Annotated in this window: 96 protein-coding genes, 5 tRNA genes and 3 pseudogenes (1 of these 104 running past the window's edge); 57 read left to right on the forward strand and 47 right to left on the reverse strand. The window is 73.3% G+C overall.

Going from position 1 to position 115,343, the window contains the following annotated elements; all coding sequences use genetic code 11:
• The 3 genes and pseudogenes from ACFY23_RS10580 to ACFY23_RS10590 all read left to right on the forward strand — a co-directional run.
• Positions 1-354 (forward strand): annotated as a pseudogene (locus ACFY23_RS10580) (hypothetical protein); the annotation flags it as partial.
• Positions 355-830: 476 nt separating this feature from the next.
• Entirely contained in the window at positions 831-1,250 is a 420-nt protein-coding gene (locus tag ACFY23_RS10585) for a protein-tyrosine phosphatase family protein (RefSeq protein ID WP_350685763.1), read from the forward strand.
• A gap of 125 nt (positions 1,251-1,375) precedes the next feature.
• The gene (locus tag ACFY23_RS10590; RefSeq protein ID WP_350685762.1) at positions 1,376-1,624 is read left to right on the forward strand and encodes a hypothetical protein; all 249 of its coding nucleotides are present in this window, start codon (positions 1,376-1,378) and stop codon (positions 1,622-1,624) included.
• Between the two features lie 168 nt (positions 1,625-1,792).
• On the opposite strand, the gene ACFY23_RS10595 is transcribed toward ACFY23_RS10590, so the two are convergent.
• The 3 genes from ACFY23_RS10595 to ACFY23_RS10605 form a co-directional block, all read right to left on the reverse strand.
• Positions 1,793-3,325: a DUF6297 family protein gene (locus tag ACFY23_RS10595; protein ID WP_350685766.1), complete on the reverse strand. Its 1,533-nt coding sequence runs from the start codon at positions 3,323-3,325 to the stop codon at positions 1,793-1,795.
• Between the two features lie 9 nt (positions 3,326-3,334).
• On the reverse strand, positions 3,335-3,979 hold the full coding sequence (locus tag ACFY23_RS10600; protein WP_350685761.1) for an ABC transporter ATP-binding protein: 645 nt from the start codon (positions 3,977-3,979) through the stop codon (positions 3,335-3,337).
• A 316-nt stretch (positions 3,980-4,295) separates the two neighbouring features.
• Entirely contained in the window at positions 4,296-6,569 is a 2,274-nt protein-coding gene (locus ACFY23_RS10605) for an excinuclease ABC subunit UvrA (protein ID WP_350685760.1), read from the reverse strand.
• A gap of 354 nt (positions 6,570-6,923) precedes the next feature.
• On the opposite strand from ACFY23_RS10605, the gene ACFY23_RS10610 reads away from it, so the two are divergent.
• Complete coding sequence (locus tag ACFY23_RS10610) at positions 6,924-8,900, forward strand: hypothetical protein (protein WP_350819693.1); 1,977 nt, start codon at positions 6,924-6,926, stop codon at positions 8,898-8,900.
• A gap of 132 nt (positions 8,901-9,032) precedes the next feature.
• Complete coding sequence (locus tag ACFY23_RS10615; protein WP_350685758.1) at positions 9,033-9,773, forward strand: MerR family transcriptional regulator; 741 nt, start codon at positions 9,033-9,035, stop codon at positions 9,771-9,773.
• Position 9,774: 1 nt separating this feature from the next.
• Here ACFY23_RS10615 and ACFY23_RS10620 read toward each other — a convergent pair whose 3' ends face one another.
• From ACFY23_RS10620 to ACFY23_RS10635, 4 genes are all read right to left on the reverse strand, one after another.
• Positions 9,775-10,503 carry a methyltransferase domain-containing protein gene (locus ACFY23_RS10620; RefSeq protein WP_350685756.1) on the reverse strand — a complete coding sequence of 243 codons (729 nt, stop codon included), beginning with the start codon at positions 10,501-10,503 and terminating at the stop codon, positions 9,775-9,777.
• 139 nt (positions 10,504-10,642) lie between these two features.
• Positions 10,643-11,248, reverse strand: coding sequence for an NAD(P)H-dependent oxidoreductase (locus tag ACFY23_RS10625; RefSeq protein ID WP_350685765.1), 606 nt, complete (start codon positions 11,246-11,248; stop codon positions 10,643-10,645).
• A gap of 99 nt (positions 11,249-11,347) precedes the next feature.
• Complete coding sequence (locus ACFY23_RS10630) at positions 11,348-12,148, reverse strand: YwiC-like family protein (RefSeq protein WP_350819692.1); 801 nt, start codon at positions 12,146-12,148, stop codon at positions 11,348-11,350.
• Positions 12,145-12,477 carry a cupin domain-containing protein gene (locus ACFY23_RS10635; protein ID WP_350687411.1) on the reverse strand — a complete coding sequence of 111 codons (333 nt, stop codon included), beginning with the start codon at positions 12,475-12,477 and terminating at the stop codon, positions 12,145-12,147. Before ACFY23_RS10635 ends, ACFY23_RS10630 begins: the two co-directional genes overlap by 4 nt.
• Before the next feature lie 265 nt (positions 12,478-12,742).
• On the opposite strand from ACFY23_RS10635, the gene ACFY23_RS10640 reads away from it, so the two are divergent.
• The 4 genes from ACFY23_RS10640 to ACFY23_RS10655 all read left to right on the forward strand — a co-directional run bounded on the left by ACFY23_RS10640 (position 12,743) and on the right by ACFY23_RS10655 (position 16,635).
• Entirely contained in the window at positions 12,743-14,002 is a 1,260-nt protein-coding gene (locus tag ACFY23_RS10640; protein WP_350819690.1) for a D-alanyl-D-alanine carboxypeptidase, read from the forward strand.
• A gap of 122 nt (positions 14,003-14,124) precedes the next feature.
• On the forward strand, positions 14,125-14,937 hold the full coding sequence (locus tag ACFY23_RS10645; RefSeq protein ID WP_350687562.1) for a peptidylprolyl isomerase: 813 nt from the start codon (positions 14,125-14,127) through the stop codon (positions 14,935-14,937).
• A 179-nt stretch (positions 14,938-15,116) separates the two neighbouring features.
• Positions 15,117-15,932 (forward strand): M15 family metallopeptidase, encoded by an 816-nt coding sequence (locus ACFY23_RS10650; protein ID WP_387038910.1) that lies wholly within the window; start codon positions 15,117-15,119, stop codon positions 15,930-15,932.
• A 196-nt stretch (positions 15,933-16,128) separates the two neighbouring features.
• Positions 16,129-16,635, forward strand: a complete 507-nt coding sequence (locus ACFY23_RS10655) for a DinB family protein (RefSeq protein ID WP_350685678.1) — start codon at positions 16,129-16,131, stop codon at positions 16,633-16,635.
• A gap of 89 nt (positions 16,636-16,724) precedes the next feature.
• Here the strand turns inward: ACFY23_RS10655 and ACFY23_RS10660 are convergent, their stop codons facing one another.
• From ACFY23_RS10660 to ACFY23_RS10670, 3 genes are read right to left on the reverse strand one after another with little or no spacing between them, the layout of a single operon-like run.
• The gene (locus ACFY23_RS10660; RefSeq protein WP_350685676.1) at positions 16,725-17,504 is read right to left on the reverse strand and encodes an alpha/beta hydrolase family protein; all 780 of its coding nucleotides are present in this window, start codon (positions 17,502-17,504) and stop codon (positions 16,725-16,727) included.
• 55 nt (positions 17,505-17,559) lie between these two features.
• Complete coding sequence (locus ACFY23_RS10665) at positions 17,560-17,943, reverse strand: DUF4180 domain-containing protein (protein WP_350685674.1); 384 nt, start codon at positions 17,941-17,943, stop codon at positions 17,560-17,562.
• A complete protein-coding gene (locus tag ACFY23_RS10670) occupies positions 17,936-18,391 on the reverse strand; it encodes a helix-turn-helix domain-containing protein (protein ID WP_350685672.1) in 456 nt (151 codons plus the stop codon). Before ACFY23_RS10670 ends, ACFY23_RS10665 begins: the two co-directional genes overlap by 8 nt.
• A 494-nt stretch (positions 18,392-18,885) precedes the next feature.
• Between ACFY23_RS10670 and ACFY23_RS10675 the strand changes: the two genes are divergently transcribed.
• From ACFY23_RS10675 to ACFY23_RS10705, 7 genes are all read left to right on the forward strand, one after another.
• Positions 18,886-18,958, forward strand: a tRNA-Pro gene (locus ACFY23_RS10675).
• A gap of 33 nt (positions 18,959-18,991) precedes the next feature.
• Positions 18,992-19,064 (forward strand) — tRNA-Glu (locus ACFY23_RS10680).
• Between the two features lie 31 nt (positions 19,065-19,095).
• Positions 19,096-19,173 (forward strand) — tRNA-Gly (locus ACFY23_RS10685).
• 154 nt (positions 19,174-19,327) lie between these two features.
• Positions 19,328-20,527: an RtcB family protein gene (locus ACFY23_RS10690; RefSeq protein ID WP_350685670.1), complete on the forward strand. Its 1,200-nt coding sequence runs from the start codon at positions 19,328-19,330 to the stop codon at positions 20,525-20,527.
• A 40-nt stretch (positions 20,528-20,567) separates the two neighbouring features.
• A tRNA-Arg gene (locus tag ACFY23_RS10695) sits at positions 20,568-20,639 on the forward strand.
• 33 nt (positions 20,640-20,672) lie between these two features.
• Positions 20,673-20,744, forward strand: a tRNA-Gln gene (locus ACFY23_RS10700).
• 128 nt (positions 20,745-20,872) lie between these two features.
• Positions 20,873-21,955 carry an SRPBCC domain-containing protein gene (locus tag ACFY23_RS10705; protein ID WP_350685668.1) on the forward strand — a complete coding sequence of 361 codons (1,083 nt, stop codon included), beginning with the start codon at positions 20,873-20,875 and terminating at the stop codon, positions 21,953-21,955.
• 139 nt (positions 21,956-22,094) lie between these two features.
• Here the strand turns inward: ACFY23_RS10705 and ACFY23_RS10710 are convergent, their stop codons facing one another.
• Positions 22,095-23,066: a helix-turn-helix domain-containing protein gene (locus ACFY23_RS10710; RefSeq protein WP_350685667.1), complete on the reverse strand. Its 972-nt coding sequence runs from the start codon at positions 23,064-23,066 to the stop codon at positions 22,095-22,097.
• A 302-nt stretch (positions 23,067-23,368) separates the two neighbouring features.
• Here ACFY23_RS10710 and ACFY23_RS10715 point away from each other — a divergent pair, with 302 nt between their 5' ends.
• Positions 23,369-24,724: a hypothetical protein gene (locus tag ACFY23_RS10715; protein WP_350685665.1), complete on the forward strand. Its 1,356-nt coding sequence runs from the start codon at positions 23,369-23,371 to the stop codon at positions 24,722-24,724.
• Positions 24,725-24,881: 157 nt separating this feature from the next.
• Positions 24,882-26,450, forward strand: coding sequence for an amidohydrolase (locus tag ACFY23_RS10720; protein WP_350685663.1), 1,569 nt, complete (start codon positions 24,882-24,884; stop codon positions 26,448-26,450).
• A 28-nt stretch (positions 26,451-26,478) separates the two neighbouring features.
• Here ACFY23_RS10720 and ACFY23_RS10725 read toward each other — a convergent pair whose 3' ends face one another.
• From ACFY23_RS10725 to ACFY23_RS10740, 4 genes are all read right to left on the reverse strand, one after another.
• Positions 26,479-27,435 (reverse strand): Gmad2 immunoglobulin-like domain-containing protein, encoded by a 957-nt coding sequence (locus ACFY23_RS10725; RefSeq protein ID WP_350819689.1) that lies wholly within the window; start codon positions 27,433-27,435, stop codon positions 26,479-26,481.
• A complete protein-coding gene (locus ACFY23_RS10730; RefSeq protein WP_350685848.1) occupies positions 27,432-28,826 on the reverse strand; it encodes a HAMP domain-containing sensor histidine kinase in 1,395 nt (464 codons plus the stop codon). The genes ACFY23_RS10725 and ACFY23_RS10730 overlap by 4 nt, the downstream gene beginning before the upstream one ends.
• Before the next feature lie 13 nt (positions 28,827-28,839).
• Complete coding sequence (locus ACFY23_RS10735; RefSeq protein ID WP_350685850.1) at positions 28,840-29,520, reverse strand: response regulator transcription factor; 681 nt, start codon at positions 29,518-29,520, stop codon at positions 28,840-28,842.
• A 94-nt stretch (positions 29,521-29,614) separates the two neighbouring features.
• A complete protein-coding gene (locus tag ACFY23_RS10740; protein ID WP_350685851.1) occupies positions 29,615-30,193 on the reverse strand; it encodes a hypothetical protein in 579 nt (192 codons plus the stop codon).
• Positions 30,194-30,525: 332 nt separating this feature from the next.
• Between ACFY23_RS10740 and ACFY23_RS10745 the strand changes: the two genes are divergently transcribed.
• The 15 genes and pseudogenes from ACFY23_RS10745 (at position 30,526) to ACFY23_RS10815 (ending at position 47,183) form a co-directional block, all read left to right on the forward strand.
• Entirely contained in the window at positions 30,526-30,945 is a 420-nt protein-coding gene (locus ACFY23_RS10745; RefSeq protein WP_350685852.1) for an NUDIX domain-containing protein, read from the forward strand.
• 240 nt (positions 30,946-31,185) lie between these two features.
• A pseudogene (locus ACFY23_RS10750) lies at positions 31,186-31,551 on the forward strand (snapalysin family zinc-dependent metalloprotease); the annotation flags it as partial.
• Positions 31,525-32,310: a trypsin-like serine protease gene (locus tag ACFY23_RS10755; RefSeq protein ID WP_387038907.1), complete on the forward strand. Its 786-nt coding sequence runs from the start codon at positions 31,525-31,527 to the stop codon at positions 32,308-32,310. The pseudogene ACFY23_RS10750 and the gene ACFY23_RS10755, both read left to right, overlap by 27 nt.
• Positions 32,311-32,447: 137 nt before the next feature.
• The gene (locus tag ACFY23_RS10760) at positions 32,448-33,095 is read left to right on the forward strand and encodes a hypothetical protein (RefSeq protein ID WP_350685855.1); all 648 of its coding nucleotides are present in this window, start codon (positions 32,448-32,450) and stop codon (positions 33,093-33,095) included.
• Positions 33,096-33,318: 223 nt separating this feature from the next.
• Positions 33,319-34,386: a LacI family DNA-binding transcriptional regulator gene (locus tag ACFY23_RS10765; protein WP_350685856.1), complete on the forward strand. Its 1,068-nt coding sequence runs from the start codon at positions 33,319-33,321 to the stop codon at positions 34,384-34,386.
• Complete coding sequence (locus ACFY23_RS10770) at positions 34,383-35,318, forward strand: sugar ABC transporter permease (protein WP_350685857.1); 936 nt, start codon at positions 34,383-34,385, stop codon at positions 35,316-35,318. The genes ACFY23_RS10765 and ACFY23_RS10770 overlap by 4 nt, the downstream gene beginning before the upstream one ends.
• A 1-nt stretch (position 35,319) precedes the next feature.
• On the forward strand, positions 35,320-36,159 hold the full coding sequence (locus ACFY23_RS10775) for a carbohydrate ABC transporter permease (RefSeq protein ID WP_350685859.1): 840 nt from the start codon (positions 35,320-35,322) through the stop codon (positions 36,157-36,159).
• Between the two features lie 36 nt (positions 36,160-36,195).
• A complete protein-coding gene (locus tag ACFY23_RS10780) occupies positions 36,196-37,488 on the forward strand; it encodes a sugar ABC transporter substrate-binding protein (RefSeq protein WP_350685861.1) in 1,293 nt (430 codons plus the stop codon).
• Between the two features lie 2 nt (positions 37,489-37,490).
• The gene (locus ACFY23_RS10785) at positions 37,491-38,702 is read left to right on the forward strand and encodes an ADP-ribosylglycohydrolase family protein (RefSeq protein ID WP_350819687.1); all 1,212 of its coding nucleotides are present in this window, start codon (positions 37,491-37,493) and stop codon (positions 38,700-38,702) included.
• A complete protein-coding gene (locus ACFY23_RS10790; RefSeq protein ID WP_350687170.1) occupies positions 38,699-40,093 on the forward strand; it encodes an ADP-ribosylglycohydrolase family protein in 1,395 nt (464 codons plus the stop codon). The genes ACFY23_RS10785 and ACFY23_RS10790 overlap by 4 nt, the downstream gene beginning before the upstream one ends.
• The gene (locus ACFY23_RS10795) at positions 40,090-41,028 is read left to right on the forward strand and encodes a ribokinase (RefSeq protein ID WP_350687169.1); all 939 of its coding nucleotides are present in this window, start codon (positions 40,090-40,092) and stop codon (positions 41,026-41,028) included. Before ACFY23_RS10790 ends, ACFY23_RS10795 begins: the two co-directional genes overlap by 4 nt.
• Positions 41,025-42,974: an SUMF1/EgtB/PvdO family nonheme iron enzyme gene (locus ACFY23_RS10800; RefSeq protein WP_350819686.1), complete on the forward strand. Its 1,950-nt coding sequence runs from the start codon at positions 41,025-41,027 to the stop codon at positions 42,972-42,974. The genes ACFY23_RS10795 and ACFY23_RS10800 overlap by 4 nt, the downstream gene beginning before the upstream one ends.
• Before the next feature lie 4 nt (positions 42,975-42,978).
• Positions 42,979-45,144: an alpha/beta hydrolase-fold protein gene (locus tag ACFY23_RS10805; protein ID WP_350686988.1), complete on the forward strand. Its 2,166-nt coding sequence runs from the start codon at positions 42,979-42,981 to the stop codon at positions 45,142-45,144.
• Positions 45,141-46,361, forward strand: a complete 1,221-nt coding sequence (locus tag ACFY23_RS10810; RefSeq protein WP_350819684.1) for a CoA transferase — start codon at positions 45,141-45,143, stop codon at positions 46,359-46,361. The genes ACFY23_RS10805 and ACFY23_RS10810 overlap by 4 nt, the downstream gene beginning before the upstream one ends.
• Positions 46,362-47,183 carry an aldolase/citrate lyase family protein gene (locus ACFY23_RS10815; protein WP_350686986.1) on the forward strand — a complete coding sequence of 274 codons (822 nt, stop codon included), beginning with the start codon at positions 46,362-46,364 and terminating at the stop codon, positions 47,181-47,183.
• Between the two features lie 150 nt (positions 47,184-47,333).
• Here the strand turns inward: ACFY23_RS10815 and ACFY23_RS10820 are convergent, their stop codons facing one another.
• The 4 genes from ACFY23_RS10820 to ACFY23_RS10835 form a co-directional block, all read right to left on the reverse strand.
• Entirely contained in the window at positions 47,334-47,990 is a 657-nt protein-coding gene (locus ACFY23_RS10820) for a C39 family peptidase (protein ID WP_387038881.1), read from the reverse strand.
• Positions 47,991-48,732: 742 nt separating this feature from the next.
• Positions 48,733-51,642 (reverse strand): ATP-binding protein, encoded by a 2,910-nt coding sequence (locus ACFY23_RS10825; protein WP_350819737.1) that lies wholly within the window; start codon positions 51,640-51,642, stop codon positions 48,733-48,735.
• Positions 51,643-51,810: 168 nt separating this feature from the next.
• Positions 51,811-52,839: a hypothetical protein gene (locus ACFY23_RS10830; RefSeq protein ID WP_350683556.1), complete on the reverse strand. Its 1,029-nt coding sequence runs from the start codon at positions 52,837-52,839 to the stop codon at positions 51,811-51,813.
• Positions 52,826-53,185: a hypothetical protein gene (locus ACFY23_RS10835; RefSeq protein WP_350683558.1), complete on the reverse strand. Its 360-nt coding sequence runs from the start codon at positions 53,183-53,185 to the stop codon at positions 52,826-52,828. Before ACFY23_RS10835 ends, ACFY23_RS10830 begins: the two co-directional genes overlap by 14 nt.
• A gap of 339 nt (positions 53,186-53,524) precedes the next feature.
• Between ACFY23_RS10835 and htpG the strand changes: the two genes are divergently transcribed.
• The 7 genes from htpG (at position 53,525) to ACFY23_RS10870 (ending at position 67,226) form a co-directional block, all read left to right on the forward strand.
• Positions 53,525-55,453 carry a molecular chaperone HtpG gene (gene htpG, locus ACFY23_RS10840; protein WP_350683560.1) on the forward strand — a complete coding sequence of 643 codons (1,929 nt, stop codon included), beginning with the start codon at positions 53,525-53,527 and terminating at the stop codon, positions 55,451-55,453.
• Between the two features lie 78 nt (positions 55,454-55,531).
• Entirely contained in the window at positions 55,532-56,464 is a 933-nt protein-coding gene (locus ACFY23_RS10845; RefSeq protein WP_350683562.1) for a diacylglycerol kinase family protein, read from the forward strand.
• Between the two features lie 521 nt (positions 56,465-56,985).
• A complete protein-coding gene (locus ACFY23_RS10850) occupies positions 56,986-60,138 on the forward strand; it encodes an OmpL47-type beta-barrel domain-containing protein (RefSeq protein ID WP_350819734.1) in 3,153 nt (1,050 codons plus the stop codon).
• A 19-nt stretch (positions 60,139-60,157) separates the two neighbouring features.
• Entirely contained in the window at positions 60,158-61,123 is a 966-nt protein-coding gene (locus tag ACFY23_RS10855; RefSeq protein WP_350683566.1) for a sugar phosphate isomerase/epimerase, read from the forward strand.
• The gene (locus tag ACFY23_RS10860; protein ID WP_350683568.1) at positions 61,120-62,298 is read left to right on the forward strand and encodes a multicopper oxidase domain-containing protein; all 1,179 of its coding nucleotides are present in this window, start codon (positions 61,120-61,122) and stop codon (positions 62,296-62,298) included. The genes ACFY23_RS10855 and ACFY23_RS10860 overlap by 4 nt, the downstream gene beginning before the upstream one ends.
• Positions 62,299-62,336: 38 nt before the next feature.
• Positions 62,337-66,386, forward strand: coding sequence for a ThuA domain-containing protein (locus tag ACFY23_RS10865; protein ID WP_350683570.1), 4,050 nt, complete (start codon positions 62,337-62,339; stop codon positions 66,384-66,386).
• 144 nt (positions 66,387-66,530) lie between these two features.
• Positions 66,531-67,226: a hypothetical protein gene (locus ACFY23_RS10870; protein WP_350683572.1), complete on the forward strand. Its 696-nt coding sequence runs from the start codon at positions 66,531-66,533 to the stop codon at positions 67,224-67,226.
• 286 nt (positions 67,227-67,512) lie between these two features.
• Here the strand turns inward: ACFY23_RS10870 and ACFY23_RS10875 are convergent, their stop codons facing one another.
• From ACFY23_RS10875 to ACFY23_RS10910, 8 genes are all read right to left on the reverse strand, one after another.
• Positions 67,513-68,223 (reverse strand): N-acetylmannosamine-6-phosphate 2-epimerase, encoded by a 711-nt coding sequence (locus ACFY23_RS10875; RefSeq protein ID WP_350683574.1) that lies wholly within the window; start codon positions 68,221-68,223, stop codon positions 67,513-67,515.
• A complete protein-coding gene (locus ACFY23_RS10880; protein ID WP_350683576.1) occupies positions 68,220-69,161 on the reverse strand; it encodes an ROK family protein in 942 nt (313 codons plus the stop codon). The genes ACFY23_RS10875 and ACFY23_RS10880 overlap by 4 nt, the downstream gene beginning before the upstream one ends.
• Positions 69,158-70,000 (reverse strand): carbohydrate ABC transporter permease, encoded by an 843-nt coding sequence (locus tag ACFY23_RS10885; protein ID WP_350683578.1) that lies wholly within the window; start codon positions 69,998-70,000, stop codon positions 69,158-69,160. The genes ACFY23_RS10880 and ACFY23_RS10885 overlap by 4 nt, the downstream gene beginning before the upstream one ends.
• Positions 69,990-70,937, reverse strand: coding sequence for a sugar ABC transporter permease (locus ACFY23_RS10890; protein ID WP_350683580.1), 948 nt, complete (start codon positions 70,935-70,937; stop codon positions 69,990-69,992). Before ACFY23_RS10890 ends, ACFY23_RS10885 begins: the two co-directional genes overlap by 11 nt.
• 12 nt (positions 70,938-70,949) lie before the next feature.
• Positions 70,950-72,233, reverse strand: coding sequence for a sugar ABC transporter substrate-binding protein (locus tag ACFY23_RS10895; RefSeq protein ID WP_350683582.1), 1,284 nt, complete (start codon positions 72,231-72,233; stop codon positions 70,950-70,952).
• Between the two features lie 23 nt (positions 72,234-72,256).
• On the reverse strand, positions 72,257-73,852 hold the full coding sequence (locus tag ACFY23_RS10900; protein WP_350683584.1) for an FAD-dependent oxidoreductase: 1,596 nt from the start codon (positions 73,850-73,852) through the stop codon (positions 72,257-72,259).
• A 60-nt stretch (positions 73,853-73,912) separates the two neighbouring features.
• Positions 73,913-74,938: a LacI family DNA-binding transcriptional regulator gene (locus tag ACFY23_RS10905; protein ID WP_350683586.1), complete on the reverse strand. Its 1,026-nt coding sequence runs from the start codon at positions 74,936-74,938 to the stop codon at positions 73,913-73,915.
• Positions 74,939-76,855: 1,917 nt separating this feature from the next.
• On the reverse strand, positions 76,856-79,006 hold the full coding sequence (locus ACFY23_RS10910; RefSeq protein WP_350684496.1) for an MMPL family transporter: 2,151 nt from the start codon (positions 79,004-79,006) through the stop codon (positions 76,856-76,858).
• A 100-nt stretch (positions 79,007-79,106) separates the two neighbouring features.
• Between ACFY23_RS10910 and ACFY23_RS10915 the strand changes: the two genes are divergently transcribed.
• From ACFY23_RS10915 to ACFY23_RS10925, 3 genes are all read left to right on the forward strand, one after another.
• The gene (locus ACFY23_RS10915; RefSeq protein WP_350819711.1) at positions 79,107-80,420 is read left to right on the forward strand and encodes a sensor histidine kinase; all 1,314 of its coding nucleotides are present in this window, start codon (positions 79,107-79,109) and stop codon (positions 80,418-80,420) included.
• A complete protein-coding gene (locus ACFY23_RS10920) occupies positions 80,372-81,016 on the forward strand; it encodes a response regulator transcription factor (RefSeq protein WP_350684494.1) in 645 nt (214 codons plus the stop codon). Before ACFY23_RS10915 ends, ACFY23_RS10920 begins: the two co-directional genes overlap by 49 nt.
• Positions 81,017-81,176: 160 nt before the next feature.
• Positions 81,177-81,482, forward strand: coding sequence for a cupin domain-containing protein (locus ACFY23_RS10925; protein ID WP_350684493.1), 306 nt, complete (start codon positions 81,177-81,179; stop codon positions 81,480-81,482).
• 243 nt (positions 81,483-81,725) lie between these two features.
• On the opposite strand, the gene ACFY23_RS10930 is transcribed toward ACFY23_RS10925, so the two are convergent.
• Entirely contained in the window at positions 81,726-82,184 is a 459-nt protein-coding gene (locus tag ACFY23_RS10930) for a rhodanese-like domain-containing protein (RefSeq protein WP_350684492.1), read from the reverse strand.
• Positions 82,185-82,255: 71 nt separating this feature from the next.
• On the opposite strand from ACFY23_RS10930, the gene ftrA reads away from it, so the two are divergent.
• Positions 82,256-83,248 carry a transcriptional regulator FtrA gene (gene ftrA / locus ACFY23_RS10935; protein WP_350684491.1) on the forward strand — a complete coding sequence of 331 codons (993 nt, stop codon included), beginning with the start codon at positions 82,256-82,258 and terminating at the stop codon, positions 83,246-83,248.
• A gap of 79 nt (positions 83,249-83,327) precedes the next feature.
• Here the strand turns inward: ftrA and ACFY23_RS10940 are convergent, their stop codons facing one another.
• Together ACFY23_RS10940 and ACFY23_RS10945 are read right to left on the reverse strand one after the other, a co-directional pair.
• On the reverse strand, positions 83,328-83,795 hold the full coding sequence (locus ACFY23_RS10940; RefSeq protein ID WP_350684490.1) for a zinc-binding dehydrogenase: 468 nt from the start codon (positions 83,793-83,795) through the stop codon (positions 83,328-83,330).
• Positions 83,795-85,060, reverse strand: coding sequence for an MFS transporter (locus ACFY23_RS10945; protein ID WP_350684489.1), 1,266 nt, complete (start codon positions 85,058-85,060; stop codon positions 83,795-83,797). The genes ACFY23_RS10940 and ACFY23_RS10945 overlap by 1 nt, the downstream gene beginning before the upstream one ends.
• Before the next feature lie 282 nt (positions 85,061-85,342).
• Here ACFY23_RS10945 and ACFY23_RS10950 point away from each other — a divergent pair, with 282 nt between their 5' ends.
• The 4 genes from ACFY23_RS10950 (at position 85,343) to ACFY23_RS10965 (ending at position 89,004) form a co-directional block, all read left to right on the forward strand.
• Complete coding sequence (locus ACFY23_RS10950) at positions 85,343-85,759, forward strand: GntR family transcriptional regulator (protein WP_350684488.1); 417 nt, start codon at positions 85,343-85,345, stop codon at positions 85,757-85,759.
• A gap of 11 nt (positions 85,760-85,770) precedes the next feature.
• Positions 85,771-86,661 (forward strand): ABC transporter ATP-binding protein, encoded by an 891-nt coding sequence (locus tag ACFY23_RS10955; protein ID WP_350684487.1) that lies wholly within the window; start codon positions 85,771-85,773, stop codon positions 86,659-86,661.
• The gene (locus tag ACFY23_RS10960; RefSeq protein ID WP_350684486.1) at positions 86,658-87,647 is read left to right on the forward strand and encodes an ABC transporter permease subunit; all 990 of its coding nucleotides are present in this window, start codon (positions 86,658-86,660) and stop codon (positions 87,645-87,647) included. Before ACFY23_RS10955 ends, ACFY23_RS10960 begins: the two co-directional genes overlap by 4 nt.
• A gap of 163 nt (positions 87,648-87,810) precedes the next feature.
• The gene (locus ACFY23_RS10965) at positions 87,811-89,004 is read left to right on the forward strand and encodes a peptidoglycan DD-metalloendopeptidase family protein (RefSeq protein WP_350684485.1); all 1,194 of its coding nucleotides are present in this window, start codon (positions 87,811-87,813) and stop codon (positions 89,002-89,004) included.
• 107 nt (positions 89,005-89,111) lie between these two features.
• Here ACFY23_RS10965 and ACFY23_RS10970 read toward each other — a convergent pair whose 3' ends face one another.
• From ACFY23_RS10970 to ACFY23_RS10995, 6 genes are all read right to left on the reverse strand, one after another.
• Positions 89,112-91,499, reverse strand: a complete 2,388-nt coding sequence (locus ACFY23_RS10970; protein WP_350684484.1) for a glycosyl hydrolase — start codon at positions 91,497-91,499, stop codon at positions 89,112-89,114.
• A 136-nt stretch (positions 91,500-91,635) separates the two neighbouring features.
• Positions 91,636-92,103: a hypothetical protein gene (locus tag ACFY23_RS10975; protein ID WP_350684483.1), complete on the reverse strand. Its 468-nt coding sequence runs from the start codon at positions 92,101-92,103 to the stop codon at positions 91,636-91,638.
• Between the two features lie 17 nt (positions 92,104-92,120).
• The gene (locus tag ACFY23_RS10980; RefSeq protein WP_350684482.1) at positions 92,121-93,002 is read right to left on the reverse strand and encodes a sugar ABC transporter permease; all 882 of its coding nucleotides are present in this window, start codon (positions 93,000-93,002) and stop codon (positions 92,121-92,123) included.
• Positions 92,999-94,009: an ABC transporter ATP-binding protein gene (locus tag ACFY23_RS10985; RefSeq protein WP_350684481.1), complete on the reverse strand. Its 1,011-nt coding sequence runs from the start codon at positions 94,007-94,009 to the stop codon at positions 92,999-93,001. The genes ACFY23_RS10980 and ACFY23_RS10985 overlap by 4 nt, the downstream gene beginning before the upstream one ends.
• A complete protein-coding gene (locus tag ACFY23_RS10990; RefSeq protein WP_350684480.1) occupies positions 94,006-95,307 on the reverse strand; it encodes a sugar ABC transporter substrate-binding protein in 1,302 nt (433 codons plus the stop codon). The genes ACFY23_RS10985 and ACFY23_RS10990 overlap by 4 nt, the downstream gene beginning before the upstream one ends.
• Positions 95,304-96,194 carry a carbohydrate ABC transporter permease gene (locus ACFY23_RS10995; protein ID WP_350684479.1) on the reverse strand — a complete coding sequence of 297 codons (891 nt, stop codon included), beginning with the start codon at positions 96,192-96,194 and terminating at the stop codon, positions 95,304-95,306. The genes ACFY23_RS10990 and ACFY23_RS10995 overlap by 4 nt, the downstream gene beginning before the upstream one ends.
• Before the next feature lie 245 nt (positions 96,195-96,439).
• On the opposite strand from ACFY23_RS10995, the gene ACFY23_RS11000 reads away from it, so the two are divergent.
• A complete protein-coding gene (locus ACFY23_RS11000; RefSeq protein ID WP_350819712.1) occupies positions 96,440-98,353 on the forward strand; it encodes a Xaa-Pro dipeptidyl-peptidase in 1,914 nt (637 codons plus the stop codon).
• Between the two features lie 174 nt (positions 98,354-98,527).
• Here ACFY23_RS11000 and ACFY23_RS11005 read toward each other — a convergent pair whose 3' ends face one another.
• The 4 genes from ACFY23_RS11005 to shbA all read right to left on the reverse strand — a co-directional run bounded on the left by ACFY23_RS11005 (position 98,528) and on the right by shbA (position 102,054).
• A complete protein-coding gene (locus tag ACFY23_RS11005; RefSeq protein ID WP_350687524.1) occupies positions 98,528-99,757 on the reverse strand; it encodes a helix-turn-helix domain-containing protein in 1,230 nt (409 codons plus the stop codon).
• Between the two features lie 202 nt (positions 99,758-99,959).
• On the reverse strand, positions 99,960-100,421 hold the full coding sequence (locus ACFY23_RS11010) for a hypothetical protein (protein WP_350819714.1): 462 nt from the start codon (positions 100,419-100,421) through the stop codon (positions 99,960-99,962).
• Between the two features lie 269 nt (positions 100,422-100,690).
• Positions 100,691-101,479, reverse strand: coding sequence for an anti-sigma-D factor RsdA (locus ACFY23_RS11015; RefSeq protein ID WP_350686010.1), 789 nt, complete (start codon positions 101,477-101,479; stop codon positions 100,691-100,693).
• A complete protein-coding gene (gene shbA, locus ACFY23_RS11020) occupies positions 101,476-102,054 on the reverse strand; it encodes an RNA polymerase sigma factor ShbA (protein ID WP_350686011.1) in 579 nt (192 codons plus the stop codon). Before shbA ends, ACFY23_RS11015 begins: the two co-directional genes overlap by 4 nt.
• 245 nt (positions 102,055-102,299) lie before the next feature.
• On the opposite strand from shbA, the gene ACFY23_RS11025 reads away from it, so the two are divergent.
• On the forward strand, positions 102,300-103,757 hold the full coding sequence (locus ACFY23_RS11025; protein ID WP_350686013.1) for a pyridoxal-dependent decarboxylase: 1,458 nt from the start codon (positions 102,300-102,302) through the stop codon (positions 103,755-103,757).
• Between the two features lie 51 nt (positions 103,758-103,808).
• Here ACFY23_RS11025 and ACFY23_RS11030 read toward each other — a convergent pair whose 3' ends face one another.
• From ACFY23_RS11030 to ACFY23_RS11045, 4 genes are all read right to left on the reverse strand, one after another.
• Positions 103,809-104,210: a DUF2267 domain-containing protein gene (locus tag ACFY23_RS11030; RefSeq protein WP_350686015.1), complete on the reverse strand. Its 402-nt coding sequence runs from the start codon at positions 104,208-104,210 to the stop codon at positions 103,809-103,811.
• A gap of 129 nt (positions 104,211-104,339) precedes the next feature.
• Positions 104,340-104,822 carry an SRPBCC family protein gene (locus ACFY23_RS11035; RefSeq protein ID WP_350686017.1) on the reverse strand — a complete coding sequence of 161 codons (483 nt, stop codon included), beginning with the start codon at positions 104,820-104,822 and terminating at the stop codon, positions 104,340-104,342.
• Positions 104,822-105,157, reverse strand: coding sequence for a metalloregulator ArsR/SmtB family transcription factor (locus ACFY23_RS11040; protein ID WP_350686018.1), 336 nt, complete (start codon positions 105,155-105,157; stop codon positions 104,822-104,824). Before ACFY23_RS11040 ends, ACFY23_RS11035 begins: the two co-directional genes overlap by 1 nt.
• 311 nt (positions 105,158-105,468) lie before the next feature.
• The gene (locus ACFY23_RS11045) at positions 105,469-106,728 is read right to left on the reverse strand and encodes a Gfo/Idh/MocA family oxidoreductase (RefSeq protein WP_350686019.1); all 1,260 of its coding nucleotides are present in this window, start codon (positions 106,726-106,728) and stop codon (positions 105,469-105,471) included.
• A 149-nt stretch (positions 106,729-106,877) separates the two neighbouring features.
• Between ACFY23_RS11045 and ACFY23_RS11050 the strand changes: the two genes are divergently transcribed.
• The 3 genes from ACFY23_RS11050 (at position 106,878) to ACFY23_RS11060 (ending at position 109,984) form a co-directional block, all read left to right on the forward strand.
• A complete protein-coding gene (locus ACFY23_RS11050; protein WP_350686021.1) occupies positions 106,878-108,119 on the forward strand; it encodes a sugar ABC transporter substrate-binding protein in 1,242 nt (413 codons plus the stop codon).
• A gap of 63 nt (positions 108,120-108,182) precedes the next feature.
• Entirely contained in the window at positions 108,183-109,085 is a 903-nt protein-coding gene (locus ACFY23_RS11055) for a sugar ABC transporter permease (RefSeq protein ID WP_350686023.1), read from the forward strand.
• Positions 109,082-109,984 carry a carbohydrate ABC transporter permease gene (locus tag ACFY23_RS11060; RefSeq protein WP_350686025.1) on the forward strand — a complete coding sequence of 301 codons (903 nt, stop codon included), beginning with the start codon at positions 109,082-109,084 and terminating at the stop codon, positions 109,982-109,984. The genes ACFY23_RS11055 and ACFY23_RS11060 overlap by 4 nt, the downstream gene beginning before the upstream one ends.
• Here ACFY23_RS11060 and ACFY23_RS11065 read toward each other — a convergent pair.
• Complete coding sequence (locus tag ACFY23_RS11065) at positions 109,974-110,168, reverse strand: zinc ribbon domain-containing protein (RefSeq protein WP_350686027.1); 195 nt, start codon at positions 110,166-110,168, stop codon at positions 109,974-109,976. The genes ACFY23_RS11060 and ACFY23_RS11065 overlap by 11 nt on opposite strands.
• Positions 110,165-110,317, reverse strand: a pseudogene (locus ACFY23_RS11070) (helix-turn-helix domain-containing protein); the annotation flags it as partial. The gene ACFY23_RS11065 and the pseudogene ACFY23_RS11070, both read right to left, overlap by 4 nt.
• Positions 110,318-110,332: 15 nt before the next feature.
• Here ACFY23_RS11070 and ACFY23_RS11075 point away from each other — a divergent pair.
• The 4 genes from ACFY23_RS11075 to ACFY23_RS11090 all read left to right on the forward strand — a co-directional run bounded on the left by ACFY23_RS11075 (position 110,333) and on the right by ACFY23_RS11090 (position 114,447).
• Positions 110,333-111,337 (forward strand): hydroxyacid dehydrogenase, encoded by a 1,005-nt coding sequence (locus ACFY23_RS11075; RefSeq protein ID WP_350819715.1) that lies wholly within the window; start codon positions 110,333-110,335, stop codon positions 111,335-111,337.
• A gap of 55 nt (positions 111,338-111,392) precedes the next feature.
• Complete coding sequence (locus ACFY23_RS11080; RefSeq protein WP_350687131.1) at positions 111,393-112,274, forward strand: Gfo/Idh/MocA family oxidoreductase; 882 nt, start codon at positions 111,393-111,395, stop codon at positions 112,272-112,274.
• A gap of 92 nt (positions 112,275-112,366) precedes the next feature.
• On the forward strand, positions 112,367-113,383 hold the full coding sequence (locus tag ACFY23_RS11085; protein ID WP_350687132.1) for an NAD-dependent epimerase/dehydratase family protein: 1,017 nt from the start codon (positions 112,367-112,369) through the stop codon (positions 113,381-113,383).
• A gap of 8 nt (positions 113,384-113,391) precedes the next feature.
• Positions 113,392-114,447 (forward strand): dihydrodipicolinate synthase family protein, encoded by a 1,056-nt coding sequence (locus ACFY23_RS11090; protein ID WP_350687133.1) that lies wholly within the window; start codon positions 113,392-113,394, stop codon positions 114,445-114,447.
• 48 nt (positions 114,448-114,495) lie between these two features.
• Here ACFY23_RS11090 and ACFY23_RS11095 read toward each other — a convergent pair whose 3' ends face one another.
• A protein-coding gene (locus ACFY23_RS11095; RefSeq protein WP_350819743.1) for a hypothetical protein crosses the window boundary here: on the reverse strand, positions 114,496-115,343 show its 3' portion. Its footprint extends 373 nt past the window's final position; the window shows 848 of its 1,221 coding nt (coding positions 374-1,221); the start codon falls outside the window, past its right edge — the gene reads right to left on this strand; it ends in the stop codon at positions 114,496-114,498.

The following is a 115,343-nucleotide window of genomic DNA, read 5'->3' on the forward strand; positions in this document are numbered from 1 at the left end:
ATCGCGGCGACGAAGAAGGCCGGCATGGACGAGCGGGCCGCCGTGGTGGCGATCGCGACGGCGTTGCAGGAGTCGAAGCTGGAGAACCTGGGTCACCTGGGTGAGCGCAACGACCACGACTCGCAGGGCCTGTTCCAGCAGCGCCCGTCGAGCGGGTGGGGCACGGTCGAGCAGATCACCGACCCGGAGTACTCGACGATGGCGTTCCTGAAGGGTCTCAAGCAGGTCGACGGGTGGCAGGACATGCCGCTGACCAAGGCGGCGCAGACCGTGCAGGTGTCGGCGTACCCGGACCACTACGCGCAGTGGGAGCGGCAGGCCGCTGACCTGGTCGCCAAGCACTGGAACAGCTGACCGACAGCGAGACAGACTTTCCACCACAAGGGGGATCGCTGGCCGGCACCCGACACGGGTGCCGGCCAGCGGCGTCTTCTCACCACTGACGGCCGGTCGGCCCGGCAATGCGGCAGGTGCGGGAACACCGACGGCCGTCGGCTGGTTGAATGAGGTGTCGGTGTGCCCAGTGTCCCCGGGCCTCACCTGAATTGCCTTCGCGGAATACCGTTCGGCTGGAGCCGCGTCGCGCCACGCGCCGAGAGGCGACCTGCACACCGACGCCCAGCGCCGCCCCCGTGCCGATCCGGCCCGGGGGCGGCGCTGTCTCGTATCCACATCCGTTTTCCCTTGGGCTGATCGTGGCGGACCCGTGCGGGTCGACACCGCCAGGACCTCGCGCGCTGCGAGGCGGCGGGGGAGTGGGCGCGGTGCCCGGACCTCGCGCGCTGCAGGGCGGGCGGGGCGAGTGGGTGCGGTGGAGGCAGAATGGGTCGGTGGATGTGCAGCGGGAGTGGCGCGACCAGCCGGGTGTGGTCGTACTGCCGAGTGGGGCGGCCGTGCGCGGGCGCCGGGTCGCCGACGTGGCCTCGCCTGCGGACTTCGCTCTGTTGTTGGCGCCCGGTCCGGCGCCGGCCTGGCCGCACCGGAGGATCCGGTGGCCGGACTTCTGGGTCCCGGTCGACCGGGCGGACGCGGTCGACGCGCTGGGCGAGGCACTGCGTCGCGCCCGCGACGGCGAGCGGGTGGAGGTGGCCTGCAAGGGCGGCACCGGGCGCACGGGCACGGCGTTGGCCGCGTTGGCGATCCTGGACGGACTGCCGCCGGAGCGGGCCGTGGACTGGGTACGCGCCGCCTACCGCCCACGGGCGGTGGAGACCCCCTGGCAGCGTCGCTGGCTGCGCCGACTCGCCTGATCCGGCCCGATCGTGGCACGCCCGGCCGAGCACCTCGTTGTGGTTCGTGTCATCGGCGAGGTTTGCGCAGCTCTCGGTGGGTAAGAGGGGCACCTCGTCCGAACCTTGAGGCAGGTACCAGCACCATGGCTCCACCCCGCCCCCTTGTCCGCTACCACGGCGCGCACCGCGCGGCCACGCGTACGGTGCCGGCGGTCGTCCGTACGGTCGCGTCGCTGGCCGTGCTCGTCGTGCTCGCCACGCTCTTCCTCGACGCCCTGCTGATCACCGTCGGGCTGCTCACCCCCGTCGCGGCCTCGGTGTCACCGATGCGGCGGTGGCTGCGCCGGCTGGCGGCCCCGTCGGCCCGGGCCGTCCCCGCGCCCGTCCGCTGAGCGTCCCCCTGCCGCGTGGCTGCCTGGTTCCGGCTCTGTGGCACCGGGACCAGGGCACGCCGCCTACCGCCCACGGGCGTCAAGACTCCTTGGCGGCGTCGCTGGCTGCGCCGACTCGCCTGATCCGGCGGGATCGTGGGCACTGGCCGGGTCCCGAAGCAAGCCCCGTCACAGCGTGCTCGTGGCAGTGGTGGAGCGTCTCACCAGGATCAGGCAGCCCAGCACCGATGATGCCGTCTGCGCCAGCACCCAGTGCCACCCGAGCACGTCTGGGGTCTGCACGGTGATCAGGCCGATGGAGACCGGCAGGGTCAGGATCGCCAGGACGTCCACGCCGTTGGCGAGCCAGAGAAGCATGCCGGCGGGGAACGCGCCGAGTGGAGTCTCGATGAGGATGGTGCCGATGCTGGCGGCGCTCGCCTTGGCGCGCTGGAAGGCGCCGACGGCGACAGCCGGCCCTGCCACGATCCCCAGAACCCACCACGGACCGTCGAGCATGCCGGCGGCCTGCAAACCGCCCAGGGCGACCGCACACCAGACAGCCGCGACGGCGGCCGGGACCACGAGTCTCTGGGTGGTCACCCAGCGGCCCGGAACGCCGAGGAGCCGGAGCATCGCCGGGTTCCCAGCGTCGCTGTGGGTGGACTCCGAGGTGAGGCCGGCGGCAGCCAGGGCACCGATGAGGAACGCGCCCATCAACAACCAGTTCGGGCCGTCGGCGAGGAGGGTCGGCACGGTGGCGCTGCCCGCGAGCCACCACAGCTTGCCCGCCTTTCGCCGAACGATGAGCAGGTCCTGCGCGACGAGTGGCGGTACGCGCCGATGTGCGACCAGCCTGGCCGTGCGGATGCCCATCCGCCGTCGCCAGTAGCGTCGCGCGCTCAACTCGGTCAGGTACGAGGGCTCGACGGCGTAGACGACGTCGGAGTAAGCGCCTGCGTTGACGGAAGCCTCCGCGATCGGGGACGACGGCCAACCGTTGAGTCGCCGATACGTCACGACCACCGCGACGACTGAGCTCATGAGGGCAACGCAGCCGAGAGCGAGGAGCAACGCCGCCGCCGGTCTCTCCTCGACCGGCAGCCGGTACTCGCCGAACATCTGAAATCCCGCCGCCACCACGAGGCAACCGGCGCCGACGGCGACACCCGCCCCGTCGGCGACGCGGGCCGTGTTCGGCCGCTGCTGGCAGTACACGGCTACCAGTGCCACGACGATCGCGGCGGCGCCGCCGGCGGCGGCACTGGCCACGAGGATGATCGGTCCTGCCGGCCGGCCGGCGAGGTGACCCGTCACGGCGAGGCCGGTCACGCCGCCCAGCACGACAGCCGCGACGGTGGTCAGCACCAGCGCCGGCGTCAGCAGCATGCGCCGCGGCACCGGTGCGGGCAACAGCCAGGTCGCGTCGCTACGGCTGATCGACAAGGGACCCAACTGGCGTAGCACGACGAAGAACGCCGCGAGCACCGCCGCGGCCCCGACGAGGACCGTCGCGTACGGCCCGCCGGCCGGTGGCGTCTGTGGCCAGACGACGGCGACGACGGGCTGACCGAGCAGCGCGACCGCCATCAGCAACGCCAGGGCCACCGCGTAGACGGTGCCGACGTCGACCCGGCCCTCCGCGGCGATCTGCCGCCGCCGGATCCAGCGGCGGATGTTGACCCCCTCGGGGGGGCGGGAAGGTGTCGGCACGTGAGTCAGGGTCACGGGCTAGCTTTCCGGCCTGCTCAGGACGATCGCGGTCGCGCCGACGCCCTGCCAGAAATCCTCGTCGTGGCTGGCCATGACGAGGGTGCCGCCCGACGCCACATAGGCGCGCAGATGCGTCGCGATGGCGGCCTTGATTCCGGTGTCGAGCCGTTGCTCCGGTTCGTCGAGAATCAGCAGGCGGCTCGGACGGACGAACGTGGCCGCCAAGAGGAAACGCTGGCGCTGACCGGACGAGAGCGTGATGGGGAGGCTGTCTGCGAGGCCGGTCAGCCCCAGCGGGTCGCAGACAGCGTCGATGTGCCCGTCGTGCGGGTCCCCGCCGTTGGCGACCCGAACCAGGTCGAGGTGCTCACGCACCGTCAGCCCCTGATACCAGCTCGGGGACTCCACGGTGGTCGCCACCTGACGCCAGAACTCCACGCTGCGCCCGGGCGTCGTAGAGAAGACTGTGACCGAACCGTCGGACGGCTCCTGCAGGCCCGCGATACAGCGCAGCAGCGTGGACTTGCCCGCCCCGTTCTCGCCCACCAGCGCGACGACGGCACCTTTAGGAACCTGCAGGCTGACAGCGTCGAGGACGACCGTTGACCCGTAGGCGACCGTCAGGTCGTCGACCGCTACGGCACAAGCCGAACGGGCGCTCATTGCGACATGCTCACGTGGGGGGCCCCGCTTTCGCGCAACCGGATTGGCGGCCCATGCCCGGACGGAATGCTCATCGTACAAGCGCGATCCCCGTTCAAGCTGGCCTGCGGTTTGTATTGCGGTGGCACCGGCGAATGGATCGGCAATAGGCGGGGGATGCGAAGGACGCTTCCCGTGAGAATGCCGAATTCCTTCGCCGACCGATGACACACCTGCGCCGTCTCGCGTGGAGGTCACCTGCCGAACGTCGTCCGGATGCTCGACCTGCCTGGTCCCGGTGCGGCGCACCCGCGCCGGGACCAGGACACCTCACGAGTCAACGGTCGACGTACTCGCGCAGGTGGCGGGCGGTCAGGGTGTCGCCGTGGGCGACCAGGTCGGCCGGGGTGCCGGTGAACACGATCCGGCCGCCGTCGTGCCCCGCTCCGGGCCCGAGGTCGATCAGCCAGTCGGCGTGCGCCATGACCGCCTGGTGGTGCTCGATGACGACGACCGTGTTGCCGGCGTCGACGAGCCGGTCCAGCAGCGCGAGCAACTGGTCCACGTCGGCCAGGTGCAGGCCGGTGGTCGGCTCGTCCAGCACGTAGGTGCTCGCGCTGTCGGCCATGCGGATGGCCAGCTTGAGTCGCTGCCGCTCGCCGCCGGAGAGGGTGTTGAGCGGTTGCCCGAGGGTGAGGTAGCTGAGCCCGACGTCGACCAGTCGGTCGAGGATCACCCGGGCCGGGCCGCTGGGGAAGAAGTCCCGGGCCTCCGTGGCCGGCATCGCGAGCACCTCGCTGATGTTCTTCCCGCGCAGCCGGTAGGTGAGCACCTCGTCGGTGAAGCGCCGGCCCTCGCACCGCTCGCAGACCGAGGCGACGCCGGCCATCATCGCCAGGTCGGTGTAGACCAGGCCGATGCCCTTGCAGGTGGGGCAGGCGCCCTCGGAGTTGGCGCTGAACAGGGCCGCCTTGACCCCGTTGGCCTTGGCGAAGGCCGTCCGGACCGGGTCCAGCAGGCCGGTGTAGGTGGCCGGATTGCTGCGCCGGGAACCCCGGATCGGGGACTGGTCGACGACCACCACGCCGTCGCGGCGGTGCAGCGAGCCGTGGATCAGCGAGCTCTTGCCGGAGCCGGCTACGCCGGTGACCACCGTCAGCACCCCGAGCGGGATGTCGACGCTGACGTCGCGCAGGTTGTGCAGGTCGGCGCCGCGGATCGACAGGTGGCCGGACGGCTGGCGTACGTGCTCGCGGAGCCGGACGCGGTGGTCGAGGTGGCGGCCGGTGAGGGTGTCGGAGCGGCGCAGGCCCGGCACGTCCCCGGTGTAGCAGACCCGGCCGCCGGCGGCGCCCGCCCCCGGCCCGAGGTCGACCACGTGGTCGGCGATCGCGATGGTCTCTGGCTTGTGCTCGACGACCAGCACCGTGTTGCCCTTGTCCCGCAGGCGCAGCAGGAGGTCGTTCATCCGGGCGATGTCGTGCGGGTGCAGGCCCACGGTCGGCTCGTCGAAGACGTACGTGATGTCGGAGAGGCTGGATCCGAGGTGCCGGACCATCTTCACCCGCTGCGCCTCGCCGCCGGAGAGGGTGGCGGACTCGCGGTCGAGGCTGAGGTAGCCGAGGCCGATCTCCACCAGCGAGTCGAGCAGGTCACGCAGGTTGCCGATCAGCGGGGCGACCGACGGGTCGTCGATGCCGCGGACGAACCCGGCCAGGTCGCTGATCTGCATGGCCGAGCACTCGGCGATGTTGCGTCCGGCGATCCGGGAGGACAGCGCCGCCTCGTTGAGCCGGGCGCCGTGGCAGGCGGCGCAGGTGGTGAAGGTGACCGCCCGGTCGACGAAGGCGCGGATGTGCGGCTGCATCGACTCGCGGTCCTTGGCCAGGTAGAGCCGGCGCACCTTGACCGCCAGGCCCTCGTACGTCCAGTTGTTGCTGCCCACCTTGATCTTCGTGGCCGGCTTGTGGAGGAAGTCCTCCCACTGCTGGGGCGTGTAGTCCTGGAGCTTGACGTCGGGGTCGAACAGGCCGGAGTTGACGATGGTCTGCCAGTACCAGGAGTCGACGGCGAAGTTGGGCACCGTGATCGCGCCGTCGTTGAGGGAGCGCTCGACGTCGACCATCTCGTTGACGTCGAGGTCGGAGACCCGGCCGAGGCCCTCGCAGGTCGGGCACATCCCCTCGGCCAGGTTGAAGCTGAACGCCCCGGCCCCGCCGACGTGCGGGGTGCCGAGCCGGCTGAACACGATCCGCAGCATCGCGTACGCGTCGGTGGCGGTGCCGACCGTGGAGCGGGAGTTGGCGCCCATCCGCTCCTGGTCCACGACGATGGCCGGGGTCAGGTTGCGCAGCGAGTCGACGTCGGGCCGGCCCAGGCTCGGCATGAACGACTGGAGGAAGGCGCTGTAGGTCTCGTTGATCAGGCGTTGCGACTCGGCGGCGATGGTCCCGAAGACCAGGGAGGACTTCCCCGACCCGGAGACGCCGGTGAAGACGGTCAGCCGGCGTTTGGGGATGTCGACGGAGACGGCGGCGAGGTTGTTCTCCCGGGCTCCGCGTACCTCGATCATGTCGTGGCTGTCGGCGGCGGACCGTGCTGGCTGCTGCATGCGAACCCTTCGCGAGATCGTGGGCGGATTCCGCCCGGCCATGTCTTCGGGGGGCGGCTTCCTTCGATCGTCTCATTCATGTGCTTGTAGAGGCTTCCGCCGCCTTGGCCTGCCGCTCGCGCCTGGAGAGGTACGGAAAGTCTCAAATAACGTGTGAGCCGGGGGCGTACTGGCGCCCGGCGGGGCGGTCCACGCGGGACGCGGCGCGTCAATTCGGTGACCCGATGGATAACGGCGGGACCGTAACCAGTGTCCCGAGTGAAGGATCGCCGGTGAGGTCCGCTGCCGTGGGTGAATCAGTGGTTGACCTTCGATGTATCGAGATTTACGGTGATGGCCGTAATTTCAGAAGGGATGCCTATGCCTCTCCAGCAGCGTCGCCGCCTGGCGTCGGTCGCCATCGTGGCGACCCTCGTCGCGGCCACCGCCGTGTCGGGTACCCCGGCCGTCGCCGCCACGCCGACCGAGACCCTGGTCGGCGTGCCGCACCACAACCTGGCCATCTACGGTGCGACCTTCGGCTCCACGTCCGCGGGCGACTACGCGTACGCCGTGGCCCGTGGGACCACCGGCGCGCTCAACGTCATCGACACCCGCACCGCGACCGTGGTCCGGACCCTGCCGCTGCCCGGCGCCGGCGGTTCGTGGGGTGGCACCGTCACCCCGGACGGCACCGCGTACATCGGTGCCGACAGCAAGTTGTTCCGCTACCGGCCCGGCGCGGACCACGTGGAGGACCTGGGCTCGCCGGTGCCGGGGGAGACCACGACGTGGCGCCTGGCCAACGACGGGGAGCGGGTCTTCGTCGGCACCTTCCCCACCGGCAAGGTCTACTCGTACCACCACCGCACGGGTGCTGTCCGGGACTACGGGCAGATCTGGCCGGGCGAGCAGTACGTGCGCAGCATCGGCGTCGCCAACGGCAAGGTCTACGCCGGCCTGGGCACGGTGGCCCGGCTCGTCGAGGTCGACATCGAGTCCGGGGAGCGCCGCGAGATCCCGCTGCCCGAGCGGTACCGCACCGAGCAGTTCGTCTACGACCTCGACGTGCACCAGCACACGCTCTTCGCCCGGCTCGCCAACAGCAACCAGGTGCTCGTGTACGACCTGAAGGCCGGCCAGTGGATCGCCGAACTCGGTGTCGGCTCGGGCCTGGACTTCTCCCCGCCGGACGCGAAGAAGAACGTCTACTTCTCCTCGGCCGGTCGGCTGACGGCCTACAACCTGGACACCCGCACGCTGACCCCGACCGGCTTCACCGGGTTCGGCACGTCGCGCGGATTCGGCTGGGCGCACCTGGACGATCCGAAGTGGCCCGGCAGGACGCTCGTCACGATCAACCTGAGCGGCAACCTGTCCTACTACAACCCGGAGACCGGCGCCAGGAAGGTCGTCTCCGCCGGGGTCAAGGGACTGCCCGCCCAGCTGCAGACGGTGGAGGCCGGCCCGGATGGCAAGATCTGGTCCAGCGCCTACCCGAGCGGCGGCATCACCTCCTACGACCCGGCGACCGGCGTCTTCAGCGAGAACGCCGGGGCGCTGGGCCAGGCCGAGGGCCTGCTCTCCTACCAGGGCAAGATCTACGCCGGCGTGTACCCGGGCGCGAACCTGCTCGAACTCGACCCGACCAAGCCCATCGTGCGGGGCACCAACCCGCGGCAGTTCGCGACGCTCCGCACCGAGCACCAGGACCGGCCGTTCGCCATCACGGGGGTCGGCAACCGGATCGCCTTCGGCACCATCCCGGAGTACGGCCAGCTCGGCGGGGCGCTGACGCTCGTCGACCCGGCCACCGGGGCGAAGGAGGTGCACCGCAACGTCGTACCGGAGCAGAGCGTCACCGCCCTGGCCACCGTCGGGGACCTCGTGCTCGGCGGCACCGGCATCTGGGGCGGGCTCGGCATCGCGCCGACCCAGACGGAGGCGAAGCTCTTCCTCTGGGACCCGGCGACCGCGACGAAGGTCTGGGAGGGCACCGCCATCCCGGGCGCCAAGGCGATCACCCGGCTGATCGTGGCGCCGGACGGCCGGATCTGGGGATCCACCTCCGGCACGCTCTTCGAGTTCGACCCGGTGAGCCGGACCGTGGTCCGGACCGTCGAGGTGGAGCCGTTCGACTGGAACGTCTCCCACGTCTGGCGCAGCGACCACCTGGCGGTCGCGCCGGACGGCGCGGTGTGCGGCAACTTCCGGTCCACCGTCGCCTGTGTGGACCCCGAGACGCTCTCGGTCCAGAAGCTGGCCACCGGCATCAGCGACGTCTGGACGATGGACGCGTCGGGCGTCATGTACTACGCCCGGGGCGGGGAGCTGTACCGGCTCACGCGCTGAGCCGGTGTGGAGGGGCCCCTTCCTGTCGTTTCTCTGGACAGGAAGGGGCCCCTTCCGTACACCCTGGCGGCATCGATCGCCCGGGGCGGGCACGGAAGATCCCGGCGAGTGGGTGGGCGGTACGGTGGCCCGGTGGTGACCGCGCGGAAGGGCAGTGGCCGGCTGCGGGCCGTGGACCTCGCCGCGACCGCCGGGATCTCCGTCCAGCAGGTCCGCAACTACGTCGACCTGGGCGTGCTGCCACCGGTCGAACGCACCGCCGCCGGCTACCGCATCTTCACCGCCGACCACCTCCGGGCGCTGTCCGTGGCCCGCCGGATGGCCGAGGGCCACGGCTGGGCGCGTACCCGGGAGGTCATGGCCGCCGTGCACCGGGGCGACCTGCCGGCGGCGCTGGCGGCGCTCGACGGCGGCCACGCCGAGCTGGACCGCGAGCGGGCGGACATCCGGCGGGTGCTCGGCGCGTTCGAGACGGTGGTGACCAGCCCGCCGGCGACCCTGCCGGCGCCGCGGCGCGGGGTGCGCATCGGCGCGGTCGCCGACCTGGTCGGGGTCCGCACCTCCCAGCTACGGCTGTGGGAGCAACGCGGCCTGGTCCGGCCGGTCCGCGAGCGCGGCACCGGCTACCGGGTGTACGACCAGGCCGAACTGCGGGCCGCGCAGGTCGTCGCGCTGCTGCGCCGGGGCGCGTACCCGTTCGACATCATCGCGGCCGTGCTCGACGAGATGCGCACGACCGGAAGCGCCCAGCGGGTCCACGCGGAGCTGGCCCGGCGGGAGCAGGAGCTGCACCGGCGCAGCCTGCGGCGGCTGGGCGCCTCGGCCGCGCTGTACGACTACCTGCGGCACCGCGACGCGACCCTGCCGGGCTGACTCAGCGCAGCACCAGCAGGTCGAGGTGGTCGACGACCGGGCCGGTCGCCTCGCGGGCCGCCGCCCGCAGCCGCGCCAGGCCGCCGGCGTACTCCTCGTCGGTGATCAACTGGAGCGGGGTGTGGGCGCGGCGCTCGAGGCGCTCGGCGAGCTCCGCCAGCGACCCGGCGGTGGTCTGCGCGACCGGCTCGACGCTGCTCACGGTGAACCCGGCCGCCGCGAACGCCGAGCGCACCCGCGCGAGGTCCGGGTAGCGCCGCAGCACCCGGACCGCCTCGGGAAACCAGTGGAACAGGGAGATCCGCTGGTGCCGGCCGGGAAAGGGCGAGCGGATCAGCACGGGCGCGCCCGGCCGGAGCACCCGGCGCAGCTCGCGGGCCGCCGCGTCCAGGTCGGCGACGTGATGGATCATCGTGGACAGCCAGGCCGCGTCCATCGTGGAATCGCGCAGCGGCAGCGCGAGGGCGTCGCCGGCCAGCAGCGGCCGATGGGTGGCGCGGGACCGCATCGCGTCGGCGGGCTCCACGCCCACCACCCGGACGCCGAACCAGTCGGTGAAGGCGCTGGCCCACGCCCCCGTGCCGGCGCCGAGGTCGAGCACGCTCGTCCCGGCCCGGGGCCGCAGGTGCTGCCCCACCGCGTGCCGCCACCGGTCCAGCCCGCTGCGCGGCAACTCCCGCGTGGCGGCGAAGGCGGCCGCGTCGGTGTCGTCGTAGGAGATCAGAGCCACGGCCATCACCTCGCCACCGTCGCCGGGACGTCCGGGCGATCGTGATCCGGTTCTAGTCGGTGGGGACGCCGCAGGCAACGGCTTGTGAGACAACCGACGCGGTCGTCCGGCCGGCCGGGATCCGGGCTACGACCTGCGGTCAGCCGGACGCGCGCTCCGCGACCCGCCGGTCCCGTGCGTCGCCGAGCGCCGTCGAGGCGAAGAAGGCGTCCGCGGCGCGGAGGGCGGTCGCGTCGCCGAGCACGTCGCCGGGGCGGTCGGCGTGGCCGAGCAGCGCGCCGCCCCATCGCATGCCGAGGTAGTCGGCGCTCATCGACAGGCTGTTCAGCAACGGGTCCGCCTTGGCCGGGTCCTCGTCGCTGAGGGCGCTGATCGCCCACATCGTGCGGCCGCGCATGCGGGCTCGGAAGTCGACACCGGGCAGCCGTAGCCAGGTCGACCAGTGGTCGAGGTAGAGCTTGGTGGGGGCGCTGACGCTGTACCAGTAGACCGGGGAGGCGATCACCAGGTCGGTCGCGGCGAGGGTCTCCGTCAGCAGCAGCGCCTCGTTGCCGGACGGCGGGGGAGGGCACTGACCGTGTCGGATGTCGTGGAACGGCGCCAGCGGGTGGTCGGCCAGGTAAAGCCAGCGCTGCTCGACACCGGCCGGCAGCGCGGCTGCCGCGCGCCGGGCCAGGAGTTCCGTGTTGCCGCCGGGGCGTGAACTACCCAGGAGGAAGAGGAAGCGCCTGGCCACACCGTCCATGTTCACCGGTCGGATGTACCCACCCCGCGGCCGGCGGGCATCGACGGATCGTGCGCCTCGTCGCCCGCCGCCGCACGACCAGCCGGCCGGGTACGTGGCTCAGAACGTCACGGCCGCCAGCACCAGCAGGGTGCAGGCCGTCTCGACCAGCCCCACCCGCTTCGGCGTGAGCCGGCGCCCGGGCAGCGCCACGGCCCGGGCCAGCAGCGCCGCGAAGACCAGGGCGACCGGCGCCGGCGCCCAGAGCGCCGCGGCGAGCGCGGCGACGGCGTGGTACGCCCAGGACGCCCACCGGTGCCCGGCGCTGTCCCGCTCCCGGATCATCGTCTTGACGTAGAGGATCGTGCCGACAAGGTAGCCGAGCGCCACCGCCGTCACGCCGGCCACCCGGGTCGGCGGCACCCCGGCGACCGTGGCGACGACGAACCCGAGCAGCCCGCACTGCGCCACGAAGGCGAGGTCGTTGAGGAGCGCCCGGTCCCGCCGCCGGCGCGCGTGGCCGGCGTTGACGGCGGCCAGGACGCCGTAGAGCGGCGCGTACGCCAGGACCGCCGGCCGGGCCACCAGCACCGGCGTGGCGCACAGCACGGTGGCGACGCCGTACGCGGTCAGTTGCGGGCGTACCCGCCGGAACCGGCCGGTCTTGACCGCCTGCAACCCGAAGTACGACAGCGGGTAGGCGGCGAGCGCCGCCCCGAGCAGGGGCAGGTGCAGCGGGTGCGGGCCGGTGACGGTCACCGCCGCCAGGAAGGGCAGCAGCAGCATCGCCCAGGCGCCGTGCTGCGGCGGCAGCCAGCCGGGCGACCGGCCGCCGGTCCGGGCGCGGCCGGTGGTGGTCGCCGTGGGCCGTACGGTCGGCCCGGCGGCGGGGCGGTGACGGCGGGCCGGGACGGTGGTCACGGCTGCGGCGTCACGGTGAGCAGGACGGCGGCGTCCGTCACGGCGTGCAGCGCGTGCCGCCGCGGCGGGACGACCACCAGGTCGCCGGCGTGGCCCTCCCAGGACTCGTCGCCGGCCACCAGGCGCACCTGCCCCAGGAGCACCTGCAGCGTGGCCTCGCCCGGGTTGTCGTGCTCGTCGAGCGAGCGACCGCCCCGGAGCGCGAGCAGGGTCTGCCGCAGCCGGCGGTCCCGGCCGGAGTGCAGGTTGCGGGCGCTGCGTCCGCTGTCGGCCTCCCGGGCGGCGGCGAGCTGCTCGTCGGCGAGGCGGGTCAGCGAGAGAGCCTCCATGCTGCGTCCTTCCGGGTGGGTGGCGCGCCGGCGTGCGGGCCGTCCGTGCGGCGGCGACCGTCCCGCAAACCGGAAGATCGTCTGCCGCTTTCGGTTACCAGCTTCCGCGCCGGGCCCGCCCGGCGACAGGGCCGATGGTCCCGGAATCCGGGCCCGCCCCGGTCGCACGCGCCGGCGGACACCTCCGCACCGCGCCGCGACCCCGGCCCCCGGAGCATGGGGAAGCCGGCCCGTGTGCCGGACCGGGCCGACTAGGGTGCGGGGCATGAAGGTTCGGCTGCTGGCGGCCACGGCGACCGCCGTCCTCCTCGCCGCCGGGGCGCCCGCCCCCGTGGCGGCCGCCCCGACCGCTCGTACCGCCGCCGCGACGACCGCGTCCGGCGCGGTGCCGCCGACGCCGTGCCCGAAGGCGCCCGCGCCGGCGGTGTCCCGGCCGCCGCGCCCGTCGCCGCCGCCGGCCGTGCCCGAGGAGCGGGCCGTGGGCGGGCCGGCGCTGGCCACCGCCGGCCTGGTCGTTCCCGCGGGGGCGCCGCGGCCGCCGGCGGTCACCGCATCCTCGTGGCTGGTCGCCGACCTCGACACCGGCGAGGTGCTGGGCGGCTGCGGCCCGCACGAGTACGGCACCCCCGCCAGCGTGCAGAAGCTGCTGCTGGCGGCCACCATGCTGCCCCGGCTCGACCCGAAGCAGGTCGTCACCGTCACCGACGGCGACATGGACATCGAGCCGGGCTCCTCCGCCGTCGGGCTGGTCGCCGGCGGCCGCTACCGGATCGAGACCGTCTGGCTCGGGCTGCTGCTGCAGTCCGGCAACGAGGCGGCCAACCTGCTGGCCCGCCTCGGCGGCGGCCCGGACGGGATGGCCGGCGGCGTGCGGGCGATGAACGAGGAGGCGCACCGGCTCGGCGCCCTGCAGACCCACGCGGTCACCCCGTCCGGCCTCGACGGGAAGGGCCAGTTCACCAGCGCGTACGACCTGGCGCTCATCGCCCGGGCCTGCTTCGCCGACCCCACCTTCCGCCGGTACGCGCTCACCGAGACCCACCGCATCCCCGCCCAGCCGGCGCAGCGGACCAAGGGCTTCGAGATCCAGAACGAGAACCAGCTCATCTACCGCTATCCCGGGGCGCTCGGCGGCAAGACCGGCTTCACCGACCTGGCCCGGCACACCTATGTCGGGGCGGCCCAGCGGGACGGTCGCCGGCTGGTCGTCACGCTGCTCGGCGCCGAGCCGCGGCCCGCGCGCGGCTGGGAGCAGGGCGCCGCGCTGCTCGACTGGGGCTTCTCGCTGCCCCGGGGATCCGCAGTCGGCCGGCTCGTCGAGCCGGGGGAACTGGCCGCCTCGGCGGCCGCCACGCCGCCCGCGCTCGCCGCCACCGGCGACCCGCGTCCGGCCGCGGCCAGCGGCCCGCTGGAGGACGGCCTGCTGGGACGGTGGCCTGCGGCCGCGCTCGCGGTGGCCGTGCTCGGGCTGGCGGCGGCGACGCTGCTCTGGCGACGCCGGGCGGGGCGGCGCCGGACCCCCTGACCGCGGGTGCTCGTGGTCACCCACCTGTCGCAGGTCGCCGCGGTCGCAGGACGGATCGACAACCGACGACGGGATCCATAGACTCCGGTCTTTCTGGTGCCACACGTCCAGGGAGGATCCACGTGCCGAGCGAATCCCGACCGCACTCCGTCCCACCGTCGATCGCGGCACCCCGCCGACCGGCCCGCGCGCTGACCCGCCTCGCCGGCGTGGCCCTGGTGGCGGGCGCGCTGGTGACCGGTGGCGGTGCCGCCGCGGTCGCCGCGCCCGCCGGGTCCCCGGCCGACTCCGCCGCCGATCCCCGGGGCACGCCGGGACCGTGCTCCTACACGGAGACGCCGGAGGAACCGGCCGCCCGGCCGGTCCCGCTGCCGCCCGACCCGAGGCGCACGCCCGACCGGGGCACGGTGCGGGTGACGCTGCGGACCAACCAGGGGCCGATCGGGCTGACGCTCGACCGCGAGGCCGCGCCGTGCACCGTGCAGAGCTTCCTGCACCTGGTGCGGCACCGCTTCTACGACCACACCTCCTGCCACCGGCTCACCGCGTACCCGACGCTGAAGGTGCTCCAGTGCGGTGACCCGTCCGGCACCGGCTCGGGCGGCCCGGGCTACCGGTACCTCGACGAGCTGCCCACCGACCTGCCGCCGGCGCCGACCGACCCGACCGGCGTGCGGCGGCTCTACGCCCGGGGCACCCTCGCCATGGCCAACGCCGGCCCGGACACCAACGGCAGCCAGTTCTTCCTGGTCCAGTCCGACTCGGCGCTGCGCCCCAACTACACCGTCTTCGGCTCGATCGACGCCGCCGGCCTGGCCACGCTCGACCGGATCGCCGCCGGCGGCATCGCCCCCACGGCCGAGGACCCGGCTCCGGTCGACGGCGCGCCCGCCCTGCCGGTCGACATCCACCGGGCCGTCCGGCACCACCACTGACCGTCTCCACCGCCCCGCCCGGCCGTCCCTCGGCCGGGCGGGGCTGGGCTGGCGGCACCCGCGCGTACGACTGTCGCCGGACCCGGGGCCCGACGGGCCCGCACCCTGATAGACAGGGAGGCGTGGACAGGGCGGGCCGGGCCGGCCGGCGGTCCCGGGCCGCCGCCCGGACCGTCGTCGTGGCCGTGGTGGTCGCGGCGCTGGCGCCGGCCTGCACCAGGCCCGGTCCGTCGCCGGCGCCGTCGGTGACGGCGCCGTCGGTGACGGCGGCCCCGACCGCGACCACGACGCCGCGCGCGCCGGGCTTCGTCGTCCTCACCGACGTGGACCCGCGGATCCGCACCGACATCCGGTACGCCACCGCGCACAACTTCGTCGGCCGGCCGGTCGCCGGTTACCCCGAACCGCTCTGCCTGCTCACCCGGCAGGCCGCCGAGGCGCTGCGCCGGGTGCAGGACGCCGCGCTCGCCCGGGGCCGCAGCCTGAAGGTGTACGACTGCTACCGCCCCCGGCGGGCCGCCGACGACTTCGTCGCCTGGGCCAGGCAGCCCGGCGATCAGCAGATGAAGGCGGAGTTCTATCCCCGGGTGGCGAAGTCGAAACTGTTCGACGAGGGGTACGTCGGCGCGCCCACGTCGCACAGCCGGGGCAGCACGGTCGACCTGACCCTGGTCGACGTGCCGACCCCCACCCAGGCCCCGTACGCCCCGGGCCAGCCGCTGGTCTCCTGCACCGCCCCTCGGGGGCAGCGGTTCGGCGACAACAGCGTCGACATGGGCACCGGATTCGACTGCTTCGACCCGCTCGCCCACACCGACTCGCCCCGGATCACCGGCACGGCACGGGACAACCGGCGGCTGCTGCGGCAGTTGATGAGCGACGGTGGCTTCGTCAACTACGACCGCGAGTGGTGGCACTACCGCTACCGTGACGAGCCCTGGCCGGACACGTACTTCGACGTGCCGGTGGCCCGCTCCTCGGTGCCGAGCGGGTAGCCGACACGGCGGCCCGGCACGGCGGCCACCGGCAGGGCACGGGCCGGTCTCGGCGGACGTCCGGCGGGGTGCGCGGCGGGACGCGGTGCGGCGCGGGGCGGGCCCGTCCGGCATGATCACGTCGGGAGGGGTGCCGCCGCGCGGGGCCCGCACGAGCACTCCGACGGCGGCTCGTCGTCGGGGGAGGGGAGTCGACGTGACCACCGAACGCATCGGCCCACCTGTCACCGGGAGCGAGCGCGAGATGCTCCGCGCGTTCCTCGACTACCACCGGGCCACCCTCGCCATGAAGTGCGACGGGCTGTCCGACGAGGATTTGCGCCGGCGGTCGATGCCCCCGTCCACGCTGTCGCTGCTCGGCCTCGTCCGGCACATGGCGGAGGTGGAACGCAACTGGTTCCGGCGGACCATCAACGGCGAGGACGTCCCGCTGGTCTGGTCGGACTCCGGCGACTTCCAGGTGGCGTACGACGCCAGCGGCGCCACCCGGGCGGAGGCGTTCGACGCCTGGCAGCGGGAGGTCGCGCACTCCCGCCGGATCGAGCGGGAGGCGGAGTCGCTCGACGTGACCGGCCACAACGCCAGGTGGGGCCAGGACGTGTCGCTGCGGCTGGTGATGCTGCACCTGATCCACGAGTACGCGCGGCACAACGGCCATGCCGACTTCCTGCGTGAGGGCATCGACGGCACCGTCGGCGCCTGAGCGGCATCGACGGAGCCCCGGGCGCCACGCGGCATCGCCGGCACCGTCGGCGCCCGCGGCGGTTGACCGCGGGCGCCCGGGCGCGGTGGTCAGCCCTCGGCGCGCAGCGGCAGCCAGGCCAGCACGTCCTGGATCTTCGCGTCCCAGTACGCCCAGTCGTGCGCGCCGGGGCAGAAGTCCACGGTGAGCGGGACGCCCCGCTCGCGGGCCGCCGCGACGAAGGTCAGGTTGTCCTCGTACAGGAAGTCCTCCGTGCCGCAGGCGACGTAGAGCGCGGGCAGGTCGGCGCCCGCCTTGTCGAGCAGGGCGAGTGCGTCGTCGTCGCTGCCGGCGACGGCACGCTCGCCGAAGACGGTGTGCCAGACCTGGGCGTCGATCGGATGGACCGGGTCCTGCCGGCGGCCGGCCACGTCCAGCGCGCCGGACAGGCTCGCCGCCGCCGCGAACCGGCCCGGGTCGCGCAGCGCCCACTTCAGCGCCCCGTAGCCGCCCATCGAGAGCCCGGCGACGAAGGTGTCCTCCCGGCGGGTGGAGAGCCGGAAGAACTGGTGGCACAGCCCGGGCAGCTCCTCGCTGAGGAACGTCCAGTACCGGTTGCCGTGCTCCTCGTCGGAGTAGAAGCTGCGTGCGACCTGGGGCATCACCACCGCGAGGCCGAGCGGCGCGACGTACCGCTCGATCGAGGTGCGGCGCAGCCAGATCGTGTCGTCGTCCGACAGGCCGTGCAGCAGGTAGAGCACGGGCGCGTCCCCGTCCGGGGCGGCGCCGGCCATGCCGATTTGCGACGAGGTTCGCTGCGGCAGGATCACCGTCATCGAGGTGTTGAGACCGAGCACCTCGGAGTAGAAGTCAGCACGCATCAGGGCCACGGTCGTCGACCGTAGCCCATCACACGTCCGGCGGAGGATCCCGCCAGCGGGCCGCTCAGCCGGGGGTCGCCCGGGTCGCGGCCCGCAGCCGGTCGTCGAGCGCGTCGAGGTCGGGGACGAACCACACGTGGTCGGCCTGGTTCGACTCCTGGACGAGGGCGCGCAGGGCCGCGCTGGCCGCGAGGTGCCGGGAGATGTCGCCGACGACGACCAGTCGCAGGCGGTAGTTGACGAACTTCTGCATGACCTCGCCGGCGAAGCGGCTGCCGAGGGAGAAGAAGGACGGGTCGAGCCGGTGCGCGGGCACGGCCACCACCTCGGCGCCGAGGAAGGCCGCGCCGATCAGGTCCAGCGCGTCCTGCACCGTGGCCACGGGCGGGTCGTCCGGGTCGCACACCAGCACCGGCACGCCGGCCCGCTCCCGTACCACGTCAGACATTCCCGACCTCCCGGGTGACCAGGCCGTTGTCGCCGTCGAGCACCGCGTCGAGCAGGCGCAGCATCTCGGCGGTGGCGGCGGCGCCGCCGAATATCACGATCTTCATGCGGTGTCGCTCCTCGTCGTGGACGGTCTGGACGCGCAGCGGGCGGCCGGGGTCGTGGCCGGTGTTCGCACCCGCCAGGACGAGCGTGCCGAGCCGGTCGGCGGCGGCCCGGTCGACGCCGTCGATCTGCACGATGCTCGACACCTCCACCGCCGGGCCGGCGGCGGGACGGGCCGGCGCCGGCCGCCCGGTCAGGGCGTCGAGGTCGGCGCGGGCGATCCGGTACTGCTTGCCGATCCGCACCGCCCTCAGCCGGCCGGCGCGGATGTAGCCGCGCACCGTGCGCACGTGTAGGCCGAGCCGCTCGGCCACCTGCTCGACGGAGAACATTTCCTCACTCATCACTCCCTATGCTAGTGCTGATAGGGAGTGATAGGGAAATGCAAAGCGGCTTCGCTCCTGTGACGCGCAGCCGGCCGGCGCGTCCGGTGCGCCCGGAGCCGAATATCCATTGCGGCCACCGTCCGACGCGCCTACCGTCATCGGCGCAAGGTCAACCGAACGACCCAGGGAGTACGCCGTGTCGCAGCGCACCCGCACCGACGCCGTGTGGCCGACGCCGCACGGCGGTGCCTCGCTGCCCACAGGGGAGCGAGCCCTGGGTCAAGGCCGTCCCGAGCAGGGCCGGCAGCCGGGGTGGCGGCGCGACTAGCGCCAGCGCGTACGCGCAGCCGCCCACCCCACCGGGGACCGGGCGGCTTTTTCGTCCACCCGGACCGACGTTCCCTCCGCCCCACCCCCGTCCCGATCCGGCGACGTCGACCGTTCTCAACTCCACAGTGGAAACAACACCCCGGTCGGCCGCCACCTGCCGACCCGGGGAGACGACACCATCACCGGGACGAGGGAGCTGGCTGACCCGCTCGCCTTGGGCGCGAGAGACACGGGGTTCGATTCCCCGGTCCCGGACGGCAGGACAGGGTGCCGACCCTGCCCTGGCACGGGCCGTTGGAGCAATGGGGAGCTCGCCCGGTTCTCAGCCGGGAGGTCACGGGTTCGAACCCCGTACGGCCTACGCGGCGACGCCCGAGCGGCGTCGCAGGCACGCGGTTGTGGCGCAGTCAGGTCAGCGCGTCACCGTGCCATGGTGAAGATCGCCGGTTCGAATCCGGCCAACCGCTCCACCCGCCGGGCCCCGCGCCCGACGGGCCGGCCGCGCGCTGGGCGCAGAGGGGTCGTGCACGCCCCTCCCGCCGGGTTCGATTCCCGGGCGGTCGTCGATAACTTCCGGTCGCGCCGAGACGGGTGCCGACCAGCCGACGACACGAGGAGACGACGATGAGTTTCACCCCGCTCGCGGGCACCCGCGCGCCGGTCCGGGTCTGGACCGACCCGTACGGCATCGAGCCGCAGGCCGCCCAGCAGCTGCGCAACATCGGCGCGCTCCCGTGGGTGGAGGGCGTCGCGGTCATGCCCGACGTGCACTTCGGCAAGGGCGCCACCGTCGGCTCCGTCATCGCGATGCGGCAGGCCGTCTCGCCGGCCGCGGTGGGCGTCGACATCGGCTGCGGCATGTCCGCGGTCCGCACCTCGCTGACCGCCGCCGACCTCCCCGACGACCTGGCCGGGCTGCGGTCGGCGATCGAGGCCACCATCCCGGTCGGGTTCGCCCAGCGGGAGAAGCCGGTCGACCCGCGCCGGATCCGGGGCCTGGAGCAGGCGGGCTGGGACGACTTCTGGCGCCGGTTCGCCGGCCTCGACCGGCGGGTGGCGCAGCTGGAGACGCGGGCCCAGCGGCAGCTGGGCACGCTCGGCGGCGGCAACCACTTCATCGAGGTGTGCCTGGAGCAGGGCGGCGCCGACGAGGGACGGGTGTGGCTGATGCTGCACTCGGGCTCCCGCAACATCGGCAAGGAGCTGGCGGAGCGGCACATCGCCGTCGCCCGGCGGCTGCCGCACAACGCCGACCTGCCCGACCGGGACCTGGCGGTGTTCCTCGCCGGCACGCCGGAGATGGACGCCTACCGCCGGGACCTGTGGTGGGCGCAGGAGTACGCGCGGCGCAACCGGGCGGTCATGCTGGCCCTGCTCTGCGGCGTGGTGCGGGAGCAGTTCCCGCAGGTGCGCTACGACGAGCCGATCTCATGCCACCACAACTACGTGGCGGAGGAGAGCTACGACGGGGTCGACGTGCTGGTGACCCGCAAGGGGGCGATCCGGGCCGGTCGGGGGGACCTGGGCATCATTCCCGGGTCGATGGGCACGGGGTCGTACATCGTGCGGGGCAAGGGGAACCCGGCCGCGTACTGCTCCGCGTCGCACGGGGCCGGGCGGCGGATGTCGCGGGCGCAGGCGAAGCGGACCTACAGCACCGCCGACCTGGCCGCGCAGACGGCCGGCGTGGAGTGCCGCAAGGACGCGGGGGTGGTCGACGAGATCCCCGGCGCGTACAAGGACATCACCCAGGTGATGTCGCAGCAGGAGGACCTCGTCGAGGTGGTGGCGCACCTCAAGCAGGTCGTCTGCGTGAAGGGATGACCGCCGACCGGCGCCCAGGAGGGGTGGGCGCCGGTCGCCCGCCCCGGTGGCTCAGCGGAGAGAGCGCCGGTCTACGAAGCCGGAGAGCCAGGTTCGAGTCCTGGTCGGGGCACGGTCCGGATCCGCGACGCGGAACGGAACCCCTTGCGAGCTGGTGCAATGGGCAGCACACCCGTCTCTGGAACGGGCGATGGAGGTTCGAGTCCTCCGCTCGCAGCGAGGCCGGGGGCCACGTCGACGCGGCCCGCGCGTCGGCGAGGGCCGGGCGTCCGGGATGGAGGCCCGTTCCGCCCGTCGGTGCCGCCCCGCCCGGCGGTCCCTCGACCGGGACCGTAGAGTCTCGCCGTGAGCGAGATCGGCACGCAGGTCGACCTGTTCCACCCCGCCGCGCGGGTGTGGCACGCATTGACGGATCGTGAGTTGCTCGCCCGGTGGTTCACCGAGGTCGAGCCCAAGGCGGGGACGCCGAACCGGCTGCTGCTGTACACAGCGGGGCTGCCTGGCTTCGACGCCGCCGTCGACGCGGAGGTCACCCAACGGCAGGAGCCGGAGCTGATCGTGCTGCGGTGTCTCGAGCGCGGCCGGCGCAGCCGGCTGACCTGCGCCGTCACCGCGACCGCCGAGGGCTGCCGGCTGTCGGTCCGCGAGGTGCTGGAGCACGGCGACTGGGCCGACGAGCAGCGCGAGCGCCGCGAGGAGTGCTACCAGCAGGCCCTGACCAATCGGCTGCCCGCGATTCTCGACTGGCTGGCTTTCCAGCAGGTGGACCTGAGCCGTAGCGAGGCCGGGATGACGGCCGAGATACCGGTCACGGAGGTGTTCGACGACGAGGCGACGCCGGCCGGCCGCCGCAGCCGGCCGCTGCTGGTCGCCGGGCTGGCCGGCGCCGCGCTGGCCGCCGGGGTGGCGGTGTGGGCGGTGCTGCCGGCCGAACCGGACCGCGCCGCCGCACCGGCGCCCGTGCCGGCGCCGACCGCAACGACCATTCCGAGCAGCTCGCCCCGGTCGACCCTCTCCGCCCGTCCCACCCGGACCGCCACCCCGGACGCCACCCGCCCGAGCCGCACCCCCTCGGCGAGGCCCTCGCGTACGCCCACCTCCGCCGCGCCGTCGGAGCCCGCCGTGACCGCCCGCTACGAGACGGTGTCGACCCGGCTCTTCGGCTACACCGGCGAGGTGGTGGTCGACAACTCGGGCGGCGCGGCCGCGAAGGAGTGGACGGTGGTCGTGACGCTGGCCGAGGGCGGCACGGTCTCCGACGCCAGCGGGGCCGACTGGCGGCAGGACGGGCAGTCCGTCACCTTCACCGGGCCGCCCGTGAAGGCCGGGCAGTCGCGGACGTTCACGTTCGAGGTCCGCGACAGCGATCCGACGGCCAAGGAGCCCGAGGGCTGCGCGGTGGGCGGCGACCCCTGCGGCGGCCTGTGACGGCCCCGGCCCGGGCCGAGCCGGGGCCGGCCGTGCGCGTCCGTGCGGCGCGGCCGCCCTGCCGGCAGGACGACGAACCGTACGCCGGGCGCTGACGCTGCGGCGGCCGCCGGCCCACCGCGCGACGGGCCGGCCCTCGTCAGCGACTGCGATAGGCCTGAGGTGACACGCCGTATGCTGCCCGGAAGGCCCGGCTGAAGTGAGCCTTGTCCGAAAACCCCCACCTGGCGGCAATGGCATAGATCGGTCTGCCCCGGAGCATGCGGTCGCTCAGGTCCCGGGCACACCGGTCGAGGCGCTTGGTCCGAATCAGATCGGCGACCGTCGTGTCCTCGGACTGGAAGAGTCGATGCAACGTTCGCAGCGAGATGTGGTGGGCGGCGGCGACAGCAGCAGGGCTGAGATCCGGTTCGTGCAGGTTGCGCTCGATGAAAGCCCGGATCCGTATCCGGAGAGCATGGTGTTGGACGTCGTGTGGGAGGGCGTCAGCGACGGTGAGCCGATGGGCGGCCGTCGCGGCGACAAGATCGCGAGCCACAAGGCCCAGCCGCGGTGCATCCCCTTCCTCGTACTGCTCGGGGTGGTTCACCACCTGCTGCACGAACTGCCTCAGGAGCGCACCCATGCCCTGACTCGCGGGGATGGAGGCGCCGAGCAGCTTCGTGATCTCGTTCCGGCGCAGAGGGATCATCGAGTGGGGTACGAGAACGGTCAGCGTCGTCAGCATGTTCTCTCGGGGCGCCCGCGCTTGGTGTGACGACGCGTGGGGCCGAGACGTGTCGACGAAGGCGAAGTGGCCGGGCAGGAGGGCGTTCTCCCGTCGCTCCTGCTCCACGCTCCCGTGCCCTGTGAGCGGCAGGGCCAGCTGGTACATCTCGGGGTCTCCACGGCGGATGAACCGCTCGGTTCGCTGCATCTCCAGCGAGGGATACCGCCAGGACGACAACACGACGTCGCCGAGGCCGACCACCGTGGCCCCTGCTCGGAAGTCCCGCGCGTGCGCGCTGTGGATCCGCGCTGGCACTGATTCTCGAGCGACCAGGTCATGCCAGAAGCCAAACCTGTCGCCCTCGGGCAACGCCGCGGTGTCAACCGCGTCGACGGCGAGCAATGGGCTTCCTTCCATGCCTCCGCGTTGCGGGCCTGGATGAGCTTACCTGGAACTTCTAGCGGTCGAGTGAGCGTGCATCGTCCCGCCAGCCACGGGCGAAGCGACCCGGACGTGATCATGGCCATGTGGACACTGCGCGGGCGTCGACGAGGTTGGGTTCCACCTGCGCGGACAGGTCACCGACCGCGGCCAGCGTCGTCATGCCGGGGGCGCCCGTTTTTGACAGGCTCCCCTTCCGGCGACTTGGATGATCTTGGGGAGGTGTGGGACCAGGAACGCCTGCCCGCTTCGAGGAGGTGTGCATGAGGGTTACGGGAAGGGCCGTCGCGATCATGGTGGCGGCCGGGATGTTGGCGGCCTGCGGCGACGGTGACGACGGCGGGGCGCGGAGCGGAGATCCGGGCGCTTCCTCGTCGAGCGTGGCCGCGTCCCCACAGCCCGTGGTGAAGGCGCCGCAGGGGTTCGACACCGCCAGGGGCTGGCAGGAGACCGTCAGCTGGCTGCCGGCGGACGCGGAGAAGAACCTCACGGTGGGAGCCGCGTCGAAGGCGGGCGTCGTCGCCTTCCTCCAGAAGAAGGGCGCGGGTTACGTCGTCGAGGCTCGCGACGCCGCCACGGGCGCGCCCCGCTGGAGCAGCCAGCAGTGGCAGCCGCCGGCCCTTCCCGAGAACGTGAAGCCCGAGCCGTCGTACCTGCCCCAACTTCTCGTCGCAGACGAGGACGGACGTGAGTACGTCGTCGTCTGGGCGTACACCCCTCGGTTCACGGACGAGGACACGGTCTCCCTCGTCGCCTACCCGGCCGACTCCTCCGGAACGGAGGTCGCGGCCGCCCACACCCGTACCGTCCCGATGGATGCCTACGGCCCGGCGAAGGTCGTCGACGGCGGGAACGGGCTCCTGGTCCGCTGGCAGGAGAAGGGCATCGACCACGCCGCGGCGATCAACCTGTCGACGGACCGCACCCAGACGTACGACGGCAGCGTGCGACTGCCCTACTGCGAGGAGGTGGGTTGCAGCTCTGGTCGGGTGGTGGGGCTCTCCCCGGACGGCCCGGTCGTCACGCTCAGCCCGGCCGGATTCGGCGTCCCCGGCGTCTGGCAGGCCAGCGACGCCGTCCCACCTGGCGCCGATGTGCAGTTTTTCGGCAAGTACAAGATCGGCCGGGCGTTCGCTGTCGTCGGCGGCCACGTCTTCTCCCTCTGGAACGCCGAGAAGAGCCTGAGGAAGCAGGGCGGTATCTCGGTGGCGGCCGTGCACGACCTGAAGTCCGGAAAGCTGAAGGCGTCCGTGGTGTGCGACCCGCAGGGAGACTTGGGCGGATTCTCCTACGATCCCGTTCTGTCGCCGAACGGCCGCTACGCCGTCGGGGGAACCCTCGCCTTCGACCTCGAGCAGGGCAAGGGCCACTGCCTCTGGGAGGTCGGCGATCGGGAGAGCGTCCACCTGACGTACGTCGACGACGACGGCACCGCGTACGGCCACCGGCGAGGGGGAGACGTGGAGATGCCCGTCACCGTAGCGGTCGGCACCGGACAGGTCGAGGAGCTTCCCCAGGACGCCGAGGTCCCGTTCCTGTCGCTGCCGGGAGTCGGAGGGTTCTCGCTGCCCACCGCCGACAACGGGGAGCGGCAGTTCGTCTTCCTCCCGCGTCGCTGACCCGCTGCCGTCCGGACACACCGGCGGGCGCGGCCGCAAGCCGGTCGCGCCCGCCTGCGTCGGGGGCCCGCCCACGGGCATCCGGGCGGTGACTTCCGACTTGCCTCCGCCGCTCCTACAGTGGGTGGTCACCCGTCGCTCGAGCCCTGAAGGTGACATGAGCATCCGTGTGTACCGCAACGCCGCCATCCGCACCGGGGACAGCGGCAACCCGTCGGCCCGGGCCATGGCCGTGGCCGGCGAGCGGCTGTTGGCCGTCGGCACGGAGTCGGAGGTGCGCGCCGCGGCGGGACCGCGCGCGGAACTGGTCGATTTGGCCGGCGCCGCCGTGCTCCCCGGCCTCTACGACGCCCACATCCACACCGCCCAGTACGCCCGCAGCCTGGACGCGGTGGACCTGCGCGACGCGCGCTCCCTGGACGCCGCGCTGGCCATGGTGGCCGCGCACGCGGCGCGGCTGCGACCGGGCGCCTGGCTCTTCGGCGGCCGGTGGAACAGCAACACCTGGGACCCGCCGAGGCAGCCGGACAGGTGGGCCCTGGACTCGGTCTGCCCCGAGCTGCCGGTCGTGCTGCCGAACGTGGACGGCCACACGGTGTGGGCCAACTCGGCGGCCCTGCGTCTGGCCGGCATCGACGCCGACACCCCCGACCCGGTGGGCGGCGAGATCGTCAGGGACGGGCGCGGGGAGCCCACCGGCATCCTGCGCGAGACGGCCTGCCGCCCGCTGGAGGATCTCGTGGTCTCCCGCGACCTGCGCGAGCAGCTCCGCGCCGGGCAGGACGAGCTGCTCGCCCTCGGCCTGACCAGCGTGCACGACATCGACGGCGAGGACTGCCGGGCGGCCTACCTGGAGCTGCGGGAGGCCGGCGAGCTGAAGCTGCGCGTGCACAAGGCCATCCCGTCGGTCCACCTGGAGGCGGCGATCGCCGAGGGCCGCCGCACCGGGCAGGGCGACGACTGGTTCCGCACCGGCCCCGTGAAGATCTTCAGCGACGGCGCGCTGGGCTCGCACAGCTGCCACATGAGCAAGCCCTTCGCCGGCGAGGATCCCAACGTGGGCATCGCCGTCACGCCGTACGAGGACCTGGTCAAGCTCTTCGCCAGGGCGGCGGAGAACGGCATCGCCGTCGCCACGCACGCCATCGGCGACCAGGCCAACCACCTCGTCATCGACGCCTACGAGGCCGTCGGCCGCACGCCCGGGCTGCGGCACCGCATCGAGCACGCCCAGCACCTGCGGGCCGGCGACCTGGCCCGGATGGCCCGGCTGGGCATCGTCGCCTCGATGCAGCCCGTGCACTGCACCAGCGACATCGACCTCGTCGACACCCTGCTGGCCGGGCACGACCTGGCCTCCTACGCCTGGCGCGGGATGCTGGACGCCGGCGTCGGCCTGGCCTTCGGGTCGGACGCCCCGGTCGAGCACCCGAACCCCTTCGCCGCCCTGTACGCCGCGGTGACCCGTGCCCGTCCCGACGGGACGCCCGTGGGCGGCTGGCAGCCCGAGCAGCGGCTCACCATGGCCGAGGCGCTCGCCGCCCACACCCTCGGCGCGGCCCACGCCGCGGGCGAGGAGGACCGCAAGGGCGTCCTCGCGCCCGGCATGCTGGCCGACTTCATCGCGGTGGACACCGACCCGTGGCTGGAGTCGCCGGACGCGGTGCTGCGCACCCGGGTCATGACCACTGTGGTGGGCGGCGAGATCCGCTGGCAGCGCGGGTGAGCGCCGCGTCGACGCGCCGGCCCGGCGCTCAGGGGCGGGCCGGCGTGAGGGTGACGGGCACCGCGACCACGTGCCGGCGGGTCCCGTCCGCCGCCGAGACCTCGTACGCCTCGATCGTGCCGGGCTGCTCCCGCTGCACCCGGTAGGCGACGGCGACCCGGAAGTCGCCCCGGCAGCCCGTGCCGCAGGTGGCCGTGGTGAAGGTGGTCGCCACCGTCCGGCCCGTCGCGTCGAGCACGCGGACCGTGACGGTGGCCTCGAACACGTCCGCGGTGCCGGTGACGGTGACCGGGCTGCCGACCCGTGCGCCGATGGTCGGGCCGGTGACCACGACCGGCGGCAGCAGGTCCGCGTAGTCGGCCCGGCCGACCGGGGGACCGGCGGCGAGGCGGACCCGCCGTACGGTGGGGAACTGGGTGAGCGTGTAGACCACCTGCGCCTCGCGTAGCCGCCGGGTCGGCGCGTCGCCGCCCGCCGGGCCGGGCGCGACCGTCGCCACGCCGTCGGCGATGCGGGTGACCGCGCCGCCGGCGGGCAGCAGGGTGGTCAGCCCGGCGGCGGCCTCCGCCGGGGTGGGCCCGGCGGCCAGTTCGGCCAGCGCCAGCCGGGACGTCGCCACCGTGGCCGGCCGGGTGCGCCGGGTCGGGGCGAGCCGCCCGTCCCGGACGTACCACAGCTCGACGGTGACGGTCTGTGCCCGCGCCGGGGCGGCGGTGGTCGCGGCGGGCGTGGGGGAGCGGACCGGGCCGGCCGTCGGCCGCGCCGCGGTCGAGCCGGGCGGCGGCGCGGACGGGGCGGACGGGGCGGCGACCGGCGGTGGCGCGGTGGGCGCGGGGCCGAGCGAGCCGGACCGGGGCGCGGCACAGCCGGCGGGCAACAGCGCGGCGGCGAGCAGCGCGGCGACCGTGGCGCGCCGACTCACCACGCACCGCCCGTCCGTGACGCCGACTCGGCGGGCGGCGGCGACCGTGGCGCGCCGGCTCACCGCGCACCGCCCGTCGCCGGCTCGGCGGGCAGGTCCAGCCGGAACCGGGTGCCCGCCCCGGGCTCGCTGCGCACGCTCAGCCGCCCGCCGAGGAGGTGCGCGTTCTCCCGGGCGATGGCCAGGCCCAGCCCGCTGCCCCGGCCGGAGCGGGCCGGGTCGACCTTGTGGAAGCGGTCGAACAGGTGCGGCAGGTGCTCCGGCGGGATGCCCGGGCCCTGGTCGCTGACCTCGAAGACGACCCGCGACCCGGCGCCGGAGACCTCGGCCCGGAGCTCGCCGCCGCCGTGCTCGACCGCGTTGGCGACGAGGTTCGCCAGCACCCGCTCAAGCCGGCGCGGGTCGGTGCGCAGCGGCACCGGCGCGCCGGCGACCCGCACCCGGTCGGACCAGCCGCGGGCCGCGACGATCGCCCGCAGCAGGGCGACCGGGTCGACGGCGGCGACGGCGAGCCGTTCCCGCCCGGCGTCCAGCCGGGAGATCTCCATCAGGTCCTCCACCAGGCGGCGCAGCCGGACGACGTCGGCGAGCAGCAGCTCCGCCGCGCGCCGCGCGTCGCCCGGCAGTTGGTCCAGGTGGTCGCGCAGCAGCGACGCCGCGGCCACCAGGGCGGTCACGGGCGTACGCAGCTCGTGCGCCACGTCGGCGGTGAACCGCCGCTCCCGGTCCTGGGCGGCGGAGAGCGCCTCGATCTTCGCCGCCAGCGCCTCGGCCATCTCGTTGAACGAGGCGGCCCAGTCGCTGAACTCGTCGCGGCCGCGTACCGGCAGGCGGGTGTCGAGCAGCCCCTCGGTGAGGGCCCGCGCGGCCCGGCTGGCCCGGCCGACCGGCTCCAGCGTGCGCCGGGCGAGGGTGTGCCCCACCCCGGCGGCGAGCAGCACCACCAGCACCCAGCCGCCCAGCAGGGCCGTGCGCAACTGGTCCAGGTCGGCGGCGATGTCGTCCTCGACGGTGACGACGTACAGCTCGGCCGTCGAGCCGGGGATGCGGCCACCGACCACGAGCAGCCGGGGCCGGTCCTGCGGCGACGACCGCTCGTACCCGAGCTGCCCGGCCGCGACGGTGGCCCGCAGCCGCGCCCCCAGCGGCGGCGCGTACGCCGGGTGGGAGGGGTGCTGCCCGTCGTCGACCAGCACCACGTGCCGGCCGCTGCCCTCGAAGCTGGTCAGCAGCTCGCCGCGACGGTCGTCGGTCAGCGGCAGGAACTGCCCGGCCAGGACGAGCCGGTAACGGGCGTCGGCGGCGGCCTGGTGCAGCGAGGCGTCGAACCGGGCCTGGCGCAGCAGCAGCCAGGACCCGCCGGCCAGCAGCCCGGCGGAGACGCCGGCGACGAGCACGAACGCGATGGTCAGCCGGCGGCGCAGGCGTCCGGGCGGTACGGCACGTCCGGCCATCGCGCACCCTCCCTCAGCCCGGCGACAGCTTGTAGCCGGCCCCGCGCACGGTCCGCACGAGCCGGGGGTGGGCGGGATCGTCCTCGATCTTGGCGCGCAGCCGCTGCACCGCCACGTCGACCAGCCGGGAGTCGCCGAGGTAGCCGTGCTGCCAGACCCGCTCCAGCAGCACCTCCCGGGTGAAGACCTGGCCGGGGCGGCGGGCGAGTTCGCGCAGCAGGCGGAACTCGGTGGCGGTCAGCGCCACCTCCCGACCGTCCTTGCGGACCACGAAGCTGCCGGGGTCGATCTCCAAGCCGGCGACCTCGACGACGGCGGCGACGACGGGGGTGCTCGCCCGGCGCAGCGCCGAGCGGACCCGGGCCACCAGCTCGGGCAGGTCGAACGGCTTGCGCAGGTAGTCGTCGGCGCCGCACTCCAGGCCGACGACGACGTCCACGGTGTCGGTGCGCGCGGTCAGCATCAGGATCGGCACGCCACTGGTGCGCCGGATCTCCCGGCAGACCTCGATGCCGTCCAGGCCGGGCAGCATGACGTCGAGCACGATCAGGTCGGGCGGCCGGGCGCGCCACGCCGCCAGCGCCTCACGCCCGTCGACCGCGGTGTCGACCCGGAAGCCGGCGCGGCGCAGCCCGAGTGCGGTGACCTCCCGGATGGAGGCATCGTCCTCGACGACCAGCACGCGGCCCTCCACGAGCCGAGGGTAGCCCCGCGACGGCCCGCGCCGACCTGGCGGAACGGACGGTGTCGGGGGCCCGGCCGGCGCCGGGCCCCCGGTTCCGCGGCGGTCAATGCTGCCACTGGTGCGCCACGTCGAGCACGATCCGACTGTGCGTGCCCGGGCCGGTCAGCACGAACACCCGGAACGGCAGGCGGGCCCGCACGCCCACCGCGAAGGTGGTGTAGCCCTCGAAGCTGCCGCCGAAGACCACGTCCCGCAGCGTCGGGTAACGCAGCACGTTGGCGGCGTGCTCGCCGACCCGGTAGGGCACGGTGCCGACGTGCGCGTCGTCGTACGCCGGGGCCCGCAGCGAGACCCGCAGCAACTCGTCGCCGGCGGTGTACGGCGACAGCGGCAGGCCCTCGCCCTCGGTCCAGGTCTCGCCGTAGCCGACCGTGTAGCCGGTGACCGGGCCGGCGAACTCGAACACCACCCGGTCGAAGCAGTCGTGCCGCCCGGTGCGCACGTCGACCAGCGGCGCGCTGCTCGGCGTGCCGGCCGACTTCTCCGCGCTGCCCCAGGTGATCCCGCAGTACGGCGACCCGGTCGCCGTGGCCGTCGTGGTCGCCGCCGTGCCGGTGCCGGCACCCGCCACCAGCGCGGCGAGCGCCACGACCAGGGCCGTCAGTCCACTCCTGATCCGCATCGTCCTCTCCCGTTCTTCCGTTTCCCGGTCGGTGCCCGGCCTCGTCGCCGGGGTCGTCGGATCCACGGTGGAACGCCCCCACGGCAGCAGCTTCGCCGCGGCGTAACGCCCGCGTAACAGCCCGCGTCCGCGCGGCGCTGCTGCCCGAGCGGGGCGGTGCCCACCTCGACCACGGAATTGGCCGACCGGTGCGGGTCGCGCCCGGGTACGGTGTCGGCGCACCTCGGGGTGCCGCGCGACGCGGGGCTGGTGGGCGCCCATCGCTCCGGCCGCTTCGTGGTTCACGCGCGGACCACCGCCGCCGCGCCCTGACCTCTCGAAAGGGACCACGCATGACCGGCCGTACGCCCAAGGTCTCCTGCGTCTTCGTCTGCCACGACGGCGCGGGTCGGCTGCTGCTGGCCCGGCGCGCGGCCGGCGCCCGGGACGAGCCGGGGACCTGGGACACCGGCGCCGGGGCGCTGGAGTTCGGGGAGAGCTTCGAGGCGGCGGTCAGCCGCGAGGTCACCGAGGAGTACGCGGCCACACCACGGTCGGTCGCCCTGCTCGGCGTGCGCAACGTGCTGCGCGACGACCCGCCCTCGCACTGGGTGGCGGTGCTCTTCGCGGTCCGGGTGGACCCGGCGGAGGTGGCCATCGGCGAGCCGCACAAGTTCGACCGGATCGGCTGGTTCACCCGCGACGCCCTGCCCGCGCCGCTGCACTCGCAACTGCCGGCCACCCTGGCGATGCTTCCCGACCCGCTGCCCTGACCGACTGCCGGCCGCCGCTCGCCGCCCGCCGGCGCTCAGCGGAGGGCCGGTGAGCGGGCGGGGCGCCGGTATGACGGTTCCGTTATGCCGTGAATTGGCGGCCCTCGTCCTAACATTCACGTACATCGATGACCGGCGGTGGCACGCCGCCGGCCGACCGCAGGGAGTGCGTGTATGTTCCGACGACAACTGCTGCGCACGGCGGGCGCCGTGCTGGCGGCGGTCCTGGCCGCAACCGGAATGCAGATCGCCACCGGCGCCAGCGCGTCCGCCGCCGTCCGGACCGTCTACTACGACGCGAGCCGGGCCGGCGAGTTCCGCACCAACTTCGACCAGGCCGCCGCCATCTGGAACAGCCAGGTCGGCAACGTCCAACTGGTGGCGCGCACGCCGGGCAACGTCACCATCTACGTCGACAGCGGCTGGCCCCGGGCGCAGGTCACCGGGCTCGGCTCCGGCCGGATCTGGATGGGCTGGACCGCCGTCAACCAGGGGTACGACCGCACCCGCATCGCCAGCCACGAACTGGGCCACATCCTCGGCCTGCCGGACCGGCGCACCGGGCTGTGCTCCGACCTGATGTCCGGCAGCAGCGCGCCGGTCTCCTGCCGCAACGCGTACCCGAGTTCCACCGAGGCGTCCCGGGTGGACTCGCTGTTCGCCGGCGGCCTGGCCGCCTCGGCGGTGCCCACCGGCACGTACTCGTGGAACGACGGCGACGACATCGAGCCGTACGTCGTCGGTGGCCGGCCGGCCACCGAGAACTACCCGTGGATGGTGTACGTCTCCGGCTGCACCGGCACGCTCATCAAGGCCAACTGGGCGGTCACCGCCCGGCACTGCTCCACGCCGTCGTCGGTGCGGGTGGGCAGCATCTACCGCAACAGCGGCGGCACGGTGGTCGGGGTCACCCGGGCGGTCAACCACCCCAGCCTGGACGTGAAGCTGCTGCAACTGTCCGGCTCCGTCGGCTACGCCCCGGCGCCGATCCCCAGCACCTCCGGCGCGGTCGGCACCGCCACCCGCATCATCGGCTGGGGTCAGACCTGCCCGACCCGCGGCTGCGGCGGCGCCCCGACCGTGGCGTACGAACTGGACACCTCGATCGTGTCGGACAGCCGCTGCATCGGCATCAACGGCCCGTACGAGATCTGCACCAACAACACCAACGGCAACTCGGGCGCCTGCTACGGCGACTCGGGCGGCCCGCAGGTGCGCCGGATCAACGGGGCGTGGAGCCTGATCGGCGCCACCAGCCGGTCCGGCAACAACGACTCCACCTGCGCCACCGGCCCGTCCATCTACGTCGACCTGCCGTCCATCCGCTCCTGGATCAACACCCAGGTCGGCGGCCTGCCGGTCTGACGATCCCGTCACCCGGGGGGCGCCGCGCGCGGCGCCCCCCGGGTGACGTCGGCCGGACCGCCGCGCCGGGGTGTCACGCGGCGACCACAAGCAGTGCGGTACGGTGCGTGACACATCGACCCCTTCCGAGGTGACCCATGTCCGCCGTGGCCGCACTCGCCCTGACCCTGGCGCTCGCTCCCGCGCCCACGCCCACGCCGTCGGCCTCGGGCGGGCCGGTCGGCGACCTCCTCGGCGGCATCGGGCAGATCGTGGACGACCTGCTCACCGGAGGGGGCGGGGCCACCCCGAGCGCCGCCCCGACGCCGGCCCCGTCCGGTTCGACCGCCCCGGCGTCGCCCGGCCCGTCGGCGGCGCCGGTCGCGCCGCGCCCGTCCACGTCGACGACCGCGTCCACCCGCGCCGCCGACCCGGCCCGGCCGGCCGCTGGCGGCCCGGGCGAGCGCAAGGCGGCGGTGCCCGTGCCGAACGGGCGGACCGGGACCTCGGGTGATGCCTCCACGGTCGCGGCCCCGCCGGTGGACGGCGACGGGGAACCGGCGGAGCGGTGGTTGGTCTACGGCCTGGCGGCGGCCGCCGTGGCGGTGCCGGTGCTGCTCGTCCTGCGCCGGCGTCGGCCCGCCGCCGCGTCCGTCGGCCCGGCCGGCGCGCCCGCGCCCACGCCCGACCCCGTCGACGAACCCCTGGTCGACAACGTGACTCGGTTGCCGACGAACCTGAACGCCATCTACGAGCTGGGCCGGCTCGACGAGCGGCTGAGCCAGGAGCGCGAACGCCGGTCCTGACGGCCGGCTTCCGCCCCATGTGCGTTCGCGGCATCGCCCCGCCGCGTGCGCGCCCGCCCGGCGTCGTCCCGTTCTATGGGCACCCCGGGTAGTCCGGCGATGACCGGCTGACCAGCGTTTCGGTCCTGTTGGAAACGTTTTCGTAACGGACTCTTGACCTCCTCGCCACACGCGGCGCAGACTCCCGGAAACGTTTACAGGAAACAGGTGGAGGTGCCGGCGCGTGGGTCGTAAACGTTTACCGGAGTCGGCCGACAGCCGGCCCACCGTCCACACCGTCGCGGCCCGCGCCGGTGTCTCCATCGCCTCCGCCTCCCGGGTGCTCAACGGCGTCGGCGGCAGCGAGGAGACCATCCGCAAGGTCCGCGCCGCGGCGGCGGAGGTCGGGTACGTGCCCAACGCCATCGCCCGGTCGTTGCAGTCCCAGCGCACCGGACTGGTCGCGCTCGCGGTCGAGGACATCGGCAACCCGGTCTACGTGTCGATGATGCGGGCCATCGAGGCGGTGGTGGCCGCGTCCGGGCGGCAGTTGCTGGTGCACGCCACCGGCGGACAGATCGCCAACGAGACCGCCCTGCTGCGCCGGCTGGCCAACCGCTACGTCGACGGCATGATCCTGTCGCCGATCCGGGTCACCGACGACCACCTCGCCGCGCTCGTGCAGAGCCCGGTGCCGGTGGTGGTGATCGGCCAGCTCGGGGCCGACGCGCCCGTCGACAACGTGCGCACCGATTCCCGGCGGGGCGTCGCGCTGGCCGTGGAGCACCTGGTGGCCAGCGGGCGGCGCCGGATCGGCTTCGTCAACGGTCCGCTGGACACCGTCCCCGGCGCCGCGCGCGACGCCGGTTTCCGCGCCGCCCTCGCCGCACACGCCGTCCCCGTCGACGAACGCCTGGTCGAGGTCGGCGACTTCCAGTACGCGGCCGGCCGCGCGGCGACCGAACGGCTGCTCGCCCGGGCCCGCCCGGACGCCCTGGTCTGCGCCAACGACCTGATCGCGGTCGGCGCGCTGCACGCGCTGCTGGCCGCCGGCCACCGGGTGCCAGAGGACGTGGCGGTGGTGGGCATGGACGACACCGAGCTGGCCCAGATGATGTTCCCCCAGTTGTCCAGCGTCTCGCTCGGCTCGGCCGAGCGCGGTCGCCGGGCGGCCGAACTGCTGCTCCAGCGGATCGCCGACCCCGCCCTGCCGCCCCGCCGGGAGCAGGTGTCGCCCAGCCTCGCCGTCCGCGCCTCCAGCCGGGCCGTCGGGCCCGCCTCCCCTCCGTCCACCGAAAAGGTGCCGTCATGACGACTGTGGCCGAGCGGCCGGACGTCGACCGGGCCGGTGCGGCCCGGCGGCACAGCCGGTCCCGCTCCGACCGGACCATGATCTACCTGCTGCTGCTCCCGTCGCTGCTGCCGATCCTGGCGCTGTCGGTCTTCCCCCTGGTACGCGGCATGTACCTCGGGTTCACCGACGCCCGGGCCGGGCGCAACGTCGAGGTCACCTTCACCGGGTTGGCGAACTACCGCGAGCTGCTTGGCGACGAGCTGTTCTGGAACTCCTTCCAGGTCGGCCTGCTCTGGGCGTTCGGGGTGACCGTCCTGCAGTTCCTGCTGGCCCTCGGGCTCGCGCTGCTGCTGAACCAGCGGTTGCGCTTCCGCGGCGTGGCACGGGTGCTGGCCGTGGTGCCGTGGGCGATGCCGCCGGTGGTGGTCGGCATCCTGTGGAAGCTGGTCTACCACCCGGACGCGGGCCTGCTGAACGAGTTCTTCCACCGCGTCGGCGCCGACGGCCTACGCGCCAACTGGCTCGGCGACTTCGGCACCGCCCTGCCCGCGGTGATCGTCGTCGGGGTGTGGGCGGGCATGCCGCAGACCACCGTCGTGCTCCTCGCCGGCCTCCAGGGTGTGGGCCGCGAGCTGCACGAGGCCGCCGCGGTGGACGGCGCCAGCACCTGGCACCGGTTCCGGCACGTCACCCTGCCCGCGCTGACCCCGGTGATCGTGGCGATCACCTCGCTGGACTTCATCTGGAACTTCAACTCGTTCGGCCTGGTCTACGTGCTGACCGCCGGCGGACCGGGCGGCAAGACCATGCTGCCGATGCTCTTCGCCTACGAGGAGGCGTTCCGCTACGGCAACTACGGCTACGCCGCCGCGCTCGGCAACGTGATGGTCGTGATCATCGTGGCGCTGCTCGCCGTGTATCTCCGTCGCCGGTTGAGGGAGGCGAACTGACATGTTCGGAAAGCCGAGCCGCACCGGGCGGGCGCTGCAGTACCTCGCGCTGGTCGGCTACCTGATCTTCCTCGGGTTCCCGCTGGTCTGGCTGGTCTCGACGGCCTTCAAGCCACCCCGCGAACTGGTCCAGCTGCACCCGACCCTGATCCCCACCAACCCGACGGTGCAGAACTTCGTCCAGGCGTTCACCGAGCAGGAGCTGGGCCGGGCCGCGCTGAACAGCCTCCAGGTCTCGCTCGCCTCGGCGCTGCTCACCGTGCTGGTCGCGCTGCCCGCGTCGTACGCCCTGGCCCGGTTCCGCTCCAAGCTCGGCACCGCGGCCCTGGGCTGGGTGCTGCTGTCCCAGCTCTTCCCGTTCGTGCTGCTGATCATCCCGATCTTCCTGGTGCTGCGGCAGGTCGGGCTGGCCAACACGCACGCCGGGCTGGTCCTCATCTACGTGGTCTGGGCGCTGCCGTTCGCGCTGTGGATGCTGCAGGGCTTCGTCCGCAACATCCCCCGGGAACTGGAGGAGGCCGCCTCCGTCGACGGCGCCAGCCGCGTACAGGTCCTGCGACGGGTGGTCTTCCCGCTGCTCGCCCCCGGCCTGGTCGCCACCGCGCTGTTCTCGTTCATCTCGGCCTGGAACGAGTTCTTCTTCGCCCTCGTGCTGATCAAGACCCCGGAGCTGGCGACCCTGCCGGTGGCGCTCGCCCGGTTCGTGGGCATCGAGGGCACCGCCCGCCTGGGCCCCCTCGCGGCCGGTTCGCTGCTGGCCACCCTGCCCAGCCTGATCTTCTTCGCGTTCATGCAACGCCGGCTCTCGTCCGGGTCGCTCGCCGGCGCGGTCAAGGGCTGACACCGTCCCCCACCCACCACCAAGGAGGTACCCCCCATGCTCCGCACCAGATTCCGTCGACTCGCCGCGGCCGCCGCGGTCGCGGTCGTCGGCCTCGGCGCGCTCACCGCGTGCGGCGACGGCGGCGACGACGAGTCCACGTCCGGCCCGGTGAAGCTGCGCTTCCTCAGCCTGGCCTGGCAGAAGGAGTCGCTGCAGGCCAACAAGGACCTGGTCGCCAAGTGGAACGCCGAGCACCCGGACATCCAGGTCGAGTACGTCCAGGGTGACTGGAACTCCGTCCACGACCAGTTGCTCACCTCGTTCGAGGGCGGCGACGCGGCCGACATCGTGCACTACGAGGCGTCCGCGATCGGTGAGTTCAGCAAGCAGGGCTACCTGGCCGACCTGTCCAAGCTCGTCTCCGACGACCTCAAGGGCCAGATCGACCAGGGCATCTGGGACACCGTCACCTACGACGGCAAGATCACCGGCGTGCCGTTCCTGCTGGAGTCGCAGGTCGTCATCGCCAACAAGAAGCTGCTCGACGCCGCCGGCATCGCGGTGCCGCCGGCCGACGGCGGCTGGACCTGGGACGAGTTCCAGGCCAACGCGCAGAAGCTCACCAAGCCGGGTCAGTACGGCGCGGCGTGGGCCCTGAAGTCGCCCACCAACCGGGTGCTGAACCTGGCGCTCAACTTCGACGGGAAGTTCTTCCACACCGACGGCGGCCGCACCGAGGTCAAGGTGGGCGACGCCGAGAAGGAGGTCCCGAAGCGCATCCACGACATGATCTACACCGCGAAGTCCGCGTCCCCGGAGGCGCTCGGGATGAGCGGCGCGGACACCCTGCCCGGCTTCTTCGGCGGCAAGTACGCCATGCTGCCCGGCTCGGTGTCGCTGCGCCAGCAGATGGTCGAGCAGGCGCCGGCCGGCTTCGAGTGGGTCACCCTGCCGCCGCTGAAGGGGACGTCCGCGACCCACGCGGCGAACCCGCAGACGCTGTCCGTCAGCGAGGACTCCCCGCACAAGAAGCAGGCCGTGCAGTTCCTGGAGTTCTTCCTCAACCCGACCAACATGGCCGCCCTCGCCAAGGGCGACTGGCTGATCCCGACCGGTAAGCAGGCCAACGAGGAGCTGGTCAAGCTCACCGGCGGCAAGCAGGGCTGGGACGTGGCCGCGGACAGCGCCGCCGACCTGACCGTCGCGCCGTTCCAGAAGGCCGACGGCTACCCGGAGTGGAAGACGAAGTACGCCACCCCGGCCCTCCAGCAGTACTTCGCCAACAAGATCACCCTGGACCAGCTCGGCACGCAGCTGGTCGACGGTGGCAAGCAGGTTCTGAGGTAACGATGTCTCTCCTTCTCGACAAGTCGGTCGGATGTCTCGTCGGCGCCGCCGTGGGTGACGCCCTCGGCGGGGCGACCGAGACGGCACTTCCGGAGCAGATCCGCGCCCGCTTCGGCGGCTGGGTGGAGGGCATCGTGCCCCCGTACCACGCCGACTGGGCGACCGCACGGCCACTCGCGCCGTACCACAAGGGCGACGGGCACATCACCGACGACACGTTGATGACCCACGCGCTGGTGCGGGCGTACGCGGCCAAGCGCGACCACCTCGACGCCTATGACGTGGTGGAACTGCTCGTCCCCGACCTGATCGAGCGGGTGGTGTACATCCCGGACCTGGAGCGCGAGGGGGTGACCTTCCACCGGCTCGCCGCCGCCGAGCGGTGGTTGGTCACCCGCCTGCACCACGCGCACGCCGACCCCCGCGAGGGCGGGGTGGGCAACATCGTCAACTGCGGCGCGGCCATGTACATGGCCCCGGTCGGCATCGTCAACGCGGGCGACCCGGCCGGGGCGTACGCCGAGGCGGTGGAGATCGCCGGGGCGCACCAGCACAGCTACGGGCGGGAGGCCGCGGCGGTCTTCGCCGCCGCGGTCGCCGCCGCCGCGACCCCCGGCGCGGGCGTCGAGGACGTGGTCGCCGCCGCGCTGGACCTGGCCCGCGACGGCACCCGGGCGGCCATCGACGCGGTGGTCAAGGAGGCCCGGGGCCACCACGACTGGCGGGCCGCCATCGGCCCGCTGCGCGGCGCGGTCGCCCCCTACGACACGGTGGGGGAGGAGTACCGCAGCCCGGGGCTGGGCGCCCGGCGGCCGAGCCGGCTGCACGCCATCGAGGAACTGCCGGTGGCGATCGGCATGCTGGTGGTGGCCGGCGGCGACTTCCGCGACGCGGTGCTCGGCGCGGTCAACTACGGCCGGGACGCCGACTCGACCGCCACCATGGCGGCGGCGATCGCCGGGGCGCTCGGCGGCGCGGCGGCGGTGCCGGCGGAGTGGTCGGAGGCCGTCGCCACCGCCTCCCGCACCGACCTGGTCGCGCCCGCCCGGGTGCTCGCCGCGGTGGCCACGGAGGTCTTCGACCGCGACCGGGAGCGCTTCGCCCGCCGCGCCGAGCGCTTCGCCGGCCTCGCCGACGGTCCGGCGCGGGGCACCGACGCCGCCGGCCTCCGGCCCGCCGGACCGGAGCAGGCGCCGGGGGAGACGGGCCGGTGAGGATCACCTGGGTGCAGCCCGAGGACCTGCTGCCGCACGAGATCGCGGCCAGCCGGGACGAGGGGCGCGACGTCGGCGCTATCGCCGAGCGGTGGCGCGCGGCCGGCGGGGACCTCACCCCGCCGGTCAGCGGGGCGTCGCCCACGCCCGCGGCACCCGCGCTGCGGGCCCTCGCCACGCGGCTGCTCGACGAGGCCGACGCGCTGCCGGGCGCCGGCAGCCCCGACGAGCCCGAGGAGTTGGCCGCCGTCCGCACCACCTGGCCGGCGGACTGGTCGCTGCCCGCCGGCCCGGCCGCGTACGACCGGGTGCACGGCGCGTGGCTCGGCCGGGCGGCCGGCTGCCTGCTCGGCAAGCCGGTGGAGAAGATCCCCCGCCACGGGATCCGGGAGATCCTCGTCGCCACCGGCCGCTGGCCGCTGCGGGACTGGTTCACCGCCCGGGGGCTGCCCGCCGACGTGGCGGCCCGCTGGCCGTGGAACCGGCGCAGCGCCCCGACCAGCCTGGCCGAGAACATCGACGGGATGCCCGAGGACGACGACCTGAACTTCGCGCTGCTGGCGCTGCGCGTGCTGGAGACGTACGGGCGGGACTTCACCAGCGCCGACGTGGCGCAGGCGTGGCTGGACTGGCTGCCCGGCGGGCGGGTCTTCACCGCCGAACGGGTGGCCTACCGCAACCTGCTGCTGGGGCTGACCCCGCCGTGGACCGCACGGCGGCACAACCCGTTCCGGGAGTGGATCGGCGCCCAGATCCGCACCGACGTGTACGGCTGGGTCAACCCCGGCCGCCCCGACCGGGCCGCCGAGCTGGCCTGGCGCGACGCCACGGTCAGCCACGTCCGGGCCGGGGTGTACGGGGCGATGTGGGTCGCGGCGCTGGCCGCCGCCGCCACGGTGGCGGGCGACGTCGACGAGGTGCTCGACGCCGGCGAGGCGGTGCTGCCGCCGCGCAGCCGGTTCGCCGCCACGGTCCGGGAGGCGCGCGCCCTCGGCTCGCGCGCGGACGACTGGGAGGCGGTCGTGGACGAGCTGTACGCCCGGCACGGCCACCTGCACTGGGTGCACGTGCGCAACAACGCCGCGCTGGTCGCCGCCGCCCTCGCGTACGGGCGGGGCGAGCTGGAGCGGTCGATCTGCGCGGTCGTCAGCGGCGGCTGGGACACCGACTCCACCGGGGCGACCGTCGGCGCGGTGACCGGGGCGCTGACCGGCGCGTCCGGGCTGCCCGATCGCTGGGTCGGCCCGCTGCGCGGCCGGCTCGCCAGCAGCATCGCCGGCTTCGACGGCATCGGCTTCGACGAACTGGCCGCCCGCACCGTCGCCCTCGCCGAGCCGGCCGCCTCCGGGGCACCCGCCGGCGTCGCCACGACCGAGGGCGGGCCGGCGTGAGCGCGCGGGTGGTCGTGGTGGGCAGCGCCAACCTGGACCTGGTGGTCACCGCGCCGCAGCTGCCCCGCCCCGGCGAGACGGTGCTCGGGGAGGACTTCCGGACCGTGCCTGGCGGCAAGGGCGCCAACCAGGCCGTCGCCGCCGCCCGGGCGGGCGCGCGGTGCGCGTTCGTGGGCGCCGTCGGCGCCGACGAGTTCGGGCAGCGGTTGCGGGACAACCTGGTCGCCGCCGGGGTGGACGTACGCGGCCTGCGCAGCGTCCCCGGCCCCTCGGGCGTCGCCCTCATCGCGGTCGACCGGGCGGCGGAGAACTTCATCCTGGTCGCCCCCGGCGCCAACGCCGCGCTGACCGACCTGGACGCCGCCGACGGGGCGGCGATCGACGCGGCCGACGTGCTGCTGCTCCAACTGGAGGTGCCGCTGCCGACCGTGCTGGAGGCCGCCGGCCGGGCCCGCGCCGCGGGCACCACCGTGGTGCTCAACGCCGCGCCGGCGGTGCCGCTGCCGGCGGACCTGCTCGGGCTGGTCGACGTGCTGGTCGTCAACGAGCACGAGGCGGCCGTCGTCGCCGGCACGGCCGCCGACGAGCCGGCCGTCCTGCTCGACGCGCTGCTGGAGCTGGTGCCCCGGGTGGTGCTGACGCTCGGCGCGCGGGGCGCCGCGTACGCCGACCGGCGCGGTTCGCGACTGGAGATCCCGGCGCCGCGCATCGCGGCGGTGGACACCACCGCGGCCGGAGACGCGTTCACCGGCGCCCTCGCCGTCGGCTGGGCCGAACGGGGCGCCGCGCGTGACGCCGACGCCGTCGCCGCCGTCCTGCGCTGGGCCTGCGCCGCCGGCGCGGCGTGCGCGCAACGCCCCGGCGCGTCCACCGCGCTGCCCGACCGGGCCGCCATCGAGGACCTGTACGCCGCGACCTACCGAGGTGCCCCGTGAGCTTCAACCCCTACGTGCCGCGCCCCATCGACCGGCCGACGGAGGTCCCGCCGGGCGGGCACGCCGACCTGACCACGCTGGACGAGGCGAAGATCTTCGCCGCCCCGGCGGACCCGGACGACTGGCCGGCCTGGCGCGAGCAGCTCACCCGTTGGCGCGCCGACGCCCGTGCCCGCCTCGGCTACACCGGCGCGCACTACGACGAGATCCCCGGCGACTGCTTCAGCGTCTGCCTGGCCTGGCTGTGGGACGAGACGCTCTACGACCACGAGCGGGGCGTCTTCACCGTCGACGCGTTCCTCGACGCCGCCGACCGGGACTTCGGGGGCTTCGACGGGGTCGTCCTGTGGCACGCGTACCCGGTGATCGGGCTGGACGAGCGCAACCAGTTCGACTTCTACCGTGACGTCCCCGAGCTGCCCGAGGTGGTGCGCGCCTTCCAGCGGCGCGGGGTGCGCGTGTTCGTCGACTACAACCCTTGGGACACCGGCACCCGGCGCGAGGCGGGCACCGACGCGCAGGAGGTCGCCGCGCTGGCCGGCAAGCTCGGCGTCGACGGAGTCTTCCTCGACACCCTCAAGGAGGGCGCCGACGAGCTGCGCCGGGAGCTGGACGCGGTCCGCCCCGGCATCGTCCTCGAAGGCGAGAGCCGGGTGCCGCTGGCCCGCATCGCCGACCACGCGATGTCGTGGGCGCAGTGGTTCGCCGACTCCGAGGTCCCCGGCGTCCTGCGGGCCAAGTGGTTCGAGCGCCGGCACATCCTGCACCACACCCGCCGCTGGCACCGCAGCCACCTCGACGAGCTGCACTCCGCCTGGCTCAACGGCTGCGGCGTGCTGGTCTGGGAGAGCGTCTTCGGCGTCTGGGTGGGCTGGAACGACCGGGACCGGACCGTGTTGCGGGCGATGCGCCGGGTGCAGGCCAGCCACGCGGCGTGGTTGCGCGCCGAGGACTGGGTCCCGCTCGCCGACCACCCCGGCTCCGGTCAGGTGTACGCGTCCCGCTGGACCCACGACGGCGAGCCGCTGTGGACGGTGGTGAACCGGGGCGACGACCACGACGGGCCGTGGCTGCGTACCGCGCCGCGTCCCGGTCGGCGCTTCGTGGACCTGGTCACCGGCGCGGAGCTGACCGTCACCGCCGAGCCGGACGGCACGGTCGCCGTCGGTGGTCCGCTGCCGGCCGGGGCGGTCGCCGCGGTCGTCGCCACCGTCGACGCGGCGGTGCCGGCGCACCCGGCGGCGGTCGGCGACCCGTCCTTCCCGGCCCGGGCGGCGCAGCGGTCGCGTGTCCCGTGGGCGCCCCGGCGCGACGTGCCCGACGGCATGGTGGCGGTCGACGGCGGCAGGCGGGAACTGCTCGTGCGCCACCGGGTCCGGGAGACGGGCCTCTACGGCGAGACCCCGTACGTCGACGAGTGGAAGCCGCTGCCGCCCCGGCTGCACCACACCGGCACGTTGCGCCGTGCCGTCCGGCTCGGCCGGTTCGCGATCGACACCCACGAGGTCACCCACGGCCGGTACGCCGAGTTCCTGCGCGCCACCGGCTACCGTCCGGCGCGCCCCGAGCGGTTCACCGCCGGGCAGGGCCCGGCCGACGCCCCGGTCACCGGCGTCGAACTCGCCGACGCCCGGGCGTACGCGGCCTGGGCCGGGCTGCGGCTGCCCACCGAGGACGAGTGGCAGGTGGCCGCCGAGGCGGGGTTGCTGCACCGCCGGGAACCGCTGGTGTGGAACCTGACCGAGAGCGAGCACTCCGACGGGCGTACCCGTTTCGTGATCCTCAAGGGCGGCGCCGCGTACCGGGCGGAGGGCTCGGACTGGTATCTCGACGGCGGCCCGCAGCCGCCGGACGTGTCGGTGAAGCTGCTGCTGCTCGGCGCCGGCCTGACCCGCTCCGACCAGGTCGGCTTCCGTTGTGCCGCCGACCTTTCCGCTGAGGAGTGACCTGATGAGAAGACGTTGGCGGATCGGTGGCGGCGTGGCCGCCGTGCTCCTCGCGTTCGGCCTGGCCGGCGCGGCGCCCGGTACGGCCGGCGCGGAGCGTCTCCGCGCGGGCACGCTGACCACCGCCTCGGCGCCGTCCGCGGCGTTGGGCGCTCCGATCGACTACACGGTCTACCTGCCGCACGGCTACGCCGAGGCGACGGCCAGTCGCTACCCCGTGCTGTACCTGCTGCACGGGCGGGGCGACACGATGCAGGCGTGGACCCGGGTGAAGGCCGACCTGGACCGGCTGATCGCCGACGGCGACGTGCCGCCGGTGATCGCGGTGCTGCCCGACGCGCCGTGGAGCAGCCGCGGCAGCTGGTACGTCGACTCCGCGTACACGGGCGCGGACGACCCGGGCCGGCCCGTGGAGACCGCCCTGACCCGGGACCTGGTGCGGCACGTCGACGCCACCTACCGCACCGCGGCCCACCGCGGGGCGCGCCTGGTCGGCGGCTACTCGATGGGCGGCGCCGGCGCGCTGCGCTACGCCCTGGCCCACCAGGACCTGTTCGGGCACGCGCTGGTGCTCAGCCCGGCGGTGTACCGGCCGTTGCCGCCGGCGGACTCGTCGGCGCGCGAGTTCGGCGGCTTCGGCTCCGGCGAGCAGCGCTTCTCCGACGAGGTCTACCAGCGGCTGAACTATCCGGCCCTGCTGCCCGGCCTGGACGCCGAGTCGCCGGTGCGGATGTACGTCGCGGTCGGCGACGACGAGTGGGCCAACCCCGACCCGGCCGACGCTGCCCACGACCTCGACTACGAGGCGGCCACCCTCTACAACACCGTGCGCCGCTCCGACGCGGTGGCGGCGGAGTTCCGCGTGCTCGACGGGGGGCACGACTGGGACGTCTGGCGACCGGCCTTCGTGGACGGGCTGCGGCACCTGGCGGCGACGCTGAGCGTCACCCCGCCGGCCGGGCTGCCCGGGCCGCCGCACGGCACCACGGGCACCGACTGGGCCGGCGGCGTGGCCGCCCACCCCGACGGCAGCACCACGCTCGGGTACGCCGCCTCCGGCCCGGTCGCCGGCCAGCCGTACGCCGGCGGGCTGGACGCCGTGGTCAGCCGCGTCACGGCGGGCGGGACCCCGGCCTGGACGACCCAGTTCGGCACGGCCGCCAACGACCGCCTCCACGGCGTGGTGCCGCTCGCCGACGGCGGGGCGGTCGCCGCCGGCTACACCCGCGGCGACCTCGACGGGACGCACCCCGGCAGCCCCGCCGACGACGGCTTCGTCGTCAGGTTGACCGCGACGGGGCAGCGGGCCTGGCTCACCCAGGCCGGCGACCCGGCCAGGGCCGACCGGTTCTACGCCGTCGCGGCCGCCCCCGACGGCGGCGCCTACGTCGCCGGCTACACCAGCGGCTCGTTCGCCGGGCAGAGCGGCGCCGGGGACAAGGACGCGGTGCTGGCCCGGATCACCCCGGACGGGCGGGTCGCCTGGAGCCGGCAGTTCGGCGGGCCCGGCGAGGACAAGGCGTACGCGGTGACGGCCGACGCCGAGGGCGTGTACCTGGCCGGCGTCACCTCGGCCGGCCTGCCCGACACCACCGCGCTCGGCGGCGGCGACGGGTGGCTGGCCCGATTCGACCCCGCCGGCACCCGCACCTGGGTGACCTCGGTCGGCGGCGCGGGCGACGACCTGCTCGGCGGCGTCGCGATCAGCGCCGACGGCCTCGTGGTGGCCACCGGCTCCACCGGCGGCGAGGCCACCGCCGGCGGCAGCGACGTGCTGACCGTGGCGTACACCCAGGACGGCCGGCAGCGCTGGCGGACGGTGACGGGCGGGCGGGGCGCCGACGTGGGCGCCGACGTGGTGGCGCTGCCCGGCGGTGCGGTCGCCGTGGTCGGCTTCACCGGCAGCGCGCTCGGCCTGCCGGTCGGCGGCACGGACGTGCTGACCCTGCGACTGGACGCGCGGGGCCGCCAGGTCGGGGTGGCGCAGTACGGCACCGCCCGCGACGACGCCGCCGACGCCTTCGGGGAGGAGAACGTCTACGCGACCCTCGGCGCCGACGGGCGGCTGCTGGTCACCGGGCTCACCGCCGGAAGCCCGCTGGGCGGGGCGGCGCTCGGCAACGGCGACGTCTTCCTCACCACCGTCGACCCGACGAAGGGAACGCCGTGAACAGCCCAGGAGCCCACGCCGGCGCCGACCGGACCCGCCCGCTCGACGGGGTGAAGGTGGTCGACCTCGCCACCCTCTTCGCCGGGCCGCTCGCGGCGGCGTTCCTCGGCGACTTCGGCGCCGACGTCGTCAAGGTGGAGCATCCGGCCAAGCCGGACCCGTCGCGGGGGCACGGCCCGGCGAAGGACGGCGTCGGGCTGTGGTGGAAGGTGCTCGGGCGCAACAAGCGCACGGTGACCCTGAACCTGTCCGACCCGCGGGGCGCCGAACTGCTACGCCGGCTGCTCGCCGACGCGGACGTGCTGGTGGAGAACTTCCGCCCCGGCACCCTGGAACGGTGGGGGCTCGGCCCGGCCGAGCTGCACGCGGTCAACCCCCGGCTGGTGATCGCCCGGATCAGCGGCTTCGGTCAGGTCGGCCCGTACGCGCGGCGGCCGGGCTTCGGCACCCTCGCCGAGGCGATGAGCGGCTTCGCCGCCGCCACCGGCGAGCCGGACGGGCCGCCGACGCTGCCCCCGTTCGGGCTGGCCGACTCGGTCACCGCGCTCGCCGCCGCGTACGCGGTCATGCTGGCCCTGCGGGCCCGCGACCTCACCGGCACCGGCCAGGTGGTGGACCTCGCCATCATCGAGCCGATCATGGCGATGCTGGGCCCCCAGATCACCTGGTACGACCAGCTCGGCTACGTCCAGCCCCGGCTGGGCAACCGGTCCAACAACAACGCGCCGCGCAACACGTACCGCTGCGCCGACGGCCGCTGGGTGGCGGTGTCGACCAGCGCGCAGAGCATCGCCGAGCGGGTGCTGCGGCTGGTCGGCCGCCCGGAACTGGTCGACGAACCGTGGTTCGCCACCGGCAGCGGCCGGGCCGCGCACGCCGACGAACTGGACGCCGCCGTGGGCGCCTGGGTCGCGCGGCGGGACCGGGACGAGGTGGTGGCGGCGTTCGAGGCCGCCGAGGCGGCCGTCGCCCCGGTCTACGACGTGCGCGACATCCTCGCCGACCCGCAGTACGCCGCGCTCGGCACCGTCCGCACCGTCCCCGACGAGGAACTCGGTGAGGTACGGATGCAGAACGTGCCGTTCCGGCTCTCGGAGACACCGGGGGACATCCGGCACGCCGGGCGCCGGCACGGCCAGGACACCGACGCGGTGTTGCGGTCGCTGGGCCTGGCCGACGGCGAGCTGGCGGCACTGCGCGAGAAGGGGGTGATCTGAATGCTGCTGACCTGGCTCTACGTGCCGGGCGACCGGCCGGACCGGTTCGCCAAGGCGGTCGCCTCGGGCGCCGACGCGGTGATCCTCGACCTGGAGGACGCGGTGCTCGCCGACCGCAAGGCGTACGCGCGGCAGGCCGTCGCCGAGTTCCTCGGGCAGTCGCACCCGGTGCCGGTCCAGGTCCGGGTCAACGAGCTGACCGGCCCGGACCTGGACGCCGACCTGGCCGCGGTGGTCGGCCGCCCCGGGCTGGCGGGCCTGCGGCTGCCAAAGGTGGAGTCGGCGAGCGCCGTCGCCGCCGTTGCCGCCCGGGTGGACACCCCGCTGCATCCGTTGGTGGAGTCGGCCCTCGGCCTGGAGGCCGCGTACGCCATCGCCGCCGCCGACCCCGCGGTGGCCTCGATCGGCCTCGGCGAGGCCGACCTGCGCTCCGACCTGGGCGTCGACGACGAGGCCGGTCTGGCGTGGGCGCGTGGCCGGATCGTGGTGGCGGCCCGCGCCGCCGCCCTGCCCCCGCCCGCCATGTCGGTGTACCCGAACGTGGCCGACGCCGACGGCCTGGCCGGCTCCTGCGCCGTGGGACGGCGGCTCGGCTTCCTCGGCCGGGCGGCCATCCACCCGCGCCAGCTACCGGTGATCGCCGAGGCGTTCCGGCCGGCGGAGCGGGAGGTCGCGCGGGCCGAGGAGCTGCTCGCCGCGGTGGCCGAGGCACAGACCCGGGACTCCGGGACCGTGGTGCTGCCGGACGGCCGGTTCGCCGACCGGGCGATGGTGGCCGCCGCCCGCCGCACGGTCGACCTGGCCGCCCGCTACGCGGCCTGACCCGGCTGGTCCACTGCGCGGCCTGACGCGGCTAACCGCTACGCGGCCTGACGCGGCTGGCCGTGACCCCCGCTGCGGGCATGACGAAAGGGCCGGCCCCCGTTTGGGGGTCGGCCCTTGTCGTTGGTGTTCGGTTGTGTGTTGCCTGGATCAGGCGGCGTAGCCGCGGGTGGCGATCCAGTCGGCGAGGGCCTCGGTGGTGATCCAGTAGGAGGCCTGGGCCGGGTCGGCGGAGTCGGCGATCTTCACCGTCTCGCCGTTGTCGCGGTAGCCGACGACGCTGATGTAGTGCCCGCCCTCGAAGGAGTGGACGCCGCCGTCGGTGTCGGTGGCGGTGCCGGCGATGTTGGCCACCGGGGCGCGGCCGTCGTCGACGGCCTTGACGACGTCGGCGCGCAGCTTGGTGGTCTGCTTGTCGTCGGCGGTGGCGCCGCTGATCTCGACGCTGTGGTAGGCGTTCTTGCCGGTTTCCTTGTTCAGCACGGGGGTGATGTCGTTGATGGAGTCGGTGCCGGCCTCGGTGGTGCCCATCTGCTTGGCCATGGCGTCGACGTTGATGTCCTTGCCCTGCACGCTCAGGGCGTTGCGGGTGGCGGCGGGGCCGCAGTAGTAGAAGTTCGGCTGGGCCTCGTAGGCGACGTCGAGTTCCTTCTGTCCGCCCTTACGGTCACGGTCCTGGGTGACGGCGGCGGGCTTGCTGTCGACGGGGGCCGCGTACGTGGCGGTGACGGGGCCGGCGATGGCGCCGCCGGTGAAGGCGAGGCCGGCAGCGGTCAGGGCGGTCTTACGGATCAGATCGGTACGCATGATCGTATGCACCTTTCGATCGGGGGTACGCGGCACACCGAAAAAGGGGGGTGGGTGCGCCACGGGTAAGGAAAGGTCAAGCCGGAAGGAGGGGTTGCGCCCGTTCGGGGGTGGGGCGCGGTCCCGGGGGGATGTAACGACGCGGACCGGGTCGGCATTCCGACGGTCATCCGGCGGCTCGGCCGGGGGTCACGCGCTCACCTGGTTACAACGACCCACACCCCCGGCTCATGCCCACCCGGCATGTGCCGGCCGCCACCACAACCCACCACCAACCGGACACTAAGCCCCAATCGCACCCCAATTACACCCCGCACACCCGCCGAACCGGACAGACGACCCATCCGGGCACTGACGCGACGTGGGCACCACGCTCACGGCCGCAGCCACTGCCGTGCCGGCCGAGGCGTGGGCGAGCCGGCCGGGGAGACGATCGCATTCTGCGCTGTCGAGCTGAGTCGTCGGCGACAATCATCCTGGCCGTCCGGCCCCCGGCCCGCCCTGCGAGCCGGCCTGCGAGCCGGCCCGGGGGACAGGATCGCGCGCTCTGCGCTGTCGAGCTGAGTCGTCTGCGACATCATCCGGCCGTCGGCGGCGGTGATTCGTTTACGACATCAGCTCGACAGGGACCACGCACAGGTACCCACAGGCGATCGCGAAACCGGACATGGGGGTGGGCCGTCCCGATGTGGTGTCGGCACGACCAGATCCGTCACGCGCCGGGCGCGACTGAGCCGTGTCGTCAGGGGGCGGGTGGCAGGCGGCGTTCGATGGTGACCGTGGTGCCCTCGGCGGTGGAGACCATCCGCACGTCGCCGTACGCGTTCATGAGCGTGGCGCCGCGCCCCCGGTCCATGGCGGGCCGGCGGTCCCGCCAGGTGCCGAAGTCCCGCACCGAGATTCGGACCGTGCCGTCGGCGACCCGCAGCCGCACCCGGACCTCGGGGCGGGTCGGGCGCTGCGCGTGCTCCACGGCGTTGTTGACCGCTTCGGAGGCGGCCAGCAGCAGATCCTGCATGATGTCCGGATCGACGTCCATGGCCTCCAGCGAGGTCCGCACGTCCCGCCGCATGGCCGAGGCCGAGGTTGGCCTCGACGGATACGTCCAGCCGGTGTCCAGCGCCGTCCCGAGGGCCGGGGCCGGCTCCTGCTGCCCGTCCTGCGGGTGCGGGGCACTGCCGACGGCCGTGTCGGCGACGCCCGGCGTGGCCGGGCGGATCAGCGCGGTCGCCCCGGTCGGGTCGTCCGGCGCCCCCACGGAACCCGCGACGCCCGCCCCCACGGAACCCGCGACGCCCGCCCCGGCGGTGGGTAGCCCGTCCCCGCTTCCCGACGACGTGACCGGTCCCCGCTCCGGGCAGCCACCCCGGCCCTCGGCGCCGGCCGCATCGAGCAGGCCCTCAGCCCGGTGGTGCCCCCGCGCGCGGGCGCCGTGCAGGGTGGCCCGGATCCTGGCGATCAGTTCGCCCGCCGCGAAGGGCTTGACCACGTAGTCGTCGGCGCCCAGGTCGAGCCCCTCCACGCTGGCGTCCCCGCCGGCGCGGGCGGAGAGCACCACCACCGGCAACGCCCGGGTGTCGGCCTGCTGGCGTAGCCGACGGAGCAGCTCGAAGCCGTCGACCTCCGGCATCATCACGTCGGCGAGCACCAGGTCCGGCTGCTCCCGGCGGATCGCCGCCAGGGCCTGCCGGCCGTCGCCGACCGTCTCCACCCGCCAACCCTGCCCGGCCAGCAGCCGGGCCAGGTACGCGCGCATGTCCGCGTTGTCGTCGGCGACCAGGATCCGCGCGCCCCGCAGCGCGTCCACCGTCCCGTACGGCGACACCGGCGGCCCGACCGGCGGGGCCGTCGCCGCCTGCGTCGGGTCGGCCAGCCAGCCGATCGCCTCCTGTGCGGCGGCCCGGGCCGCGCCGCCGACGTCCGCCCCGTCCGCCGGCGTGGCGGGTCGCGCCGTGGCGGACCAGGGCAGCGCCACGGTGAACGTCGTCCCCGTTCCCACCCGGCTCTCCACCCGCACGTCGCCGCCCTCGAGGCGGGCCAGCTCGCGGACCAGGGCAAGCCCGATGCCGGTCCCCTCGTGGCTGCGGGACCGGGCGCCGTGCACCCGGTGGAAGCGTTCGAAGAGCCGGGGCAGTTCCTCCTCGGCGATACCGATGCCCGTGTCGGCGACGGTCAGCCGCACCTCCTGGTCGTCGGCGGTTAGCCCGACCCGGATCCGACCGACGAAGGTGTACTTGAGGGCGTTCGACAGCAGGTTGGTGACGATGCGTTCCCAGTTGACCGGGTCGACGGCGACCGGGCGCGGCAGGGGCGGGCAGTCGACCTCCAGGCGTAGCCCGGCACGCTCCACGGCCGCCCGGAAGACGCTGGCCAGCTCGGCGGTGAGCCCGGCCAGGTCGACCTCGCGCGCCTCGCTCCGCCCCCCGCCGGCCGCCAGGCTGGAGAAGGTGAGCAGGCTGTTGACCAGCGTGAGCAGCCGGGTGGCGTTACGCCACGCGGTGTCGACCCGCTCCCGCTGCGCGGCCGGCAGCGGGTGCTCGTGGTCGTTGAGGGCGTCGGCCAGCGGGCCGAGCATCAGCGTCAGCGGGGTGCGGAACTCGTGGCTGACGTTGGTGAAGAAGGCCGTCTTGACCCGGTCCAGCTCGGCGAGCGCCTCGGCCCGCCGGCGCTCCTCCTCGTACGCCTGCGCGTTGCGCACGGCGACGGCGACCTGCTGGGCCAGCAGCGCGAAGAACGACCGGTACGCATCGTCCAGTCCCCGGTTCGGGCTGACGCCGACCAGCAACACCCCGAGCGGTTGGTCCGCCTCGGCCGAGGGCAGTGGCAGGGCCAGGGCCGCGTCGACGGGGTCGCCCCAGGGGCCGGCGGGCACCGTCAGCCGCTCGGCCACCCCGCTGACCTCGGTCGTCGTGCCGCCGGCGGCGGCCGTCAGGCCCCACCGCCGTTCCTCGGCGGCCGTCAGGACGGCCGGCAGCGCGGCGGCCACCTCCTCCCCGCCGACGCAGGCGACCCGGCGCAGCAGCGCGCCCTCGCGGAGGTAGATCGCGGCGAACGGCACGTCCAGCGGGTGTTCGTCGACGGCCCCGGCGAGTCGGGCGCAGGTGCCCTCCACGTCGACGGTCCGCCCGTCGCCGCCGACGGACAGGTCCCGCAGCAGGCGCAGCCGGCGCTCGCCGACCACCTGCTCGGTGACCTCGCTGCACACGGTGAGCACGCCCACCGTGTGCCCCTCGTCGTCCCGGGCGGGAGCGTGCGAGACGCTGAAGTACGCCTCCTCGCGGTAGCCGGCCCGGTCGAGCAGCAGTTGCAGGGCGGGGACCCAGCTGGCGACCCCGGTCGCCATCGCCTCGTGGATCAGCGGGGCCAGCACGTCCCAGCCCTCGGCCAGGGTGACCCGCACGTCGTCGCCGAGCGCGGCCGGATGCTTGTCGCCGATCAGCGCCGAGTACGCGTCGTTGTAGAGCTGGCTGAACCGGTCGCCCCACAGCAGCAGCATCGGGTAGCGGGAGGAGAGCACCAGCCGGACGGCGGCGCGCAGGCTCTGCGGCCAGCCGTCGACGGGGCCCAGGGGGGTCTTCGCCCAGTCCAGCCGCGCCATCAGCCGCCCGGTCTCACCGCCGTCGGCGAACAGGTCCCCCGTGGGCGGCGTCACCCTCGGTCGCACCTCATCGCAGCCCTCACTTCCGGGCCCGACGACCCTTGCTGGTGTTACCGGTTCATCCTGGCACCCGGCCTCAGTCGCGCGTCCGCCGGCACCCCGGCGGGTGTCTGTACCCACCCGCGGTCACGGTCACACCTGCGGCAGAGCATTGTGATGGGATCAGTCCCGGGCGGCGCGGCGGCGCAGCAGCGCGATCGCCTCGTCGACGAGGCCGCGCTCGGTGAGCAGGGTCAGCAGCAGCGGCAGCGGGCGCCAGTCGTCGGCCTCGACCGCCTGCCGCAGCAGCGCGATCGCCTCGTCGTGCCGGCCCCGGGCGGCCAGCAGCGCGGCCAGCTCGTCGCGGGCTCTCGGGTCACCCTGGTCGGCGGCGATCCGCCAGTACCGTTCGGCCTCGTCGGCGCGCCCCTCCTCGGCGAGCAGCGCGGCGAGCCGGGCGGCGGCGTGCCAGTCGCCGTGCGCGGCGCGGGCCCGCAGCTCCTCCGTCCGCCCCCGGTCGGCCAGCAGGTCGACCAGGACGCTGCCCGCTCCGCTCGCGCCGGCCCGGTCGAGGTCGCGCAGGTAGCCGGTCGGGTCGGGCACCGCCACCAGGCCCGAGGACTCCTCGCCGAAGAACCGGCTGCCGCCGAACTCCCGCCGGAGCTGGTCGTCGAGGTCGTCGGCGAGCTCGACCATGGTCCGTACGGCCAGCAGCAGGTGGGTGGGCACGAAGTCCTGCCCGAAGACGGGCACGGACGCCCAAACCGTGTCCCCGGTGCAGTAGACGCGGCCGACGACGAGACCGTTGGTCAGGTCGGAGAGCCGCCGGTACAGCGACTCGGTCGGCTGGACCCCGGTGAGCAGCGGCGAGAACACGTCGACCAGCGGCGGGTCGTCCTGCGCCCGTACGAAGATCATGGCGGAGCCGACGCGGATGCCGACGTCGCCGTCGGCGTCGACCCGCAACTGGTCGGCGGTGACGCCCAGGATGCCGGCCAGCACCTCCTTGACCCGGTGCGTCAGCTTCCCCCCGCGGTCGGGTTCCCCGACGGGCCCTGGGGCGTGACCGGCTGCTCGGGTGGCCACGGGCCGCGCGGCGAGCGCGGCGGCCAGCCGGGTGCGGGTCGGCACCGGTACGGCCGTGGCCGTGGCGGCCGGACGGGCCGACAGCGCGGAGACGAACCTGCCCAGCAGGCTTTCACGCGGCGTCATCGTGCTCGCCGTTCGGTCCGCCACGCGTGTCGTCGGACGGCTGGTCCGTCACCCGGACCTGGTCGAACATCTTGGCGATCACGAGCGGCGCCGCAACCCCGAAGGTGAAGCTGGCGAAGGCGGTGGTGGCCAGGCCACCCGCCCCGGCCGCGGCGGCGAGCCCGGTGCCGGCCACGGTGCGCAGCAGCACCGCGAACACGACGATCGGGGCGTCCCGCCGGTCCCGCCACGGCCACTGCCACCGCCCCCCGGACTCGGTGGTCGGGCGCATCATCCCGGACAGGTTGAGCGCCTCGGCCACCGCGCTGCCGACCAGCCCCCACATCGCGGCCATCCATAGAGACACATCCCTACCGTACTGACCGCCGCACGCGGCGGTCGCACCAGCCCTCGGATCTCCCGGCGGCCACGGTGACGCCACCGTCGACGGTAGAGCCTCCGGGCAAAGCGCGCCTGCCACACGCAGCTCCGCGCCGCCCGCCGCCCAGGGCGGCGCGTCCGCACGAGGGGCCGACCGAACACGCGGGCCGTCGGCGACGACCGGGGCTGGCCGTCCCCGGGCGGCGGCGCGACCACTGCCGGGTACCCTCTCGTGACGTTCGGTCGGAACTCCGACCGGGCGTCGTCGTCTCGTCATGGGCGACGGCTCGTATCCTTTCGGCGAACCTCTGGTGGGCTTTCGAGAATGAAAGGACACGGCGTGAGTAACCGGGCCGAGACGTTGGAGTTCCAGGCCGAGGCGCGTCAGCTGCTCCAGCTGATGGTCCACTCGATCTACTCGAACAAGGACGTCTTCCTGCGCGAACTGATCTCGAACGCCTCTGACGCGCTGGACAAGCTGCGCCTGGCGTCGATGGTCGACAAGGACCTGGAGGTCGACACCTCCGACCTGCACATCGAGATCGAGGTCGACAAGGCGGCGCGCACCCTGACCGTCCGGGACAACGGCATCGGCATGTCCCGCGACGAGGTGGTCCAGGTGATCGGCACGATCGCCAAGTCGGGCACGGCGGAGCTGCTGCGCAAGCTGCGCGAGTCCGCCGACGCCGGGGCGCGGCAGGAGCTGATCGGCCAGTTCGGGGTGGGCTTCTACGCGGCGTTCATGGTCGCCGACCGGGTGGAGCTGGTGACCCGGCGGGCGGGGGAGACCGGCGGCACCCGCTGGGAGTCGGCCGGCGAGGGCACCTACTCCGTCGAGGCCGTCGACGACGTGCCGCAGGGCACCGCGGTGACCCTGCACCTCAAGGCGGCGGACGCCGAGGACAACCTGCACGACTACACCGCCGAGTGGACGATCCGGGAGATCGTCAAGCGGTACTCCGACTTCATCGCCTGGCCGATCCGGATGACCGTCGAGCGCCCGGGCGAGGGCGACGCGACCACCACCGAGACCCAGACGCTCAACTCGATGAAGGCGCTCTGGGCCCGGCCCCGCGACGAGGTCGACGAGGCCGAGTACAAGGAGTTCTACAAGCACGTCAGCCACGACTGGGCCGACCCGCTGGACATCGTGCACATGAGGGGCGAGGGCACCTTCGAGTACGAGGCGCTGCTGTTCATCCCCTCCCACGCCCCGCTGGACCTGTTCGCCCCGCAGGGCCGCCGCGGCGTGCAGCTCTACGTCAAGCGCGTCTTCATCATGGACGACTGCGAAGCGCTCATGCCGAACTACCTGCGCTTCGTCAAGGGCGTGGTCGACGCGCACGACCTGTCGCTGAACATCTCCCGGGAGATCCTCCAGCAGGACCGGCAGATCCAGGTCGTCCGCCGCCGGCTGGTCAAGAAGATCCTCTCCACCGTCAAGGACATGAAGGCCAACCACGCCGAGCGCTACCGGACCTTCTGGACCGAGTTCGGCGCCGCGGTCAAGGAGGGCCTGATCGACGACACGGAGAACCGGGACACCCTCCTGGAGATCCTCTCGGTCGCCTCCACCCACGACCCGGCGGAGCCGACCGACCTCGCCGGCTACGTCGGCCGGATGAAGGACGGGCAGACGGACATCTACTACGCCACCGGCGAGTCCCGCTCGATGATCGAGAACTCGCCGCACATGGAGGCGTTCCGCGCCAAGGGCTACGAGGTGCTGCTGCTCACCGACCCGGTCGACGAGGTGTGGGTCGAGCGCGTCGGCCAGTACGACGGCCGGACCCTGCGTTCGATCGCCAAGGGCCAGGTCGACCTGGACACCGAGGAGGAGAAGAAGGAGGCCGAGGCCGAGCGCGAGCAGCAGCGCAAGGACTTCGCCGACCTGCTCACCTGGATGGGCGGCACGCTCGCCGACTCCGTCAAGGAGGTCCGCCTCTCCTCCCGGCTGACCACCTCGCCCGCCTGCGTCGTCGGTGACGCCCACGACATCACCCCGACGCTGGAGAAGATGTACCGGGCGATGGGGCACGAGGTGCCGGCGGTCAAGCGGATCCTGGAGCTGAACCCGGGGCACCCGCTCGTCACCGGCCTGCGCAAGGCCCACGAGGAGGGCGGCACGGAGGAGTCGCTGAAGGAGACCGCCGAGCTGCTGTACGGCATGGCGCTGCTCGCCGAGGGCGGGGAGTTGGCCGACCCGTCCCGGTTCACCCGCATCCTCGCCGACCGCCTCGCCCGTACCCTCTGACCGACGCGTCCCGGCCGGTGGGGTCGCTCCCACCGGCCGGGGCGTGGAAACCGCGCGGGCTGGGTATCACCGCCGGCCATGAGCACGAGCACCGCGGCGGACGCCGCGCCGGCGACCGCCGCCCGGGCGGGCACGGTCGCCGTCGTCGCCCACCGCAGGAAGACCCTCGGCGGCGGCCTCGACGCGCTGCGCGCGGAACTGGCGGGCGCCGGCGTCGAGGACCTGATCTGGTACGAGGTGCCGAAGAGCCGCAAGGCGCCGAAGAAGGTCCGCAAGGCGCTGAAGAAGGGCGCCCGGCTGGTCTTCGTCTGGGGCGGCGACGGCATGGTGCAGCGCTGCGCCGACGCCCTCGCCGGCTCGGGTGCCGCCATGGCGATCCTGCCGGCGGGCACCGCCAACCTCTTCGCCGCCAACCTCGGCATCCCCGAGGATCTCTCCGAGGCCGTCCGGATCGGCCTGCGTGGCCCGCGCCGATCCCTGGACCTCGGCAGGCTCAACGGCGAACACTTCGCCGTGATGGCCGGCGCCGGCTTCGACGGCGACCTCATCCGCGACGCCGACCGCACGCTCAAGGGCAGGTTCGGCCGCCTCGCGTACATGTGGACGGGGCTGCGGCACGTCCGGGGCGAACTGGTCCGCACCCGGATCACCGTCGACGGGGCCGAGTGGTTCGACGGCGAGGCGAGCTGCGTGCTGTTCGGCAACGTCGGCACGATCACCGGCGGCATCCCGGCCTTCGACGACGCCCGCCCCGACGACGGCTGCCTGGAGGTCGGCGTGTGCACCGCCGACGGCGCGGTGGACTGGGCGCGTACCCTCGGCCGGATGGCCGCCGGCCGCTCGGAGGAGTCGCCGTTCGTACGCATCACGCGGGGTCGCAAGGTCAGGGTCCGCCTCGCGGCGCCGCGCCGGTACGAACTCGACGGCGGCGCCCGCAAGGAGGTCACCAAGCTCCAGGTGCGGGTCGTCCCCGGTGCGCTGACGGTCTGCTGCCCCGAACCCGTCTCCTGACCGGCGCCCGCCAGGTGTAACGCCCACGCGACCTGCGACGCTACCGACTTTCGTCATTCTGAAGGAAAGTAGCGTCAGCGTCGACGAAAGGTCTGGACACGCTGACAGCAAGTTAGTAGTGTCGGGACACATCGATATGTTTCATCGAGATGAACCGGCGGCGCGGTGACTCTCGACCGTGGTCCCAGGCGGCGCAACACGCCCGGCGGCCACGGGTAAGGCCAGGGATGGCACCCCGGGTCGGCGCTCCAAGACAGCGCCCCGGTGCGGAGACGCGCCGTGGCTTGACCGATGCCCATCCCTTCTCACTCACATCCCGTCACCCCGACGCGGCACCTGTCTGACCCGCGCGCGATCCGGCTCGCCGCTGGCATCAGGCGGACCCCGTGTGCCCAGGACGACCGTGACAACTGGTCACGGCCGAGGACCTCGTGCGGCCGGAAAGGGGTGCAAAGGCTGCCGATACGAAGAAGATCGCCGATGTGTTGAAGGTGTCCCCTCGGACCGTGAAAGAGGAATCCATGAACGGGTACTCACCGCCCGGCCGGCTCTCCGTAAGCCGGTTCCGGCATTCGATTGCGGCAGTCGCCACGGCGGTCCTGCTGCTGGTGACCGCCGGGCTGGTGGCGGCTCCGGCGAACGCGCGCCCGGTCGACGCGGAACGCGCACGGACAGCCGACGCGAGCGGGCCGCCCCGGCAGCTACAGGCCCAGGTGCTGACCTGGACCGCCGGCGACAACTTCCTCTCGTACCTCTCCGCGCCCACCACCGCCGTCGCCGGGCCGGCGACGCTCGTGTTCGAGAACAGCGCCGCGACCGGCAACACCACCGGCATGCAGCACACCCTGACGTTCGACACCACCAACCCGGCGTACAACAGCGACGTCGACGTGAACATCCTGGCCGACCCGACCGACGCCAACGGCGGCCGGTGGACCGTCGACGTGGTGCTCTCGCCCGGCACGTACCGCTACTTCTGCGCCATCCCGGGCCACGGCGGGATGGCCGGCCTCCTGGTCGTCACCGGTGGCGGCTCGGACACCACGCCGCCGACGGCGTCGGCCACGGTGTCGGGCGAGCGGAACGACACCGGCGCCTACCTGGGGTCGGCGACGGTGACGCTGTCCGCCACCGACGAGGGCTCAGGCGTCGACCGGGTCGAGTACTCCCTGGACGGCGGTCCCTACGGCACCTACTCGGCGCCGGTGACGGTCACCCAGCCGGGGCAGCACACGCTCAGCTACCGGGCCACCGACAAGGCGGGCAACACCTCGACCCCGCAGTCGGTGTCGTTCACGGTGGTGGAGCCGCCGGAGCCGGACACCACCCCGCCGACCGCCACGGCCGCGGTCACCGGGGAGCGCGACGACAACGGCGCCTACGTCGGCAGCGCCACCGTGACGTTGTCCGCCACGGACACCGAGTCGGGCGTCGACCGGATCGAGTACTCCCTGGACGGCGGCGCGTACGCCACCTACTCGGCGCCGGTGACGGTCACCGAACCCGGGCAGCACACGGTGACCTACCGGGCCACCGACAAGGCGGGCAACACCTCCGCCGCGCAGTCGGTGTCGTTCACGGTGGTGGAGCCGCCGGAGCCGGACACCACCCCGCCGACCGCCACGGCCGCGGTCACCGGGGAGCGCGACGACAACGGCGCGTACGTCGACTCGGCGACCGTGACGTTGTCCGCCACGGACACGGAGTCGGGCGTCGACCGGATCGAGTACTCCCTCGACGGGCAGCCGTACGCCACCTACACCGCGCCGGTGACGGTCAACCAGTTGGGCCAGCACACACTGAGCTACCGGGCCACCGACAAGGCGGGCAACACCTCGGCCGCGCAGTCGGTGTCGTTCACCGTGGTGCGACCGCCGGAGCCGGACACCACGCCGCCGACCGCGTCGGCCGCGGTCACCGGGCAGCGCGACGACAACGGCGCGTACGTGGGCTCGGCGACGGTGACCCTGTCGGCCACGGACACGGAGTCGGGTGTCGACCGGATCGAGTACTCCCTGGACGGGGGCCCGTACGCCGGCTACTCCGCGCCGGTGACGGTCAACCAGCCGGGGCAGCACACGGTGAGCTACCGGGCGACGGACAAGGCGGGGAACACCTCGGCCGCGCAGTCGGTGTCGTTCACCGTGGTGCAACCGCCCGCGCCGGACACCACGCCACCCACGGCCACCGCCACGGTGAGCGGCCAGCGGGACGGCGCCGGGGCGTACGTCGGCGCCGCCACGGTCACGATCTCGGCCACCGATGCCGGCACCGGCGTGGACCGGATCGAGTACTCCCTCGACGGGCAGCCCTACGCCGCCTACTCGGCGCCGGTCACGGTCAACCAGGTCGGCCAGCACACGCTGAGCTACCGGGCCACCGACAAGGCCGGCAACACCTCTGCCCCGCAGTCGGTGTCGTTCACCGTGGTCGACCCGCCGGCCCCGGACACCACCCCGCCGACCGTCACGGCGGCGCTCTCCGGCCAGCTCGACGACCACGGCGCCTACCTCGGCAGCGCCACCGTCATCCTCACCGCCGCCGACGCCGGCTCGGGCGTCGACCGCGTCGAGTACTCCCTCGACGGGCAGCCGTACGCCCGCTACTCGGCGCCGGTCACCGTGAACCAGCCCGGCGGGCACACGGTCAGCTACCGGGCGACCGACAGGGCCGGCAACACCTCGGGCACCGCGTCGGTCACCTTCACCGTCGTCGCCAGCGGCCCCCGCGCCTGCCCGGTGCCGGACACCCGGCCGACGGTGTGGCTCGGCACGGTGGACAGCGGCGTGCCGAACCGGGTGGTCGCCGACGACTGCACGATCAACAACGCCATCCAGGACGAGAAGGCGTGGCCCAACCACGGCCAGTTCGTCAAGCACGTCACCGAGATCACGGAGCACCTGCACCACCTGGGCCTCATCGACCACAAGGAGCACGGTCGGCTGGTGAGCGCCGCCGCCCGCTCCGGCGTCGGCAAGGCGGACGACAAGGCCGGCTACCAGCCGCTGCTGGACGGATCGGCGGCGTCGTTCGACCGGTGGAAGCACGTCGGCGCGGGCGGCTTCACCCGCAACGCCGACGGCTCGATCACCAGCCGGGCGGTCCCCGGCCTCGGCATGCTCTGGCTCCCCACCGCCGAGTACGGCGACTTCTCGCTGAAGCTGCAGTGGCGCGACGACGCGCCCGGCACCGGCCGTGCCAACAGCGGCGTCTTCGTCCGCTTCCCCGACGTGCACGGCCACGCCGAGGAGCCCCGCCCCGAGTGGGTTGCCATCAAGTACGGCCACGAGCTGCAGATCCATGACCGGCCCGACGGCGACCAGTACAAGAGCGGATCGGTGTACGGCTTCGACCGGGTCGACCTGGCCGGGGCGAAGGTGACCCCGAAGGGCACCTGGAACGACTACGAGATCCGGGTGGTGGGCCAGCACTACTCCGTCTTCCGCAACGGCGAACTGATCAACGAGTACGTGAACACCCCGGACGCGGTGTTCAGCCCGCCCCGGGCCGACGATCCCGGCGGTGCCGGCCGCCAGCACGCCCGCGGACACATCGGACTGCAGAACCACGGCACCGCCGACGTCGTGAGCTTCCGCAACGTGCGGATCGCGCCGCTCTCCGCGTGCTGCCCCGGCGGCGCGCCCTCCTCTGCCAACCCGAGCAGCTGCTGCTGACGATCGAAGGGGAACAACCATGGCGAAGAACAGGATCGACCGTCGGGCGTTACTGCGCGGCCTCGCCGGCTCCACCGTCGCGGTCGGCGCGGCGAGCCTCGCCGGGGCGCTGCCCGCCGCGGCGTCCGGCGCCTCGAACGGCCACCTGGTGCCGCGTGGGCACCTGGGCATCCAGCTCTACAGCGTCCGGGACAAGATCGCGCAGTTCGGCTTCGCGGCCGTCTTCGAGGAGCTGTCCCGGATCGGCTACCGGGAGGTGGAGTTCGCCGGCTACACGCAGGGCAACGTCGGCCCGATCACGCCGGCGCAGATCCGCCGGCTGCTCGACGACAACGGGCTGAAGGCGGCCGGCAGCCACCGCGGGCTCGGTGACTTCCGGAACAACCTGGAGCTGGAACTGGACATCGCCGAGACCCTCGGCATGCCGGCCCTCGGCACCGCGCAGGCGCCCACCGGCAACCGCACCATCGCCGGCTACCAGGCCGCCGCCGCCGAGTTCAACGCATGGGGCGCCGCCGCGGCGGCCCGGGGGATCAAGCTCTACCAACACAACCACACGATCGAGTTCAGCTTCGCCGTCGACCGGCCCGACGTGCGGCTGTACGACCTGTTCCTGGAGCTGACCGATCCCCGGTACGTGTATCTGGAGATGGACATCCTGTGGGCGTACGGCGGCGCCCGCAAGTACCCGGGGTTCCGGCCGGTCGACTACGTCAACGCGCATCCGCACCGGTTCCCGCTGTTCCACGTCAAGGACGGCGTCCCGCTGCCCGACCCGCAGCAGGGCAACTCCTACCTGGACGTCGAGTTCGGCGCCGGGGTCATCCCGTTCGCCGAGTTCTTCACCGAACTCGACGGGGGCGGACGGTTCACCTACCTGTGGGAGCAGGACACCGGGCCGAGCGCCCAGCCCAACCCGCCGGGCTCGCTCGGCGCCGCCGAGCGCAGCTACCAGCGCATCGTCGACCTGCGGGGTGACCGGTGAGCGCCTGGCGTCTCGTCGAGGACCCCCCGCCGCCCGGGGACGGCGGCGCGCCCCAGGACGACCGAGCCGCCAAGCGCCCCGGACCGAGCACCCGCCGGCTGCTGGTGGTGGCGGCCACCGTGCTGCTGACCCTGGTCGGCGCCGGCGGCCTGGCCGCCGCCCGCTCCGGCGCGTTCTTCGCCGAACGGCCGGAAGGCTGCGCCAAGCCGGACCGCAGCATGCAGTTGTACGCGGTGGAGCTGCCCCGGGACGGCACCCAGATCCGGCTCGGCTACGGAACCTCCCCGCAGACGGCCTCCTACCCGGGCCCGACGATCGAGATGACCGAGGGGGAGTGCGTCGCCATCACGCTGCACAACCAGGTGCCCGCGGCCACCCTGGCGCAGCTGCGTACCGACCCGGCGCACCCGCTCGGCGTCTCGCTGCACGTGCACGGGGTCAAGTACACCCAGCTCTCCGACGGCACCGTGCAGAGCGGCTCGTTCGTCCCGCCCGGCGAGTCGCGCACGTACACCTGGTTCGCCCAGCAGCGGAACAGGAAGACCGGTTCGCCGGGCACGGCCGGCTACTGGTGGTACCACGACCACGTGGTGGGCGGCCCGCACGGCACCCAGGGCCTCGGCGCGGGGCTCTTCGGGGGGCTGGTGGTCCGGCGACCCGGAGACCCGAGGCCGGACCGCACCTACACCGTGGTCTTCGGCGACCGGCAGAGCATCAACCTGCGCCGCGGCGCGGCCGCCGACACCTGCGACGCGCAGAACCCGCAGCCGGGGCCGACCTGCCTGGTCGCCCGCAAGGGGGAGAAGGTCGAGTTCGTCGTCGTCGGCATCGGCAACGACATGCACACCTTCCACCTGCACGGTCACTCCTGGGCGGACACCCGGACCGGCCTGGTGGACAACGGTCAGCCCTTCGCCGACGGCGTTCCGATCATCGACAACAAGCCGCTCGGCCCCGGCGACTCGTTCGGGTTCCAGGTGGTCGCCGGTGACTCGGTCGGACCGGGGCACTGGATGCTGCACTGCCACATGCAGTTCCACTCCGACGGCGGCATGTCGACGATGCTGCACGTCCTGGACGAGGACGGGTCCATGCCCCCGGGCCACGACCACCACTCCCACCCGGCGAGCGCCACCGGCACCACCGCCGACGCCGGGCAGCACCAGCACAACTGACCGCACCTCCGCCACACCTCACCTGCGAAGGAGTCGAAATGGCTCATCAACGCCGTTTCCGGCTGTCCCGATGGGGCGGACGTCGGCCCGTCGACGTCACCGCCTCCCCACCACCGGTCACCCGCCGGGCCCTACGACGCACGAGCGCCCTCGCCGCGAGCGCCGTGCTGACGCTCGGCCTGCTGGCCCTGCCCGCGCACGCCGCCGGCCCGGCGCCCGTGCAGGCGGCGCCCGCCGAGGCCGCGGCCGCGGCCTCGGTGAAGCTGTTGGTCTTCCACGGTCCGGTGGACCAGCAGGACGACCCGGTCACCAAGGCCGTCGACGCGATCCGGGACCTGGGCGCCGAGCACGGCTTCGCCGTCGACGCGTCCGCCGACCCGAGGGTGTTCACCTTCGGCAACCTGGCCCGGTACCGGAGCGTGGTGTTCCTGTCCGCCAACGGGGTCACCCTCGACGACGCCCAGGAGGCGGCGTTCCAGGCGTACATCAAGGGCGGTGGTGGTTTCCTCGGCGTGCACGACGCGGCCCGCGCCCAACCGACCTCCGCCTGGTTCACCGGCCTGATCGGCACCCGCCCGGCCGCCGGCCTGCCGAACGCCGAGAAGCCCGTCTCCGCCTCGGCGAGCGCCGAGAACCCGCCGAACGAGACCGCCGCGAAGGCGATCGACGGGTCGACCGGGACCAAGTGGCTGACCTTCAACCCGACCGGCTGGCTGGCGGCGAAGCTGGCCAAGCCGGTGGTGGTGAGCCGCTACGCGCTGACCTCCGCGAACGACTTCCCCGGCCGGGACCCGAAGAACTGGACCCTGCAGGGCTCCGAGGACGGCGCCACCTGGACCGACCTGGACACCCGCAGCAACGAGACGTTCCCGCAGCGGTTCCAGACCCGGCAGTTCAGCTTCACCAACAGCAAGGCCTACCAGCACTACCGGCTGAACGTCACCGCCAACGGCGGGGAGCCGCTGGTCCAGCTCGCCGAGCTGTGGCTGATCGGCCCGGACGCGGGCCCGCCGCCGGACGCCACGGTGCAGCGGGCGGTGGTCGATTTCACCGACCGGCAGCACCCGGCCAACCAGGGGCTGCCGCTGAAGGTGACCCGGTCCGACCAGTGGATCAACTGGGACCCGAGCCCGACCGGCCGGGTGCACACCGTCGCACAGGTCGAGGAGGGCAGCTACAACCCGGGCCTGAGCGGCAACGGCGCCTTCCACCCGATCTCATGGTGCCAGGACTACGACGGCGGCCGGTCCTTCTACACCGGCATGGGGCGCACCGAGGCGAGCTACACCACCGACAGGCAGTTCCGTAGTCACCTGCTCGGCGCGATCAGGTGGACCGCCGGTCTGGTCCGCGGCGACTGCCAGGCGACCGTCGCCTCGAACTACCGGATCGAGCGGCTGACCGCCACCAACCAGCCGGGCCAGCTCGACCAGATCGGCGAGCCGCACGGCCTGACCATCGCGCCCGACGGCACGGTGTTCTACATCGGCAAGGCGGCCTGCCCGTCCGGGCCGATCGTCAGCTGGGACGACCCCAAGGTCGGCCTCGGCTGCGGGACCATCCACCAGTGGGACCCGAAGACGAAGCAGGTCAAGCTGCTGACCACCCTCGCCGTGATGGGCAACCGGGGCAGCGGCAGCGAACTGGTGAAGAACGAGGAGGGCCTGGTCGGCATCACCCTCGACCCGAAGTTCGCGCAGAACCGCTGGATCTACGTCTACTGGATGCCGCACGAGTCGATCGACCGCGACCGGCGCATCGGCAAGCGGACCGTCTCCCGGTTCACCTACGACGCCGCGAAGCAGACCATCGACCAGGGCACCCGCAAGGACCTGCTCAGCTGGGACACCCAGATCCACAGCTGCTGCCACGCCGGTGGGGGGATGACCTTCGACGAGTCCGGCAACCTCTACATCGGCACCGGTGACAGCAACTCCTCCGGCGGCTCCAACGGCTACTCCGGCAACAACTGGACGCAGGAGTACAAGGGCGTCTCGTTCCAGGACGCCCGCCGCACCTCCGGCAACACCAACGACCTCAACGGCAAGATCCTCCGCATCCACCCGGAGGCGGACGGCACGTACACGATCCCCCAAGGCAACCTGTTCACCGGCTCGGAGGAGGGCGGCGGCAAGACCCGTCCGGAGATCTACGTGATGGGCGTGCGCAACATCGCCCGGATCGCCTGGGACCCGGTCAACGACTGGCTGACCGCCGCCTGGGTCGGCCCGGACGCCGGTGGCCCGAGCCCGGACCTCGGACCGGCGAAGTACGAGACGGCGACGATCATCACCTCCGCCGGCAACCAGGGCTGGCCGTACTGCATGGGCAACCGGCAGCCATACCGGGACCGCAGCAACACCGACGCCACCGTGCTCGCCGGCTGGTACGACTGCGACAACCTGAAGAACACCTCGCCGCGCAACACCGGCCTGGTCAACATCCCGCCGGCGCGGGACAACATGATCTGGTACTCGCCGCAGGGCGGTGGCCCGGTCTACCCGAAGCGCACCGACGGCAGCGGCCTGCCGACCTACCAGGTCGGTGAGGAGACGTTCACCCAGCCGTACCTCAAGGGCGGCGGGCAGGCCATCATGGACGGTCCCACCTACCAGCGCGAGAAGGTCGACGTCGACAGCGGCGTGGCGTGGCCGGCGTACTGGGACAACAAGTGGTTCATCGGTGACCAGTCCAACGCCAACAACCGGGTCGCGGTGACCGTCGACCCGGCGAACGTGCCGAAGCAGGGCCCCCCGGCCTTCGCCGAGGACCTGCGCAGCATCATCCGCTCGGGCAGCGGCGGCACCCAGCTCCAGTCCTGGATGGACGCCAAGTTCGGCCCGGACGGCGCGCTGTACCTGCTCGACTACGCCGGCGGGTTCTTCAGCCTCCACCCCAACCAGAAGCTGATCCGGATCGCCTACCAGGGTGGCCCGGCGACACCGAACCCGAGCCACGCCACCGCGCGGGCCGTCGCGCAGAGCAACCCGAAGACCATCGCCTTCTCCAGCGCGAAGGCCGGCGGCGTGGCCTGGGAGTGGAACTTCGGTGACGGCAGCGCGCCGTCGCGCGAGGCCAACCCCACCCACACGTACGCGGAGTTCGGCACCTACCGGGCGACGGTGAAGGTGACCTACGCCGACGGCGAGGTGGCCACCGGAACGATCGAGGTGGTCGTCGGGTGCGCCGCACCGGACACCCGCAAGACGGTACGGCTCCTCGACACCGACACCGGCGTGACCAGCCACGAGGTCGGCGGAAACTGCACCGTCAACGACCTGATCGACGACGAGCGCATGTGGACCGACCACGGCCAGTTCGTGAGCCACGTCGCCGGTGTGGTGGGCGACCTGCGCAAGGCCGGCGTCCTCGACAGCCGCGAGGCGTCCGCGCTGCAGAAGGCCGCCGCCCAGTCGCCGATCGGCAAGGTTCCCGGCTACCAGCCGATCTTCGACGGCTCGGCGGGCTCGCTCGCCGACTGGCGGCAGGCGCCCGGCGGGTCGTTCACGCTCCAGCCGGACGGCTCGATCCGCAGCTCGGGCGGGCTCGGCATGCTCTGGTACGCGAAGCAGGAGTTCGCGGACTTCTCCCTGCGGCTGCAGTTCCGGGACGTCTCCACCGGCAACACGTACGCCAACAGCGGCGCGTTCGTCCGGTTCCCGGACCCCCGGACGCCGCTGGAGCAGCGACCGGCCGGCAGTTGCGGCACGGTCGGGTCGGCCCGCAGTTCGCAGGCGTGGGTGGCGATCTACTGCGGTCACGAGATCCAGATCTACGACGGCCCCACCGGTGAGCCGCAGAAGACCGGGTCGATCTACAACTTCGACCCGATCGGGCTGGACCAGGCCGGGGTGACTCCGAAGGGCCAGTGGAACGACTACGAGATTCGGGTGGTCGGGCAGCACTACACGATCACCCGTAACGGCGTCGTGATCAACGAGTTCGACAACACGCCGGGCAAGTCGTCGTCGCGCCAGGGCGACCCGCCCACGGACCTGCGCCAGTTCCTGAGTGGATTCGTCGGGTTGCAGAACCACGGCAGCAGCGACCTGATCGAGATCCGCAACGTGCGGGTGCGGGACCTGTAGCAGCCAGGCGCCGGGTGCGGAGGTGATCCCTCCGCACCCGGCGTACCGCCGGCCGCGCCGCCGCGACGACGATCGTGCCGGCCCGGCCGGCACGGCTGCCTGCTGCCGTCTCGACGGGGCGCGTCGAGCGGTTACGGTTACCGGATGATCACTCCCGCGCAGACGACGAGCCGGCTGAACAAGGACATCGGTGCCGTTGTGCGGCCGCTGGGCTTCCGGGGCACTCGCGGGACCTGGTCGGTCGTCACGACCGACGGCGTCGCACAGGTCACTGTCGGACGGAGTGTGATGCGCAGCGTCGGCGGCGGCACGATCTTCGTCTGCGTGGGCATCGATGTGGTGCCGGTTGCGTGGTGGGAGTACCTGAACTGGCGCGCCGCCCGCTGGGGCCAGCCTCCGATCCCGTTGGACAAGAACGCCGCGTCCTACCGGATCGGGTTCGTCGAGACCCGCCAATGCCCGGAGGACAGTTATTACCACCTGCGCCTGGACCCCGGCAGGTACCCGGCGACCGTGACGACGACCGAGGAGCTCGACCACGCTGCGGCGCTGCTGGTCGGTGCGGCCGACAAGCTCGCCCACACCGCGCTCGACCTGCTCCGGCCGGGCCGCTACCTCGAGGCGCTGCGCGGCATACCCGATCTCGGCGGCGCGATGTGGGAGCCGCTGGTGGTGCTGCTCGCCGAGGGCGGCCCGTCGGCCGAGCTCGACGCCGCGATCGAGGACATGCGTGCCGACTACCCCAACTACGGCTTCGGCCCACCCGACATGGAGGTCGAGTACGCCCTCCTGCGGGCCGCGTCGGCGGTGAGCGGCAAGGTGTGCGAGGAGAGCATCTAGTTGTGGTGACCATGAGCGTTCACCGGGTCTGAGGGTCAGGCGGCGTTGACTCGCGGCCGCCCCAGCGTTGTCGGCGTTCGCTGCGCACTCAACCGCCGTGCCCTTACACCTGCCCGGCCAGCCCGACACCTCACTCCCGGCAGCGACCACGATCGCCATCGAGCCTGAGGCCCACCCGACCCGGCTCCGTGCAACCGCGTGGGGCGGCGGCTGCGCCGATCGTTTCGGCAACGCGCAGGTGGCCTGCCTTGATCCACCCGAACCGTCAACGCCATGCCGTCGAGTGCTAGGCCCGGTGCTCTCCGTGCGCCACGGCCGTCCGGCGGGTGGCCGCGACGAGCCGGCGCGTGATCCACAACGGAGAGGTGACGGCGTTTCCCATCACCACCGAGTGGGCTCCGGCCGCGAAGGCCCGGTCGATCTGTTCCGGACTCCGGTAGCGGCCCTCGGCGATCACGGGCACCGGCAGGAGCGCGGCGAGCCCTGCGACGAGGTCCAGGTCGGGGCCGTCGCCGGGTGGGCTCGACGGCGTGTAGCCAGAGAGCGTCGTGGCCACCGCGTCCGCACCGTCGCGGACGGCGGCCACCCCCTCCTCGACGGTGGAGACGTCCGCGAGGATCAGGGCGTCGGTGCGTTCCCGGACCACGCGGACCGTGTCGGCGAAGGTCCGCCCGTCCGGACGGGGACGGTCGGTGGCGTCCACGGCGACGATGTGTGCCCCGGCCGCGGCGACGTCGACCGCGTGCGCCGCCGTCGGGGTGATGAACACCCCGTCGACGCCGTCCTTCTGCAACCCGATGACCGGCACGTCGACGGCGGCGCGGATCGCCGTGATGTCGGCGGTGCCGTTGGCCCGGACCGCCACCGCGCCGCCGCGTACCACCGACGCGGCCACCCGGGCCTGGACGTACGGGTCGCGCATTGGGTCGTCGGGTTCGTCGGGCAGCGGCTGGCAGGAGATCACGAGGCCCCCGGCCAGGTCGTCGAACACACTCACGGTCTCGTCCTCTCGTCGTCGGCCGCGGCCGGTGTCGGGCTGGCGTCGCCGGCCAGTCGGGCGGCGCCCACCACGACCGCGTCGGCGTCCAGCGCCGCGGGGAACAGGGGCACGTCCGCCCAGGCCGCGGGCAGTTCGGCGGCGAAGGCGGCGCGGGCGCCGGGGAACAGGGTGGCACCCGCCCCGCCCGCCACCACCACCGCCTGCGGATCGAGCACGGCGACCAGCCCCGCGAGCGCCCGGCCGAGGACCGTGCCGGCGCGGTCCACGACCTGCCGGGCGGCCAGGTCGCCGGTCGCCGCCCGTTCGGCCACGGCCCGTCCGGTGATCCGCACGCCGGTCTCCAGGGTGTACGCGGCGGACAGCCCGGTGCCCGAGGCGATGCCCTCCAGGTGCCCGTACCGGCCGCACCCGCAGCGCAGCCGCTCGGCGCCGGGGGCCGGCAGGTGCCCCACCTCGCCGGCGGCGCCCCGGGCGCCGGTGGCCAGGCGGCCACTCCGGATCATGCCTCCGCCGAGGCCGGTGCCGACCGCGACCAGCAGCAGGTGCGGGCGGCCCCGTCCCGCGCCCACCCAGCACTCGCCCAGCGCGGCGGCGTTGACGTCGTTGGTGACCCGGACCGGTCGACCCAGCCGCCCGGCCAGCTCGTCGGCGACCCTCGTGCCCGCCCAGCCGGGCAGGCTGTCGGTGGCGTACCGGATGGTGCCGGTGGTCGGGTCGACCGTGCCGGCGGTGCCCACGCCGACCGGGCCGGGGCCGGCCGCGTCGAGCAGGTCCCGGGCGAGCCCGGCGGCGGTGTCCAGCACGGCCGCCGGGCCCGACGCGGCGGGGGTGGGCGCCAGGCGACGCCGGAGCACCTGCCCGTCCGGGCCGACCAGCGCCGCCGCCGTCTTGGTGCCGCCGATGTCGAGGCCCACCAGGGGAGCGGGCGTCGTCATCCCTTGAGCCCGGTGTGCGCCAGGCCCTCGACGAACTGCTTCTGCGCGATGACGAAGACCACCAGGACCGGCAACGCGGTCATCGACGCCGCGGCGAGCTGGACGTTCCACATCGGGCCACCATAGGCGTCGACGAACTGGGTGAGCGCCTGGGGCAGGGTGAACTTCTCCGGCGTGGAGAGGAACACGATCGGTTCCAGGTAGAGGTTCCAGCTGTGCAGGAACGTGAAGATGGCGACCGCGCCCAGCGCCGGCCGGGACAGCGGCAGCGCGATCTTCCAGAAGGTGGCGAAGCGGCCCAGCCCGTCGACGCGGGCCGCCTCCTCCAGCTCGCCCGGGAGGCTGATGAAGAACTGCCGCATGATGAACGTCGCCAGCACGCTGGGCGCGCCGAGGATCGGCACCAGGATCAGCGGCCAGTGGGTGTCGACCAGGTCCAGCTTGAAGAACATCTGGAACAGCGGCACGATCGTCACCTCGCTCGGGATGAGCAGGCCCGCGAGCACCACCAGGAACAGCACGTTCTGGCCGCGGAACCGGATCCGCGCGAAGGCGTACCCGGACAGCGCGGACACGGCCAGCGTGCCGACGGTCACCACCAGCGCGATGTAGAGGCTGTTCAGGTACTGCCGGCCGAACGGCTGCAACTCGAACACCCGCTGGTAGGCGTCCAGCCGTGGGCTGGTCGGCAGGAGCTGCGGCGGGAAGGCGAAGATGTCGGCGACCGGCTTCAGCGAGGAGGTGACCATCCACCAGGTCGGGAAGACGAACGGGATCGCCAGGACCAGCAACACCCCGTAGAGCACCAGCTTGGTCCGGGGCGACAGGTCACGATTCATGGAAGACCCATCTCTTGCGCATCTGCCACTGCAGCACGGTGAGCGCGAGCACGATGGCGAACAGCACGATCGACAGCGTGGCGCCGTAGCCGAAGTGGTGGAACTGGAACGCCTGCTGGTAGAGGTAGTAGACGAGCACCGTGGTCGAGGTGCCGGGGCCGCCCTGGGTGAGCACCGCGATCTGGGCGAAGACCTGCAACGAGCCGACCACCGTGATGATCGAGGTGAGCAGGATCGTCGGGCTGATCAGCGGCACGGTGATCCGCCAGAACTGGCGCATCCGGCTGGCCCCGTCGACCTCGGCGGCCTCGTACAGCTCCGCCGGCACGCCCTGGAGGGCGGCCAGGAAGAGCACCATGTTCAGGCCGACGTTCTTGAACACCTGCACCACCACGACCGAGAGCATCGCGGTGCCCTCGCCGCGCAGCCAGTTCGGCCCGTCCACCCCGACGGTGTCGAGCAGGCCGTTCACGCCGCCGTTGTCCTGCAGCAGGAACCCCCACACGATGGTCCAGGCCACCAGCGAGACCACCACGGGGGAGAAGAACAGGGTGCGGAACAGGATCGTGCCGCGCAGCTTCTGGTTGAGCAGGACGGCGAGCAGCAGGGCCAGGGCCAGGTTGAACACGACCAGGCCGACCGAGAAGAGGCCGGTGGCCCGCAGCACCGCGCCGAGGTTGCTGTCCTCGGCGAGGGCCGTGTAGTTCTCGGTGCCGACGAAGTCGAACGTGCCGGCCAGCACGTTCCACTCGTGCAGGCTGTACCACACCACCAGGACCAGCGGCAGGATCACGAAGGCGACGCTGCCGAGCAGCTGCGGCGCGATGAACAGGTAACCGGTGAGCTGGTCGCGGCGGCGGCTGGTCCAGTACGGCCGCGACCCGCCCCGGGCGGGCGGGGCCTCGACCCCGCCCACCCTCGTGTCCGTCTGGGACATGGTCCGGCTGCCCTACTTCGCCAGCAGCGGCTGGATCTTGGCGCAGAGCGCGCCGAGGACGGCCGGGACGTCCGCGTCCGCCTTCCACAGCGGGTCGAGCCCGGCGCGTACCTGCTGGCTGAGCTCGGCCTGCCCGGCGTGGCTGGGCTTGACGACGCCGTTGGTGATGCCGTCGATGACGACCTTCTGCAACTGCTCGGGCTTCAGCGTCGGGTTCGTCTTGGCCAGCGTCTCCGCGGTGAGCTGCGACTGCCGCGGCGGCGGGAAGAACTGGGCGAGCTTGGCCGAGTTGGTGGGGTTGGTAAGGAACGCCAGGAAGTCGGCGGCGGCCTGGGCGTTCGGGCTCTTCTTCAGCACCCCGACGCCGGCCTGGCCCATCACCGCGTAGCCGCCCTTCGGGCCCGCCGGCAGCGGGACCAGGTCCCAGCCGAAGCCGTCGGGCTTCAGCAGCGAGGCGCGGGAGATCTGGGTGACCGTCATGGCGGCGTCACCGGCGAAGAAGTCGGCGGTCGTACCCGGGCCGGGCAGCGCCTTCCCGGTGAAGATCGCCTTGTGCAGGGTGGTCATCGCCTCGACCATCTCCGGGGCGGCGAAGCCGCAGGACTTGCCGTCCTCGCTCCACGCGCGGGCGCCCCAACCCGTCCAGAAGGTCGACAGGTTGTCCCAGCCCTTGTAGTCGAAGTCGCGGATCACGAGGCCGGCCTTGCCGCTCGCGGCTGCGGTGGCGCCGGCGACGGCCAGCGCGGTGTCCCAGTTCCACTGCCCGGCCGCGATCAGCTCGGCGGGCGTCTTCTGACCGGCCTTCTTGACCATGTCGGTGTTGACGAAGACCCCGAACGGCGAGGTGGAGAACGGGTACGCGTACAGCTTGCCGTCGTCCTGCCACAGCTTGATCGTGGCCGGGGAGATGTCGTCGTACTGGTAGCCCTCGGCCTTCTTGAGGGTCTCGTCCAGCGGCAGCAGCGCGCCCGAGGCGACGAAGTCGGGGGCGGAGTTCTCGAAGATCCAGGCCAGGTCGGGGGCGTTCCCGCCGGCGATCTGGGTGGTCAGCGTCGTGGTGTAGTTCTCGAACGGCAGCGGGTCGAACGTGATGGCCGCGACCTCCGGGTGGGTCTTGCGGTACTCGTCGGCGATCTCGTTGAACAGCTTGAGGTGGGCCTCGTTGGCCGACCAGACGGTCATCCGCAGACTGGCCGGGCCCTTGTCCCCGGCGCCGTCACCGCCGCCGCAGGCGGACAGCGCGAGGACGCCGGCCAGTGCCGCGGCGACACCGCGCACACCCTTTCCCAATCTCATGATCTTCTCCTTACCGGGGGTGTTCAGTAGCCCGCGATCCGGGGCCAGCGCATCTCCACGCCGGCCGCCGAGAGGCGGTCCTGGAAGTCGGCCAGCAGGCTGGGGGTGCCGCGGACCGCGCGCGGGGACTCGTCCCGCGCCAGGCAGAAGTCGGCGAGCAGGCCGGCGACCTCGCCGACGTTCCACTCGACCGGGTGCAGCCGGTAGCTGCCGTTGGTGACGTGCGTGGTGCCGATGTTCTTGCCGGCCGGGAGCAGGTTCTCGACGCGTTGCGGGATCAGCGCGCCCAGCGGGATCTCGAAGGGGCAGGAGCCGACGTCGATGTAGTTGTCGCCGCCGGTCGACGGGTGCAGGTCGATGCGGTACATCCCCACGCCGACCGAGTCCGGGTAGTTGACCGCGCCGTGCTCGCCGCGGACGGCCAGCGACAGGTCCTGCTCGACGACCGTGTACTCGGCCCGGATGCGGCGCGACTCCCGGATGTATGGCGCCTGCGCCAGGCCGTCGCGGCTGCCGGTCACGTCGCCGCGCAGGCGCAGGCCGGGGAAGCCGGTGCCGCCGTCCGGCCGGGGCGCCTCGGTCTGCAGCCAGTACAGCACCGAGTACGACAGCTCGCGGGCCTTGCTCAGGTGCCAGGACGCGTTCGGCACGTCGATGACCGGGCCCTCGAAGTAGTCGATCATCGGCCAGTTCACCAGCGTGATGTCGCTGCCGTACGTGCCGTCGGTGAAGTTGCGCCGGGCGGCGATGCGCCGGAACGTCCAGAGGTTGCCGTCGCCGGGGTTGACCCGCTGGTCCGCGTTGACGACCAGTGGGTCGTCGTCCGGGTTGGGGGTGAAGCTGCGCTCGACGATCTCCAGGGTGCGGGGGTGCGGCGACCGCCAGGACAGCAGCCGGTCACCCCAGAAGTCGGGCTTGTAGTCGCGCCAGAAGTCGTATCCGGCGGGACGGTCGATCGTGTGGTCGCCGTCGACGTGGTCGAGGGCGAAGCAGACGGAGACGGCCTGCATGTTCATCGGCTGCGCCTCGGCCGGCGCGCTGGGCTCGCCGGTGTCCGCCTGCGACTCGAAGCCCGTGACGTACTCGGTGCCGGACAGCGGCAGCAGCTCGCCGGTCTCGGTGGCGTCGAGGACGTACGGGGCGGTGATCTCGATCCGGTCGTCGCGGTCGCGGTGCGCGACGGTCACGGCGACCACGCGGTCCCCGTCGGTCTCCGCGGCGACCGGCCGGTACGGCTGGAGCACGGTCAGCCGGCCGGAGCCGCGGTACGGCGCCAGCATCTGCTCGATGACGGCGACGGCCACCCGGGGCTCGTGGCAGAGCCGGCTGACCCAGCCGGCCCCGGGGTTGAGGTCGGTCCAGGCCCGGGACCGCTCGGTGAGCGGGTAGTGCCGGCGGTAGTAGTCGCGGATGCCGGTGCGCAGGGCCCGGTAGCTCGCGGTGGCACCGAACTGTTCGATCCAGGAGTGCTCGTCCGGCGGGACGGCCTGGCTGGTGAGCTGGCCGCCGAGCCAGTCGAACTCCTCGGTCAGGATGACCGACCGGCCGGACCGGGCCGCGGCGTGCGCCGCCGCCACCCCACCCAGCCCGCCCCCGACGACGAGGACGTCCGCACGCATCTGTACCACTTGCTTCCTTCCGGTTGCACGGTCACCGCGATGGGCGCGGCCGACCGCCGATCAGGGGGAGCCGAGGGTGTCGCCCTCGACGAGTTCGCAGGGGAGCAGCCGCTGCTGCACGCCGTCGGCGCTGCCGTCGATGACGCCGGTCAGCACCTCGACCGACTGCCGGCCCATCTCCTCGCGCGGGATGCGGAACCCGGTGAACGCGATGTCGGTGGGCACCGGGACGGTCGGGTCGCCCAGGGTCAGGATCGACAGGTCGCCGGGTACGGTCAGGCCGCGTCGCCGGGTGGCCAGCTCCAGCGCCACGGCGGTGGCGAAGTCCTCCACGAAGGCGACGGTGGTCCGGTCGGCGAGCAGGTCGTCGAGGATCGCCTCGGCGTCCTGGGCGGCGGTCGTCAGGTGGCGGGCGCTGTCCGCGGCCGTCGCGGACGCGACGAAACCGCGCCGCCGGTCCTCGGAGGACTCCGCGGTGGTGCCCATGTTCAGGTAGGCCAGACGCCGGTGTCCGCGGGCGAGGGCCAGGCCCACCAGGTCGCCCACCGCCGTGGCGTAGTCGGCGCCGACGTACGGCACCGGACCGCCGGCGTCGTCGCGGCGGCCGACGGCGACGTACGGGAAACCGTCGCGGTTGAGCCGGCTCAGTTCCGCGCCGTCGATCTCCCGCCCGAGCAGGATGCACCCGTCGGCCAGCCGGAGCCGGTTGTCCTGGTGGAAGATGCGCCGGCGGCCGTCGACCACCGGGGCGCTGGTGAACAGCAGGAGGTCGCAGCCGACGCGTTCCGCGTAGTCCTCGATGCCGAGCAGGAAGGGGTGGAAGAAGTCGCGACTGCCGCTGGGGAAGGCGGGTTCGTAGGTGAAGACGCCGATGATCCGGTTGAACCGCGAGGCGAGCCGGCGGGCAACGGGATCGGCGGCGTACCCGGTCTCGGCGATGGCCCGCAGCACCCGGTCGCGGGTCTCGGGCGCGATGCGGACGTCGGCGTCGGCCCGGTTGTTGAGCACCAGCGACACGGTCGCCTGGCTGACGCCGGCCAGGCGGGCGATGTCACGCTGCGTGACGCGTCGGGGGGTAGCGGGCACGACGATGTCCTTCCGGTGCGGCTAATGCGTATTAGCGCTCGGCGTTGGGAGGAGCCTGGCGGCCCGACCGGGCGTGTGTCAAGGGGTGGGCGCAGAGATTTCAGCGAGATGAACTTCCAGCAGTAATGCGCATTAGCTCGCGAGTGGACGCCCGACGGGCGCGGCTGGGCGCGACGTCCACCGCGCGGACGGGGCGCGCCGGAAGAGCCCTTGACAAGGCCGGTCCATGTCGAGCAGCATTCGAGAAGCGTGAATGCTAATACGTATTAGTCTTCGGCCGGGCGGCCCGCCCGCCGCTGCGGTCAACCGACCGCCTCACCCAGCGTGACCTCGCGTCGCCCCGTGGCGCGATGCGCCACGTCCACCGTCACCACCCCGTACGGGGCCGTCCCCCTGATCTCCGCTCGACGGTCCCCGCACCGCCTCCCCGACCCGGGCCGGCCGGGGAACGCCCCCACCACCCCAGCAGAGCAGGAGCAGCCATGACGAAAGCACCCGTCCGAGCGCCCGGCCGCGCCGCCGTGGCGGCAGCCGGCGTGGGCATCCTGGTCGCCACCGTGGCCGGTGCCGCTCCGGCCACCGCCGACCCGGCGCCGGACTTCCCCCGCTTCACCTACGCGGGCACCGCGTTCGACAAGAGCGCCCTCACCTACAACCCCACGAACGAGTTCATCTTCCCGAGCGTGATCCGGGCCGCCGACTACTTCGCCGACCCGCTGGGCACCTACTACCTGTACTACGCGCCCCACGAGCGGCCCGGCGGGATCGCCCTGGCGTACTCGGACTCGATCGACGGGCCGTGGATCGAGTACCGGGCCAACCCGTTGATCAGCAACACCTGGCTGCCCCACTACTCGACGGTCAGCCACGTCTCCTCCCCGCACGCGATCTGGGTCGAGGGCGAGCGGAAGCTGTTCCTCTACTTCCACGGCGAGAACTCGATCACCCGGTACGCCACCTCCGAGGACGGCATCCACTTCAGCTACGGCGGGACGGCGGTCAGCCGGGACCACAGCACGGGTGGGGAGACCTCCTACGCGCGGGTGTTCGAGCAGGCGGTGCCGCGGCTGGGCAGCCGGTACCTGATGCTCTTCATGGACAATCCCACCGCCGCGCTGCCCGGGCCGACCGGGCCGGTGTCCCGACGGATCCGCTGGGCGGTCTCCCCGGACGCGCGGACCTGGGCCGTCCAGCCCGACCCGATCGTGACCCCGCAGGGCATCGAGGGCCCGAACGCCTCGGGGCCGTTCTTCCTGCGCTGGAACGGGCGCAACCTGGTGATCTTCCATGCCGCAGACGGCAACATGCACGCCGTGGACGTGGGTGAGAACTTCGACCGGGAGGTCCACCTCGGCGTCGTGCACGACTCGATGGGCGCCGCGCCGGACCTGGGGCGGTCGGCCGCGCCGACGTTCTACTTCGACGGCCGTACGGCGCACATGTACTACGAGGCCGGCGGGCGGCTCACCGCGACGATCGGCCACGCCGTCGCCAACCTCGACCAGCCGGTGCCCGCCCGGCAGGTGGACTGCGTGGTGGACCGTCCGGTGCTGTGGCCGCCGAGTCACGAACTGGTCGACGTCACCGTCACGGCGGACCTGCGCGACGGCGTCCTCGGCCCGAACGCGCTCACCCTGACGGCGGTGACCGGCGGCGACGCCGCGGACGTCAGCGGCTTCACCCTCGGCACCCCGGACACCGGCGGCCGGCTGCGGGCGCGGCGACGGCGCCGGCGGGGACCGGGTCTACACCCTGACGTACGCGGGCCACGACGAGATCGGCCGGCCGGTCGGCTGCGCGGTGACCGTCACCGTGCCGCACGACCAGGGCGGCAACTGACCGGCGGGCGCCGGCCGTACCCGGAGATACGGCCGGCGCCCGCCGGCGAACCCGCCCCCGTGCCGCGGCGGCCCGGCGCTACACCCCCGCCCCGGCCGACTCGACCGGCCGCGTCCGGACCGACGGTGACCCCGGCCGCGACAGCGCGCCCGGCCACCAGGTACGGCGGCCGACCTCCAGCGCCAGGGCCGGCACGAGCAGGCTGCGCACGAGGAACGTGTCCAGCAGCACGCCGACGCCGACGATGACGGCCGACTGCACCGACGGCACCAGCGGCAGCACGCTGAGCGCGCCGAAGGTGGCCGCCAGCACCACGCCCGCGCTGGTGATGACGCCGCCGGTGACCGTCAACGCGTGCAGCACGCCCCGGCGGTGCCCGAGTCGCGCCGTCTCCTCCCTGGCCCGGGTGGCCAGGAAGATGGTGTAGTCCACGCCGAGGGCGACCAGGAACAGGAACGTCTGCAGCGGAATCCCGACGAACAGCTTGGTGTAGCCCATGGCGTCGAGGATCAGCCCGGCCGCGCCCATCGCGGCGACGTAGGACAGCACCACGCTCGCCAGCAGCAGCAGCGGCGCGACCAGGGCCCGCAGCAGCAGCACCAGGACGGCGAACACCACCGCCAGGATCAGCGGGACGACCACCCGGTTGTCGCGGCCGACGGTGCGTTCCTCGTCGAGCAGGTACGCGGTGTCCCCGCCGACCAGCGCCTGCGCGTCGGGCACCGCGTGCACGGCGGTGCGGAGCCGGTCCACGGTGTCCAGCGCGGCGTCGCTGTCCGGCGTGTCCGCGAGGACGGCCGCGACCCGTACCCACCGGCCGTCGGGGGAGCGCTGCGGTTCGCCGACCTCGGCCACCCCGGGCACGGCGCGGGCGGCGGCCACCACCTGGTCGGCCGTGCCGGCGGTGGCCAGGATCTCGGCGGGCGCCACGGTGCCGCTCGGGTAGTGCGCGGCGATCATCCGCTGGCCCGTGACCGAGCCGACCTCGGTGGTGAACGACTGGTCACCGGGCATGCCGATGCTGAGGTTGCCGATGCCGAAGCTGAGGGCGACCAGCGCCGCCGCCGTGCCGATCCACACCGCGCGCGGGCGGCGACCGACGACGCCGGCGACCCGCCGCCACAGCCCGTGCCCGGACGCCTCGTCGTCGACGACCGCGTCGGGGGTGTGGCGGGGCACGAACGGCCAGAACAGCCAGCGCCCGAAGATGACCAGCACGGCTGGCAGCAGCGTGGTCATGGCGAGGAACGCCGCGGCGATGCCGACCGCGCCGACCGGACCCAGGCCCCGGGTGGCCGGCAGTTCCGCGGCGAGCAGGCACAGCAGGCCGACGGCGACGGTCGCCGCCGAGGCGCAGATCGCGCCGATCGACCGCCGCAGCGCGACGGCCATCGCCGCGTGCCGGTCGGCGTGCCGACGCAGCTCCTCCCGGTACCGGGCGATCAGCAGCAGGGCGTAGTCCACGCCGACGCCGAAGACCAGCACGGTGAGGATGCTCTGGCTCTGGAAGTCGACCGCCAGGCCGCCGTACTCGGCCAGCAGGTAGACGACCGCGCTGGCGACCTGGTTGGCCAGCGCCACCGTGAGGAGCGGGATCAGCCACAGGATCGGGCTGCGGTACGTGACGAGCAGCAGCAGCGCGACGGTGCCCGCGGTCGCCAGCAGCAGGGCGGTGTCCATCCCGGCGAACGCGTCGAAGACGTCCTCGGTGGCGCCGGCCTCGCCGGTGAGCGCGGTGCGCAGCCCGTCGGGGGCGTCGGCGGCCAGCCGTTCCCTGATGTCGGCCACCGCGTCCGCCCGCTGCTCGTCGTCGCCGGCGACCGGGAAGGACACCAGCACCGCCTTGCCGTCCTCGCTCGGGACCGGGGCCGGCACCTGGCCGCCGTCGGCGTACGCGGCGTACGCGGCCCGGTCGGCGTCGACCTTCGCGCGGTCGGCGTCGGTGAGCCCGCTCTCGCGCACGTAGACGGCGACCGCGAGGGGCGCCTGGGAGTCGGGGAACGCCGCTTCCGCCCGCTGCACCGCCCGGCTGACCTCCACGCCGGCGGGCAGCGCCCCGAGGGTGTCGTTGTTCTGCACCCCGGTCAGCTTGATCGCCAGCGGTCCGGCCACCGCCACGAGGACGAGCCAGAGGACGAGCATCGCGTACTTGGTGCGCCGGCCGGACGGTAGGCCGGCCAGTCGTTGCCGCCGGGACATGTCGGGTCTCTCCTGCCTGGTTGTTCTCACGCCTCGATCCTTCGGCGGGCGGGGGCCGGAGGCAGGGGTGTCAGGTCCCGAACGCAGGTGGTGGTAGCACCACCGATTCCGGTGGGACCCGTGCCGGAGAATGGGCGCCGTGGACAGCCCCGTACGCGCGTTCGTCCGGCAGACGGTCCGGCCCGGCGCGCTCGCCGCCGTGCAGGGCCTGGCCGTGGCCCTGCTCAGCCTGACCACCAACGTGACGCTGTTCGTGCTGTCGGTGGTCTCGCTCGCGCTCATCCCGGTCTTCGGCATCGGGTTCGCGCTGTTCCCCGCGGTCACCGTGCTGGTGCGGTGGTCGACCGGGCTGCAACGCCGGCTGGCCGGGTGGCACGGGATGCCGATCGTGTCGCCGTACCCGCCGGTGCCGGAGGGCGCCCGGTTCGGCACCTGGCGGCGGTTCCGCTGGGTGGTGGGGGACCCGGCTACCTGGCGGGACTTCGCCTGGCTGATCCCGGGCGCGGCGACCGGCGGGGCGTGCCTGCTGGCGTTCGTCCTGCCGGCGTACGGGCTGGAGGGCGTCCTGCTGGTGCCCGTGGTCCTGTTCCTCACCATCGACTGGTACGGCTACGGCGTGTTCTGGCCGATGGACAACCTCGTGCAGGCGGTGCTGTCCGTACCCCAGGGATGGTTGTTCCTGTTCGCCGGCCTGGTGGTCGCGCCGTGGCTGGTGTGGCTGCACTTCCGCTTCGCCGGCTTCTTCCTGGCCCCGACCAGGGCGCAGGAGCTGGCGCTGCGGGTCCAGCAGCTCTCCGCCACCCGGGCCGACACGGTCGACACCCAGGCCGCGGAGCTGCGCCGGATCGAGCGCGACCTGCACGACGGGGCCCAGGCCCGGCTCGTCGCGCTGCGCATGAGCATCGGCCTGGCCGAGAAGCTGATGGCCGACGACCCGGCGGCGGCGCAGCGGCTGCTCACCGAGGCGCAGGAGACCAGCGGCCGCGCCCTGGTCGAGCTGCGCGACCTCGTCCGCGGCATCTACCCGCCGGTGCTCGCCGAACGCGGACTGGACGGCGCCGTGCGGGCGCTCGCGCTGGCCGTGCCGCTGCCCGTGGAACTCGACGTCGCGCTGCCCGGCAGCCCGCCGGCGGCGGTCGAGTCGGCGGCCTACTTCGCGGTGGCCGAGGCGCTGGCCAACGTCACCAAGCACAGCGGCGCGGCGCGGGCGTGGATCCGGCTGGCGTACCGCGACGGCCGGTTGGCGATGGTGGTCGGCGACGACGGCCGGGGTGGCGCGACGCCGGACTCCGGGACCGGCCTGTCGGGCGTGCAACGCCGTCTGGCAGCCTTCGATGGCACGATGACCGTGACGAGTCCGCCCGGCGGACCGACTGTCGTGACCATGGAGCTGCCGTGCGAGTTGTCATCGCGGAGGATCTCGCCCTCCTCCGGGACGGGCTGACGCGCATCCTCGACGCGTTCGGCTTCCAGGTGGTCGAGGCCGTCGCCGACGGGCCGTCCGTGCTGCCGGCGCTGGTCCGGCACCAGCCGGACGTCGCGGTCGTCGACGTGCGCCTGCCGCCGACCTGTACCGACGAGGGGCTCCAGGCGGCGTTGCAGGCCCGGACCCGGCTGCCGGGCCTGCCGATCCTCGTGCTCTCCCAGCACGTCGAGCAGTTGTACGCCCGCGAGCTGCTCTCCGACCGTGGCGGGGGAGTGGGCTACCTGCTCAAGGACCGGGTGTCCAATGTCGACCAGTTCGTCGACGCGGTGCGCCGGGTCGCCGGCGGCGGCATGGTGATGGACCCGGAGGTCGTCTCCCAGCTCCTCGCCCGCAACTCGGCGGCGCAGCCGCTGCGGGAGCTCACCGCGCGGGAGCGGGAGGTGCTGGGCCTGATGGCCGAGGGCCGGTCGAACGCGGCGATCGCCGGGCGGCTGTTCGTCACCGAGAAGGCGGTCAGCAAGCACATCAACAACATCTTCAGCAAGCTGGGGCTGCCCCCGTCGGACGACGACAACCGCCGGGTGCTGGCGGTCCTCGCATACCTGCAGGGGTGAGCGGGTCGGCGCGGCGTAGCCCGGCGACGCGGCGGGTGCCGCCGAAGTCGGGCAGTCCGGCCTGTTCGGGGGTGATCCTGGCGCGCCGGGAGGTCAGGAACTCACGTACGGAGCCCTGGGTGTCCATGCCCCGATCTACAACGGCACCGGCCCGTCACGGATGACCGTCGCGCTCGTGCGGTTCACGCCCGGCGTGCGCACCAACTGGCACTCGCACGCCGTCGGCCAAACCCTGCACGTCACCGAAGGCGTCGGCCTGGTCGGCACCCGCGACGGCTCCGTGGTCCGTATCCACGCCGGCGAGACCGTGATCTGCCCGCCCGACGAGGAGCACTGGCACGGTGCCGCCGCAGACACGTTCATGAGCCACCTGGCCATGCTCGAAGCCAAGCCCGACGGCGGCGACCCCACCACCTGGCTCGAACCCGTCACCGACGAGCTGTACGAGCAGGCCCACAAGCACTGACCGGGAAGGACAGCGACACGTGCAGAACGAACCTCAGCTCAACGCGCGGCAGCAGGCCACGGCGACCATCGCGGCGTTCACCGCCGCCGGGCAGCTGCCACAACTGCGCGACGCCCTGGCCGACCGCCCGGAGGCCGGGCTGACCATCAGCGAGATCAACGAGATGCAGCCGAACGATCACCGCGCCGGACTCAGCCCTCAATGGTCGGAAAGCGGCGGTCTGATGGTCATCGGTCTGTTCGATCAGCAGGCGCAGGACACGGCGAACGCCGGTGCGGTCAGGTCATCGACCGGACGGCTGGTGAGCCCGGTGGCCGTACGCACCGGAAGGCCCTCGCGCACCCAGTACTCGTAACCGCCGATCATCTCCTTCACGGGGTAACCGAGCTTGGCGAACTCCAGGGCGGCCCGCGTGGCGCCGTTGCAGCCCGGGCCCCAGCAGTAGGTGACCACCGCCGTGCCGGGCGGGATCACCTCGGCCGCCCGCGCCGCGATCTCGCGCGTCGGCAGATGGATGGCGCCGGGCAGGTGGCCCTGCCGCCACGCCTCATCGCCGCGGGAGTCGACCACGACGAGTCCGGCAACCCCGGCCTCCAGATCGGCGCGGACGTCGCTGACGTCGGCCTCGAAGGAGAGCCGGGCGGCGAAGTGGGCGGCGGCCTCGGCCGGCGCGGCCGGCGGGATGGAAAGAGCCTTCGACATGCCAATGATCCTGTCGGGCGGCTCGCCCGCTCACCAGCGGCGCGAACGACACCTACCGCTAACATCACGCCATGACAGCGCGGGCCGGGAACCGGCGTACGGTCGCAGTCCTTGCGTACGACGGCATGTCCGCCTTCGAGACCGGCATCGTCACCGAGGTGTTCGGGCTGCCCCGACCCGAGTTCGACATCCCCTGGTACGAGCTGACCATCTGCGCTGAGCGGCCCGGGCCGGTACGCCTCATCGGCGGCGCCGCTCTGCACACGCCCTACGGCCTCGACACCTTCGCTGCGGCGGCGACGCTGATCGTGCCCGGCGTGCCGGACGTCACCGCCGATCCCGCACCGGACCTGGTCGCGGCGCTACGCCGGGCGCACCGGCGGGGCGCCCGGATCATGTCGATCTGCTCCGGCGCGTTCGCCCTCGCCGGGGCTGGCCTTCTCGACGGCCTGCGCGCCACCACCCACTGGCGGTACGCCGACCTGCTGCGGCGCCGGTACCCCAACGTCGGGGTGGACCCCGACGTGCTCTACGTGGACCACGGCACCGTGCTGACCAGTGCGGGCAGCGCGGCCGGGCTCGATCTCTGTCTGCACGTCGTCCGGCAGGACCACGGGGCGACGATCGCCAACGCCGTCGCCCGACGCCTGGTCACCCAACCGCACCGCGACGGCGGGCAGGCCCAGTTCATCGAGACTCCGATGCCCGCCGATCCGGACGACGACCGGATCGCCCAGAGCATGGCCTGGGCGGTGGCGAACCTCCACCGCCCCATCACGGCGGCCACGCTGGCCTGCCAGGCGCACATGTCGACGCGGACGTACCTGCGCCACTTCGCGCGGTGCACCGGCACCAGCCCGATCCGGTGGCTGATCAACCAGCGGGTACAGGCCAGCCTCGTGTTGCTGGAGACGACGGACGCGCCGATCGAGGAGATCGCCGGCACCGTCGGGTTCGACACGGCGGTGACCTACCGCCACCACTTCAGCCGGGCCATGCGGACCTCGCCGTCGGCGTACCGCCGGGCCTTCCGCGTCCGCCCCCTACCTGGTCCGCGCCCTTGAGGGCATGCCGGTGCTGCGGCGGCGAAGGCCCCGCCCTCGTGTCGTTGCGCCGGCGGCGAGGGCGGGGCCGGGTATGGGGTCAGGGCTTGATGAGGACCTTAAGGCTGGTGCGGTCGGCCATGTTCTGGTAGCCGGCGGGCACACCGTCGAGGTCGGTTGTGGTGTCGAAGACCTTCCCCGGTTCGATGGTGCCGTTGAGGATGTCGGGCATCAGTTCTTCGATGTAGGCGCGGACCGGCGCGGGTCCGCCGGCGAGGCGGACGTTGTGGCGGAAGAGGCTGCCGAAGCCGATCGGTGCCTCCTCGTACTGCGGGACGCCGACGCGGCTGATGACGCCACCTGGGCGAACGACCCCGACTGCCTGCTCGTAGGCGGGCATGGTGCCGACGGCCTCAAGGACCACGTGCGTGCCGTGGCCGCCGGTCAGCTCGCGGACCTGGGCGATGCTATCCCGGCCGCGGGTGGAGACGACGTCGGTCGCACCGAACTCCCGGCCGAGGTCGGTACGCGCCCCGTGAGCGGCGGCAGCGTCCTCAAGCGCGAGCATCAGGACGCGCTTTCTCCCACCACCGCCGGTGGCCTGGCCATCGGCGCCTTTGCCTGGGTCACCACCCGAGACGGCAGCAGCAGCGCGGCGGCTACTGCACTGATCGCGAGGACAACGATGACCAGCCAGACCGTCAGGGTGAGGGGCAGGCGCTGTCCGGCCACGCTGCCGATCGCGCCGCCGGCCACAGTCGCGGCCATTTCCGCCGCCGAGAACGCCGAACTTGTCCGGCCGAGCTGATGGTCGGGCGTCTGGCGCTGGACTTGGACCTGGACCAGCATCAGCAGGGAGCCACCGGGCAGGCCGGCCAGCGCGATGAACACCAGCGCGGCGGCGAAGTGAGGGACGAGAAACAGTCCGGCGAAGCAGGCAGCGATCGCCAGTAGGCAGCCCGTGAAAGACATCCGTAGCCGGCCGCTGCGGGAGAGCGCGTTCCCGACGTACGCGCTGGCCAGGAACCCGCCGCCAAGCGCCGCCATCAGCATGCCGACATCGCTGGCGTCACCGCCGAGAACGCTGATCACATAGGGCACGAGTAGGACGTTCAGGGCGGCGTTGGCCAGGAGGAACAGGCCGGAGACGACGAGCGTGGCGCGTAGCACCGGATGGCCGAGGAGAAAGACCAGGCCCTCCCGGACCTCGAGCCAGAATCCGGCGAGCCAGGATGACGACGTCCTGTCCTCGTGGGGCCCTTCGACCGACACTCGGCCCATCCCGAAGATCAGCGCCGCCGAGACCAGGTAGGTGGCTGAGTCGATCAGCACCAGCCGGTCGAAGCCGACCAGCGCATACAGCGCGCCGCCGACGGGCGCGCCGGCGAGGCGGACGATTCCGCTCGCGACGGTGGTCCAGGAGTTCGCCGCCTCCAGATCGGTGCCCCGGCCGACGATGGCCGGGACGACCGCCCGCGCGGCGGGCTGAAAGAAGTGTCCGATGGCGCTTTCGCAGAACATCGCCAGGTAGAGCAGCCAGAGCATGCTCGGGTCGTTGACCAGAATCAGCGCCAAGATTACGACCATCCGCAGCAGGTCAGCGCTGACCATGATGAGACGACGGTCCCACCGGTCGACCAGCACCCCTGCCAGCGGTGCGAAGGCGATCGCCGGAAGCGTCTGCGCGACGAAGGCGAAGCCGCTGCTCATCGTCGAGCCGGTCATCGTGTAGACGTGGACCGGCACGGCGACGATCATCAACCAGTTGCCCAGGTTGGACAGCAGATTGCTGCTCCACAGCAGGCCGAAGCGCCGGTTCTTGAGAACGATCACCTGGTTCCCCTCTGCCCGGCGCGCAGATCACGGATCGCGCCTCGACCGTGCGGCAAGAGTAGGCGCCGTGGGCTGCGGCGCTCGAACGCCGCAGCCCACGCGGATTCGTACGCCAGCCGGGGGCCGCTGCGGCAGCACGTCGACCGCAGCGGCGAAGCGCCGGGTTGCCGGCGGATTTCCCCGGGCCGTGTGGAAGGGCGCGAACGTCGACGAAGGGGCTTCCGTCCGCGCCGACTTGTTCTATAGTCCTACTGTCGTAAGACAGCAGGGGAGGCGCGGCGGGTGATCGAGTTCGTGTTGGACGGCCGGTCGAAGGTGAACACCTACATGCAGCTCGTGCAGCAGGTGAAACAGGCCCTGCGGGTGGGACTGCTGGTCCCCGGGGACCAGTTGCCCAAGGTTCGCGACGTCGCGCAGTCGCTGGCAATCAACCCCAACACGGTGCTGAAGGCGTACCGAGAGCTGGAGATCGAGGGCCTCGCGGAGGGGCGGCCGGGCGTCGGCACCTTCGTCACGCGCACCCTCGCCGGGGCGTCCCTGCCCAACCAGGCCGAACTGCGGGCGGACCTGGTGGCCTGGGTGCGCCGCGCGCAGGTGGCCGGGCTGACTCCCGAGGACGTCACCGCCCTGGTGGAGACGACCCTGCGGGCCACGCTCCTGGTCGAGGCCCCGCCGCAGAACGCCACGTCGGCAGGATGAGAGGACACACGATGGAGGCCGTGCTGGAGACCGACCAGCTGGGCAAACGGTACGGGAGACAATGGGCGCTGCGGGACTGCTCGCTCCGCCTGCCGGCCGGGCGGATCGCCGCCCTGGTCGGGCCCAACGGGGCGGGCAAGAGCACGCTGCTGCACCTGGCGGTGGGCCTGCTGCGGCCCGACGCCGGCGCGGTCCGGCTGTTCGGCGCGCCTCCCTACGAGAACCTGGCGGCGCTCGCCGACATCGGGTTCGTCGCCCAGGACACGCCGCTGTACAAGGACTTCACCGCCGCCGAACTGATCACGGCCGGCGGCAGGCTGAACCGCCGCTGGGACGCGGCGATGGCGCGTACCCGTCTGGCAGATCTCGGCATCCCGCCCAACAAGCCGGTCGGCAAGCTCTCTGGCGGGCAGCGTGCCCAGGTCGCGCTCGCCCTCGCCCTGGCCAAGCGACCCCGGCTGCTGCTGCTCGACGAGCCCGTGGCCAGCCTCGATCCGCTCGCCCGGCGGGAGTTCCTCCAGACCCTGATGGGCAGCGTGGCCGACTCCGGCACCACCGTGCTGCTCTCCTCGCACCTGCTGGCGGACGTGGAGCGGGTCTGCGACCACCTGATCGTGCTGAACGCCGCCCAGGTCCGGCTCGCCGGCGCGGTCGAGGACCTGGTCGCCGCGCACCGGCGCCTGATCGGCCCCCGGCACGGCGGCGAGTCGATCCCGGGCGTCGCGGACGTCGTGCGGGCCAGCCACACCGACCGGCAGTCGACCCTGCTGGTGCGCGCCGACGGGCCCGTCACCGATCCGCGGTGGAGCGTGCGGGACGTGTCCCTGGAGGACGTCATCCTGGCCTACCTCGCCGACGGCGACGCGCAGGTCAGCCACGAGGAATGGGGGGTGCCGGCATGATCTGGCTGACCTGGAGGCAGCACCGCAGGGAGGCGCTGTTCGCCCTGGGCGGGCTCGCGGTCCTCGGCGCGTTCATGATCATTAGCGGCTTGGCGATGCGCAACGCCTTCGACGACTACGGGTTGCCGGAGTGCGTCGCCGCGGGCGACCCGGGCCCGACTCCCGGGCTCGGCGAGACCTGCAACCGGGCCTTCAACCAGTTCTACGACCAGTTCGGCACACTGAGCCTGGCGGGCATCCTCTTCCTCGTGCTGCCGCTGCTCGTCGGCCTGTTCTGGGGCGCCCCGCTGATCGCCCGGGAGGTCGAGCAGGGCACCCACCGGTTCGTCTGGACCCAGGGCGTCAGCCGGCGACGCTGGGCGCTGGTCAAGTTCGGCTTCGTGGGAGCCGCCGCGCTCCTCGTCTCCGTCGCGTACGGGCTCGGCATGTCCTGGTGGCTCACCCCGCTCAACCAGGGCTGGCGGCAGAGCCGGTTCGACCTGTTCTTCTTCGACATGCAGGGCATGGTGCCGATCGGCTACACCCTCTTCGCGGTCGCGCTGGGCGTCTTCGCCGGCGCCGTCTGGCCCCGGACGGTGCCCGCGATGGCCGGCACGCTGGTCGGTTTCCTCGGCCTGCGCGTCGCCCTGGCCGCGTTGGCCAGGCCCCGCTACCTGCCCGCCCGGGAGTTGACCTACCCGGTGCAGGGCTCGACCGGCGAGCCCGCTACCAGGGGACGCGACTGGATCCTCTCCAGCGGCGTCCACGACGCCTCCGGCAAACTCGTCGCGCCCAACGCGCAGGTGGTCTGCCCGCCCGGCGCGACCGGCCCCAGCGGGCGGGCCTGCGGCGCCGACCTGGGCCTCGGGCCGGGCGCCTACAACTGGCAGCTCTACCAGCCCGAGAGCCGGTTCTGGCTGTTCCAGGGCATCGAGACCGGCATCTTCGTCGCGCTCGCGGCGCTGCTGCTCCTACTGGCCGTCCGCCGCATCCGCCGCATCGCCTGACCGTCCGCCGGCCGCTCCGTCGCGCCGCCCTGGCGGGGCGGCCGGCGGACGGCGGCACGAAACATACCTTCATTGCCAGAGTGTCAACGCGTAGACAATATTCTTGTGTCTGTCTATCGTCAGCACCACATAGCGATGCCCTTCTATTTGAAAGAGGTCGTCAATGGTGCAGATCAGACGATGGGTCGGCGTCGCCACGGCCCTCCTGGCGACGGAACTCCTGGTCGCGGGCACCGCTGCGCACGCCGCCGCGCCCACGCCGGACCCCGTCCGGCCGAGCGTCGAGCAGGCCGTGACCGCCAAGCTGCTCGGGCAGGCCCGGGCCGCCGCCGAGGCACACGACGAGGCGCACGCCGACACACCCGAGACGCGGGTCACCGTCACCCGCAAGAGCGGCCGCTGGGCCTTCGGCACCGCCGTCGCCCTCACCGGCCACGAGGAGGACGTCCATCCGACCGGCGCGATCTTCATCGCCCACGCCGAGGCCGGCGGGTGGCAGGTGAGCTTCGACGGCGAGGCGGAGTTCGGCGAGTTGGCCGCCGAGTCGCCCCTGGTCGGCGCGCACGAGAAGGAGGTCTTCACCCGCTCCCCAAGCACCATGTACGCGGGCGGCGACTACCGGACCGGCATGGCCCTGCCGTTCGCGGTCGGCCAGACCTGGACGTTGACCAGCGGCCCGCACGGCTGGGGCGGCTACGAGTCGCCGTACAGCTCGATCGACCTCGCCGGCGGCGACCAGGTGGTCCGCGCGGCCCGGGGCGGCACGGCGTACACGATGTGCCGGGGGTGGATCCGGGTGATCCACGACCGCGGCTACTCCACCGACTACTACCACCTGTGGAGCAGCATCTCGGTCAACGGCGCCGCCGTCGGCCAGGGCGCCTACCTGGGCTACACGGGCACCGACGTCACCTGCGGCGGGGCCGCGTACGGCCGGCACGTCCACTTCGGGCTGCGGCAGAACAGCGCCTACGTGCCCATCGCCGGCCACGGCCTCGGCAAGTGGGTGTTCGAGAACGGCGCCTCGGCATACCAGGGCGGGGCGCGCCACGGCTCGACCTGGCGGGGCGCCGGCAGCGCGATCTACAACTACGGAGCGCTGGGCTTCAACCAGGCGGTCGTCGACGCCAACGGCGGCGGCTCGCTGACCCGGCGGTCCGGCCCCGGCACCGGCTACGCCGTGCTGGGCTCGGTGGCCGACGGCGCCACGGTCACCGTCTCCTGCTCCGCCAACGGCACCACCCACACCGGCCGGTACGGCGCCACCTCGCTGTGGAACCGGCTCAGCGACGGCAGTTGGGTCTCCGACGCCTACCTGTGGACCGGCGTGAACGGCCCGATCAGCGGCTGGTGCTGACCGGCCCGGCCTGACGGCAGCACGAGGGGCCTCCGCCATCTTCGGCGGAGGCCCCTGTCCTGTCCGGGGGCGGGGGTGCGCCGCGCCCCCGCCCCGTGTTCAGCGGGTCACGCGGCGCGGCACGAGGCGAGCACGCCGACCACGCCGGCGCCGGGCTCGCGCAGCGGAAGCGCGGTCGACGCTGCCGGGCACCGCGGCACGGTGAGGTCGTAGACGCCCCGGCCGAACGTGGCCGCGGTGAGCTGCCGGGTCGGCTCGTGGTAGCGCAGGTACATCACGGCCGCCGCCGGCAACTCCCCACCGAGGGAGGCCCACTCGCCGCCGTTCCACGCCGACACGAACACCCCGACGTCGGTGCCGACCAGCAGCAGCCCGTCGGCGGTCGGCACCACCGAGTTCACCGGCGCGTCGGGCAGCCCCCGGCCGATGTCCGTCCAGGTGCGGCCGCCGTCGCGGGTCATCATCACGTGCGCGCGGTCGCTACCGGAACGGAACGCGGAGAACGTGGCGTACGCGATGTTCGCGTCCGTGGGGTGCACCGCCACCCGGGTCACCCACGTGCCGGGCAGCTGCGCGGGGTCGACCCGGGTCCAGGTGCCCCCGAGGTCGTGGGTCCACCACATCCTGCCGTCGTCCGTGCCGACGTAGAGCGTGTCGCCGTCGGTGGGGGCCGCCGCGATCGTGGTGATCGTGCCCCACGGGTAGCCCGACGGGTCGTTCGGCCCGCCGCCGGTGAGGTCCGGGCTGATCGCCGTCCAGGTGCGGCCGTTGTCCGTCGACCGGTTGACGATGTTGCCCGCGTAGTACATGACGTCCGGGTCGCTCGGGTCGAACTGCAGCGGGGTGAGCCAGTTGCGCCGGTCCGAGGTCGTCTGGCCGGGGCCGATGGACTGGCGCGGGGCGGCGCCGGCGTTCTCCGAGCGGTAGCAGGAGCCGTACTGGCTGCAGCCGAAGACGATGTTCGGGTTCTCCGGGTGGATGATCACCTGGAGGCCGTCGCCGCAGCCGATGGCGTTCCACGGGCCGCCCACGCCGTTGTAGCCGCGGTTGCAGCCGTTGTCCTGGGCGCCACCGACCTTCAGCGCCGGGTCGGTCTGCGCGACGTCCACGGTGTAGAACTGGGTGTACGGCTCGTACGTGGACTTGACCCAGCCGCTCACCCCGTTGTTGTCGGAGCGGTAGAAGCCGCCGTCGTTGCCGAGGTAGGCCCGGCCCGGCACCTTGGGGTCCCAGCGCAGCACATGCTGGTCGGCGTGCACGCCGCCGACGTTGCCGAAGCTCTGCGCCCCGTCGGTCGAGCGGCGCAGGTTCACCCCGGTGAGGAACACGTGGTCGGCGTCGGCCGGGTCGACGAACAGCTTGCCGAACCACCAGCTGAAGGTGGACTGGGACGCCTGGTTGGCGTTGACCGGGGTCTGCGTCCAGGTGTCGCCGCCGTCGTCGGAGCGGTAGAAGGCGCGGAACGGGCCGAGGGCGGTGCCGACATACGCGTACAGCCGGTCGGGGTCGCTCGGGGCGAGGGCGAGACCCCAGCGACCCTGGTCGGCGTCGGTGGGCAGCCCGGTGGTCATCCGCTCCCACGTCCGTCCGCCGTCGTCGGAGCGCCACAGGCTGGAGCCAGGCCCGCCGTAGGTGCGCTGGTGCGGCTCGCGCAGGTGGTCCCACATCGCCGCGTACACCCGGTTGGGGTTCTCGGGGTCGATGAGGACCTCGGTGGCGCCGGTGGTGGCGTTCGGCGGGGCGAGGGCCTGCCGCCAGGTGTCGCCGCCGTCCTCGGAGAGGTAGACGCCACGCTCGCCGCCGGGCACGAACAGGTTGCCGGCGGCCGCGGCGAAGATCCGGTCCTGGTTGCCGGGGTCGATGGCGAACCGGGCGATGGCGTGGCTGTTCGCCAGGCCGACGCGCTGCCACGTCCGGCCCCGGTCCCGCGAGCGGTAGACGCCGTCGCCGCCGAAGGTGATCGAGCCGCCGCCCGGCTGCGCCTCGCCCGTGCCGGCGAAGAGCACCCCGTCGGTGGTCATCGCGACCGCGCCCATGCTCTGCGTCCCGCCGTCGGGCCAGGCGGCCTCGAAGGTGGCGCCCGCGTCGGCGGAGCGCCAGATGCCGCCCGAGGCGGCGGCGACGAAGACCTGGTTGGCGACCTGCGGGTCGACGGCGATGTCGACCACCCGGCCGCCGATGTTGCTCGGGCCGAAGAAGCGCCACTGCTCCCCGGCGAGGTCGCGGTAGACGCTACGGGTGCGGGCGGCGAGCTGGTTCGCCTCGCCGCGGGCATGCGCGTACCTGGCGGCGGACAGGCTCGTGCTGCCGTCGCTGAGCCGCTGGGCGGTCATCCACTCGGCGGGCAGCTCCATCGGCCCCGTGGGACTGCTGGTGGCCAGCGACTCCTCGCCGCGGGCCGACGGTGTCGAGGTCGTCAACGCGGCCGCGGTCAGCAGCGCCAAGGCGGCTGCCACCGGCAGGGCGCGTCTACCTCGGACGAGGGTGAAACTCATGCGGTGTCTCCCGTCCACGTGCGGGTGCGACCGGGAACCAGTCGTCTGTCGCACGCTAGAGATCGCAGTGACCGGCGTCACCAGGCAACTGTTGGGATTCCGCTCGTCGGGTTAGGACACCTGTCGAGCTCGGTCACTACCCGCGCTGGAACTCCGGCAGCCCCGCGTCCTCCGAGTCCGGCCCCACCACGGCGGTCAGCGTGGTGCCGTCGGCGCACAGCGCGCCGGCCCGCAGGTACATCCGCCGCTGCTGCGCCCGGGTCAGCACCTCGGCCTCGAAGACCTCGTCCTCGACGCGCAGCAGCTCGACGTCGGTGCGGCCCTCGTAGTGGGCGCGTACGTCCAGCGGGGTCATCCGGACGGTCGCCTCGACCGTCGTCAGGGCGCCCTGGGCCACCACCGAGGTGACCCGCGCGCCGTCGGGCAGCACCAGGCCGGTGACCTCGGCGGCGACCTCGGGCTCCGAGTCCAGCGGCACCCGGTCGCAACTGGGCAGGTTCGCCAGCATCCCGGGGCCGCGCCCCGACGCCTGCGGGGCGTCCGTCCCGCCGCAGGCGACGAGCAGCGGGACCGTGGCGGCGACCGCGAACACCCGGAGTCTCACCGCAGCAGGATGCCACCTCACCGCAGCACCCGCCAGCGTCGCACCATCAGCAGCAGGGCGGTGATGATGGCGGCCGTGAGCGCCATCAGCATGGTCGAGATGAGCGCGCCGTACGCGAAGCCGGAGAACTCGAACGCCTGGTCGAAGATGTAGACGGGCAGGTAGAGCGTGGCGTTGGCGGGCCGGCCGTCGGTGAGCACGTACGCCGGGACGAAGTTCACCTGGAGGGTGAGGATCGTGTCGCGGACCGCCAGCAGCACCAGCACGGGAGCCAGCAGCGGCAGCGTGAGCCGGCGCAACTGGCCGAGGGGGCCGCAGCCCTCCAACGCCGCCGCCTCGTAGAGCCGGCCGTCGAGCATCCGGCGGGCGGCGAGGACGACGACGAAGCCCTCGCCGATCGGGAACGCCAGCATCAGCACCACCGCCACCCGGGCCGTGGTCGGGTCCGAGAGCCAGGTGAAGCCCGGGTGGCCGAACAGCCCGAGCACCTGGTTGAGGGGGCCGTAGAGCGGGTTGAGCACCCACAGGAACAGCACGGCCAGCGCGACGTCGGGAACGACCGTCGGCAGGTAGACCGCGACCCGGAACCACCGGCCGCCCGGCCGGGGCGCGGCGAGCAGCAGCCCCAGCCCCACGGCGGCGAGCAGCCGGACCGGCACGGCCAGCGCCACGTGCGTCAGGGACGCCTGCACGCTGTCGAGCAGGAAGCCGTCGGCCAGCATCCGGCGTACGTTGGCCAGGCCCACGAACCGCGGGTCCCGGGTCAGCCCGGTGTGGTCGGTGAACGCGTAGCCGACGTTGAGCAGCGCCGGCAGCGCGACCAGCAGCGCGACCGCCACGGCGTACGGGGCGAGGAACGCCCAGGCGGTGAGTTGCCGGCCGGCCCGGACCGCCTTCACCGGCGCCGCCCGGTGGCGGTGTCGAAGCGGTGGATCCGGTCCGGGTCGGGGCGCAGCCGCACCGGGTCGCCCGGCCGTACGCCCGGTCGTGGCCCGGTCCGCACGACGAGGCGGGTGCCGTCGGGACACCGGGTCAGCAGGACGGCCTCGCTGCCGAGCGCCTCCACCGCCTCGACGGTCGCCTCGACCGGCCCGTCGGCGTCGAGCGTCAGGTCCTCGGGCCGTACGCCGAGGGTCACGCCGGGCTGGCCGCCCAGCGCGCCGCCGCCGGCCACCAGGTTCATCGGCGGGCTGCCCAGGAAGCCGGCGACGAAGGTGTCGGCGGGCTCGTCGTAGACCTGCTGCGGCGGCCCGACCTGCCGCACCCGGCCGCCGTCCAGGACGACCACCCGGTCGCCGAGGGTCATCGCCTCGGCCTGGTCGTGCGTGACGTGGACGGTCGTGGTGCCGAGGTCGCGGTGCAGGCCGAGCAGGTCGGCCCGGGTGGCGAACCGCAGCGGTGCGTCCAGGCTGGCCAGCGGCTCGTCGAGCAGGTAGACGCTGGGCTCGCGCAGCAGGGCGCGGGCCAGGGCGACCCGCTGGCGCTGCCCGCCGGACATCTCGTCGGGGTGCCGGTCGAGCAGGTCGGCGATCCCCAGGCGTTCGGCAGCGGCGCGGGCCCGCCGCTCGGCCTCGGCGCGGGGGACCCGGCGCACCCGCAGCCCGAAGGTCAGGTTGCCGAGCGCGGTGAGGTGTGGATAGAGGGCGTAGTCCTGGAAGACCATCGCCACGGCCCGCCGGTGCGGCGGCACCCGGGCGACGTCCCGGCCGTCCACGAGGACCCGACCGCGGTCGGGGGTGTCCAGCCCGGCGATCAGCCGCAGGACGGTGGACTTGCCGGAGCCGGACGGCCCGACCAGGGTGATCATCTCCCCGGCCCGCACGTCCAGGTCGAGCCCGTCGACGGCGGTCGTCCGCCCGTACGCCTTGGTCAGCGACTCCAGCCGGATCGCCCCGCGTCCGGTCACCCGCCCGCCCCCACCGGCAGGGCGAACAACGGCCGGCTCTGCTCCTCCAGCCGGCGCAGCCCCTCCTCGCGCCCGACCCGGCCGTAGAACACCTCCTCCAGCAGCGTGCCCGCCTCCCGTTCCACCCGGGACCAGGTGGCGGTGCGCGGCGTGGCGCGCAGGTGGGGGGCGGCGTCGAGGTAGACCCGCGACGACCGGGGCGGTTCGGCCGGGTCGAGGAACACCGGGGAGTTGGCGACGTCGAGCCGGGACGGCACGGTGCGGCCGGACTCGGCGAGGATCCGCTGGCCGGCCGGGCCCATCGCGAACTCGATGAACCGCCAGGCGTCGCCGTGGTCGGGCAGGCCGGCGCCCATGCAGTAGGCGTCGCTGTGCAGGATCGACGCCGGCACCCCGCCCGGCGCGACCGGCAGCGGCGCCACGTCCCAGGTGAAGCCGTCGATGGTGCGCAGCGTCGGCACGGCCACCCGGCTGTTGAGGTACATGCCCAGGGTGCCGCGCAGGAACCGGGCCTCGCTCGACTCGCTCTGCTCCTCGGCGTCCGGCGGCACGACGTGGTGCCGCAGTTGCAGGTCGAGGAACCAGTCGACGGCCTTGCGGGTGGCCGGGTCGCGGGTGAGGGTCAGGGTGGTGGGCCGGGCCGGGTCGTCGACGAGCTCACCCCGGTTGGACCAGACGAACGGCGCGAGCCGGGGGACGGACGGCTCCACGCCCGCCCCGTAGCGGCCGTCGCGGGTCAGCGCGCGGGCGGCGGCGAGGAAGTCGTCCCAGGTCCAGCCGGCCTTCGGCAGCGGCACGCCGGCGGCGGCGAACAGGTCGGCGTTGTAGTAGACGACCAGGGAGGAGAGGTTCTGCGGCAGGCAGGTCAGGGCCCTGCCGTCGAAGCGGAAGGCGTCCAGCGCCTGCGGGCTGAAGTCGCTCTCCTTGAGCACGGTGCTGCGCTCCAGGTAGGACTGCGCCGGCTCGATCGCGCCCTGCGCGGCGAACTGCCCGTAGCGGCGGTAGTTGAGCAGGAACACGTCCGGCGGCTTGCCGCCGGCGAACGAGGTGGTCAGCCGGGCCATCAGCTCGTCCTGGCTGGCGACCGGGGAGAGGTTGACGTCGACGTCGCGGTTGGCCTCCTCGAACGCGGCCACCATGGTGCGGTAGCCGGCGACCTCCTCGGCATCGCCGAACAGCACGACGGTGATGCCTGCCGCGTCGTCGGCGCGGTCACCGCCGCCGCAGCCGGCGGTGTAGCCGGCCAGCAGGGCGGCCATGACCAGGGCCGTCCACCGCCGTGCCCGGGTGTTCGTCACCTGCGTCCTCCAGATCTCAGTGCGGCCAGGGGATCGTCGTGCAGCAGGATCCGCTGGGCCAGCAGGAACACCAGCACGCACGGGACGGTCGCGACCACGCAGCCGGCCATCAGCAGCGGCCAGTCCGTGGGGTTCAACAGCCGCAGGAACTGCAGCCCGAGCGGGTAGGTGTACCGGTCGCCGCTGTGCAGGTACAACAGCGGGTCGATGAAGTTGGACCAGTGGAACGTGAAGGCCAGCACGGCCACGGCGAGGGTCGCGGGGCGCACCTGGGGCAGCGCCACGCGGCGCCAGACCGTCAGCCACCCGGCGCCTTCCAGCCGGGCCGCCTGGAGCTGGGTCTCCGGCACCCCGCCGAAGCTCCAGGCGTAGAGCAGCACCAGGAACGGGCTGCCGGCCAGCACCGCCGGGGCCAGCAGCGGGACGTACGTGTCGACCACCCCGGCCAGGCGGAACAGCTCGAAGCGGGTCGCCCACACGGCCGTCGCCGGGACGAGCAGCACCGCCAGCAGGCCGAGGACCACCCGCCGGCGGGCCGTCGGCGCGAGCAGCCGCAGCCCGAAGCCGGTCAGGGAGGCGACGGCGACGGTCACCGGCACGGCGAGCGCGACGACGAGGGCCGAGTTCGCCAGGTAGCGGAACAGCGGTATCAGCTCGGGCAGCCGGGCGTAGGCGGCCAGCGTGGGCTCGGGCGGGAAGAGTTCGAGCGTACGTGGCGGGGGCAGGCCGGCCGGCCGCAGCGAGCCGACCACCATGAACCACAGCGGGGCGGCGAACACCGCCGCGAACAGGGCCGGTACCACGAAACGCCCGATGGTCCGCGGGATCGTGGCGCGACCCGACATCCGCACGTCGCCGAACCTATGGCCGGCGCGCCGTCCGGTCATCGGGCACCTGTTGGAATCGCGTGCCGCCGCCTCCTACGCCTGTCGTACGCGTAGCCGCCGGGCGCGAGGCGTGGCGGGCCTGCGACAGACGTAGGAGCCGGGGCGGCACGCGTGCCACACGTGTCCGATGACCGGCCGCACCTCCATTCGTACGCTTCGATCACGCTGCCGGCCCGGCGACCTGCTGGTATTTCCGCCGGAGCGCGGCGGACCGACGGCGGGTGTGCCGGAACGGGAGGAGCGCGATGCGAACCACGAGAACCTGGTGGCGGGCGGCGGTGGTGGTCGCGGCGACCGTGGCCGTCGGCCTGCCGGCGACCACCGCGACGGCGCGGCCCGCGGCGGAGAGCCTCGGGCCGGTCGTCGAGGGCGGGGTCACCCAGCCGGTGTTCGGTTACGGCGACGCGATCCGCGAGCGGGTCTTCGTCACCTCCGACGTGGACACCGACGCCGACGGCGCGCGCGACGTCGTCGCGATGGACATCATCCGGCCCCGGGCCAGCGACGACGGGCTGCGCGTGCCGGTGGTGATGGACGCCAGCCCCTACTACTCCACCGTGTGCCGGGGCAACGAGGGGGAGTGCAAGGCCGACCTCGACGGCGACGGCCTCAACGACCGCTGGCCGCTGTACTACGACAACTACTTCGTGCCGCGCGGGTACGCGGTGGTGCTGCTCGACATGATCGGCACCAACAACTCGACCGGCTGCCCGGTCACCGGCGGCCGCGCCGACAACGTCAGCGCGCCGACGGCGATCGACTGGCTCAACGGCCGCCGCCCCGGCCGGGACGCCGCTGGCCGCGCCGTCGTCGCCGACTGGCACAACGGCCGCACGGGCATGATCGGCAAGTCGTACGACGGCACGCTGGCCAACGCGGCCGCGGCCGGCGGGGTGGACGGGCTGGCCACGATCGTGCCCATCTCGGCCATCTCCAGTTGGTACGACTACTCGCGCAGCAACGGCCTGGTCACCCGGGCCAACAACTACTCGGGCAGCCTCGCCAACACCGTCACCGACCCCGACCGCAGGGCGCACTGCGCGCCGGTGCGGAACCGGCTCGGCGACGGGGTCGACGACGTCACCGGCGACTACAACGACTTCTGGGCCGAGCGGGACTACGTCCCACACGCCGGCCAGGTGCGCGCCAGCGTCTTCGTGGTGCACGGCCTCAACGACAACAACGTCCGGCCGGACCACTTCAGCACCTGGTGGAACGCGCTGGCGGAGCACGACGTCCCCCGCAAGCTCTGGCTGACCGGCACCGGCCACGTCGACCCGTTCGACTTCCGCCGCGACAGGTGGGTGGACACGCTGCACCGGTGGTTCGACTACTGGCTGCACGGCATCGACAACGGCATCATGACCGAACCCGCGGTCGACGTCGAGCGCGCACCGGACGTCTGGGAGTCCCACCCCACCTGGCCGCTGCCGGGCGCCCACCCGACCCAGGTGTTCCTGCAGCCCGGTGTCGACGGGGCAACCGGGGGGCTGTCGGTGCGCCCGCACCCCGGCAACGCCTCGGCGACGTTCCAGGACACGCCCTCGATGAGCCAGACCAACGCCATCCGGCACCCGTCGGACCCGCTGGCGAACACGGAGAACCGGCTGGTGTTCCTGTCCGGGCCGCTGCGGGCGCCGCTGCACGTCTCCGGCTCGCCCGTGGTGAAGATCAACGCGTCGGTCGACGGCACGGACACCAGCTTCGCCGGCCTGCTCGTCGACTACGGGACGCGGCCGAGGTTCAGCACCTCCGGCGACGGCATCCGCACCCTGGCCGGGCAGGACTGCTGGGGTGGCGAGGCCACCTGGGGCGGGCACGCCGAGGAGGCCTGCTACCGGCAGACGGAGAAGACCGTGGCCAGCAACCCGCAGGAACTGGTGACCAAGGGCATCGTCGACGGCCTCAACCTCACCTCGCTGACCACGTCGACACCGCTGGTGCCCGGCGCCAAGAACGCGGTCGACGTGCGGCTGCTCCCCGAGGACTACGTCTTCGACACCGGTCACCAGATCGGCGTGGTCCTGCTCGGGTCGTACTCGGGCTACAGCAGCCGGGCGAAGCAGAACCGGGCCGACATCACCGTGCACTTCGACCGCAGCCGGATCGAGCTGCCGGTCGTCGGCGGCCGGCCGGCGGCCGTGCGCGCCGGCCTGTAGGCGAGACCCGGGGGACGGGACGCGCGGTACGCCGGGCGTCCCGTCCCGCCCGTCGTGAGCCGTCCGCGTCCCGGCGGGCCGGTGGCCGCTCGGCCTCAGCCCGGCTGCTCGGCCTCAGCGCGGCTTCAGCCCGCCGGCCGGCCCCAGCTCGGCCTCGGCACCTGGCGGACGGCCTCAGCCCGCCGGGCGGTAGTGGCCGGTGAGCCGGCTCAGCTTCAACGCCAGGTGCAGGCAGAGTCGTTCGTTGCCGTCCTTCAGGTCGGTCTCGGCGAGTTCCTCGATCCGCTGCAGCCGGTAGTACAGGGTGGTGCGGTGCAGCCGCAGCTGTTCGGCGGTGGCGTGGGCGTTGCCGGCCAGGTCCAGATAGCGTTCCAGGGTCTCCAGCAGCACCGGGTTCGCCTGCTCGCGGAGCAGCCGTTCCAGCCCCGGGTGCACGTCGGCGATGTCGAGGTGCCGGTCGTCCAGCCGCGACAGCACCCGGTAGATGCCCAGGCCGGACCAGGAGACCACGCGGCCCAGGGCGGGCAGCCGGACGCCCACCCGGGCGGACTGTAGCGCCTCCGCGTACGACCCGACGGCGTCGGCCAGGCCCGGGCGCGCCTGCCCGACGCCGACGACGGTGCGCTCGACCGAGGCGAGCCCACGGATCGCCTGCTGGAGGTTGTCGTCCAGGAGTTTGGCGGCGACCTCGGGGGAGGGGCGGCCGGAACCCCGGTCGCCGCAGAGCAGCAGCACGCCGTGGTCGTCACGGGCCACGTGCAGCGCCTCCCGGGTGCCGATCCAACGCCGGGTGCTGACCAGCGCCTGCTCCAGCGCGAGGCGGGCCGCCTCGTCGGGCGCCTGGCCGCCGGGCGTGACGAGCTGCGCGACGAGCGCGGTCGCCGGGCCGTCCCCGACGATCAGCCCGGCCTCCCGCAGCGCCCGCACCGACCGGTCCCGGGTCGCCTCGCTGTCGGACAGCAGCGTGCGCGCCGCCTCCGTCTCGCGTCGGGAGGCCAGCTCCCCGAGCAGGTTCTCCCGGTAGAGCGCCAGCGACAGCTCGCTCACCAGCCCGGTGGCCTCGATGTCGGCACCGGTCATGGTGCCGTCCGGGTCGATGAACCACACGAAACCCAGCAGCAGGTCCTGGTGCCGGACCGGCACGCAGACCCGGGGCAGGAGGTCGAGTTCCGCCGACGGCGGTGTGCGCACCGGCTCCCGGGCCTCCAGGATGCCGACGTCGCGGAACCAGGCCATCACCTCGGGCGTGGTCTGCCGGCGCAGGATCGACGCCTTGCGGACGTCGTCCATCAAACCCGTGTGTTCACTGTAGGCGACCAGGCGCTGACGCCGGTCCTCGATCAACGCCGGACGCCCGACGTGGGCGGCGAGAGCGTCGACGATGCGCTGCAGCTCACCCTGCATGTGCCCCTCCGGTCGCCCTCGCTGTGCCACCGGTGCCCCGCACGGGCGTGCGGCCTGTCCGTGGTGTCTCCGTGCTGCCTCGAATCGTTCCTCCCCGACCACGCTCGATCAAGATCTGATCAGGCTCGTCAATAGGTGAGCGCGGTTGGCGGCCCTTCCCGTTACAACGGCGGCCCGTGCGGCGTCTCGGCGGCGGAGTCGATCACCTCGTGCAGGTGCTGCCCCCGCTCCGCGGACCGGGCGAGGAGCGCCGCCGCGTCGGCCTGGCCGCCGGGCAGGACCGCTCGGCGGGGGTGCGCGGCGCGCGCGGCCGATCGGGCGCGGGCTCGGGGGGCCCGGAGCGGGGATGCCCGCGTACGAATGCCAGTGCGTCGGTGACCGAGGCGGTGGCCGCGCCCACGCCCTGCCCGACCAGCGCGTGCAGCGGCGCGAACGGCGGACGCGGCCGGCCGGGCGGTGCGTCGGCGACGAAGACCGCCCACAGTCGATCACCGGTCTGGCTCCACGCCGACACCTGGACCACCTCCCGCTGCACGTCCCCCACCCGGAACGGGCCCTCGGACGACACGGTGCAGTCCCAGTCTGCCTCGTCGATCGCGCCGACCACCGCCCGGAACAGGCCGGGCAGCCGGGCGGTGTGGTCAGGGTGCGGGTCAGGCAGCAACGGGATCACCCCATCCTCGGTAGTGCACAGTGGTCGAGGGCCGCCATCGAACGAGGGCACTCCCCATACTGTTGTCGGCGCGGCGCCGCGATTCGTAACAGCGTCACGGTGTGACGAATCGCACAGGGCAAACCGGGACTGCTCTCTTGCCCGGTCCGGGAGATCGCCGTCAGCCAGCGCACGCTGGCCGGAGCCCGCCACTTCGCCGCTACCCGACGCCGCGATCGTCGGCGCGTGCGAGCGGGTACGACCGCCGCTCGTCCCGGGGCCTAGCCCGGGATTCGGCCGACGGGGAGGGGCAGCTCGGGCAGGGATGGCAGGCCCGTGGGCGGACCCGGGTCCGGCCGCAGCGTGGGCAGTCCAGGCAGGGGGACGACGAGGCCGGGGGCGGGGGATTCGTCGGGCGTGGGTGTCCCGGGCTGCGGCGGGGCGGGCCTGGCGGGCGTCGCCGGCCCACCGTCACCTGCGGGCACCGGGCGCGAGACGCCCGTCGACGGCGTGCCGGGCGTCGCCACCGTGTCGAGCAGCGCGTGTTGCAGGGAGTCGAGTTCCGCGTTCAGGCGGCGGGCGGCGGCCGGGTCGTCGACCGCGGTGAGCTCCGTCCGTGCCTGCGCGAGCAGTGCCCGGGCCTCGTCCACCCGACCTGCGGTGGCGGCGGTCCGGGCGCGCTGGACGGTGTCCTCGACGAGCCGCACGTCCGCCTGTTCCGGATAGAGCACCCTGGTCAGGGACCACAGGGGACTGCTCGGCCCGGCGTGCCTGCTGCCGACGCCGAGCCCGGTGGAGATGACGGCGACCGCGACGACGGCGGCGGCGAGACGCAGCACCCCCGGGCCGAGCAGCGCCGGCCCGGCTCTCCTCGCGGACACGGGTTCCACGGCGGGCCTGAGGGCGTGGTCGTCGGCGGCGACCTCGCCCCGCCAGCCGGCCAGCATCGCGGCGAGGTCGTCACCGGCCGGCCCCGGCTCGCCCCGGCCGAGCGCGTCGAGCAGCTCGTCGTCCCGGGCGATCGTCGCCAGGTCCGGCTCCTCGCCGCCGTAGCGGGTCTGCTCGCTCATGCCGCCACCTCGTCGAGTGTGTCGCCTGCCAGGGTGCGGAGGCGGGCGAGGGCCCTGGACTGGTTCACCCGGACGGCGGCGGCGGACATGCCGACGACCGTGCCGACCTCCTCCGCGGAGAGGCCGACCGCCACCCGGAGGACGACGATCTCCCGCTGCGTGTCCGGCAGGCGGTTGAGCAGCACCGACAGCCGGCGGGCGAGGTCGGTGGCCACGGCCTGCTGCTCCGGCCCGGGCTCGGCGGTGGGCTGGTCCAGAGGCGTGTCGGTCACGGCGACGGAGGCAGCCCGTAGGGCCGCGCGCTGCGCGTCGGCCACCTTGTGCCCCGCGATGGCGTAGACGAACGCCGCGAAGGTCATGCCCTGCTCCCGGTAGCGGGGCAGCGCCCGCAGCACCGCGAGGCATATCTCCTGGGCGACGTCGTCGGCGGTCACGTACGCGCCGCCGATCCGGCCCAGTCGCGCGCGGCAGTATCGCACCAGCCCCGGACGGATGTCGCTGAGCAGGGCCGCGACGGCTGCCCGGTCGCCCTGGACGGCCCGGCGGACGAGCGCGGGCTCGATCGTTGTGGTCATCGCGTCGCAGGACACCTTCACTACCAGCGGGGTTACGGGCACGTTATCGAGCCCGGCCCCGTTTGCCTAGCGCGGGTCCGATGTTCGCGGCCCACCGGAAGTAGGGTGCGGTGTGGCCGGGCCACCGCGCCGGAATTGGCCGGCGCGGTGGCCGGCGCCGGGTGGCAGGGTGGGGCCACCCGGGGTGCGGGGCGGAGCAGGCCACCGACCAGCCCCGGCGACGACCGGTGAGGAGGCCACCACCGATGACCGACCCGCTCCGCGACGGCGACGCCGAGGCCGTGCTGCGCCAGGTGTACGAAGCCGCCGCCCCCTACCTGTCGTCCCTGACGGACCGGCTGGTGCACGACCCGGGCACGGAGCCGCTGCTGCGCGAGCTGTGGCGGCCGACCGGCGACGGGGGGCTGCCGGAGCGGGGCGAGGGCGCCGCCGCCGCGGTGCGCCGGCTGCTGCGGGTCGGTACGGCCGCCGCCACGCACTCGGCGGGGCCGCGGTTCTTCCACTTCATCATCGGCGGAGCGACCCCGGCGGCGCTGGCCGGCGACTGGACCGCCGCGCTGCTGGACCAGAACGCCGCGTTCCGCGCCTCGTCCCCGCTCGCCGCCGAGACGGAGACGATCGCGCTGACCTGGCTGCGGGAGCTGTTCGGCCTGCCGGAACGGTTCGGCGGTGCGCTGGTCGCCAGCGCCACCTTCGCCAACGTCACCGGGCTCGCCGCCGCCACCCACTGGTGGGCCGAACGGCACGGGGTGGACGTGGCGGCGCGGGGGCTGGCCGGGCTGCCGCGGATGCCGGTGCTCTCCGGCGGTTACGTGCACGCCAGCGACCGCAAGGCCCTGCAACTGCTCGGGCACGGGCGGGACTCGGTCGAGGTCCTCGCCCGCGACGGCGTGGGCCGGGTCGACCTCGCCACGCTGGAGCGCCGGCTCGCCGAGATCGACGCCCCGGCGGTGCTGATCGCCAGCGCGGGTGAGGTGAACGCCGGTGACTTCGACCCGGTGGCGGAGTTGGCCGACATCGCCGAGCGGCACGGCGCCTGGCTGCACGTCGACGGCGCGTTCGGCATCTTCGCCGCCCTGTCCCCGCGCACCCGTCACCTGGTGGACGGGATCGAGCGGGCCGACTCGATCGCGGGCGACGGCCACAAGTGGCTCAACGTGCCCTACGAGAGCGGCTTCGCGTTCCTGAAGGACCCGGCGCGGCTGCCGGCGGCGTTCGGCATGCCCGGCGCGGCGTACCTGCCGGGGGAGGGCAGTGCGCTGCGGGTGCCGTCCGGCGGGCCGGACTACGCGCTGCTCGGGCCGGAGTCGTCGCGCCGGGCCCGGTCGCTGCCGATCTGGGCGACGCTGGCCGCGTACGGCCGGGACGGGCACCGGGCGATGGTCGAGCGGCATCTCGACCTGGCGCAGCGGCTGGCCGGGCTGGTCGACGAGGCGCCGGAGCTGGAGCGGCTCGCCGACGTGCCGTTGAACATCGTCTGCTTCCGCGCCAACCCGCCCGGCATGCGGGGAGAGGCCCTCGACGACCTCAACCGGCGGCTGGGCGCCGCGCTGCTCGCGGACGGCCGGGTCTACGTCGGCACCACCCGGTACGACGGGCGGGTGGCGCTGCGGCCGGCGATCGTCAACTGGCGCACCACCGAGGGCGACATCGACCTGCTCGTCGACGTGGTCCGCGAGCTGACCGCCAAGCTGACCGGCTGACCGGCCCGCGTCGGTTCGCCGCAGCCCGTGGCCGACCCCCTGGTGCGCCCGCTAGCGGCCGCGCCCGCCGTCGTATCGCCCCGCCGAGTCGGTGAGTTCCCAGAACTCGGCGGGAAGGTGGGTGACGACGTCGTCGTAGTCGCCGGGCGGGAGGGCCTCGCGGAGGGTGTCGAACACCGCCCGCATGCCGGCCTTCGCCGTCGTGCCGTCGACCTCGGCCCGCCCGCTGACCTGTTGGACGAACGCGTCCATCCCGAAGCGCTGGGCCTTGTCCCTGGGCGCGAACGCGTAGGCCCGCAGCTCGTCGGGAAGCCGGGCGGAGAGGTCCCGCGCCTCGCCCCCGTCGATCCGCTCCGCCAGGGTCGTGAGCGTGGCGCGCGTGATGGCGGTGGCCTGCTCGGGCGACGTGCGCAGGCGTTTCGCCACCGAGTCGATGAACTCGCTGTTGTCCACCTTCCGGGCCTCCCTCTCCGACGGGTAGCGCCGTCTACCCGGGTGCCGGCGCGGCAAACGGCCGGGCCGGGGGCGGCGTCCGGGCCGGGCGGCCGCCCACGTCGATCCACGAGCAGGGGGTGACGGGCTTCAGGCGCTGCTCGCCGCCACCTTGGCGTACCCCTCGAGGACGCCGGTCCAGCCGCCGTCGCCGCCGACCGCGTCGTGCATGGCCCTGCCGTTGGCGAGCCGGTCGAGGTGGCGGTGTTCGAGCTCGACGACGGTCTGGTCGGGCCCGGCCGCGGTGAACCGCACCTCGATCTCGCTGGCGTGTCCGTCGTCCGGGTCGTACTGCCACTCGCCGTTGATCTGCCAGGTCAGGAGCAGTCGGTGCGGGGGCTCCCAGGCGAGCACGCGGCCCCAGTCGCACTCGCTTCCGTCGGTGCCGCGCTCGAACCACCGCCCGCCCGCGCCCGGTTGCAGCACCGCCTCGGCGAACTCGGCGCGACCGATGTGGTAACCGGCGGGCCACCAGGTGCCGATGGACTCGGTGAAGACGCGGAAGGCGCGCTCGACGGGTGCGCTGACGGTGATCGTCCGGCGGATCGCGGGGATCGCGGAAGGGTTGTCCATCACTGCTCCTGTTCGGATTCGGAATCGGCGGGGGCCGCCTCGGCGGCCTTCTGGAAGGCGGTGAGCGCCTCGTCCCAGACTCGGTCCAGATACGCCCGCATCGCCGCCAGCCCGTCCGGGTTGAGGCGGTAGATGCGACGGGTGCCGTCGGCCTGGTCGACGACCAGACCGCCGTTCTTGAGCACCCGCAGGTGTTGGGACACCGCCGGGCGGCTGATCGGCAGTTGCTGGGCCAGCTCGCCCACGGAGCGCGGGCGGCGGGCCAGGAGCTCGAAGATCGCGCGTCGGGTGGGGTCGCCGAGGAGGCCGAGGGCATCCCAACCGTAAGTCTCCACGAACGGTAAGCCTAGACTTACCAAACAGCGGAGACAAGTGCCGAGGTTTCCGGTCGTCCCGTGGCCTTCGACAGCCGTACGGCTCCGGGCGGTGCGCCGCTGGCGCGACGAGGCCGAGCGGCTGGGTCGGCCGGCTGCAAGCCAGCTGTCAACGGGTGCTGCGGCAGGAGTTGGGCATCCCGCCGAGCCCGGCGACAGCGCGCATGCTGGCGCTGCCGCCGGATCGTGGCGTGCGCAGGGCGTAGGGGAGGAGCGGGCCGCGTGCCACCCCGGTGCCGCGAAGACCGACGCCCGGGAGGGCGCGCCTTCGGTCAGCCGGTGGGCGCGAGCGCCACCGGGACGCCGCCGGCGAGCCGGCTGCGTTCGGCGGCGAACGCCATCAGATGGCTGTCCAGGGACTCCCTCGGCCCCGAGCGCATCCGGGACCGGTCGCCGGTGGCCACCGCCTCCACGAAGGCCGCCATCAGCGCCATGTCGCCGCCGCCGTGGCCGGAGCCGGCGTCCGCCCCGCCGCCCCGCGTGTCGGTGGTGACGGTCTCGCCGGTGACGAAGTCGGTGACGCTGACCTGTTCGCCGTCGCCCTCCAGGTAGCCGTGGGTGCCCATGATCCGGGTGCGCCGGTGCCCGCCGGGGGTGAAGGCGCTCATGGTGAGGGTGGCGGTCGCGCCGCCGGCGAACGAGACGGTGACGCTCTGGTGGTCGGCGACGTCGTTGCCGCCGCCGTAGACGCACCGCCCGTACGGTCCGTCGCGGAGCGCGGCGTCCACTCCCTCCTCGGTCAGGTCGCGGGTCACCACCGACAGCGGCCACTGGTGCCGGTCGGGATCCGCCAGGCAGGCGCGGTAGAAGCGGGCGGCCGAGTACGGGCAGGTCGACTCGACCCGGCAGTCGAGGCAGCGGTCGGCGGCGCCGCGCGGCCGGTTGCCGGGGTGGAAGTGGTGCAGCGCGCCGACGCTGCTGACCCGCGTCGGGACGTCGTCGACGACGTAGCGCAGCCAGTCCAGGTCGTGGCAGCACTTGGCGAGCAGGCTGCTGGAGGAGTCCTCGGCGCGGCGCCAGTTGCCACGGACGTAGGAGTGGGCGAAATGCCACCAGCCGACCGGCTCCAGGTGCTCCACACCGACGACACGGCCCAGCGCCCCGCTGTCGACGTGCCGCTTCACCGCGTCGGTGTAGCGGGTGTAGCGCAGCACGTGGCAGACGGCGAGCAGGACGCCGGTGCGCTCGGCCGCTTCGGCGACGGCATGGCACTCGGCCTCGCTGGGCGCGATCGGCTTCTCCAGCAGAATGTGGTAGCCGAGGTCGGCGAGGCGGACGGCCGGTTCGGCGTGCTCCCGGTCGGGGGTGGCGAGGACGACGGCGTCGGCCAGTCGAGGCTGCGCGGCGAGGTCCTGCCAGGATTCGAACGACGCGGACGCCGCGACGCCGTGGGCGTCGGCGAGCGCGTTGCGGTGAGCGGGCCGGGGTTCGGCGACCGCGACGACGCGGGCCTGCTCGGGGTGGCGCAGTGCGTATCCGGCGTACGTGCTGCCGCGGCTGCCGGCGCCGACGACGGCGAGGGTGACGGTCATCGGGATCCTTCGCTATTACGGTTCTGGATCGATCTGTTCAGGCATTCACACGAACAGTAACGATGTGACCTCGGTACATACGGGCTCTAGTATCGGCCCGGACCGTAAGTTAATGTACTGCGAACCTGACTCCCCCGGAAGGATGCGAGATGCGTGTTCGGAAGAGCCTGTCGGCCGTGGCGGTGGCGACCGTCGCCGCGCTCGCGGCTACGGGCTGTGGCGGTTCCGGCTCCGGTGACTCCGGCAAGGCGACCGTGACAATGTGGACATATCCGGCTATTTTCGACGAGGCGAAGCACCGCGCGCACTGGGACGAGACCATCAAGGCGTTCCAGGTGGCCAACCCCGACATCAACGTCAAGGTCGAGATCTTCCCCTGGGCCAACCGCGACCAGGCGCTCGCCACCGCGATCGCGGGCAACAAGGGGCCGGACATCGTCTACCTGATCCCCGACCAGCTGCCCAAGTACGCCCGCAACATCGAGCCCGCCGACAAGTACCTCGACGAGGCGACCAAGAGCGACCTGCACGCGAACGTGGTGCAGTCGGTGACCATCGACGGCAAGATGATGGGCGCCCCGATCCTCACCAGCGCCTCCACGCCCATCTGCAACAAGAAGGTCTTCGCGGCCGTCGGCGAGACGAAGTACCCGACCACCTGGAACGACCTGCTCACCCTGGCCCCGAAGTTCAAGGCCAAGGGCTACGACATCGTCTCGTACGCCGGTGACGCCAAGCAGACCCTGAACCAGACCTTCTACCCGCTGCTCTGGCAGGCCGGCGGCGACGTGTTCAGCCCGGACGGCAAGTCGGTCGCCTTCAACAGCGAGGCCGGCAAGAAGGCCCTGAACTTCCTCAAGCAGCTCGTCGACGGCGGCTACGTCGACAAGTCCATGCTCACCACCGTCCCGCCGATCGAGCAGACCCGCGTTGCGCAGAACAAGGTCGGCTGCACGTGGTACACGCCGGTGGCCGAGATCGAGAAGTTCTGGGGCAAGGAGAACATCCAGGTCGTCCCGCACTTCACCGAGACCAAGCAGATCGGCTACGGCACCGTCGGCTCGCTGTCGATGCTGAAGACCTCCAAGGACAAGGAGGCGGCCGGCAAGTGGCTGGCCTTCGCCACCAACGCCGAGAACAGCAAGAAGTACGACCTCGGCGCCAGCCTGTTCTCCCCCCGCAAGTCCAGCGGTCCGCTGTACGCCGGTGACCCCGTCCTCGGGGAGCAGGAGAAGCACGTGGCCACCAGCACGGTCGGCCCGCTGCACGAGAAGGCCCGCGACGTCCAGGGCGTCCTCTCCCCGGAGATCCAGGCCGCCCTGCTCGGCAAGAAGTCCGTGGACCAGGCGCTCGAGGACGCGGCGAAGGCCGCCACTCCGCTGCTCGGATAGTGCCGGCGCGGCTCGCGGTGGGCGCACGCGCGCCCACCGCGAGCCGCCGAGAAAGGTTGTCAGATGGTTGCACTACCGGGGACCCGCCAGCGCGTACGCCTGCGCCGCCCCTCCGCCCGTGAGGCCGGCACGGCGCTGCTGTTCGTCCTGCCGTTCCTGCTGCTCTTCGTCGTCTTCCGGTTCGGGCCGGCGATCGCCGGGGTGGTCCTGGGCTTCACCGACTACACCATCGGCGGCGAGACCAGCTTCGTCGGGCTGGAGAACTTCCGCCGGCTCGTCGACGATCCCACGTTCTGGACGGCGCTGCGCGTCACGGTGCTGTTCACCGTGCTGTCCGTACCGCTGTCGATGCTGGCCTCGCTCGGCATGGCGCTGCTGACCCGCCGTGCCTTCCGCGGCGCGAAGCTCTTCCGGTCCATCTTCTTCCTGCCGGTGGTGACCAGCCTGGTCCTCGCCGGCGTGGTCTTCACCTGGGTCTTCGCCGAGGACGGGCCGTGGTCACGGGCGATGGGCGCGATCGGCCTGCCGGCCGGCTCCTGGCTCGCCGACAGCGTGCTGGTGGTCCCCGCGCTGGTGCTGGTGTCGGTCTGGTCCCGCTTCGGCTACGGCATGCTGATCCTGCTCGCCCGGATGCAGGACATCCCGGCGGAGCTGGAGGAGGCGGCGCTGACCGACGGCGCGTCGGCGTGGCAGCGCTTCCGGTACGTGACGCTGCCCCAGCTGCGGCCCGCCCTGTTCTTCGTCGCCATCATCGAGACCACCGTGTCGTTCCAGGTCTTCGACCTGATCTACGTGATGACCGGCGGCGGCCCCGTGCGGTCCAGCTACAGCCTGGTCTACCTGCTCTACGACCAGGGCTTCAAGTACTTCGACCTGGGCTACGCCAGCGCCGTCGGGGTCGCGCTGTTCGTGCTGACGATCATCGTGGCGCTGATCCAGCGGCTGACCCTCGGGAGGGAAGAATGACGGACACGATCACGCCACCGGCCACCGCCGTCCCCACCCCGCCGGCACCGCCGGAGGGCGCCCGGCGGGCGTACCGGCCCGGCCGGGCCGGCAAGGGCTGGGTGGTCGGCCGCACCACGCTGCTGGTGGTCGGCGCGGCGGTGACGCTCTTCCCCTTCTACGCGATGGTCGTGCTGTCGTTCAAGCCGACCGGACCGGTCACCTTCCCGGACAGCCTGCTGCCGTGGCCGTTCTCCACCGAGGCGTACGACCAGGTGATCGGCGCCAAGAGCGTGCTGCGCTGGATGTGGAACACCATCATCTACTCGGTGGTGTCCGTGGTCGGCGTGCTGCTGTTCGCCTCGATGGCCGGTTACGCCTTCGCCAAGAAGCGCTTCCCGGGCAAGGAGACCATGTTCTGGTCGTTCCTGGCGATGCTGATGGTGCCGTACCACGTCACGATGATCCCGACGTTCATCATCATCTCCAAGATGAACGGCGTGGACACGTACTGGGGCATGATCGTGCCGACCCTGGCCAACGCCCAGGCGGTGTTCCTCATGCGACAGTTCATCGCCTCACTGCCCGACTCGCTGTTCGAGGCGGCCCGCCTCGACGGCTGCTCCGAGTGGCGGGTGTACGTCTCGATCGTGCTGCCGCTGATCAAGCCGATCCTCGCCACGCTCGGCGTCTTCGTCTTCCTGTGGCACTGGAACGACTTCCTGTGGCCGCTCATCGTCGGGCAGAGCCTCGACATGCGTACCCTCACCACCGGCATCGCCTCGCTCCAGCAGGAGAACGTGGCGCTGAACATGATCCTCGCCGGGTCGGTCGTGGCGTTCGTGCCGATCTTCATGGCGTACCTGATCGGGCAGCGCTACTTCCAGGAGGGCGTCGCCACCACGGGAATCAAGGGTTGACATCCTCCCCCTTGGCGGCGTTGACGTCCCGGTCGTGCCGGGTGCCGCACCCCGGACACGTCCAGTGGCGTGTGCCGAGGGAAAGCTGGGCGAGCAGGTGCCCGCACGCCGAACACGTCTTCGACGACGGGTACCTGCTGGTGCCGCAGGGTCTGCTGCAACGGCACCGACGACACGCACACATCCGAACGTGCGGTTCAGCACCTCCGCCTGCTCCGGCGTCGGGTACGCCCGACACCTGTACGCCGTCCGCACAGAACCAGTCCTACCAGAAAGGACAGTCGTGGCTGACAACGCGTCCGCCATCCCTCCCCGCCCTGAAGGACGGGGCATCCTGGCGGTGATCCGGTGAGCGTCATCGCGGTGGCGGCCCGACCGGACGTTCGTGACCTGTTCTTCGACGCGGACGGCTGGGCGGCGCTGCGCGGGCTGGGTGAGCTGCGGCAGCCGCCGGACGGCGCCGACGTCGGCGACGAAACCGTGCTCGCCCGGCTGCTCGGCGACGCCGACGTCGTCGTCACCGGCTGGGGCACCGCGCCGCTGTCGGCGGCGGTGCTCGCCGCCGCGCCCCGGCTGCGGCTGCTCGCGCACACCGGGGCCAGCGTCAAACCGTTCGTCACCCCCGCCAGCTTCGCCCGGGGTGTCCGCGTCACCCAGGCCGGCGAGGCGATGGCGTACGCGGTGGGGGAGCAGGCGCTCGCGCTGACCCTCGCCCTGCTGCACCGGCTGCACCGCTTCGACCACGCGCTGCGGACCGGGGTCGACTGGGCGACCGCGAAGGCGGCGCCGCCCCGGCGGGAACTGCGCGGCGCGGTCGTCGGGGTCGTCGGGGCGTCCCGCACCGGCCGGGCGTATCTCGGCCTGGTGCGGGCGCTCGGGGCGCGGGTGCTGGTGGCCGACCCGTACCTGTCCGACGCCGAGGCCGCGGCGCTCGGGGTCGAGCGGGTCGCGCTCGACGACCTGCTCGCCCGCAGCCTCGTGGTGTCCCTGCACGCGCCGGTGCTGCCGGAGACCGTCGGGATGATCGGCGCGCGCGAACTGGCCCTGATGCCCGACGGCGCGCTGCTGGTCAACACGGCCCGCTCGGCGCTGGTCGACGAGGCCGCGCTGCTGGCGGTGCTGCGCTCCGGGCGGATCGACGCCGCGCTGGACGTGTTCGACGCCGAGCCGCTGCCGGTGGACCATCCGTTCCGGCGGCTGCCGAACGTGCTGCTGACCCCGCACGAGGCGGCCGGGACGGTCGGGTCGCGGCGGCGGGCCGCCGACATCGTCATCGCCGAGATCGACCGGTTCCTACGCGGGGAGCAGCTGCGCCACGAGGTGCGGCCGGAGCACCTCGAGCGAACAGGCTGAGCAGGGCTGACCTGCCCTGGCGCGGCGGCAGCCCGGATGAGTAGCCTCTGCGCTCATGCGCATCGCCCTCGCCGGACTGGCCACCAGTCACCCCTACACCGACGCCCGCACGCTGCGCGACGACGCGGAGCTCGTGGTGTGGGAGCCCGACCCGCAGCGGCTGGCACGGTTCCGGGCCGAGCAGCCGGACGCGGCGGTCGCGCCGGACCTGGCCGGGCTGCTGGCGACCGACCCGGACGGCGTGGTCCTCACCGTCCCCACCTCGGACGTGCCGGAGGCGTTGGCGCAGGTGTTGGAGCGCAAGCTGCCGTGCTTCGTCAACAAGCCGGCCGCCGCGACCGTCGGGCAGCTCGACCGGTTGGAGTGGGTCGTGGCGCGGGCCCCGGAGCTGGTGCTCTCCTCCTCGGTGCTGCGCTTCGCGCCGGAGTTCGTCGCGTTCGACGTGCCGCGCGAGGAGGTGCTGTCGGTACGCGCCACGGTCCGGCACGACGTCGGGCTCTGGGCCACCGGCTACAACCCGTGGCAGGACGACCCGGCGGTCGGCGGGGGCACCCTGGTCATGATGGGGCTGCACGGCGTGGAGCTGCTGGTCGCGCTGCTCGGGCCGGCGGTGCGGCTGGTGGGCGCCGCCGGCACCGTACGCCGGCACCGGGGGCTGCGCTCGGAGGACACCGGGCTGCTGGCCGTGCAGTGGGACGACGGGGTGCCCGGCACGGTGGAGGTGCTCGGGGTCAGCGAGGGCGAGGCGTACGAGGTCACCGTGCACACCGCCGCGGGGGAGCGCCGGGTCGTGCTGCGCGGCGGCGCCGACGAGCTGGGTTACCGGGCCACCATCGACGCGTTCGTGAGCATGGTCCGGGGCGCGCCGAGCCCGGTGCCGTGGGCGCAGACCCGCGCCGTGCTGGACGTTCTCACCTCGGCGCGTGCCGTGGCCTGAACCCGCCGACCCGATCCACGCGTCGGGTGCCTTGACGCCCCTCCGGCCGGAGGTTACGGTCATGACCGTTACTTCGGAAGGGGTGTGGTGGCATGCGTACGGTGGCGGACCTGGAGGAGCGGCTCTCGCGCCCGCGGGACGTCCTGGTGGACGATCTGCGAAAGCTCGACGGGGACATCCTGATCCTCGGGGCGGGCGGCAAGCTGGGGCCGAGCCTCGTTCGGCTGGCCCTGCGGGGCGTGGCGGCGGCGGGCACCGGCGCCCGGGTGATCGCCGTGTCCCGCTTCTCGGAGGCGGGGCTGGCCGACGCCCTGCGTGACGAGGGCGCGGTCGTGGTCGAGGCCGACATCACCGACGACGCGGCGCTGGCCGCGCTGCCCGACGCGCCCAACGTGGTCTTCCTGGTGGGGGCGAAGTTCGGCACCTCCGGCCGGGAGCACGCCACCTGGGCCACCAACACCTACCTGCCCGGGCGGGTCGCGCAGCGCTTCGCCGGATCCCGCCTGGTGGCGCTGAGCACCGGCAACGTCTACCCGCTGGTCCCGGTGACCTCCGGCGGCTGCGTCGAGCAGGTTCCGGTCCAGCCGGTCGGCGAGTACGCCATGTCCTGCCTGGGCCGCGAGCGCATCCTCACCCACTTCGCGCTGCGCGACGACACCCCGCTGGCCCTGATCCGACTCAACTACGCCGTCGAGATGCGCTACGGCGTCCTCGTCGACATCGCCCGCACCCTGCACGCGGGCGAGCCCGTGGACCTCACCATGGGGCACGCCAACATCGTCTGGCAGGGCTACGCCAACGAGGTCACCCTGCGCGCCCTGCACCACACGCGGACACCGCCGTTCGTGTTGAACCTGACCGGGCCGGAGCTGGTCTCGATCCGTCAGGTCGCCACCGCGCTCGCCGCCCGGTTGGGCCGCGAGCCGGTCTTCACCGGCACCGAGGCGCCGACCGCGCTGCTGTCCAACGCCCAGCTCTGCCACCGGCTCTTCGGCTACCCAGATGTGTCGGTCGCCGAGCTGATCGATCTGACGGCGGACTGGGTCGCCGACGGCCAGCCCCTGCTCGGCAAGCCGACCGGGTTCCAGACCCGCGACGGCAAGTTCTAGGAGAGACCGTGTTGACCGCATCGAGCACCCGACAGACCTCGGCCCTGGCCCGGTTCCAGCGCGGCTGCGCCATCCCCGCGCACCCGCTGGCCCTGGACGCCGACCGCAAGCTCGACGAGCGCCGGCAGCGGGCGCTGACCCGCTACTACCTGGCCTCCGGCGCGGGGGGCATCGCCGTCGGCGTGCACACCACCCAGTTCGCCATCCACGACCCGAAGGTCGGACTCCTCGCCCCGGTGCTGGAGTTGGCCGCCGAGACCGCGGCCGGTTCGGACGCCATCCTGGTCGCCGGCGCCTGCGGGGACACCGCCCAGGCGGTCGCCGAGGCGGAACTGGCCGCCTCGCTCGGCTACGACCTGGTGCTGTTGTCGCCGTACGCGCCGCTCGACGAGGACGCCCTCGTCGAGCGGGCCCGCGCCGTCGGCGAGGTGCTGCCGGTCATCGGCTTCTACCTGCAGCCGGCCGTCGGTGGGCGGAGGCTGTCCCGGGAGTTCTGGGCCCGGCTTGCCGCCATCGACTCGGTGGTCGGGATCAAGGTGGCGCCCTTCGACCGCTACCGCACGTTGGACGTGCTGCACGGCGTGGTCGCGGCCGGCCGCAACGGCGACCTGGCTCTCTACACCGGCAACGACGACCACATCCTCGCCGACCTCGTGGCCCCGCACCGGGTCGTCGTGGACGGTCGGGCCGTCGAGGTCGAGTTCGTCGGCGGGCTGCTCGGCCAGTGGGCCGTCTGGGCGAACACCGCCGCGACCCTGCTCGACGAGACCCGCCGGGCCCGCTCCGGCGACGACGCCGCGCTGCGCCGGCTGCTCACCCTCGACGGCCACCTGACCGACGCCAACGCGGCCATCTTCGACTCGGCCAACGGCTACCACGGCTGCATCCCCGGCATCCACGAGGTGCTGCGCCGGCAGGGCCTGCTGGCCGGCCGTTGGTGCCTGGACCCGGCCGAGGAGCTGTCGCCGGGGCAGATGGCCGAGCTGGACCGGGTGCACCAGGCGTACCCGCACCTGCGCGACGACGACTTCGTCGCCGAGCACCTCGACACCTGGCTGGCCTGACGCCGAGGACTGCGGTGCGCGCCCCGCGGGGCGCGCACCGCAGACGCGTCAGAGGGTGAGGCGGTAGAGGGTCAGCGGGCGGCCGCTGGTGCCGGAGGCGAGGTTCCCGGTCCGCTCGGCCAGGCCGGCCAGCTCCAGGCGGTGCAGCATGCGCCGGGCGGTGCGCTGCTGCACCCGTAGCTGGTCGGCGACCTCCCGGCTGGTCAGCGGCTCGTCGCCGACCGTCGTGCGCACCTCGCGCAGCCGCAGCAGGGTGGGCACGGACAGACCGACCCGCTGGGCGATGACCGCCAGGTTCACCTCCGCCGGCGGCGGGGCCGGCGTGGTGGACTCCAGCACGATGTCGGTCTCGCCGCGCAGCGACAGCACGGCCGTGGTGGGGCCGACCCGACGGGCCCGGCTCAGCGCCCGGCGCGCCAGGTTCTCCGCCTCGGCGGCGCTGCGGCCCAGCCCGAACCCGATCTGCACGGTCTCGTGCCGGTCGGCCAGGCGGCGCAGCATCGGCAGCGCGGTGAACCCGCCGGTGGCGTCGTGCAGCGGGCCGCGCGTGGTGACGATGAGGTACGTGTCGGGCGCGAAGCGCGCGACGGTGCCGCCGAGCCCGGCCACCTCCTTGAGCAGCCCGTCGTCGCCGTCGGAGAGGTTGGCCAGCCCGAGCGCGATCTGGGCGTCCTCCTGGGCCTGGCTGCCGACCTGCAGCAGGAGCTGGCGCAGCGCGGCGCGCACCGAGTGGTTCGACGGGGCGAGGCGGAACGCCGGCATCTCGTGGCGCAGCACCTCGTAGACCGAGCTGATGCAGGTGACGGCGACGTCCGCGCCGGCCTTGCGCTGCCGGCGGTGGAAGGCGACCACGTCGTCGGAGCTCAGACCGCTGCGGTAGGGCAGCGACCGGACCC

The sequence above is a fragment of the Micromonospora sp. NPDC000121 genome (assembly GCF_042899165.1).
GTDB lineage: Bacteria > Actinomycetota > Actinomycetes > Mycobacteriales > Micromonosporaceae > Micromonospora.

Excerpts from the sequence above, each read along its gene's own strand:
- ACFY23_RS10590 (WP_350685762.1), top strand. The coding sequence starts at position 1,376 with ATGGCTCCACCCCGCCCCCTTGTCCGCTACCACGGCGCGCACCGCGCG.
- ACFY23_RS10600 (WP_350685761.1), bottom strand. The coding sequence starts at position 3,979 with ATGAGCGCCCGTTCGGCTTGTGCCGTAGCGGTCGACGACCTGACGGTC.
- ACFY23_RS10605 (WP_350685760.1), bottom strand. The coding sequence starts at position 6,569 with ATGCAGCAGCCAGCACGGTCCGCCGCCGACAGCCACGACATGATCGAG.
- ACFY23_RS10610 (WP_350819693.1), top strand. The coding sequence starts at position 6,924 with ATGCCTATGCCTCTCCAGCAGCGTCGCCGCCTGGCGTCGGTCGCCATC.
- ACFY23_RS10625 (WP_350685765.1), bottom strand. The coding sequence starts at position 11,248 with ATGGACGGTGTGGCCAGGCGCTTCCTCTTCCTCCTGGGTAGTTCACGC.
- ACFY23_RS10635 (WP_350687411.1), bottom strand. The coding sequence starts at position 12,477 with ATGGAGGCTCTCTCGCTGACCCGCCTCGCCGACGAGCAGCTCGCCGCC.
- ACFY23_RS10640 (WP_350819690.1), top strand. The coding sequence starts at position 12,743 with ATGAAGGTTCGGCTGCTGGCGGCCACGGCGACCGCCGTCCTCCTCGCC.
- ACFY23_RS10665 (WP_350685674.1), bottom strand. The coding sequence starts at position 17,943 with ATGTCTGACGTGGTACGGGAGCGGGCCGGCGTGCCGGTGCTGGTGTGC.
- ACFY23_RS10670 (WP_350685672.1), bottom strand. The coding sequence starts at position 18,391 with ATGAGTGAGGAAATGTTCTCCGTCGAGCAGGTGGCCGAGCGGCTCGGC.
- ACFY23_RS10690 (WP_350685670.1), top strand. The coding sequence starts at position 19,328 with ATGAGTTTCACCCCGCTCGCGGGCACCCGCGCGCCGGTCCGGGTCTGG.
- ACFY23_RS10715 (WP_350685665.1), top strand. The coding sequence starts at position 23,369 with ATGAGGGTTACGGGAAGGGCCGTCGCGATCATGGTGGCGGCCGGGATG.
- ACFY23_RS10720 (WP_350685663.1), top strand. The coding sequence starts at position 24,882 with ATGAGCATCCGTGTGTACCGCAACGCCGCCATCCGCACCGGGGACAGC.
- ACFY23_RS10730 (WP_350685848.1), bottom strand. The coding sequence starts at position 28,826 with ATGGCCGGACGTGCCGTACCGCCCGGACGCCTGCGCCGCCGGCTGACC.
- ACFY23_RS10740 (WP_350685851.1), bottom strand. The coding sequence starts at position 30,193 with ATGCGGATCAGGAGTGGACTGACGGCCCTGGTCGTGGCGCTCGCCGCG.
- ACFY23_RS10745 (WP_350685852.1), top strand. The coding sequence starts at position 30,526 with ATGACCGGCCGTACGCCCAAGGTCTCCTGCGTCTTCGTCTGCCACGAC.
- ACFY23_RS10755 (WP_387038907.1), top strand. The coding sequence starts at position 31,525 with ATGTCCGGCAGCAGCGCGCCGGTCTCCTGCCGCAACGCGTACCCGAGT.
- ACFY23_RS10760 (WP_350685855.1), top strand. The coding sequence starts at position 32,448 with ATGTCCGCCGTGGCCGCACTCGCCCTGACCCTGGCGCTCGCTCCCGCG.
- ACFY23_RS10770 (WP_350685857.1), top strand. The coding sequence starts at position 34,383 with ATGACGACTGTGGCCGAGCGGCCGGACGTCGACCGGGCCGGTGCGGCC.
- ACFY23_RS10775 (WP_350685859.1), top strand. The coding sequence starts at position 35,320 with ATGTTCGGAAAGCCGAGCCGCACCGGGCGGGCGCTGCAGTACCTCGCG.
- ACFY23_RS10780 (WP_350685861.1), top strand. The coding sequence starts at position 36,196 with ATGCTCCGCACCAGATTCCGTCGACTCGCCGCGGCCGCCGCGGTCGCG.
- ACFY23_RS10785 (WP_350819687.1), top strand. The coding sequence starts at position 37,491 with ATGTCTCTCCTTCTCGACAAGTCGGTCGGATGTCTCGTCGGCGCCGCC.
- ACFY23_RS10805 (WP_350686988.1), top strand. The coding sequence starts at position 42,979 with ATGAGAAGACGTTGGCGGATCGGTGGCGGCGTGGCCGCCGTGCTCCTC.
- ACFY23_RS10815 (WP_350686986.1), top strand. The coding sequence starts at position 46,362 with ATGCTGCTGACCTGGCTCTACGTGCCGGGCGACCGGCCGGACCGGTTC.
- ACFY23_RS10820 (WP_387038881.1), bottom strand. The coding sequence starts at position 47,990 with ATGCGTACCGATCTGATCCGTAAGACCGCCCTGACCGCTGCCGGCCTC.
- ACFY23_RS10830 (WP_350683556.1), bottom strand. The coding sequence starts at position 52,839 with ATGACGCCGCGTGAAAGCCTGCTGGGCAGGTTCGTCTCCGCGCTGTCG.
- htpG (WP_350683560.1), top strand. The coding sequence starts at position 53,525 with ATGAAAGGACACGGCGTGAGTAACCGGGCCGAGACGTTGGAGTTCCAG.
- ACFY23_RS10845 (WP_350683562.1), top strand. The coding sequence starts at position 55,532 with ATGAGCACGAGCACCGCGGCGGACGCCGCGCCGGCGACCGCCGCCCGG.
- ACFY23_RS10850 (WP_350819734.1), top strand. The coding sequence starts at position 56,986 with ATGAACGGGTACTCACCGCCCGGCCGGCTCTCCGTAAGCCGGTTCCGG.
- ACFY23_RS10855 (WP_350683566.1), top strand. The coding sequence starts at position 60,158 with ATGGCGAAGAACAGGATCGACCGTCGGGCGTTACTGCGCGGCCTCGCC.
- ACFY23_RS10865 (WP_350683570.1), top strand. The coding sequence starts at position 62,337 with ATGGCTCATCAACGCCGTTTCCGGCTGTCCCGATGGGGCGGACGTCGG.
- ACFY23_RS10870 (WP_350683572.1), top strand. The coding sequence starts at position 66,531 with ATGATCACTCCCGCGCAGACGACGAGCCGGCTGAACAAGGACATCGGT.
- ACFY23_RS10880 (WP_350683576.1), bottom strand. The coding sequence starts at position 69,161 with ATGACGACGCCCGCTCCCCTGGTGGGCCTCGACATCGGCGGCACCAAG.
- ACFY23_RS10885 (WP_350683578.1), bottom strand. The coding sequence starts at position 70,000 with ATGAATCGTGACCTGTCGCCCCGGACCAAGCTGGTGCTCTACGGGGTG.
- ACFY23_RS10890 (WP_350683580.1), bottom strand. The coding sequence starts at position 70,937 with ATGTCCCAGACGGACACGAGGGTGGGCGGGGTCGAGGCCCCGCCCGCC.
- ACFY23_RS10895 (WP_350683582.1), bottom strand. The coding sequence starts at position 72,233 with ATGAGATTGGGAAAGGGTGTGCGCGGTGTCGCCGCGGCACTGGCCGGC.
- ACFY23_RS10900 (WP_350683584.1), bottom strand. The coding sequence starts at position 73,852 with ATGCGTGCGGACGTCCTCGTCGTCGGGGGCGGGCTGGGTGGGGTGGCG.
- ACFY23_RS10915 (WP_350819711.1), top strand. The coding sequence starts at position 79,107 with ATGGGCGCCGTGGACAGCCCCGTACGCGCGTTCGTCCGGCAGACGGTC.
- ACFY23_RS10925 (WP_350684493.1), top strand. The coding sequence starts at position 81,177 with ATGACCGTCGCGCTCGTGCGGTTCACGCCCGGCGTGCGCACCAACTGG.
- ACFY23_RS10930 (WP_350684492.1), bottom strand. The coding sequence starts at position 82,184 with ATGTCGAAGGCTCTTTCCATCCCGCCGGCCGCGCCGGCCGAGGCCGCC.
- ftrA (WP_350684491.1), top strand. The coding sequence starts at position 82,256 with ATGACAGCGCGGGCCGGGAACCGGCGTACGGTCGCAGTCCTTGCGTAC.
- ACFY23_RS10940 (WP_350684490.1), bottom strand. The coding sequence starts at position 83,795 with ATGCTCGCGCTTGAGGACGCTGCCGCCGCTCACGGGGCGCGTACCGAC.
- ACFY23_RS10955 (WP_350684487.1), top strand. The coding sequence starts at position 85,771 with ATGGAGGCCGTGCTGGAGACCGACCAGCTGGGCAAACGGTACGGGAGA.
- ACFY23_RS10960 (WP_350684486.1), top strand. The coding sequence starts at position 86,658 with ATGATCTGGCTGACCTGGAGGCAGCACCGCAGGGAGGCGCTGTTCGCC.
- ACFY23_RS10965 (WP_350684485.1), top strand. The coding sequence starts at position 87,811 with ATGGTGCAGATCAGACGATGGGTCGGCGTCGCCACGGCCCTCCTGGCG.
- ACFY23_RS10970 (WP_350684484.1), bottom strand. The coding sequence starts at position 91,499 with ATGAGTTTCACCCTCGTCCGAGGTAGACGCGCCCTGCCGGTGGCAGCC.
- ACFY23_RS10995 (WP_350684479.1), bottom strand. The coding sequence starts at position 96,194 with ATGACCGGACGGCGCGCCGGCCATAGGTTCGGCGACGTGCGGATGTCG.
- ACFY23_RS11000 (WP_350819712.1), top strand. The coding sequence starts at position 96,440 with ATGCGAACCACGAGAACCTGGTGGCGGGCGGCGGTGGTGGTCGCGGCG.
- ACFY23_RS11005 (WP_350687524.1), bottom strand. The coding sequence starts at position 99,757 with ATGCAGGGTGAGCTGCAGCGCATCGTCGACGCTCTCGCCGCCCACGTC.
- ACFY23_RS11015 (WP_350686010.1), bottom strand. The coding sequence starts at position 101,479 with ATGAGCGAGCAGACCCGCTACGGCGGCGAGGAGCCGGACCTGGCGACG.
- shbA (WP_350686011.1), bottom strand. The coding sequence starts at position 102,054 with ATGACCACAACGATCGAGCCCGCGCTCGTCCGCCGGGCCGTCCAGGGC.
- ACFY23_RS11025 (WP_350686013.1), top strand. The coding sequence starts at position 102,300 with ATGACCGACCCGCTCCGCGACGGCGACGCCGAGGCCGTGCTGCGCCAG.
- ACFY23_RS11035 (WP_350686017.1), bottom strand. The coding sequence starts at position 104,822 with ATGGACAACCCTTCCGCGATCCCCGCGATCCGCCGGACGATCACCGTC.
- ACFY23_RS11045 (WP_350686019.1), bottom strand. The coding sequence starts at position 106,728 with ATGACCGTCACCCTCGCCGTCGTCGGCGCCGGCAGCCGCGGCAGCACG.
- ACFY23_RS11050 (WP_350686021.1), top strand. The coding sequence starts at position 106,878 with ATGCGTGTTCGGAAGAGCCTGTCGGCCGTGGCGGTGGCGACCGTCGCC.
- ACFY23_RS11055 (WP_350686023.1), top strand. The coding sequence starts at position 108,183 with ATGGTTGCACTACCGGGGACCCGCCAGCGCGTACGCCTGCGCCGCCCC.
- ACFY23_RS11060 (WP_350686025.1), top strand. The coding sequence starts at position 109,082 with ATGACGGACACGATCACGCCACCGGCCACCGCCGTCCCCACCCCGCCG.
- ACFY23_RS11065 (WP_350686027.1), bottom strand. The coding sequence starts at position 110,168 with ATGTGTGCGTGTCGTCGGTGCCGTTGCAGCAGACCCTGCGGCACCAGC.
- ACFY23_RS11080 (WP_350687131.1), top strand. The coding sequence starts at position 111,393 with ATGCGCATCGCCCTCGCCGGACTGGCCACCAGTCACCCCTACACCGAC.
- ACFY23_RS11085 (WP_350687132.1), top strand. The coding sequence starts at position 112,367 with ATGCGTACGGTGGCGGACCTGGAGGAGCGGCTCTCGCGCCCGCGGGAC.